Origin of the sequence: Tardiphaga sp. vice154, assembly GCF_007018645.1 — a bacterium.
In the GTDB taxonomy this organism is placed as follows: domain Bacteria; phylum Pseudomonadota; class Alphaproteobacteria; order Rhizobiales; family Xanthobacteraceae; genus Tardiphaga.
This window is the reverse complement of sequence record NZ_CP041399.1, coordinates 4,960,251-5,075,593: the sequence shown is the minus strand read 5'-3', so window position 1 is coordinate 5,075,593 and position 115,343 is coordinate 4,960,251. Positions and strand designations below refer to the sequence as shown.

Annotated in this window: 97 protein-coding genes, 1 tRNA gene and 1 pseudogene; 58 read left to right on the top strand and 41 right to left on the bottom strand. The window is 63.8% G+C overall.

All coding sequences use genetic code 11. The features are described 5' to 3' along the window. Positions 1–122: 122 nt before the first annotated feature. On the top strand, positions 123–3,209 hold the full coding sequence (gene polA / locus FIU28_RS23835) for a DNA polymerase I (RefSeq protein WP_143575581.1): 3,087 nt from the start codon (positions 123–125) through the stop codon (positions 3,207–3,209). 121 nt (positions 3,210–3,330) lie between these two features. Here polA and FIU28_RS23830 read toward each other — a convergent pair whose 3' ends face one another. Then, a complete protein-coding gene (locus FIU28_RS23830) occupies positions 3,331–3,957 on the bottom strand; it encodes a glutathione S-transferase family protein (protein ID WP_143575580.1) in 627 nt (208 codons plus the stop codon). Between the two features lie 144 nt (positions 3,958–4,101). Here FIU28_RS23830 and pyrE point away from each other — a divergent pair, with 144 nt between their 5' ends. The 3 genes and pseudogenes from pyrE (at position 4,102) to FIU28_RS23815 (ending at position 6,045) form a co-directional block, all read left to right on the top strand. Next, positions 4,102–4,665, top strand: a complete 564-nt coding sequence (pyrE, locus tag FIU28_RS23825) for an orotate phosphoribosyltransferase (RefSeq protein WP_143575579.1) — start codon at positions 4,102–4,104, stop codon at positions 4,663–4,665. Positions 4,666–4,738: 73 nt separating this feature from the next. Then, a pseudogene (locus FIU28_RS23820) lies at positions 4,739–5,084 on the top strand (sodium:proton antiporter); the annotation flags it as partial. Positions 5,085–5,235: 151 nt separating this feature from the next. After that, positions 5,236–6,045, top strand: coding sequence for a DUF2865 domain-containing protein (locus tag FIU28_RS23815; RefSeq protein ID WP_143575578.1), 810 nt, complete (start codon positions 5,236–5,238; stop codon positions 6,043–6,045). Here FIU28_RS23815 and FIU28_RS23810 read toward each other — a convergent pair whose 3' ends face one another. Next, positions 6,046–6,477, bottom strand: a complete 432-nt coding sequence (locus FIU28_RS23810) for a hypothetical protein (protein ID WP_143575577.1) — start codon at positions 6,475–6,477, stop codon at positions 6,046–6,048. A 290-nt stretch (positions 6,478–6,767) separates the two neighbouring features. Between FIU28_RS23810 and FIU28_RS23805 the strand changes: the two genes are divergently transcribed. Then, on the top strand, positions 6,768–9,278 hold the full coding sequence (locus FIU28_RS23805) for a glycogen/starch/alpha-glucan phosphorylase (protein WP_143575576.1): 2,511 nt from the start codon (positions 6,768–6,770) through the stop codon (positions 9,276–9,278). A gap of 34 nt (positions 9,279–9,312) precedes the next feature. Here FIU28_RS23805 and FIU28_RS23800 read toward each other — a convergent pair whose 3' ends face one another. Further along, positions 9,313–10,647, bottom strand: coding sequence for a ferredoxin reductase family protein (locus FIU28_RS23800; RefSeq protein WP_143575575.1), 1,335 nt, complete (start codon positions 10,645–10,647; stop codon positions 9,313–9,315). A gap of 130 nt (positions 10,648–10,777) precedes the next feature. Further along, positions 10,778–11,992, bottom strand: a complete 1,215-nt coding sequence (locus FIU28_RS23795) for a DNA recombination protein RmuC (RefSeq protein WP_143575574.1) — start codon at positions 11,990–11,992, stop codon at positions 10,778–10,780. 199 nt (positions 11,993–12,191) lie between these two features. Here FIU28_RS23795 and def point away from each other — a divergent pair, with 199 nt between their 5' ends. Genes def through truA form a run of 3 tightly spaced genes read left to right on the top strand, consistent with a single transcriptional unit; the run spans position 12,192 to position 14,419 of the window. Next, entirely contained in the window at positions 12,192–12,713 is a 522-nt protein-coding gene (def, locus tag FIU28_RS23790; protein ID WP_143575573.1) for a peptide deformylase, read from the top strand. 36 nt (positions 12,714–12,749) lie between these two features. Beyond that, entirely contained in the window at positions 12,750–13,682 is a 933-nt protein-coding gene (fmt, locus tag FIU28_RS23785) for a methionyl-tRNA formyltransferase (RefSeq protein ID WP_143575572.1), read from the top strand. Next, positions 13,682–14,419, top strand: coding sequence for a tRNA pseudouridine(38-40) synthase TruA (gene truA / locus FIU28_RS23780; protein WP_143575571.1), 738 nt, complete (start codon positions 13,682–13,684; stop codon positions 14,417–14,419). The genes fmt and truA overlap by 1 nt, the downstream gene beginning before the upstream one ends. Before the next feature lie 190 nt (positions 14,420–14,609). On the opposite strand, the gene FIU28_RS23775 is transcribed toward truA, so the two are convergent. From FIU28_RS23775 to rpmH, 10 genes are all read right to left on the bottom strand, one after another. Continuing rightward, a complete protein-coding gene (locus tag FIU28_RS23775; RefSeq protein WP_143575570.1) occupies positions 14,610–15,161 on the bottom strand; it encodes a phosphorylase family protein in 552 nt (183 codons plus the stop codon). Next, positions 15,158–16,312: a succinyl-diaminopimelate desuccinylase gene (gene dapE, locus FIU28_RS23770; protein ID WP_143575569.1), complete on the bottom strand. Its 1,155-nt coding sequence runs from the start codon at positions 16,310–16,312 to the stop codon at positions 15,158–15,160. Before dapE ends, FIU28_RS23775 begins: the two co-directional genes overlap by 4 nt. After that, entirely contained in the window at positions 16,312–17,157 is an 846-nt protein-coding gene (gene dapD / locus FIU28_RS23765; RefSeq protein WP_143575568.1) for a 2,3,4,5-tetrahydropyridine-2,6-dicarboxylate N-succinyltransferase, read from the bottom strand. Before dapD ends, dapE begins: the two co-directional genes overlap by 1 nt. Before the next feature lie 235 nt (positions 17,158–17,392). Beyond that, entirely contained in the window at positions 17,393–18,097 is a 705-nt protein-coding gene (locus FIU28_RS23760) for a pyrimidine 5'-nucleotidase (protein WP_143575567.1), read from the bottom strand. A 59-nt stretch (positions 18,098–18,156) separates the two neighbouring features. Next, on the bottom strand, positions 18,157–19,053 hold the full coding sequence (gene argB / locus FIU28_RS23755) for an acetylglutamate kinase (RefSeq protein ID WP_143575566.1): 897 nt from the start codon (positions 19,051–19,053) through the stop codon (positions 18,157–18,159). 235 nt (positions 19,054–19,288) lie between these two features. Next, positions 19,289–19,666, bottom strand: coding sequence for a DUF423 domain-containing protein (locus FIU28_RS23750; RefSeq protein WP_143575565.1), 378 nt, complete (start codon positions 19,664–19,666; stop codon positions 19,289–19,291). Further along, on the bottom strand, positions 19,666–20,292 hold the full coding sequence (yihA, locus tag FIU28_RS23745) for a ribosome biogenesis GTP-binding protein YihA/YsxC (protein WP_365947511.1): 627 nt from the start codon (positions 20,290–20,292) through the stop codon (positions 19,666–19,668). The genes FIU28_RS23750 and yihA overlap by 1 nt, the downstream gene beginning before the upstream one ends. A 163-nt stretch (positions 20,293–20,455) precedes the next feature. Then, entirely contained in the window at positions 20,456–22,330 is a 1,875-nt protein-coding gene (gene yidC, locus FIU28_RS23740; protein WP_143575563.1) for a membrane protein insertase YidC, read from the bottom strand. Positions 22,331–22,401: 71 nt separating this feature from the next. Then, positions 22,402–22,764: a ribonuclease P protein component gene (rnpA, locus tag FIU28_RS23735; RefSeq protein ID WP_143575562.1), complete on the bottom strand. Its 363-nt coding sequence runs from the start codon at positions 22,762–22,764 to the stop codon at positions 22,402–22,404. Positions 22,765–22,792: 28 nt separating this feature from the next. Then, positions 22,793–22,927, bottom strand: a complete 135-nt coding sequence (gene rpmH / locus FIU28_RS23730; RefSeq protein ID WP_011471298.1) for a 50S ribosomal protein L34 — start codon at positions 22,925–22,927, stop codon at positions 22,793–22,795. Positions 22,928–23,309: 382 nt separating this feature from the next. Here rpmH and FIU28_RS23725 point away from each other — a divergent pair, with 382 nt between their 5' ends. Both FIU28_RS23725 and FIU28_RS23720 read left to right on the top strand, forming a co-directional pair. Beyond that, positions 23,310–24,800 (top strand): sensor histidine kinase, encoded by a 1,491-nt coding sequence (locus FIU28_RS23725; RefSeq protein ID WP_143575561.1) that lies wholly within the window; start codon positions 23,310–23,312, stop codon positions 24,798–24,800. A 271-nt stretch (positions 24,801–25,071) separates the two neighbouring features. Then, positions 25,072–25,148: transfer RNA gene (locus FIU28_RS23720), tRNA-Arg, on the top strand. A gap of 184 nt (positions 25,149–25,332) precedes the next feature. On the opposite strand, the gene FIU28_RS23715 is transcribed toward FIU28_RS23720, so the two are convergent. Then, positions 25,333–25,752, bottom strand: coding sequence for an SseB family protein (locus tag FIU28_RS23715; protein ID WP_143575560.1), 420 nt, complete (start codon positions 25,750–25,752; stop codon positions 25,333–25,335). A gap of 49 nt (positions 25,753–25,801) precedes the next feature. Next, on the bottom strand, positions 25,802–27,682 hold the full coding sequence (locus FIU28_RS23710) for a sigma-54-dependent Fis family transcriptional regulator (protein ID WP_143575559.1): 1,881 nt from the start codon (positions 27,680–27,682) through the stop codon (positions 25,802–25,804). 319 nt (positions 27,683–28,001) lie between these two features. Here FIU28_RS23710 and FIU28_RS23705 point away from each other — a divergent pair, with 319 nt between their 5' ends. The 10 genes from FIU28_RS23705 to FIU28_RS23660 all read left to right on the top strand — a co-directional run bounded on the left by FIU28_RS23705 (position 28,002) and on the right by FIU28_RS23660 (position 37,827). Further along, positions 28,002–29,045: an NAD(P)-dependent alcohol dehydrogenase gene (locus FIU28_RS23705; protein ID WP_143575558.1), complete on the top strand. Its 1,044-nt coding sequence runs from the start codon at positions 28,002–28,004 to the stop codon at positions 29,043–29,045. Next, on the top strand, positions 29,042–29,470 hold the full coding sequence (locus FIU28_RS23700) for a hypothetical protein (RefSeq protein ID WP_246660786.1): 429 nt from the start codon (positions 29,042–29,044) through the stop codon (positions 29,468–29,470). Before FIU28_RS23705 ends, FIU28_RS23700 begins: the two co-directional genes overlap by 4 nt. Beyond that, on the top strand, positions 29,467–29,718 hold the full coding sequence (locus FIU28_RS23695; RefSeq protein ID WP_143575557.1) for a hypothetical protein: 252 nt from the start codon (positions 29,467–29,469) through the stop codon (positions 29,716–29,718). The genes FIU28_RS23700 and FIU28_RS23695 overlap by 4 nt, the downstream gene beginning before the upstream one ends. 176 nt (positions 29,719–29,894) lie before the next feature. Beyond that, positions 29,895–31,568 (top strand): aromatic/alkene/methane monooxygenase hydroxylase/oxygenase subunit alpha, encoded by a 1,674-nt coding sequence (locus FIU28_RS23690; protein ID WP_143575556.1) that lies wholly within the window; start codon positions 29,895–29,897, stop codon positions 31,566–31,568. Between the two features lie 98 nt (positions 31,569–31,666). Continuing rightward, positions 31,667–32,704, top strand: coding sequence for an NADH:ubiquinone reductase (Na(+)-transporting) subunit F (locus tag FIU28_RS23685; RefSeq protein ID WP_210245587.1), 1,038 nt, complete (start codon positions 31,667–31,669; stop codon positions 32,702–32,704). A gap of 67 nt (positions 32,705–32,771) precedes the next feature. Next, entirely contained in the window at positions 32,772–33,836 is a 1,065-nt protein-coding gene (locus FIU28_RS23680; RefSeq protein ID WP_143575554.1) for an aromatic/alkene monooxygenase hydroxylase subunit beta, read from the top strand. Positions 33,837–33,900: 64 nt separating this feature from the next. Further along, the gene (locus FIU28_RS23675; RefSeq protein ID WP_143575553.1) at positions 33,901–34,260 is read left to right on the top strand and encodes an MmoB/DmpM family protein; all 360 of its coding nucleotides are present in this window, start codon (positions 33,901–33,903) and stop codon (positions 34,258–34,260) included. A 98-nt stretch (positions 34,261–34,358) separates the two neighbouring features. Continuing rightward, the gene (locus FIU28_RS23670) at positions 34,359–35,399 is read left to right on the top strand and encodes an amidohydrolase family protein (protein ID WP_143575552.1); all 1,041 of its coding nucleotides are present in this window, start codon (positions 34,359–34,361) and stop codon (positions 35,397–35,399) included. Positions 35,400–35,404: 5 nt separating this feature from the next. Beyond that, positions 35,405–36,169 carry a metal-sulfur cluster assembly factor gene (locus FIU28_RS23665; RefSeq protein ID WP_143575551.1) on the top strand — a complete coding sequence of 255 codons (765 nt, stop codon included), beginning with the start codon at positions 35,405–35,407 and terminating at the stop codon, positions 36,167–36,169. Between the two features lie 26 nt (positions 36,170–36,195). Further along, the gene (locus FIU28_RS23660) at positions 36,196–37,827 is read left to right on the top strand and encodes a molecular chaperone GroEL (RefSeq protein ID WP_143575550.1); all 1,632 of its coding nucleotides are present in this window, start codon (positions 36,196–36,198) and stop codon (positions 37,825–37,827) included. A 93-nt stretch (positions 37,828–37,920) separates the two neighbouring features. Here the strand turns inward: FIU28_RS23660 and FIU28_RS23655 are convergent, their stop codons facing one another. Next, positions 37,921–39,870 carry a sigma-54-dependent Fis family transcriptional regulator gene (locus FIU28_RS23655; protein ID WP_143575549.1) on the bottom strand — a complete coding sequence of 650 codons (1,950 nt, stop codon included), beginning with the start codon at positions 39,868–39,870 and terminating at the stop codon, positions 37,921–37,923. Between FIU28_RS23655 and FIU28_RS23650 the strand changes: the two genes are divergently transcribed. The 4 genes from FIU28_RS23650 (at position 39,869) to FIU28_RS23635 (ending at position 44,440) form a co-directional block, all read left to right on the top strand. Next, positions 39,869–40,288 carry a hypothetical protein gene (locus tag FIU28_RS23650; protein ID WP_143575548.1) on the top strand — a complete coding sequence of 140 codons (420 nt, stop codon included), beginning with the start codon at positions 39,869–39,871 and terminating at the stop codon, positions 40,286–40,288. The two genes, FIU28_RS23655 and FIU28_RS23650, sit on opposite strands and share 2 nt — an antisense overlap. A gap of 238 nt (positions 40,289–40,526) precedes the next feature. After that, complete coding sequence (locus FIU28_RS23645; protein ID WP_143575547.1) at positions 40,527–42,332, top strand: hypothetical protein; 1,806 nt, start codon at positions 40,527–40,529, stop codon at positions 42,330–42,332. Between the two features lie 418 nt (positions 42,333–42,750). After that, positions 42,751–43,047, top strand: a complete 297-nt coding sequence (locus FIU28_RS23640) for an HU family DNA-binding protein (RefSeq protein WP_143575546.1) — start codon at positions 42,751–42,753, stop codon at positions 43,045–43,047. Positions 43,048–43,195: 148 nt separating this feature from the next. Continuing rightward, positions 43,196–44,440 carry a ParB/RepB/Spo0J family partition protein gene (locus tag FIU28_RS23635; protein ID WP_168203024.1) on the top strand — a complete coding sequence of 415 codons (1,245 nt, stop codon included), beginning with the start codon at positions 43,196–43,198 and terminating at the stop codon, positions 44,438–44,440. Between the two features lie 24 nt (positions 44,441–44,464). On the opposite strand, the gene FIU28_RS23630 is transcribed toward FIU28_RS23635, so the two are convergent. The 15 genes from FIU28_RS23630 to FIU28_RS23560 form a co-directional block, all read right to left on the bottom strand. Continuing rightward, positions 44,465–45,826: an ATP-binding protein gene (locus tag FIU28_RS23630; protein ID WP_143575544.1), complete on the bottom strand. Its 1,362-nt coding sequence runs from the start codon at positions 45,824–45,826 to the stop codon at positions 44,465–44,467. 4 nt (positions 45,827–45,830) lie between these two features. Continuing rightward, positions 45,831–49,100, bottom strand: coding sequence for a contractile injection system tape measure protein (locus FIU28_RS23625; protein WP_143575543.1), 3,270 nt, complete (start codon positions 49,098–49,100; stop codon positions 45,831–45,833). A gap of 2 nt (positions 49,101–49,102) precedes the next feature. Next, positions 49,103–51,562 (bottom strand): hypothetical protein, encoded by a 2,460-nt coding sequence (locus tag FIU28_RS23620; protein ID WP_143575542.1) that lies wholly within the window; start codon positions 51,560–51,562, stop codon positions 49,103–49,105. Between the two features lie 39 nt (positions 51,563–51,601). Beyond that, on the bottom strand, positions 51,602–53,560 hold the full coding sequence (locus FIU28_RS26595; RefSeq protein WP_168203023.1) for an eCIS core domain-containing protein: 1,959 nt from the start codon (positions 53,558–53,560) through the stop codon (positions 51,602–51,604). Between the two features lie 17 nt (positions 53,561–53,577). Then, a complete protein-coding gene (locus FIU28_RS23610; RefSeq protein ID WP_143575541.1) occupies positions 53,578–57,201 on the bottom strand; it encodes a hypothetical protein in 3,624 nt (1,207 codons plus the stop codon). A gap of 3 nt (positions 57,202–57,204) precedes the next feature. Continuing rightward, the gene (locus FIU28_RS23605) at positions 57,205–57,633 is read right to left on the bottom strand and encodes a GPW/gp25 family protein (RefSeq protein WP_143575540.1); all 429 of its coding nucleotides are present in this window, start codon (positions 57,631–57,633) and stop codon (positions 57,205–57,207) included. 3 nt (positions 57,634–57,636) lie between these two features. Next, positions 57,637–57,939 (bottom strand): PAAR domain-containing protein, encoded by a 303-nt coding sequence (locus tag FIU28_RS23600; protein ID WP_143575539.1) that lies wholly within the window; start codon positions 57,937–57,939, stop codon positions 57,637–57,639. A gap of 19 nt (positions 57,940–57,958) precedes the next feature. Next, complete coding sequence (gene vgrG / locus FIU28_RS23595; protein ID WP_143575538.1) at positions 57,959–59,758, bottom strand: type VI secretion system tip protein VgrG; 1,800 nt, start codon at positions 59,756–59,758, stop codon at positions 57,959–57,961. Beyond that, complete coding sequence (locus FIU28_RS23590; protein ID WP_143575537.1) at positions 59,755–60,456, bottom strand: CIS tube protein; 702 nt, start codon at positions 60,454–60,456, stop codon at positions 59,755–59,757. Before FIU28_RS23590 ends, vgrG begins: the two co-directional genes overlap by 4 nt. After that, the gene (locus FIU28_RS23585; RefSeq protein WP_143575536.1) at positions 60,457–60,639 is read right to left on the bottom strand and encodes a DUF5908 family protein; all 183 of its coding nucleotides are present in this window, start codon (positions 60,637–60,639) and stop codon (positions 60,457–60,459) included. Positions 60,640–60,657: 18 nt separating this feature from the next. Further along, positions 60,658–61,185, bottom strand: coding sequence for a phage tail protein (locus tag FIU28_RS23580; protein WP_143575535.1), 528 nt, complete (start codon positions 61,183–61,185; stop codon positions 60,658–60,660). A 13-nt stretch (positions 61,186–61,198) separates the two neighbouring features. Continuing rightward, the gene (locus tag FIU28_RS23575) at positions 61,199–61,651 is read right to left on the bottom strand and encodes a phage tail protein (RefSeq protein WP_143575534.1); all 453 of its coding nucleotides are present in this window, start codon (positions 61,649–61,651) and stop codon (positions 61,199–61,201) included. 64 nt (positions 61,652–61,715) lie between these two features. Next, positions 61,716–63,512: a phage tail sheath family protein gene (locus FIU28_RS23570; protein ID WP_143575533.1), complete on the bottom strand. Its 1,797-nt coding sequence runs from the start codon at positions 63,510–63,512 to the stop codon at positions 61,716–61,718. 45 nt (positions 63,513–63,557) lie between these two features. Then, complete coding sequence (locus FIU28_RS23565; protein ID WP_143575532.1) at positions 63,558–64,844, bottom strand: hypothetical protein; 1,287 nt, start codon at positions 64,842–64,844, stop codon at positions 63,558–63,560. A gap of 9 nt (positions 64,845–64,853) precedes the next feature. Then, on the bottom strand, positions 64,854–65,435 hold the full coding sequence (locus FIU28_RS23560) for a DUF4255 domain-containing protein (protein WP_143575531.1): 582 nt from the start codon (positions 65,433–65,435) through the stop codon (positions 64,854–64,856). Between the two features lie 304 nt (positions 65,436–65,739). Here FIU28_RS23560 and FIU28_RS23555 point away from each other — a divergent pair, with 304 nt between their 5' ends. Next, on the top strand, positions 65,740–66,843 hold the full coding sequence (locus FIU28_RS23555) for an alpha/beta hydrolase family protein (RefSeq protein WP_143575530.1): 1,104 nt from the start codon (positions 65,740–65,742) through the stop codon (positions 66,841–66,843). Between the two features lie 20 nt (positions 66,844–66,863). On the opposite strand, the gene FIU28_RS23550 is transcribed toward FIU28_RS23555, so the two are convergent. Beyond that, a complete protein-coding gene (locus tag FIU28_RS23550) occupies positions 66,864–67,445 on the bottom strand; it encodes a MarR family winged helix-turn-helix transcriptional regulator (protein ID WP_143575529.1) in 582 nt (193 codons plus the stop codon). 341 nt (positions 67,446–67,786) lie between these two features. Here FIU28_RS23550 and FIU28_RS23545 point away from each other — a divergent pair, with 341 nt between their 5' ends. The 11 genes from FIU28_RS23545 to FIU28_RS23495 all read left to right on the top strand — a co-directional run bounded on the left by FIU28_RS23545 (position 67,787) and on the right by FIU28_RS23495 (position 79,707). Continuing rightward, a complete protein-coding gene (locus FIU28_RS23545) occupies positions 67,787–69,247 on the top strand; it encodes a porin (protein ID WP_143575528.1) in 1,461 nt (486 codons plus the stop codon). A gap of 322 nt (positions 69,248–69,569) precedes the next feature. Next, on the top strand, positions 69,570–69,809 hold the full coding sequence (locus FIU28_RS23540; protein ID WP_143575527.1) for a hypothetical protein: 240 nt from the start codon (positions 69,570–69,572) through the stop codon (positions 69,807–69,809). Continuing rightward, entirely contained in the window at positions 69,799–70,005 is a 207-nt protein-coding gene (locus tag FIU28_RS23535; protein ID WP_143575526.1) for a hypothetical protein, read from the top strand. Before FIU28_RS23540 ends, FIU28_RS23535 begins: the two co-directional genes overlap by 11 nt. A gap of 305 nt (positions 70,006–70,310) precedes the next feature. Continuing rightward, complete coding sequence (locus tag FIU28_RS23530) at positions 70,311–71,210, top strand: LysR family transcriptional regulator (RefSeq protein WP_143575525.1); 900 nt, start codon at positions 70,311–70,313, stop codon at positions 71,208–71,210. Between the two features lie 149 nt (positions 71,211–71,359). Continuing rightward, the gene (locus FIU28_RS23525) at positions 71,360–71,836 is read left to right on the top strand and encodes a formate dehydrogenase subunit gamma (protein ID WP_143575524.1); all 477 of its coding nucleotides are present in this window, start codon (positions 71,360–71,362) and stop codon (positions 71,834–71,836) included. Further along, positions 71,833–73,386, top strand: coding sequence for a formate dehydrogenase beta subunit (locus tag FIU28_RS23520; protein WP_143575523.1), 1,554 nt, complete (start codon positions 71,833–71,835; stop codon positions 73,384–73,386). Before FIU28_RS23525 ends, FIU28_RS23520 begins: the two co-directional genes overlap by 4 nt. 12 nt (positions 73,387–73,398) lie before the next feature. Beyond that, positions 73,399–76,308: a formate dehydrogenase subunit alpha gene (fdhF, locus tag FIU28_RS23515; RefSeq protein ID WP_143575522.1), complete on the top strand. Its 2,910-nt coding sequence runs from the start codon at positions 73,399–73,401 to the stop codon at positions 76,306–76,308. 2 nt (positions 76,309–76,310) lie between these two features. Further along, positions 76,311–77,162 carry a formate dehydrogenase accessory sulfurtransferase FdhD gene (fdhD, locus tag FIU28_RS23510; RefSeq protein WP_143575521.1) on the top strand — a complete coding sequence of 284 codons (852 nt, stop codon included), beginning with the start codon at positions 76,311–76,313 and terminating at the stop codon, positions 77,160–77,162. Beyond that, positions 77,134–77,361, top strand: a complete 228-nt coding sequence (locus FIU28_RS23505; RefSeq protein WP_143575520.1) for a formate dehydrogenase subunit delta — start codon at positions 77,134–77,136, stop codon at positions 77,359–77,361. The genes fdhD and FIU28_RS23505 overlap by 29 nt, the downstream gene beginning before the upstream one ends. 215 nt (positions 77,362–77,576) lie before the next feature. Next, complete coding sequence (locus FIU28_RS23500) at positions 77,577–78,533, top strand: tripartite tricarboxylate transporter substrate binding protein (protein ID WP_143575519.1); 957 nt, start codon at positions 77,577–77,579, stop codon at positions 78,531–78,533. A 217-nt stretch (positions 78,534–78,750) separates the two neighbouring features. Beyond that, positions 78,751–79,707, top strand: a complete 957-nt coding sequence (locus FIU28_RS23495; RefSeq protein ID WP_143575518.1) for a tripartite tricarboxylate transporter substrate-binding protein — start codon at positions 78,751–78,753, stop codon at positions 79,705–79,707. A 56-nt stretch (positions 79,708–79,763) separates the two neighbouring features. Here FIU28_RS23495 and FIU28_RS23490 read toward each other — a convergent pair whose 3' ends face one another. After that, positions 79,764–82,112 (bottom strand): Tex family protein, encoded by a 2,349-nt coding sequence (locus tag FIU28_RS23490; protein WP_168203022.1) that lies wholly within the window; start codon positions 82,110–82,112, stop codon positions 79,764–79,766. A 242-nt stretch (positions 82,113–82,354) separates the two neighbouring features. Here FIU28_RS23490 and FIU28_RS23485 point away from each other — a divergent pair, with 242 nt between their 5' ends. From FIU28_RS23485 to FIU28_RS23390, 20 genes are all read left to right on the top strand, one after another. After that, the gene (locus FIU28_RS23485) at positions 82,355–83,608 is read left to right on the top strand and encodes an Hsp70 family protein (RefSeq protein ID WP_143576363.1); all 1,254 of its coding nucleotides are present in this window, start codon (positions 82,355–82,357) and stop codon (positions 83,606–83,608) included. A 44-nt stretch (positions 83,609–83,652) separates the two neighbouring features. Then, positions 83,653–84,234, top strand: a complete 582-nt coding sequence (locus FIU28_RS23480) for a TetR/AcrR family transcriptional regulator (RefSeq protein ID WP_143575516.1) — start codon at positions 83,653–83,655, stop codon at positions 84,232–84,234. Between the two features lie 212 nt (positions 84,235–84,446). Beyond that, positions 84,447–85,790: an MFS transporter gene (locus tag FIU28_RS23475; RefSeq protein ID WP_143575515.1), complete on the top strand. Its 1,344-nt coding sequence runs from the start codon at positions 84,447–84,449 to the stop codon at positions 85,788–85,790. An 84-nt stretch (positions 85,791–85,874) separates the two neighbouring features. Next, complete coding sequence (locus FIU28_RS23470) at positions 85,875–86,975, top strand: efflux RND transporter periplasmic adaptor subunit (RefSeq protein ID WP_143575514.1); 1,101 nt, start codon at positions 85,875–85,877, stop codon at positions 86,973–86,975. Between the two features lie 11 nt (positions 86,976–86,986). Then, positions 86,987–90,133 (top strand): efflux RND transporter permease subunit, encoded by a 3,147-nt coding sequence (locus tag FIU28_RS23465; protein ID WP_143575513.1) that lies wholly within the window; start codon positions 86,987–86,989, stop codon positions 90,131–90,133. Positions 90,134–90,150: 17 nt separating this feature from the next. Beyond that, positions 90,151–90,750, top strand: coding sequence for a TetR family transcriptional regulator (locus FIU28_RS23460; RefSeq protein ID WP_143575512.1), 600 nt, complete (start codon positions 90,151–90,153; stop codon positions 90,748–90,750). Between the two features lie 35 nt (positions 90,751–90,785). Beyond that, positions 90,786–91,409 (top strand): flavin reductase family protein, encoded by a 624-nt coding sequence (locus FIU28_RS23455; RefSeq protein ID WP_143575511.1) that lies wholly within the window; start codon positions 90,786–90,788, stop codon positions 91,407–91,409. A gap of 400 nt (positions 91,410–91,809) precedes the next feature. Continuing rightward, positions 91,810–94,086: an acyl-CoA dehydrogenase gene (locus FIU28_RS23450; protein WP_143575510.1), complete on the top strand. Its 2,277-nt coding sequence runs from the start codon at positions 91,810–91,812 to the stop codon at positions 94,084–94,086. Positions 94,087–94,099: 13 nt separating this feature from the next. Further along, positions 94,100–95,383, top strand: coding sequence for an acetyl-CoA C-acetyltransferase (locus FIU28_RS23445; protein ID WP_143575509.1), 1,284 nt, complete (start codon positions 94,100–94,102; stop codon positions 95,381–95,383). A gap of 8 nt (positions 95,384–95,391) precedes the next feature. Continuing rightward, positions 95,392–97,497, top strand: coding sequence for a 3-hydroxyacyl-CoA dehydrogenase NAD-binding domain-containing protein (locus FIU28_RS23440; protein ID WP_168207253.1), 2,106 nt, complete (start codon positions 95,392–95,394; stop codon positions 97,495–97,497). 25 nt (positions 97,498–97,522) lie between these two features. Further along, positions 97,523–97,954 carry an acyl-CoA thioesterase gene (locus FIU28_RS23435; protein WP_143575507.1) on the top strand — a complete coding sequence of 144 codons (432 nt, stop codon included), beginning with the start codon at positions 97,523–97,525 and terminating at the stop codon, positions 97,952–97,954. A gap of 76 nt (positions 97,955–98,030) precedes the next feature. Next, positions 98,031–98,240: a hypothetical protein gene (locus FIU28_RS23430; RefSeq protein ID WP_143575506.1), complete on the top strand. Its 210-nt coding sequence runs from the start codon at positions 98,031–98,033 to the stop codon at positions 98,238–98,240. Positions 98,241–98,345: 105 nt separating this feature from the next. Next, complete coding sequence (locus FIU28_RS23425; protein WP_143575505.1) at positions 98,346–99,161, top strand: DeoR/GlpR family DNA-binding transcription regulator; 816 nt, start codon at positions 98,346–98,348, stop codon at positions 99,159–99,161. A 325-nt stretch (positions 99,162–99,486) separates the two neighbouring features. Further along, positions 99,487–101,028 carry a glycerol-3-phosphate dehydrogenase gene (glpD, locus tag FIU28_RS23420; protein ID WP_143575504.1) on the top strand — a complete coding sequence of 514 codons (1,542 nt, stop codon included), beginning with the start codon at positions 99,487–99,489 and terminating at the stop codon, positions 101,026–101,028. Continuing rightward, a complete protein-coding gene (locus FIU28_RS23415; protein ID WP_143575503.1) occupies positions 101,025–102,101 on the top strand; it encodes an ABC transporter ATP-binding protein in 1,077 nt (358 codons plus the stop codon). The genes glpD and FIU28_RS23415 overlap by 4 nt, the downstream gene beginning before the upstream one ends. Positions 102,102–102,109: 8 nt before the next feature. Beyond that, positions 102,110–103,210, top strand: a complete 1,101-nt coding sequence (locus tag FIU28_RS23410) for an ABC transporter ATP-binding protein (RefSeq protein ID WP_143575502.1) — start codon at positions 102,110–102,112, stop codon at positions 103,208–103,210. After that, positions 103,210–104,112 (top strand): carbohydrate ABC transporter permease, encoded by a 903-nt coding sequence (locus FIU28_RS23405; protein WP_143576362.1) that lies wholly within the window; start codon positions 103,210–103,212, stop codon positions 104,110–104,112. The genes FIU28_RS23410 and FIU28_RS23405 overlap by 1 nt, the downstream gene beginning before the upstream one ends. Next, complete coding sequence (locus tag FIU28_RS23400) at positions 104,112–104,918, top strand: carbohydrate ABC transporter permease (protein ID WP_143575501.1); 807 nt, start codon at positions 104,112–104,114, stop codon at positions 104,916–104,918. Before FIU28_RS23405 ends, FIU28_RS23400 begins: the two co-directional genes overlap by 1 nt. Positions 104,919–104,920: 2 nt before the next feature. Next, positions 104,921–105,250: a DUF2160 domain-containing protein gene (locus FIU28_RS23395; RefSeq protein WP_143575500.1), complete on the top strand. Its 330-nt coding sequence runs from the start codon at positions 104,921–104,923 to the stop codon at positions 105,248–105,250. A gap of 62 nt (positions 105,251–105,312) precedes the next feature. Further along, positions 105,313–107,109, top strand: coding sequence for an ABC transporter substrate-binding protein (locus FIU28_RS23390; protein ID WP_143575499.1), 1,797 nt, complete (start codon positions 105,313–105,315; stop codon positions 107,107–107,109). Between the two features lie 215 nt (positions 107,110–107,324). On the opposite strand, the gene FIU28_RS23385 is transcribed toward FIU28_RS23390, so the two are convergent. The 7 genes from FIU28_RS23385 to FIU28_RS23360 all read right to left on the bottom strand — a co-directional run bounded on the left by FIU28_RS23385 (position 107,325) and on the right by FIU28_RS23360 (position 113,175). After that, positions 107,325–108,428 carry an alkene reductase gene (locus FIU28_RS23385; protein ID WP_143575498.1) on the bottom strand — a complete coding sequence of 368 codons (1,104 nt, stop codon included), beginning with the start codon at positions 108,426–108,428 and terminating at the stop codon, positions 107,325–107,327. 223 nt (positions 108,429–108,651) lie between these two features. Further along, the gene (locus tag FIU28_RS23380; RefSeq protein ID WP_143576361.1) at positions 108,652–109,938 is read right to left on the bottom strand and encodes a lytic murein transglycosylase; all 1,287 of its coding nucleotides are present in this window, start codon (positions 109,936–109,938) and stop codon (positions 108,652–108,654) included. A gap of 135 nt (positions 109,939–110,073) precedes the next feature. Then, positions 110,074–110,172, bottom strand: coding sequence for a type II toxin-antitoxin system YafQ family toxin (locus FIU28_RS27460; RefSeq protein ID WP_441351253.1), 99 nt, complete (start codon positions 110,170–110,172; stop codon positions 110,074–110,076). Beyond that, complete coding sequence (locus tag FIU28_RS23375; RefSeq protein WP_441351252.1) at positions 110,145–110,345, bottom strand: type II toxin-antitoxin system YafQ family toxin; 201 nt, start codon at positions 110,343–110,345, stop codon at positions 110,145–110,147. The genes FIU28_RS27460 and FIU28_RS23375 overlap by 28 nt, the downstream gene beginning before the upstream one ends. Positions 110,346–110,354: 9 nt before the next feature. Beyond that, positions 110,355–110,705 (bottom strand): type II toxin-antitoxin system RelB/DinJ family antitoxin, encoded by a 351-nt coding sequence (locus FIU28_RS23370; RefSeq protein ID WP_143575497.1) that lies wholly within the window; start codon positions 110,703–110,705, stop codon positions 110,355–110,357. A gap of 77 nt (positions 110,706–110,782) precedes the next feature. Then, positions 110,783–111,682, bottom strand: a complete 900-nt coding sequence (locus FIU28_RS23365) for an HNH endonuclease (RefSeq protein ID WP_143575496.1) — start codon at positions 111,680–111,682, stop codon at positions 110,783–110,785. Positions 111,683–111,729: 47 nt separating this feature from the next. Continuing rightward, complete coding sequence (locus FIU28_RS23360; RefSeq protein ID WP_143575495.1) at positions 111,730–113,175, bottom strand: helix-turn-helix domain-containing protein; 1,446 nt, start codon at positions 113,173–113,175, stop codon at positions 111,730–111,732. A gap of 203 nt (positions 113,176–113,378) precedes the next feature. Here FIU28_RS23360 and FIU28_RS23355 point away from each other — a divergent pair, with 203 nt between their 5' ends. After that, positions 113,379–115,016, top strand: a complete 1,638-nt coding sequence (locus tag FIU28_RS23355; protein ID WP_143575494.1) for an isocitrate lyase — start codon at positions 113,379–113,381, stop codon at positions 115,014–115,016. 21 nt (positions 115,017–115,037) lie between these two features. After that, complete coding sequence (locus FIU28_RS23350; protein WP_143575493.1) at positions 115,038–115,244, top strand: DUF4170 domain-containing protein; 207 nt, start codon at positions 115,038–115,040, stop codon at positions 115,242–115,244. Positions 115,245–115,343 lie beyond the last annotated feature (99 nt).

Sequence of the window (115,343 nt, the reverse complement as noted above, 5' to 3'; positions counted from 1 at the left end):
GCCCGGCTCGACCGGGCGATCCAGTAAACACCGGCCGGCGTGTACTGGATCGCCGCTTTTCGCGGGCGATGACAAAGGAGTTGGGGGTGTCTTTCCCCGCCAAAAATCCCTAAATTGCCGCCATGCCGAAAACCTCAGAAACCGCCGCCGCCCAGCCCGTCGCCGCCAAAGCCCTGTCGAAGGGCGACCATGTCTTCCTGGTCGACGGCTCCGGCTATATTTTCCGCGCCTATCACGCGCTGCCGCCGCTGACCCGCAAGTCCGACGGGCTGCAGGTCAATGCCGTGCTCGGCTTCTGCAACATGCTGTGGAAGCTGTTGCGCGACATGCCGCCGGACAACCGGCCGACCCATCTGGCGATCATCTTCGACAAGAGCGAAGTGACTTTCCGCAACAAGCTATATCCCGAATACAAGGCGCACCGGCCGCCGGCGCCGGACGATCTGATCCCGCAATTCTCGCTGATCCGCGACGCCGTGCGCGCCTTCGATCTGCCGAGTATCGAGCAGGGCGGGTTCGAGGCCGACGACCTGATCGCGACCTATGTACGCGAGGCCTGCGAACGCGGCGCCACCGCGACCATCGTGTCGTCTGACAAGGACCTGATGCAGCTCGTGACCGATTGCGTCACCATGTACGACACGATGAAGGACCGTCGGCTCGGCATTGCCGAGGTGATCGAGAAATTCGGCGTGCCGCCGAACAAGGTGGTCGAGGTGCAGGCACTGGCCGGCGACAGCGTCGACAATGTGCCGGGCGTGCCGGGCATCGGCATCAAGACCGCGGCGCAGCTGATCAACGAGTATGGTGACCTCGAAACGCTGCTGCAGCGGGCGGGCGAGATCAAGCAGCCGAAGCGGCGGGAGTCGCTGATCGAACACGCCGAGAAGGCGCGGATCTCGCGGCAGCTGGTGCTGCTCGATGATAAGGTGGTGCTCGACGTGCCGCTCGACGAGCTCGCGGTTCATGAGCCGGACGCGCGAAAACTGATCGCGTTCCTGAAGGCGATGGAATTCTCCACGCTGACGCGGCGCGTCGCGGAATATTCGCAGCTGGATCCAAGTGACATCGAGGCCGAAGGCGGTGTCGCTGGCAAGCGTCGCGACGGCAGCGACTGGAACGCCGGCAGCAATGCCCCCTCCCCCCTTGCGGGGGAGGGCCGGGAAGGGGGGGGCACCGGCTCCGACGCCGGCGCTTTGGGCTCACCCCCCTCCCCAACCCTCCCCCGCAGGGGGGGAGGGAGCGACCTCAAGGGTGGCACGTTCAGCGCGCACACCACGGGCCAGGGCGACAAGCAACAGCTCACCACGGTTGCCTTTGCCGCCGCGCGCGCCGCCGCTGCGCGAAAGACCCCGGTCGATCGCGAGGCCTACAAGCCCGTCCGCACGCTCGATGATCTCAACAGATGGATCGCGCGCATCCACGATACCGGCCATGTCGCTTTCGAAGCCAAGGCGTCATCGATCGATCCGATGCAGGCCGATCTGGTCGGCATCGCGCTGGCGCTGGGGCCCAATGATGGTTGCTACGTGCCGCTGAACCACAAGCAGTCCGGCGACGCCGCCGGCCTGTTCGCGTCGGGGCTGGAGCCCGACCAGATCAAGGCGTCGGACGCGCTCGACGCGCTGCGGCCGCTGCTGGAGTCCGCGGGGCTGCTGAAAATTGGCTTCAACATCAAATTCACCTCGGTGCTGTTCGCGCAGCACGGCGTCACCATCCGCAATCATGACGACGTGCAGTTGATGTCCTATGCGCTCGATGCCGGGCGCAATGCACACAGCCTCGAGGCGCTGGCGGAAGTATGGCTCGGCCACAAGATGCTGAGCTACGGCGAGGTGATCGGCTCCGGCAAGGCCAAGGTGGCGTTCGACCAGGTCACGATCGACCGCGCCACCGCCTATGCCGCGGAAGATGCTGACGTGCTGCTGCGGCTGTGGCGCGTGCTGAAGCCGCGGCTGGCCGCTGAGCACATGACCACGGTTTACGAGACGCTGGAGCGGCCGCTGATCTCGGTATTGGCGCGGATGGAGCGGCGCGGCATTTCGATCGACCGCCAGGTGCTGTCGAGATTGTCGGCGGATTTCGCGCAGACCGCCGCGCGCATCGAGGCCGAGATCCGCGAGATCGCCGGCGAGGAAATTAACATCGGCAGCCCGAAGCAGCTCGGCGATGTGCTGTTCGGCAAGATGGGCCTGCCGGGGGGCTCGAAGACCAAGACCGGCGCGTGGTCGACCTCGGCGCAGGTGCTGGATGAGCTGGCCGAGCAGGGCCACGAATTGCCGCGCAAGATTCTCGACTGGCGGCAGGTCTCGAAACTGCGCTCGACCTATACCGACGCGCTGCCGAATTACGTGCATCCGCAGACGCACCGCGTCCACACCACCTACGCGCTGGCCGCGACCACCACCGGGCGGCTGTCGTCGAACGAACCCAACCTGCAGAACATTCCCGTGCGCACCGAGGACGGCCGCAAGATCCGCCGCGCCTTCGTCGCAGCCCCCGGCCACAAGCTGGTATCGGCGGATTATTCGCAGATCGAGCTGCGGCTGCTGTCGGAAGTCGCCGACGTGCCGGCTTTGCGCACCGCGTTCCAGGAGGGCATCGACATTCACGCGATGACGGCCTCGGAAATGTTCGGCGTGCCGGTCAAGGACATGCCGGCCGATATCCGGCGTCGCGCCAAGGCGATCAATTTCGGCATCATCTACGGCATCTCGGCGTTCGGCCTCGCCAATCAGTTGAGCATCCCCCGTGAGGAAGCCGGCGCCTACATCAAGAAGTATTTCGAGCGCTTCCCCGGCATCCGCGCCTACATGGACCAGACGCGGGATTTCTGCCGGTTGCACGGCTATGTCGAGACGTTGTTCGGCCGCAAGTGCCACTACCCGGACATCAAGGCGTCGAACGCCTCGATTCGCGCCTTCAACGAACGCGCCGCGATCAATGCGCGGTTGCAAGGCACCGCCGCCGACATCATCCGCCGCGCCATGGTGCGGATGGAGGAGGCGCTCGCCGAGAAGAATCTGTCGGCGAAAATGCTGCTGCAGGTGCACGACGAACTGATTTTCGAGGTGCCCGACGACGAGGTCGCGGCGACCTTGCCGGTGGTGCAGCACGTCATGCAGGACGCGCCGTTTCCGGCGGTGCTGCTGCATGTGCCGCTGCAGGTCGATGCCCGCGCGGCGAACAACTGGGAAGAGGCGCATTGAGGTTCGTAGCCCGGATGAAGTCGCCGCGCCGCTTCAGCGGCGCGTCGACGCAATCCCGGGGGGAGAGCTTCAATGGAAGCGCCGGCCCCGGATTGCGCTTCGCTTCATCCGGGCTACTGCATCAATCCAGCTTCACCTCGAAACCGCGCTTCACGCCAGGGCGCGCCATCAGCGTTTCGTACCAGCGCGCCACATGCAGGAAATCCGCCAGGTCGACCTTGTGGCGCTGGTGGCGCCAGACCCAGCCGAGGATTGCGAAGTCGGCGATCGACAGCTCATCGGCGACGAAGTCGTGGGTCGCCAGCCTCCGGTCGAGCACGCCGTACAGCCGGCGGGTCTCGTCGGAGAAGCGCTTCAGCCCGTAGGCGCGCTCCGCCTCGTTCTCCAGCGCGATGAAATGATGCACCTGGCCGGGCATCGGGCCAAAGCCGCCCATCTGCCACATCAGCCATTCATACACCGGGATCCGCTGCAGCAGCGGCTTGGGCAGGAATTTGCCGGTCTTCTCGCCGAGATAGAGCAGGATCGCGCCGGATTCGAACACGCTGACCGGCACGCCGTCCGGGCCCTCGGGGTCGACGATCGCCGGAATCTTGTTGTTCGGGCTGATCGCCAGGAAGTCCGGCTTCTGTTGTTCGCCCTTGGCGATGTTGATGGGGACGACGCGGTAAGGCAGCCCCATTTCCTCGAGCGCGACCGCGATCTTGCGGCCATTCGGCGTATTCCACGTATGCAGTTCGATGGTCATGCGGGCTCCCCGGGGGTTTAACGTCTGTAGCATCGCCGGCAGGCCCGGCCAAATTGACCTGCATCTATTGCAGATCGTGCTTCGGCGCTGGAATGTCTGCGCCGTGGGGTCTAGATTGCCGCGACTTCATGGAAAGAGATTACCTTGACCAAATCAGCCGCCCGCGCCCGCCTGTTCGACATCATCCGTGAACGCTCGTTCGGCTATGGCGAGATCACGCTGGCCTCGGGCCGTACCAGCAACTTCTATTTCAACCTGAAGCCGACGATGTGCCACCCCGAAGGGGCCGCGCTGCTCGCCGAGCTGACCTATGACGCGCTGCGCGAGGACAATCTCGATTACGTCGGCGGGCTGGAAATGGGCGCGGTGCCGCTGGCCGGCGCCATCGCGCAATTGTCTTGGCTGAAGAACCACCCGATTTCGGCGTTCTTCGTCCGCAAGAAGCCGAAGGAGCATGGCGCCCGCCTCGCCGTCGAAGGTCTCACCAAGGGCGAGACGCTGGAAGGCAAGCGCATCGTCATCGTCGAGGACGTCACCACCACCGGCGGCTCCGCGGTCAAGGCGCTGGACGCGGTGCGCGAGGCCGGGGGCAATGTCGTGCTGGTCTTTACGATGGTCGATCGCGACGAGGGCGCCGCTGAGACCTTCGCCAAGGCTGGCGTGGAATTCCGCTCGCTCTATAAGGCCGGCGAATTCCTCAAAGGATGACGGGTCACGCGCAGCTTGACGGCGCGGCGCTGTCGCTGTGGTGGGGATTGCTGCTGCTGTCGATTGCGATCGGCTGGTGACGCATGCCGACGGCACGCCGAACATCTCCGCCTACTTCTCGCTGACCGGCGCGCTGTCCTCCTTCCTCGACAATGCCCTGACCTATCTGGTGTTCTTCGAATTCGCCGGCGGCAATGCGAAATTCCTGATGACCACTGGGACGGCCATGCTGGCGGCGGTCTCGGCCGGCGCGGTCTTCATGGGCGCCAACACCTATATCGGCAACGCGCCGAACTTCATGGTCTATGCGATCGCGCGATGCCGGCGTCAGGATGCCGAGCTTCTTCGGCTACATGCTGTGGTCCGGCGCCATCCTGATGCCGGTGTTCCTGTTGACCAACTGGGTATTCTTCCGATGAGGGAAGCTATGGCGTCGGCTCTCCCTCCACGGAGAGAAGGAACGGGGCTCCGCGGTGCCTCGCCTGTAAACCTCTCATTTACCATACCGATGTAGGCTGACTTCGCGTGGGGCGGTGTCCGCCCGGCCTTTAGTGCGTTGCGGAGTTGGCGTTGCGTCACAATCGGAAATTGTCGCGGAAATTCGCGCGTCCCGGCCTGTTCGCCGCCATCGTGCTCGGCCTTGCGCTGTCATTGACGCCGAACCTGGCGGCCGCCGAAGGCTTTTTCGACTTTCTGTTTGGCGGCGGCCCGCCGCAGAAGCAGCAGCCGCGCCGCGGCGCGCCGCCGGAAACCAATTTCTTCGCCGATCCGTTCGGCCTCAACACCCCCGCGCCTCCGCCGCCGCGCCCGATGGCCAGCAGCGGTGGCGGCAGCTCCGGCCCGTCCTTCTGCGTGCGCAGCTGCGACGGCAAGTATTTTCCGCTCGGCCGCACCGCCAGCCCGGCGCAGATGTGCCAGGCGTTCTGCCCGGCCAGCCCGACCAAGGTGTTTTTCGGCAGCACCATCGAGGGCGCCTCATCGACCAATGGCGAGCGCTATGCGGAGTCCGAGAACGCCTTTGCCTATCGCAAGGCGCTGCGCGCCGACTGCACCTGCAACGGCCGCGATCCCGCCGGCCTCGCGCCGGTCGATCTGACGCTGGATTCGTCGCTGCGCCCCGGCGACGTCATCGCGACGTCGAGCGGGCTGGTGGCGTTTTCCGGCGTCCGCACCGGCAACGGCCAGACCGCCGAATTCACCCCGGTGGCGTCCTATCCCGGCCTGACGGCGGACGTCCGTTCCCGGCTCGGCGAGATGAAGGTCGCCCCGGTCGCTGCCGAAATGATCGGCCAGGAAGCGTTGCCCGACACCCCGGCCGTGACCAATGTGCCGAAGAGCGCTCCGGTGGCCCGTCCGGCAAAGCGCGCCGAGCTGCCCTGATCAGCGCCCGACGATGACGCCGATCACATTCGGCGCCGCCAGATACCTGTCCTCGATGGCGGCCCGCGCCGCGGCGCGGTTTTCCGGGGTCAGCAGGCCGCGCTTCTCGGCCAGGATCATCCAGCAATAGCCCCACCAGTCGGTCAGCATGCCGTCATCGTCGATCAGGTCGTAGCCCTGTTCGGCGGCAAAGATCCGCGCATGGGCCTCGTCCAGCGAATCCAGCCAGGCGTGGTCGTCCAGCGTGAACAACTCGTCGCTGACGTCGTCGGTGGTGTAGCCCCACACCGACAGGCAGACCGCGTTGAACTCGCGGTCGATCTGGTCGTCGTCGATCCGGTACTGCCGCGCGACCTGATGCAGCCGCGACAGCGATCGTGCGAAGTCGGCAATCCGGGTCAGGGCGAACTGGTCAAAGGCAATGGTGGACATATGGTCCTCACAAGCTGGGACAGGCGCTAGATATGGAGGGCGGTGGCCGCCGAATCACGATGGTATATCAGTGACTTGCTAAAGTGTTCTTAATTTGTTCCTATATATTTTCGTTCCGGCAAGCGAGCATCGCGAGCGCAAGCCGAGGCGCAATTGAATGAGTTGCCCATTCCGCAGGCAGGGGGGTGGCAAAAGCTCTGCAGGGGGCCGGGTTCCTGATAGGGGCAAAAGCGCGTATGCTGGTCGCCTGAAACACAGCATCGGGGATTGTGCGATTGCCAGACCAGACCATGCCGGCGAAATTTGAGCCCCACCATGCGCCGCTCGACGAGCTGGCGCTGGCCGAGATCAAAAGCGCCATCATCACCAAGCTGACGCTGTCGATCGGCAAGGAAGCCTCGTTCGCGACGCGCCATGACTGGTACAAGGCTGCCGCGCTGACGCTGCGCGACCGCATGGTGCATCGCTGGCTGGTGTCCGAGAAGGAGAGCTACGACAACGGCGCCAAGCGGGTTTATTACCTGTCGCTGGAATTCCTGATCGGCCGGCTGTTCACTGACGCGCTCAACAATATGGGCCTGCTGCCCTTGTTCGAGGCCGCGCTCGGCGATCTCGGCGTCGGTCTCGACGATCTGCGCAAATCCGAACCCGACGCAGCCCTCGGCAATGGCGGCCTGGGCAGGCTCGCCGCCTGTTTCATGGAGAGCATGGCGACGCTGGCGATCCCGGCGTTCGGCTATGGCATCCGCTACGATTTCGGCCTGTTCCGGCAAGTCATCTTGCATGGCTGGCAGCAGGAATATCCCGACGAGTGGCTGGGCTTCGGCAATCCCTGGGAGCTGCAGCGGCCGGAGGTCCTGTACCACGTCCATTTCGGCGGCAGCATCGAGAGCATCGAGGATGGCCGCGGCCGCACCAGCGTGGTCTGGCATCCCGGCGAGACCGTGGAAGCGGTCGCCTATGACACGCCGATCGTCGGCTGGCGCGGCCAGCACGTCAACGGGTTGCGGCTGTGGTCGGCGCGCGCGCCGGACCCGCTCAAGCTCGACGTGTTCAACACCGGCGACTATCTCGGCGCCTCCGCCGAGCAGGCGCGCGCCGAGGCGATCTGCAAGTTCCTCTATCCCAACGACGAGAGCGCGGCGGGCCGCGAACTGCGGCTGCGCCAGGAATATTTCTTCGTCTCCGCCTCGCTGCAGGATCTGGTGAAGCGGCATCTGGAGTCCGACGGCAATCTGCGTGGCCTGGCCAACAAGGCCGCCGTGCAGATGAACGACACCCATCCGTCGCTGGCGATCGCCGAGCTGATGCGGATCCTGGTCGACATCCACAATATGCGCTGGGACGCTGCCTGGCAGATCACCAACGCGACCTTGAGCTACACCAACCACACGCTGCTGCCCGAAGCGCTGGAGACCTGGCCGGTCGAACTGTTCCAGCGGCTCTTGCCGCGCCACCTGGAGATCATCTACCGCATCAACGAGGCGCATCTCGACCGCGCCGACGCCAACATGCCGGGCGACACCGCGTTCCGCGCTTCGGTCTCGATCATCGACGAGGGTGCGGGCCGCCGCGTCCGCATGGGCAACCTCGCCTTCATCGGCTCGCACCGCATCAACGGCGTCTCGGCGATGCATTCCGAATTGATGAAGGAGACCGTGTTCCACGATCTCAACCAGCTCTATCCCGGCCGCATCACCAACAAGACCAACGGCATCACCTTCCGCCGCTGGCTGATGCTCGCCAATCCGAAACTCACCAACCTGCTGCGCGCGACCTGCGGCGAGGCGGTCCTGGACGATCCGACGCGGCTGACGCGGCTGGAGGCCTTTGCCGGCGATGCGGCGTTCCAGCAGGAGTTCGGCCGCGTCAAGCTGCACAACAAAATCGCGCTGGCGCGCGTGATCGGCGAGAAGCTTGGCATCCAGGCCGATCCCAGCGCCCTGTTCGACGTGCAGATCAAGCGCATCCATGAATACAAGCGGCAGCTTCTGAACCTGCTGGAGACCGTGGCGCTGTATCAGGCGATAAAGGACGAGCCCGACAGGGATTGGGTGCCCCGCGTGAAAATTTTCGCGGGCAAGGCGGCGGCGAGCTATCGCTACGCGAAGCTGATCATCAAGCTGATCAACGACGTCGCCGAGGTCGTCAACAACGACACGACCATTCGCGGCAAGCTCAAGGTCGCGTTCATGCCGGACTACAATGTCAGCCTCGCGGAGATCATCATTCCCGCGGCCGACCTGTCCGAGCAGATCTCCACGGCCGGCATGGAAGCCTCCGGCACCGGCAACATGAAGCTGTCGCTGAATGGCGCGCTGACCATCGGAACGTTGGACGGCGCCAATATCGAGATCCGAGACCAGGTCGGCCCGGAGAATATCGCGATCTTCGGCATGGACGCCGCCGAGGTCGTGGCGCGCCGCGCCCGCGGGCTCGACGCCTCCGACGTGATCGGCAAGTCGCCGAATCTCGGCCGCGCCATCACCGCGATCGAGCGTGGCGATTTCTCGCCCGACGATCCCGGCCGCTTCCTGTCGGTCGGCCACGCGCTACGCCACCTCGATCATTACGTCGTTAGCGCGGATTTCGATTCCTATTGGGACGCGCAGCGCGGCATCGATGCGCGCTGGCAGGTGCCATCGGCGTGGAGTCGCGCCAGCATCCTCAACGTGGCGCGGATGGCGTGGTTCTCGTCGGACCGCACGATCCGCGAATATGCCGAGGACATCTGGGACGTGCCGGTCGCCGGCGAGCCGCCATCGTCGCTGGCGCTGCCGCATCTGCGCAAGGGCAGCTAGCAAATTACGGCGTGACGAGATGCGCTGATTTCCATCAGCGCATCTCGAACAGTTCCTGATGAAACTGCGCCGCCGGCAGGCCACGCCCGATCATCGCGTTACGCAGCGAATTGCCGAAGCCCGCCGGGCCGCAGAACCAGATATCGGACTCCTTCCACGCCGGAATCCATTCTGCCAGGCGATCCAGCGTCAACAAGCCGTCGCGGGGCGCCACCACCATGTGGAATCCGACGCCGGCCTTTGCGGCCAGCGCACCGATCTTCTCGATAAACGTCCCGGAAGGAGCGCCGGTACAGTAGATCAGGTCGATGTCGCCGTCGTGATCCGCGGTCGCCAGGGCTGCCAATCGGGCAATGAACGGGGTAATCCCGACGCCGCCGGCGACCCACACCTGACGCGGTCGCTCGCCCGCAAAATCGAACCGCCCGTAAGGCCCCTCGATCGTGGCTTCCTGACCGACCGTGAGTTGGTGGGGCAACGTCCGCGTATAATCGCCAAGCCCCTTGATGCTGAACAGCAGCCGTCCGTCGTTCTGCCACGCCGACGAGACGGTGAACGGATGCGCGCCCTCGCCGTCGCCAAAGCTGACGAAGGCAAACTGGCCCGCATGGTGCCCGGGCCATGCGGTCTCCAGACGTACCGCGACGTCGAGCACCGCATTTTCCTCATAGCGGGCCAGCGATTCAATGCGGCCGACCGATTTGCGCGTGCTGCCGATCCGCCGGAACAGCGCCACCAGCGCGGCGGCGCTTCCGCCGGCGAGCAGCAAAGCGAGTACGGGCCCGAGCGGCATCAGCCAATAGCTGCGGTCGATCAGGATGACGGCGTGAAACACCAGCACCAGATAGATCGGCGCCATCAGGCGATGCGTCGTCAGGAAAGACCGGTAGGGAAACCGCTTCCACAGCGCCAGCACCACCAGCGCCAGCAGCAAATAGAGGCTCCATTCGCCGAGATCGACGGCGATGTCCTTGAGATCGCGAAATGGATCGAAACCGGTGACGACCTCTGCGGCCCGTGGTGGCCGCGCCGGGCGTGTCAGCCAGCCGAGCTGCGTCAGCCAGCCCGGGCCGACTTCGAGCAGCCAGTGAACCACCGCGAGGCTGAGAGCGGTAACGCCAAACCATTTGTGCAGGCGATAGAACCTGTCCAAGCCGCCGAGCGCGCTTTCGATCTGCACCGGGCGCGCCGCCAGCATGACGCCGAGCGACATCGATCCCATCGCGAGCACGCCGGTCAGGTAGATCAGCGCCTTGCGCCACACCCAGAAATCGCCACTCAGCGTTCCATCGGGAACGCTGACGAACCACAGCCCGGCCAGCAGGCCGAGCGATATCGCGACGACTAGCCAAAGTCGGTGGATTTGCATGATAATGCCTCGAAACGGCAATTGTCATCCAGCCGACGCCCCGGCGCATTGATCAAGCACAAACGGCGATCGCCCTCGTTGCGCGAATCTGGGCTGCTTCCGCTACAACGGGCAACTCGATCGGCCTGCCTTATTCTCCGGCGCGCAACTCGCGAGCGAGCGGCGCGAACATATCGGCGGGCTGCGCGGCGGGCCGGGTGGTTGCCGGCGCTTCCGCGGGCTCCGTCTTGCTGAAATCCAGCTCCTCGATCCGTCCGGCGCGTTTCTCGATCTTGTCGGCGGAGATCAGGATCTGGCGGACGTCTTCATTGGCTTGCCCAAAGTGCGTCTGCAACTTCAGCACGCGGTCGCGCAGCCGGCCGAGATCGTCGCCGAGATTCATCACCTCGGTGCGGATCTGGTCGGCGGCGTCGCGCATCCGCGCGTCCTTCAGGATCTGCTGCATCACCTGGATCGCCAGCATCAGCAGCGACGGCGACACCAGCACCACGCGGGCGCGATAGGCCTTCTGGATGATGTCGTCGAATCCGTCGTGGATCTCCGCGTAGACCGATTCCGACGGCACGAACATCAGCGCGGTGTCCTGGGTCTCGCCGGCGATCAGGTATTTTTCGGAGATGTCGCTGACATGTTTCATCACGTCGGCGCGCAGGCGCTGCGCGGCGTATTTCTTTTCCTCGTCAGAGCGCGCGTCGTGCAACGCGGTGACGGCTTCCAGCGGAAACTTGGCGTCGATGCACAGCGGCCGCTGGTCCGGCAGGAAGATCACGCAGTCCGGCCGCTTGCCGGAGGACAGCGTGTGCTGGAACGCATAGGCGCCGTTCGGCATGCCGTCGCGCACGATGGTTTCCATCCGCGCCTGGCCGAACGCGCCGCGCGACTGCTTGTTGGCCAGCACGTCGCGCAACGTGGTGACCTGTGAGGTCAGATCGGTGAGGTTCTTGTGGGCGCTGTCGATGATGCCCAGCCGCTCATGCAGCACGCGCAGGCTGTCCATCGTGTGGCGGGTCGACTGCTCCATGCTTTGCCCGACCCGGTGGGTCACCGAATCCAGTCGCTCGCTTACCGCGCGGGCCATTTCGGCCTGTCGCCCGGCCAGCGCCTGGCCCATCGCGTCGACCCGGCCGGTGGCGACATTCTGCGCCTGCAGCATTTCGCTGAACCGCTCCTCGAGTTCGTCGGCGCGGATCGCCTGCGCCATCGCCAACATGGCACCGCGGCGACCGGAGCGGGCGATGACGATCGCAATCACCAGCAACAGCAGCAGCACGGCTGCGGCAAAGCCGATCAAGGCGGTGGCGGAGCTGATCGGCGTGTCGCCGAGCATGAAGAGGGTGTCATCCATCGGGCTACCCTAGCCGATTCGCGGCACTTTAGAACGAAGCAGGAACGTTTATGGATAACCAAAGGCTAACCAACTTGGTTAACGATTCCTGAAGAAACGCGGTTAACAGATCCTTAAAAGCGATGGTTAACAGCGCGTTAAACTGCCGCGAGGGCTGGGGCGGATTGACCCCGGCAGGCCGTCGCATTACATCGCCGGCATGGCCATTCGTGAAATCATCGTCCTGCCGGACAAACAGCTCCGCCTCGTCTCCAAGCCGATCGAAAAGGTCACGGCGGAGGTACGCAAACTCGCCGACGACATGTTCGAGACCATGTATGACGCGCCGGGCATCGGGCTTGCCGCGATCCAGATTGCGGTGCCGCTGCGTCTCATCACCATGGACCTTGCCAAGAAGGACGACGAGGACGGCGGCAAGAAACCGCGAATCTTCATCAATCCCGAGATCGTCTCGGCGTCCGAGGAATTCTCGGTCTATGAAGAAGGCTGCCTGTCGATCCCGGAATATTACGAAGAGGTCGAGCGCCCGGCGAACGTCCGCTTCCGCTATCTGGATATCGACGGCAAGTTGCAGGAAGAGGACGCCGATGGCCTGTTCGCCACCTGCATCCAGCACGAGATCGACCACCTCAACGGCGTGTTGTTCGTCGACTACCTCTCCAAGCTGAAGCGCGACCGCGTGCTGAAGAAGTTTACCAAGCTGGCGAAGCGGGCGGAGTAGGCTCCTCCCGATCTCGCGCACAGATCGGCTCGCAATATGTCGCTACGTTTGATCTTCATGGGCACGCCGGATTTCGCGGTGCCGACGCTGCTCGAACTCGTCGCCCATGGCCACGAGATCGTCGCGGTCTATACGCGGGCGGCAAAGCCGTCCGGGCGCGGCATGAAGCTGCAGCCGACGCCGGTGGAGCGCGAGGCGACACGGCTCGGCATTCCCGTTCTGACGCCGACCACGCTGAAGACGCCCGAGGCCGAAGCCACCTTTCGCGCGCACAAGGCGGATGCGGCGGTGGTGGTCGCCTATGGCATGATCCTGCCGCAGGCCATTCTCGATGTGCCGGAGTTCGGCTGCTTCAACCTGCACGGCTCGTTGCTGCCGCGCTGGCGCGGGGCGGCCCCGCTGAACCGCGCCATCATGGCGGGTGATGCCGAGAGCGGCGTCATGGTGATGAAGATGGATGTCGGGCTCGACACCGGCGACGTTGCGATGGCCGAGCGCATCAGTATCACCGAGGCGATGACCGCGGAGGATTTGCACGACGCACTGGCGCCGCTCGGCGCCGACCTGATGGTGCGCGCGATCGGCGCGCTGGAGCGCGGCCGATTGCAGCTCAGCCCGCAGAGCGAGCAAGGCGTGACCTACGCCGCCAAGATCGACAAGGCCGAGGCCAGGATCGACTGGACGAGGCCGGCGCGCGAGGTGCTGCGCCACATCCACGGCCTGTCGCCGTTTCCCGGCGCTTGGTGCGAGGTGCCGCTCGACGGCGAACCGACACGGGTCAAAGTCCTGCGCTGCGCGCTGGCCGAAGGCGCAAGCGCGCCGGGCGACCTGCTCGACGGTCAGCTCACCATCGCCTGCGGCGACGGAGCCATTCGCCTCATCGAGCTGCAGCGCGCCGGCAAGCAGCCGATGAAGGCCATCGACTTTCTGCGCGGCACGCCGCTTGCGCCGCCGCTGCGGCTGTCCTGATGCCACGCTACAGGCTGCTCATCGAATATGACGGCGCGCCGTTTTCCGGCTGGCAGGTGCAGGACAATGCGCCATCGGTGCAGGGCGCGCTGGAAGACGCCGTGATGGCGATCTGCGGTGAAAAGGTTCGCGTGCACGGCGCTGGTCGCACCGATGCGGGCGTGCATGCGCTGGGCCAGGTCGCGCATTGCGATGTCGCCCGGCCGTTCGTGCCGGGCCGGCTGCGCGACGGGTTGAACGCGCATCTGCGGCCGCATCCGATCGGCGTGCTGTCGGCCGACATCGTCGCCGACGACTTTGAGTCACGCTTTCACGCGACCAGACGGCATTACGTCTATCGCATCGTCAATAGGCGGGCGAATCTGGCGATCGATCTCGGCCATGTCTGGCGCGTGGCGCGGCCGCTCGATGCGGACGCCATGCACGAGGCGGCGCAGCGGCTGATCGGCAACCACGATTTCACGACGTTTCGCGACACCGAATGCCAGGCCAAGTCGCCGCAGCGCACGCTCGACCAGCTCGACGTGGTCCGCGACGGCGAGGCGGTGAACATCGTCACCTCGGCGCGTGCCTTCCTGCACAGCCAGGTGCGCTCGATGGTCGGCTCATTGGTATGGGTCGGCCACGGCCGCTGGAGTGCGGATGATCTGGCGGGGGCCCTGGCCGCGAAGAGCCGCAACGCCTGCGGCCCGGTGGCGCCGCCGGACGGGCTGTATCTGATGAAGGTGGATTACTAGTTTCTCCCAGGCGCTGAACCGACAGGTGCGCTCCTCGACCTCTCCCCACCGGGGAGAGGTCGACCGGCGAAGCCGGGCGGGTGAGGGGGCTGGCGACATCGATCATCCTGCGCCCCCTCACCCGGAGCCCTCGCTATCGCTCAGGCTCCGACCTCTCCCCGATGGGGAGAGGTGAAGGAAAGCCCTTCGCCTACAGCAGATGTTTCACCGCATCCCAGAACAGCTGCTGGCCGTCCGCGACGTTGGCGGTCCAGTGCTCGTGCGCGAAATCATTGGCGTCGTCGGTGATGAACTTGAACGCCCGCCACGGAATGTTCTGGTGCCGGCACACCGAGGCCAGCGCGAACAATTCCATGTCGACGATGTCGACCCGGTTGGCGGTCAGCCAGGGATCGGACGCGGTAACGAAACTGTCGCCGGTGCCGCAGATCACGTCGCCATGGCCGGACGACAGCCTATCCAGCTCCGTCGCATAGGGCGTGGTGCCGCGCGGCGCCAGCGGCTCGGCGTTCATGTCGCGCTGGATGACATGCGCGACCTCGACGAGACCGCGCAGCGATGACGTGATCTTGCCGGCGGTGCCGTAGTTGATCACCAGCGCCGGCTTCTTCGCCTGCACTGCCAGCAGCGTGGCGATCGTGGTGTTGATCTTGCCCACGCCGGTGAACCGGACATCGACGCCTGCCGGCGCGCGCGCGGTGTCGAGTTCGGCATCGAGCGCGGTGAGGATGAGAATGCTCATGCGAAGTATCGATCCAGCACGCCGCGATAGATTTTTGTGAGCTTCTCCAGGTCGGAGACGGACGTGCGCTCGTCGACCTGGTGCATGGTCTGGCCGACCAGGCCGAATTCGATCACCGGGCAATAGCGCGTGATGAAGCGCGCGTCCGAGGTGCCGCCGCCGGTGTTGAGATCGGGCCGGCGGCCGGTGACCTCTTCGATCGCGGCAGACACGAGGTCGGTAAAGGCGCCGGGCTGCGTCACGAAGCTGTCCGCGTTGCACGGCTCCCAGACGATATGCGCCTTGACGCGGTTGCCGACGGCGTCGGCCAGCCGCGCGTCGATCAGCTCGCGCAGGCTGGCTTGCGTGTGGTGATCGTTGAAGCGGATGTTGAAGCGGGCGCGCGCCTGCGCCGGGATCACGTTGCTGGCAGTGTTTCCGACATCGACGGTGGTGAATTCGAGATTAGATGGCTGGAACTGGGCGTTGCCCGCATCCAGCGGTTCGTTGCTCAGCGCCACGATCAATACTGCGATATCCGGCACCGGATTGGAGGCGCGGTGCGGATAGGCGACGTGGCCCTGCACGCCGTCAACGATCAGCGTGCCGGACTGCGAGCCGCGGCGACCGATCTTGATGGTGTCGCCGATAACCTCAACATTGCTGGGCTCGCCGACAATGCAGTGGTCGAACTTTTCGCCGCGCTCCGCGGCCCACTGCAGCAGCTTGACGGTGCCGTTGACGGCAATGCCTTCCTCGTCGCCCGTGATCAGGAACGAGATCGATCCCTTGGGCTGCCCGCCGTTCGCTGCAAGATAATCCAGCACGGCGGCGACGGAGGCGGCGATGCCGCCCTTCATGTCGACCGCGCCGCGGCCGTACAGCAACCCGTCCTGGACGTCGCCGGCGAACGCGCCGTGCGTCCACGCCGCCTCGTCGCCGACCGGCACCACGTCGGTATGGCCGGCGAACGAGAGATGCGGCGTCTGCGTGCCGATGCGGGCATAGAGATTGTCGATGTCGGCTGCGCCCGGTTCGCTGAAGGTGACGCGCTGCACGGCGAAGCCGGCGGCACTGAGCAACCGCTCCAGCACGCCGAGCGCGCCGGCGTCCGCCGGTGTTACCGACGGACAGCGCAGCAGCGCCTGCGCGATGGCCAGCGTGTCGGCCATCAGTCGCGCAGCAATTCGTTGATGCTGGTCTTGGAGCGGGTGCGCTCGTCGACGCGCTTGACGATCACGGCGCAGGCCGTCGAGGGGCCGATCTCGCCGTTCTGCATCGGCTTGCCCGGCAGGTTGCCCGGCACCAGCACGGAATATTCCGGCACTTCGCCGATGAACACCTCGCCGGTGGCGCGGTCGACGATCTTGGTCGAGGCGCCCAAAAACACGCCCATCGCCAGCACGGCGCCCTTGCGGACGATGACGCCTTCAGCGACTTCCGAGCGCGCGCCGATGAAGCAGTCGTCCTCGATGATCACGGGGCCGGCCTGCAGCGGCTCCAGCACGCCGCCGATGCCGACGCCGCCGGAGATGTGCACGCGCTTGCCGATCTGCGCGCAGGAGCCGACCGTCGACCAGGTATCGACCATCGTGCTCTCATCGACATAGGCGCCGAGATTGACAAAGGACGGCATCAGCACGACGTTCTTCGCAATATAGGCCGAGCGGCGCACGATGGCGCCGGGCACGGCGCGGAACGCGGCGTCGCGAAACGCGTTCTCGCCCCAGCCGTCGAATTTCGAGGGCACCTTGTCCCACCATGACGAGCCGCCGGGGCCGCCCGGGATCGCGGTCATGTCGTTGAGCCGGAACGACAGCAGCACGGCCTTCTTCAGCCACTGGTTGACCTTCCAGGTGCCGTCGGCCTGGCGCTCGGCGACGCGGGCCGCGCCCTTGTCGAGCAGATCGAGCGCGTAGTCGACGCCTTCGCGGACTTCGCCCTGGGTCGCGGCATTGATGGTGTCCCGCGCCTCAAAGGCGACGTTGATGGTGGATTCCAGGGCGGATAGCGACATCGGAAATTCCTCGGGATGGAGCGGAGCCGGACAGGCGAATTGAGCGGCTTTTGTCGGGATTTGACGGGGGAGAGTCAAGGTGAACTGTTCCTTCCCTCTCCCCTTGTGGGAGCGGGTGGACGCGCGTAGCGCGGCCGGGTAAGGGGGCCGCAAACTCGGAGCTTTATCTCTACCCCTCATCCGACGCGGCCTTCGGCCGCGCCACCTTCTCCCACAAGGGGAGAAGGAAGAAAACTCACCGCGCCTCGTTCAGTCGCGTCAGAAACCCTGTCAGGTCATCCGTGACATGATCGACGAATGTGGCGTCGCGGCCTTCCAGCTCCCAGTCTTCGCGCACCACGTCCTGGCCGCCTTCGGGGACCACCAACACGGTGGTCATGCCGAGGTCGTGCGGCACCACCAGATTGCGCGACAGGTCCTCGAACATCGCGGACCTCAAAGGATCGACGCCGTGAAGCTTGAGGAATTTGTCATAGGTCTGTGGCGCCGGCTTCGGCTCGAGGTCGGCGGCAATGATGTCGAAGATCGCCTCGAACTGACCGGCGATGCCGAGCCGTTCCAGCACCTTGCCGGCGTGGTCGACCGAGCCATTGGTCAGGATCAGTTTTCGCCCGGGCAGCAGCGCGATCTCGGCGCCCATCTCCGGGTTCGGATCGAGCGGCGAGTGGTCGATGGCGTGGACGAAGGCGAGGTAGTCGTCGGCATGCACGCCATGCTCGGTCATCATGCCGCGCATCGTGGTGCCGTAGCGCTTGTAATAGTCCTTCTGGATCTTGAAGGCCTCCGCCGGCGGCACCTTGAGATAGGTCGAGACGAAGTCGCGGATCCGGTCGTCGACCTGCTGCCACAGATTGACGTGGTGCGGGTACAGCGTGTTGTCGAGATCGAACACCCAGGTCTCGACATGGGTGAAGGAGCGGCTCTGCTTCGGCTCGGTCATGGTATTCCCGGTTGTCGCGAGAGTTTCGTCCGGCGCGCCTGCGCGCGCCGGACGAAACGCTACTTGTGGATCAGCGTGCCGGTGCCCTGGTTGGTGAACAGTTCGAGAAGCACCGCATGCGGCTGCTTGCCGTCGATGATCACCACGCCCTGCACGCCCTGTTCGAGTGAATAGATGCAGGTTTCGACCTTCGGGATCATGCCGCCGGAGATAGTCCCGTCGGCGATCAGTTTGCGCGCGTCCTTGATCGACAGTTCGGGGATCAGCTTCTTCGACTTGTCGAGCACGCCCGGCACGTCGGTCAGAAGCAGCAGGCGCTTGGCCTTCAGCGCGCCGGCCACAGCCCCGGCGAAGGTGTCGGCGTTGACGTTGAAGGTCTGGCCGGAGGCCGAGGTCGCCAGCGGCGCCAGCACCGGGATCAGTTCGTAGCCGATCAGCTGGTTGAGCAGGGTCAGGTCGACCTTGTCGGGTTCGCCGACGAAGCCGAGATCGACCACGCGCTCGATATTGGAATCGGGATCGACCATGGTGCGGGTCGCCTTGGTGGCGGTGACCATGTTGCCGTCCTTGCCGCACAGGCCGACGGCCTTGCCGCCGGCCTCGTTGATGTAGCCGACGATCGTCTTGTTGATCGAGCCGGCCAGCACCATCTCGACGATCTCGATGGTGGCGGCGTCGGTGATGCGCAGGCCGGCGGCGAATTCCGACTGGATGCCGAGCCGCTTGAGCATGGTGGCGATCTGCGGACCGCCGCCGTGCACGACGACCGGGTTGATCGCGGTCTGCTCGAGCAGGACGATGTCGCGGGCGAACGCCTTGGCGGTGTCCTCGGCGCCCATGGCGTGTCCGCCATATTTGATGACGATGGTTTCTTCGTCATATTCCTGCATATGCGGCAGCGCTTCCGACAGGATGCGGGCCTGATCGAGCGGACTGATGTTCGGCGCGTCGGTCATGAAGCGGGTCTCACTGGGCCAATCTGCGGCGCGTTCTAGCGGATTGAGGCCAGCGGTGCAAAGGCAGGTGGGCTACCTTCCTTCTCCCCTTGTGGGAGAAGGTGGCACGGCCGGAGGCCGTGACGGATGAGGGGGCGCGGCGGGCGCCGAGCTTGCCGCTACCCCTCACCCGTCTCGAACGCTTCGCGTTCGATCCACCCTCTCCCACAAGCGGAGAGGGAAGGAAGAGCAGCACTCAGACCTTGCGCGGCCACGCCGCGGAGACCGCCAGCGCCAGCCAGCTGGCGATCAGCAGCATGCCGCCGGTGGGGGCGGCCATCGGGAACAGGCCGGTGCCGGCATATTGCCGCATCACCAGGTCGCCGGCGAACAGGGCTGTCGCGACAACGAAGCCGATCGCGGCAGCAAGGCCGATCTGCAGATGCACCACGCCGCGCTCGATCAAGGCCACGGTGCCGATCACGGCGGTGGCATGAAACAGCAGCATCATCGAGGCCGAGGCCAGCCGGGTCGCATCCGGCTGGTGCGCGGCGGTGGCGGCGAGGATGACGCCGTCGGCGCCCATCACGCCGGCCAGGATAATCAAAATGCGGAAAGCGCCCGTGCGGGTCATCAGCTGCGCTCGCCGAGCAGGCGCACCATCGCGGCGCGCAGCTCGGCCATGCCGGCGCCGGTGCGCGAGGATGTCACCAAGAGCTCCGGGAACGCCGCCGGATGCTTCAACAGCGTGGTGCGAACCTGCTCGGTGGTCGCCTCCAGCTCGGATTTCTTGACCTGGTCGGCCTTGGTCAGCACGACCTGGTAGCTGACAGCGGACTTGTCTAGCGTCTTCAGCACGTCGAGATCGACGTCCTTGAGGCCGTGGCGGCTGTCGATCAGCACATAGACGCGCGCCAGGTTGGTGCGGCCGAGCAGGAAATTGTGGATCAGCGAGGTCCAGGACGCGATCTTGACCTTCGGCGCCGAGGCGTAGCCGTAGCCGGGCATATCGACGAGGCGCATGCCGGACTTTTCCGGGCCCTCGAAGAAGATCAGCTCCTGGGTGCGGCCCGGCGTGTGAGAGGTCCGCGCCAGCGCGTTGCGGCCGGTCAGCGCGTTGATCAGGCTGGACTTGCCGACGTTGGAGCGCCCGGCGAAGGCGACCTCGACGCCGGCCATCGGCGGCAGCGTCTCGATCGAGGGCGAGGCCCAGATGAAATTCCATTCGCCGGCAAACAAGAGCCGGCCCTGTTCGAGCATCTTCTTGTCTTCGATCAGCTTCGCATCGGTTTCCGCGTTCATGCGAAGGTTCCTCATTCGTCATCGCGGGCGAAACGAAACAATCCAGAATCGCCACGCGAGACTGGATTGCTTCGTCGCAAAGGCTTCTCGCAATGACGGGAGAAGCCTTTGAGTATGGTCGTTACGTCTTCTTCTCGGCCGGCGGCTTCTTGGCGAAGGTCGATTTCACGTTGTCGAACAGCTCCACTTTCACGCCGTTGCGGTTCATGATGTAGGCCTGCTGCAGCACCGAGAGGGTGTTGTTCCAGGCCCAGTAGATCACCAGACCGGCCGGGAAGCCGGCGAGCATGAAGGTGAAGATCAAGGGCATCCAGTCGAAGATCATCTTCTGGGTCGGGTCCGGCGGGGTCGGGTTCAGCTTCATCTGGAACCACATCGTGATGCCCATGATGATCGGCCAGATGCCGAGCGCGAGATAGTGGCCGAACACCGGCAGCTGGGTCGGATCGAACGGCAGCGCGCCGAACAGGTTGAACAAATTGGTCGGGTCGTGTGCCGACAGATCCTTGATCCAGCCGAAGAACGGCGCATGGCGCATTTCGATGGTGACGAACAGAACCTTGTAAAGCGAGAAGAACACCGGGATCTGCAAGGCGACGGGAAGACAACCGGCGATCGGGTTGATCTTCTCCTTCTTGTAGATCTCCATCATCTCCTGCTGCTGCTTCATCTTGTCGTCAGGATAGCGCTCCTTCAGAGCGGCGAGCTGCGGCTGCACGGCCTTCATCTTGGCCATCGAGGCGTAGGACTTGCTGGCCAGCGGGAAGAAGATGATCTTGACCAGCACCGTCACCAGCAGGATGGCGACGCCGAAATTGCCGAACAGGTGGAAGAAGAAGTCGAGCGCCAGGAACATCGGCTTGGTGATGAAGTAGAACCAGCCCCAGTCGATCAGGAGATCGAAGTGGTTGAGGTTGAGCGACTGGTTGTAGCCGCCGAGGCCGACCGCGAACGGGAAGTTGATGCCGACGCTGACGGCTTCCTTGGCGCCGGCGAACAGCCGGGCGTTGGCAGTGCCGGTGGCGCCGGCTGCGATGGTCTGGGCATCCTGCAGGTAGTCGGTCTGGTAGGTATGAATGTTGCCGACCAGATTGGACGAGAACTTGGCCTGCAGCTGCGCGGCGGGATCCGGCAGCAGCGCGGATGCCCAGTATTTGTCGGTGATTCCAAGCCAGCCGTTGGTGACCTTGAAGTTGACCGCCTTGGCTTCGTCGATCTTCTTGTAACCGTATTCCTGCAGGCCCTGGTCGCCGAGATAGCCGACGAGGCCTTCATGCAGGATGTAATAGCCTTCGACATGCGGCGTGCCGTGGCGCGAGATCAGCGCGAACGGATACAGCGTCACCGGCGCGGTGCCGTTGTTGATGACGTCGTCCTTGACGGTGAACAGATAGCGGTCGTCGATCGCGATGGTGCGGCGGAAGGTCTGGCCCGCGCCATTGTCGTATTTCAGCGTCACGGGGCTGGTCGGCGTCAGGCTGCCGGTGCCTTCCTGGGTCCACTGCGTCGTCGCATCGGGAATCTTGACGGTCGAGCCGGCGGCGGCGACCCAGCCGAACTCGGCATAATAGGGCGCGGCGGTGCCGGACGGCGAGAACAGCACGATGGCCGGCGATTTCGGATCGACGGTCTCGCGGAACTGGTTCAGTGCGACGTCGTCGATGCGCCCGCCCTTCAGCGAGATGCTGCCGGAGACGCGCGGGGTTTCGATCTTGATGCGCGGGGCGGCGGCAATGGCGGCGTCGCGGCTGACGATGGTCGCGGCGGCCGGCTGCTGGCTGGCGGGAGCTGCGCCCGGCGCCGGGGGATTGGTGGTGGCCGGCGGCGAATTGGCCGGCGCCGCGCCCGGCTGCGGGGTCGGATTGGCCAACTGGCTCTGGATCTGCTGCTGCGCGCGCTGCCGCTCCATCTGCGGGATGTTGTAGAAATATTGCCAGCCGATCAGCACCAGACCGGACAGAATGACGGCAAGGATGGTGTTGCGATTGTCAAGCATCGTTCAGGTCTCGTCATTCATGCGGGTGCGGCTTGGGCTGCCGGCTGCGCGCTTGTCGCAGACTGGAAGGTTCAGGTCACGCTTGGTCTAGAAGATTGCAATTTCGCAGTTTGCCGGTCGAGGCGTTGCAGCGCCACGCGGAGATCGTCGAGCATGGTCGAAAAGTCGCGGTTGAGCGCGACACGACGGCCGACTAGCACATAATCGCTGTGAGGTCGCATGGATACGACATCGACGCGCTTCACCAGTTCGCGAAGCCGGCGCCGAATCCGGTTCCGCTCGGTGGCGGTTCCGTTCTTCTTGGTCACGGTGAAGCCGACCCGGACCGGGCCGTCATCATCGCGAAGCCTGCTCTGCACGACAAAGGCAGGGCTGTTCATCCGCGGCCCATTGGCAACGGCGAGAAAATCCGCCCGCTGCCGCAACCGATCCATGATGAGATCTCGGGTAAAAAACGCCCGATCAGGCGCTGAGGCGCTTGCGACCACGCGCGCGACGCGCAGCCAGAACCTTGCGGCCGCCAACAGTCGCCAAGCGAGCGCGGAAGCCGTGACGGCGCTTGCGCACCAATTTACTGGGTTGATAAGTCCGCTTCACGGGTAGTTCTCCGCTGACCGGGCAATTCGCCGATTAATTGAGGTGAGTCCTGATGCTGGCCCAAACGAGCCGTGTCCGGCCACAAATGAGCCGCCCCGGTCAGACCGGGCCATCGCGGACAGTTGGCGGGCTTATACGGGAGCGTCCTGTTTTCGTCAATCTTGCCCTGCAGGACGCAAGCCGATGCTGGCTGCCACGGATTATACCGATTCTGGCGGTGTTTATAGGTCGCTGGTGACGGCATCTTTGCCGTCTTGCCAGCAAAATTCGGGCGGGGCGACGCAATGATGGCCATTAATGCTAAAATATTGGCATCGAATCGCCGTGTCGTTCGTATCTCTCCCAGACGCCATGTTTCATCGTGAACTCCGAGGCAGGTCCTGTGTCCACAGCCGGCGATAGTGCAGAACGCGGGGCGCCGTCGCGACGGGCAGGGCGGGGGCTCGGGCTGTCCGGCAAGCTGTTGCTGCTGACGATTCCGCTGGTGCTGATCGCGGAAATCCTGATTTACGTGCCGTCGATCGCCAATTTCCGGCTTAACCGGCTCAACGACAAGCTGGCGGCGGCCAATACCGCGGCGCTGGTGCTCGATGCCGCCCCGCTCGGCCTGGTGCCGGAATCGCTGGCCCGGCAGATTCTCGGCAGCATCGGTGCCCGCGCCGTGGCCATCAAGATGGGCCAGCAGCGTCGCCTGCTAGCCAGCGCCGATCTGCCGCCGCAGATCGACCATGACATCGACATGCGGGCGGTAACGGTGTGGTCGGCGATCGTCGATGCCTTCCAGGTGATGCTGGACACTGGCGGTGAGACGATTCGGGTGATCGGTCCGATGCCGGCCGGCGCGCAATCCGGCGCGCAATATATCGAGGTGGTGATCGACGAACTGCCGCTGCGCCAGGCGATGTACCGGTTTTCCAGCAATCTGCTGCTGGTGTCGCTCGGGCTGGCGATCCTGACCGCGGGCCTCGTCTATCTGGCGCTGCACTATCTGTTCGTGCGGCCGATGCGGAATCTGACCGCCAACCTGGTCGATTTCCACGAAAACCCCGAAAGTTCGTCGCGCATCATCATCCCCAGCGATCGCGGCGACGAGATAGGTGTCGCCGAGCGCGAATTGTCCGACATGCAGCGCGACCTCGTCTCGATGCTGCATCAGAAGAGCCGGCTCGCCGCGCTAGGCCTCGCGGTCTCCAAGATCAATCACGATCTGCGCAACCTGCTGGCCTCTTCGCAGCTATTGTCCGACCAGCTCGCCAGCGTGCCCGACCCGCGGGTGCAGCGCTTCGCACCGAAGCTGATGCGATCGCTGGAGCGGGCCATCGCGTTCTGTCAGTCGACGCTGTCCTATGGCCGGGCCCAGGAGGCCGCGCCCGACCGCCGCATGATCCTGGTCGAGCCGGTGGTTAACGAGGTCCGCGAATCCGTCGGTCTGGCCTCGCAGGCCTCGATCGGCTGGATCAATGCCATCGAGCGCGGGCTGACCATCGACGCCGATCCCGACCAGCTGTTTCGCGTGCTGCTCAATCTGGTGCGCAATGCCGCGCAGGCGCTGGAAGGCCAGCCGCACTCCGATGCCGCTCCGCAGCAGATCCGCATCACCGGCCGCCGCGAGGGCGCCGTGACCATCCTGGAGGTCTCCGACACCGGCCCCGGCGTGCCGCAGCGCGCCCGCGACCATCTGTTCGAGGCGTTCCAAGGCTCGGCGCGGCCGGGCGGCAGCGGGCTCGGTCTGGCGATCGCCGCCGAGCTGGTGCGCGCCCATGACGGCGACATCCGGCTGGTGGAGGGTACGATCGGCGCCACGTTCCGGATCACGCTGCCCGACCGCCCGGTGCAGCTCTACGGCCTTCGCCCCGAACGCGTCCGGGCCTGAGGCCGCCGCCCGCGCGGCGATTCGCCCAATCCGACGAACCTGGCGGTACAATTTTGCAGGCGCTGTCGCTCTCGTTTCGGCGGATTTCGATAAAGGCGCCGCAAACCCGGCTATTTTGCCGGGATTTCCGGCAATTTGCGAATGACATGAAAGGTGGCGTTCGGCGCTTGCAATGCCGGACCGGAGTCGGTAGCTATTGCGCGCTTTCGCAAATAATGTTTTCGAAACGCATCGACGAAAGCGGGCTCCACGCCCGCCACCGTCACGGCACGCGCCCGTAGCTCAGCTGGATAGAGCACGTGACTACGAATCACGGGGTCAGAGGTTCGAATCCTTTCGGGCGCGCCACACCGCAACAGCTTTTCCGATCAACGGCACGGATGGGCTTTAATCCCGATTCTTGATCGCAAGCGATGTGGGCCTCGTTCTGCTCTTGAACGGATGACGGCATCGAGTATGGCGACCGGACTCCAAATGGAGTCGTTGTCCAGGTTGTCTCAGCCTCCACGGTGACGTTCATGAGATGGGTTTCTTATTTCGCCTTTCCGAGTACTTCGAATATCTTTCCGCTGGTCAGCAGGGCTATTTCGGAAGCCGGTAGCGGCTTCTGGCATTCCGACAGCGGGTTCAGCCAGAAATTCGAGTGCGGCAACATGTCGAACAGGTTGCGCGCGACGGCACCGAGACAGGTTTCGGGCTCTTTGACGTAGTCGGAAATCCGCGCCTTCGAGGTGAACGCCGGATGCCATCTCATACCCTGGAATTCCACGGTCGCGATGTTGATCTTCTCCTGGTACTTCAATGACCGGCGGCGGCCGGGGATCATGGGTACGTCCGGCGTCAAGATGTAGATCTCGGTTTCCAGGAGCGCTTGATAGAACGCCGGCGCGGCGTCGGTATCCGTAGCTGCGGCCTGCATCAGGGCTTCGAGGCTGTTTTTTGGTTCAAACATGACGATCCTTTCACGGTAATCGTTGCTGGGTGAAATTCTCGCAGCCGCATCAGTCGTGGTTTTCCCGAAGAACGCGGTAGATCATGTTGCGCGAGACGCCGAGACGGCGCGCAGTCTTGCTGACGTTGTTGCCGGACTCGGCATAAGCGGTCAGCAGATGGGCTCGCTGCAGATCTCGCAGATCGCTCTTCAGCCCGCCGCTCGCCGATCGGCCACCGGGAAGCGGCTTGCTCCGGGGATGCCCGACAAGTTCTTCCACCGCGGCCTCGCCGATCAGGCCACCTTGTTCGGTCAGCGATAGCCGGGACAGCACATTGCGTAGTTCCCGAATATTGCCATCCCAGTCCTGTTCGGCCAGTCGATCGATCGCGCTCTGGGTCAGGCCGGCTGAAGGATCGATCTTGGCCAAGAGATGCCGCGCAATGTCGGCGAAGTCAGACCGCTCGCGCAGCCGCGGCAATGTCACCTCAAGGGTGTTGAGGCGAAACAGCAGGTCGGATCGAAAACGGCCTTTGGCGATTGAATCGTCGAGATTGGCATTGGTGGCGGATACCAGCAGGACATCAACCTGCCGCTTGGTGCCGCCGACCGGGCGCACCGTCCAATCGTCCAGGAAACGCAAAAGCACGGCCTGCAACGCCACCGGCATATCGCCGATCTCGTCGAGGAACAGCGTGCCGCCGTCGGCCTCCTTGAACAAGCCCGCAGAGCCGCCCTTCTTGGCGCCGGTGAAGGCGCCCTCGGAATAGCCGAACAATTCCGCCTCGATCAGGCTTTCCGGAATGGCCGCGCAATTGACCGGCACGAACGGCCCCGTCCGCCGGCTGGCGGCGTGGGCGTGACGCGCCAGTTGCTCTTTGCCGGTGCCGGTTTCGCCGCGCACCAGGATCGGCATCTTGCGCGCTGCCGCGATCTCGACCTGTCTCACGATCGCGGCGATCGTCAGGTCGGAGGAGACGAACTCCCGCCCAATTGCGTTCGGCGGAGACAGGCGCGGCTTCGCCAGCGCGCGCACCATCGGAAACAGTCGGGTGTTCTCGATCGTTGCGACGAACTGGCTGCCGACCTCATCCTCCAGACCTTGGCGCTCCTTGCTTCGGCCCTCATCGACAAAGCGGCTGAATTCGGTGCGGAAGATGTCGACGAAGCGCTTCCCGGGCGCGGCCGGGAGGCCGTGCAGCAATACGCGCGCGGCCCGATTGGCCGCCAGGATCTTGCCGTCTTCGTCGACGGCAAGCAGGCCGGCACTCAGCGTATGCAGATACTCGCCGCGATTGTGGAACGCGATCAGGATATTGCCGCGATGAAATTCGCGAAACAGGCCGTTCTCGATCTGTGTCGCGGCCATTGCGACCAGCGCCTGGGTATGAGTCTGGCGCGACAGGCAATCGGACGACGCGTCGAGGATTCCCGCGACTTCTCCATCAGGCGCGAAAATCGGTGCCGCCACGCAAGTGAGATTGTTATAGCGACGGAAGAAGTGTTGATCGCCATGTACGGCGATCGGTCGCTTCAGCATCGCCGCGGTGCCGAGGCCGTTGGTGCCACAGCAACGCTCTGTCCACACCGCGCCGGGTTTAATGCTGGCAGCGTCGGAGGCGTCGCTGAAGCTTCGGTCTGTAATGATATCGAGTAGCAATCCATCCGCGTTGGCAAAGGCCACCATGAAATTGGAGCCGGAGATCTGCTGGTGCAGTGTGTGCATCTCCGCGAGCGCCAGACCTCGAACCAGCGAACAACGCTGCTGCTCGTGGCGGAGCGCCGCGGGGCTGACGAATTCCTGCGGCGGCGGGTGGCGCATGTCGAGGCCGAGCGCAATGCAGCGCATCCAGCTATCGTAGATATCGACCGAAAGAAATCCGGCCGGCGGCGCCCCTCGCTGCTCCAGCGCCATCCATGCGTTTTCGACGCGCCGACCCGCAACCAGCATCGACTGTCCTCCCTGAACAGTGTTTCGGCGTTTCCTCAAACGGGCGGCCGTTGACGGCTCTTCCTGTGAACAGTGTCTCACAACTACGGAGCAATTGTAAAAAATTACAAAGTATAGCTCAGCCTTGCTGACTGTTTCGCCGCGGAACAGATTTGCATCCGGCCCTGATCCGATGCGGATCGGAACACGATGGGCGCAACGCCGGGAATTCCAAATAGCTCAATATGTTAGGTGTTTGGCACGGCTCTTGCTGTTCTCTTGTTCAATCGAACTACGAGCTACCATAAAAACAAAAAATTGTTTGGGGAGTGAACAGCCGATGAAAGCCGCGGTTCTGCATGCCTTCGACGAGAAGCTGACGGCAAAGGAATTTGTCAAATACGAAGATGTCGCAGACCCGAAGATCACGCGTCCCTCGGACGTGATCGTGCGGATCGGCGGCGCCGGCGTCTGCCGCACCGACCTGCACATCGTTGAAGGGATCTGGCGGAGCAAGGTCGATGTCAATCTGCCCTACATCATGGGGCACGAGAACGCCGGATGGGTCGAGGCGATCGGGCCCGGCGTCGAAGGCATCAAGGTCGGCGACAGCGTGATCTGCCATCCGCTGGTGACGAGCGGACATTGCCTCGCATGCCGCCGCGGCAACGACATGCACGCGCTGGACAGTGCCTTTCCCGGCATCAATGCCAATGGTGGCTACGCGGAATATCTGCTGACCGGCCAGCGCTCGCTGATCAAGCTGCCGAAGACGCTGGCGCCGAAGGATGTCGCGCCCTACACCGACGCCGGCCTGACCGCCTACCGCGCTGCAAAGAAGGCGTCGCGGCATCTGTTGCCGGGGCAATATGTTGCGGTGATTGGCGCCGGCGGGCTCGGCCATATCGGCATCCAGGTTCTCGCGGCATTGTGCGCCGCCGAAATCATCGTCGTCGACCGCGACGACAAGTCGCTCGAGCTGGCCAAGACCTGCGGCGCGCATCATCTGGTGAAAGCTGACGGCAACGAAGTGGAAACCGTGCTGGCGAAGACCGGCGGCCGCGGCGCGGAGGCCGTGATCGATTTTGTCGGCGAGGGCGACGCCGTCGCCCGTGGCTTGGCGATGACGGCGAATGACGGCTACTACTATGTCGTCGGTTACGGCGGCAAGATCGAGCTCCCGACCATCGACCTGATCACCTCGGAAAAGACCATCGTCGGAAACCTGGTCGGCACCTATGCCGAGCTGGTGGAGCTGATGGCGCTCGCCGATCGCGGTCTCGTCGATCTCCATACCAGGGAATACAAACTCAGCCAGGCCAACGATGCACTGCACGACCTGCATCATGGGCGCATTCACGGCCGCGCCGTGTTGATCCCATGATGACCAATTGCGAGGCGGTTCGCCTTTCTCCGGATGATTGGGTGGGGGTCATGACAAGCATGGATAGAGGCGATCAGCCGCCGCTGACCGCCGAGGAAGCTGCCGAACTGGAGCGGGGCCGGGAGCGAATGCTCGCGCGCCACAAGCTGATCGAGGCGATGATACGCAACAACGAACTGCAACTGCGCAACGAAAGCGCGCGCGGCGGAGCAGAAATCGAAATGCATTGCGCGCTGCGCGACAGCGCGCTGCCGGGCACTGGCGCCGCCGCCTTGCTGGAACTGGCACAGGCGACAGCGAGGTTCGAGGCGCTGAAGGTCGAGCACGAGCGGCTCGTCGCCGAGCGCGAATGGCTGAACGTGGCGCTATTGGAGTTCGAGAGCGGTCCATCGACCTATGACCACAACCGATCGGGACATGCATGATGAGCAAGAGCGGAACACTGCGCGCGGGACGCGCATCGGCTGGAGACGGCAAAGTGCCTCCGAACGCTCAGATCGAATTGAGCGAAGAAGATAGATCCAAAGATGCCTTCTTCGTTCAACTGGCCGACATCGCCGAGGCGATGATCGCCAGGCACGGCAAGGATTTCGCCATGGGCACATTGGTGCTGACGGCGCGGTTCATCGCCGAGGACAAGCCACTGACCAAACCTGCCGTCAACCACAGTTAGTTACGGCGGAGTTTGATCGAGCGGGGAGGTATCGAAGGGCGGGGGCGCCCGACGATACAGCGACCCAGACAATTTACGGCGGACGGTTCTGAAGAGTGCGTCAAGCAAGCGGGCGTCCGGGAATAAGGCGAGCAGCGAAGTCCACGCAATATTCAATGGATTCAATGGAGAAGGAAATGTCTGAAACTCTAACGCTGAACAAGATCGTAAATCAGAAGGGCATCAGTACCGCGGAGGCGGCCAATCGCGTCTCCGATCTCGGCTGGACGCCAAGCTACGTCCAGGAAGCGATGACCTTCCCGACCGACTACAAGATCTCGAAGGTTCCGCGCGATCCGATGAAACAGGTGCTGCGGTCCTACTTCCCGATGCAGGAAGAAAAGGACAACCGCGTTTACGGCGCGCTCGATGCGGCACTGCGCGGCGACATGTTCCGCAACGTCGAGCCGCGCTGGGTCGAGTGGATGAAGCTATTCCTGGCGATCATCCCATTCCCGGAAATCTCTGCGGCGCGATCGATGGCAATGGTCGGGCGGCTGGCGCCAGGCGAGGAGCTGCGCACCGGCTTCACCATGCAGATGGTCGATGAATTCCGCCACTCCACGATTCAGATGAACCTGAAAAAGTGGTATATGGAAAACTACATCGACCCGGCCGGGTTCGACATCACCGAGGCCGCGTTCGGCAAGTGCTACGCCACCACGATCGGCCGGCAGTTCGCCGAGGGCTTCCTGACCGGCGACGCCATCACCGCCGCCAACATCTATCTGACGGTGGTCGCCGAGACCGCCTTCACCAACACGCTGTTCGTCGCGATGCCGTCCGAAGCCGCCCGCAACGGCGACTACGCACTGCCGACCGTGTTCCTGTCGGTACAGTCCGACGAATCCCGCCACATCGGCAACGGCCACTCGATGCTGATGGCGATGATCCACGATCCGTCGAACCACCAATTGCTCGAGCGCGACCTGAAATACGCGTTCTGGCAGAACCACGCCATCGTCGATGCTGCGATCGGCACCTTCATCGAATACGGCACCACCAATCGCGACAAGAACAAGGAATCCTACGCGGAGTTGTGGCACCGCTGGATCTACGAGGATTATTATCGGACCTACATGCTGCCGCTCGAGAAATACGGCATCAAGATCCATCACGACGACGTCGCCGCGGCCTGGGACCGTATCGTCAAGAAGAACTACGTCCACAAGACCGCGCAATTCTTCACGGTCGGCTGGTCGTTCAACTTCTGGCGCATCGAGGCCCAGACCGAGAAGGACTTCGAGTGGTTCGAGCACAAGTATCCAGGCTGGTACGCCGAGTTCGGCGATTTCTGGAAGTGGCACGCCAAGCTGTCGGTGCCGGGCGAGAAGAACATCGCCTTCAACGGCGACGTTGGTTACGTCTATCCGCACCGCTGCTGGAGCTGCATGGTGCCTTGCCTGATCCGCGAGGACTTCTGCTGCGACGAGGTGGACGGCAAGATGTACACCTACTGCTCGGAAGGCTGCCGCTGGACGCACAAGGTGGCGTTCGCCGCCGAGTACGAAGGCCGCGCCACGCCGGCAATGGGTCGCTTCAGCGGACGCCGCGAGTGGGAGGAGTGCTACCACGGCTGGGATCACGCCGACGCCATGGTGGATCTCGGCTTCGTTCGATCCGACGGCAAGACGCTGGTGCCGCAGCCGCATCTGCGCTTCGAGCAGAAGGACATGTGGACCCTCGACCACATCCGCGGCAACACGCTGGGCAGTCCGCTGCGCGGCTTCCGCGCCCTGAAGGCCGGCGAAGAACGGGACGCCGCGATCGCCGAATATCGCAAGGGGTTCAAGATCAACCCCTGCAACTAGGCCGAATGGGGAGAGGGGACCGCGTTCGCGGTCCCCTCGAACCGCCGCCCAAAGCGCCAATCCCCGCATTCAACGCAGGCCGCAAGATCATGTCGCAAATGACGACCACCACGTACAAGGTCCGGCTCGAACCGGTCGGCATCGAGATGGATGTCGAAGAGGGGGAAACCGTTCTCGACGCCGCCTTCCGCCAGGGCATCTCGCTGATGCACGGCTGCAAGGAAGGCCAATGCGGCTCCTGCAAGTCCAGGCTGATCAGCGGCGAAATCGAACTGCTTAAATATTCCACCTTCGCGCTGCCCGATTACGAACGAGAGACGGAGCACATTCTGCTCTGCAAGACCCACGCCTACAGCGATATCGAAGTCGAACTTCTGAATTTCGACGAAGACCTGCTGTCGCATGCGATCGCAGTAAAGGGTTTTGAGGCCACGGTGAGCAAGGTCACCGCGCTGACCCACGATATCCGCCTGCTGGAGATCGAACTCGACAATCCGATGAAATTCTGGGCCGGGCAATATATTGATCTGACGCTGGTCGATGCCGGCGTGACGCGCGCGTTTTCGATGGCGAATGCGCCGGTCAACGGCAAGCATCTGTCCTTCATCATCAAGAAATATCCCAACGGGGCATTCTCGTCGCAGCTCGACGGCGCACTGCAGCCGGGTGCACCGCTGCAGGCGAAGGGGCCATACGGCACCTGCTTCCGGCGTGAGGGACGAACCGGGCCGATGCTGCTGATCGGCGGCGGTTCCGGCATGTCGCCGCTGTGGTCGATGCTGTGCGACCACGTGCAGAGCGGCGATCAGCGGCCGGTGCGGTTCTTCTATGGCGCGCGGACGCGGGCCGACCTGTTCATGCTCGACGAAATCGCCGCGATCGCGGCGGCGCATCCCGACTTCGAGTTCATCCCGGCGTTGTCGCACGCCACCGCAGAAGATGATTGGCAGGGCGAGACGGGATTCATCCATGAAGTCGTGCAGCGCCGGCTACGCGACGAGGCGCTGAGCGGCACGATCGATGCCTATGGCTGCGGTCCCGTGCCGATGATCGATGCGCTGCTGCCGGTCCTGCAGATGGCCGGCGTCGAGCCCGACCACATCTATTTCGACAAGTTTACGCCAGCCACGCGGTGACGGCATCCTCGCCCCACCGTGCACAACAACCGCAACAACAATCGAAGACATCTCCAGGGAGGACACCATGAGCGCAACCCCACAGCAAGTGCATCAGTCCGGCGCCGCCGGTGCCGCGATTTTTGCCGGTTCCGACAGCCGGAAATACAATTATTTCGAGCCGAAGGGCCGCAAGGCAAGCCATTACGAGGATATGACCGTCGACGTCCAGCCGGACCCGGAACGCTATCTGCTGCAGGACTGGATCATCTCGTTCCCCGACGGCACTCCGACCTATTCGAAGACCTGGACCAAGGCGCTGAGCTCGAACTGGCACCAGTTCCGCGCGGTCGATCAGGAGTGGGAGCGCACGCATTACCAGCGCCAATCGACGATCTGCGGCATGGTGCAGGGTGTCATCGAAAATGCGCGGAAATCGGGCGCGCCGAAGCGCTTCGACAAGGCGTGGGTCAAGGTGCTGCAGGATCATCTCGGCGCCTACAAGCATGCCGAATTCGGGCTCGGCACCTCGTTGATGCAGGCGCAGCGCTATGGCTACACCCAGATGGTCAACAACGCGATTCTGACCAACTCGTCCTACAAGCTGCGGTTCTCGCAGGATCTCACGCTATACCTTGCCGAGATCGGCCTCGATATCGAAGGCTTCGACGGCAACGCCGGCAAGCAGCACTGGCTCGAGGATCCGATCTGGCAGGGCACCCGCAAGTCGGTCGAGGCGATCATGGGCGCGACCGACTTCCTCGAACAGTATTTTGCGATCAACCTGGTGTTCGAGCCGCTGGTCGGCGAGCTGTTCCGCAGCGGCTTCATCATGCAGATGGCGGCTTCGCAAGGCGACTTCGCGACGCCGTCCGTGGTCGCCGCCGCCGAAGCGGACTACGAGCGCAACCTCGCCAACACCGTCGAACTGATCCACATGCTGACGCATGACAAGGATCACGGCACGCATAACAAGGGACTGTTCAACGGCTGGATGGCGCACCACGGCGCGCTCGCCCACGAAGCGGCATCGAACCTGCAACCGATCTGGTCGCAGCCGCGAGTCAAGGTGTCGGGCTTTGCCGAGGCGCAGTCTCTGGCGAAGAACCGCATCGAGGCGATCTGCGCGCAGGTCGGCCTTAAGGCGCCGTGACACGGCTGTGCTGACAAACCAATCCGAAACCGGCGCAAGCCAGTCACCCTCTCAGGAGAATGCAATGTCCGAAGTCCAGGCCAATATCTTCAAATCGATGAAAGATATCAAGTTCGAGGACACCATATCGCACCAGTGCGGTGTCACCATGAACGACAGCGTCGAGGCCCGCGCCATCGCCGAAGTGATGGAGCCGAAGAAGGGCGTCACCGTCACCTACATGCCGGCGATGATCCGGATCGATGGCGAAGGCAAGCTGGTGTTCAAGATGAGCGAGATCAGCGAGGCGCTGGGGCGCGAGATGACGCCCTACATCTTCGAGATTTCGACCTCCACGCATTATGGCCGCATGGTGATGGTCGACGACGATACCGTTGTCTGCTTCGGCGATATGAACGAAGCGCTCGCCTATATCGAACACTGATCGAGGCCGGCCGGCGTCCGCGCCGGCCCGCCTTGCTGCCTCAGGTAATCAAAGGATTAGAAACAATTGCCCAACGTGGCGGGATAGGGAGAAGCGCGATGTACAAGACGGCATCCGGAGAAGAAATCTTTGTGATCGACGGGCACACCCATTTCTGGGACGGCAGCCCTGCCAACCAGAAGAATATTCATGGCAAGCAATTCATCGAATGTTTCTATGCGTATCATGCCAATCTCAGCCCGCCGGCGGAGAAATGGCCGTTGGACAAGTTCGAAAAATACGACGCCAAGACCATGCATGACGATCTGTTTATCAACGGCTACGACGACATGGCGATCCTGCAGCCGACCTATCTGACCGATTTCTACAACCACGGCTTCAACACCACCGAGCGCAATTCGGCGCTGAAGAAAAGTCATCCGGAGCGGTTTATCCTCAACGGTGCGTTCGATCCGCGCGACGGTAACAAGGGGCTCGAGGATCTCCATGCCAAGGCCGAGAAGTATCAATTGCAGGGCGTCAAGCTCTATACGGCGGAATGGCGAGGCGAATCCAAGGGCTATCGGCTCGACGACAAGGAAACCTACAGATTCCTCGAGGCGGCGCAGAAGCTCGGGATCAAGAACATTCACATCCACAAGGGCCCGACCATTATCCCATTGAACAAGGACGCGTTTGACGTCGGTGATGTCGATGACGTGGCGACCGCCTTTCAGGATCTCAACTTCATCGTCGAACATTGCGGTCTGCCGCGGCTCGACGATTTCTGCTGGATCGCGACGCAGGAGACCAACGTTTACGCCGGCATCGCGGTGGCGCTGCCGTTCATCCACACCCGGCCAGCCTATTTTGCGCATGTGATGGCGGAGTTGTTGTTCTGGGTCGGCCCTGACAAGATCCTGTACGGCAGCGATTACGGCATCTGGACGCCGAAATGGCTGATCGACAAGTTCATGGCCTTCGAGATTCCGGAGGAGATGACCAAGGAGACCGGCTCCGTCCTCACCCTCGAGAACAAGAAGAAGATCCTCGGTCTCAACGCCGCGCGGATCTACAATATCGACATCGAGGCGCAGAAGAACAAGATCGGCGCGGCGGGCGGCTATGCCCATCTCGCCTCCGCTCGCGCGGCGGAGTAGCCGCCATGACGGCCAGGACGATTGCCGATCGCAAGGCCGAAGTCTGGGCCCGGTTGCAGACCGTGACCGACCCGGAACTCGACGAGCCGGTCACGGACCTCGAATTCGTCACTCGGGCCGATGTGGACGCGCAGAACCGCGTCCACATCGAATTCCGGTTGCCGACCTATTGGTGCGCGGCGAACTTTTCATTCCTGATGGCGGACGACATGCGCACGGCGGTGAAACAATTGCCGTGGGTCAACGCGGTGAGCGTCACGCTCGGCGAGCACATGTATGCCGACAAGATCAATGCCGGCCTGGCGCAGGGGCTCTCCTTTCAGGAGACTTTCGGCGTCGAGGCTGACGGCGATCTCGACGAACTCAGGCGCACGTTTCTGGTCAAGGCGTTCCAGCGCCGGCAGGCGGCGCTGCTCGCATATCTGATCGCCGATGGATTCGCGCCGGAGGTGTTGGTCGGGCTCACCCTCGGCGAACTCGCGGCGCTGCCGTTCGACGAAGCGGGCGACCGGTTGCTCGCACGCTATCTGCAGCGGCGTCCGGTGGTGGCCGCCGTGACCGAGCCGCTCGCGTTCCTCGATGCCGATGGCGATCCGCTGCAGAGCGAGACCCTGCCGACCTATGTCCGCGCGCTGCGGCGCGTCGACGTGAATGCCGAATTCAACAGTGCCCTGTGCCGCGGTCTGCTGCACGCCCGCTTCGATACCGAAACGCCGTTCACGCCCCGGCGCGCCGGACAAGCCGCCGAACCACCCGAACTGTCCGTGTAGCGCGTGCAACGATAAGGAAAGCGACGATGGCAAAGATGATGCTCCATGATTCCCAGGCGCGCGAAGCACTCGCACGCGGCGTTGCAAAGCTGGCGAAGGCGGTCAGCGGCACGCTCGGCCCGAAGGGCATGAATGCGGTGATGGACCGGCCGATCGGCACGCCGATCGTGTCGCGCGACGGCGTCAGCATCGCCGCCGAGATCGAGCTGGAGTGCCCGTTCGAGAATATGGGCGCCCAGGTGCTGCGCGAAGTCTCGAAGCAGACCAACGAGGTTGCGGGCGACGGCACCACGACCGCGACCGTGCTGGCGAACTACCTCGTACAGGACGGTTTGGCGCTGCTGGCGGCCGGCGCCAACCCGGTCGAACTGGTTGAAGGGCTTGAGCTCGCCGTGGACGAGACCATCTCGGCGCTGAAGCGATCCGCGAAGAGCGTCGACGGCGCCAAGGGCATTCGCGCCATCGCCACCATCGCCGCCAACGATGTCAGGCTCGGCGCCATGGTCGCGGAGGCCTTCGAGCGCGCCGGCAATCATGGCATCGTCGCCGTCGAATTCGGCTCAACCGTCGAGACGACGCTGGAAGTGGTCGAAGGCATGGCGTTCGAGCGCGGCTATCTCTCGCATCACATGGTCACCGACGTCGAGCGGATGCAGGTGGTGCTCGACGAGCCGTATATTCTGATGACGGATCACAAGATTCTCGCCATCGACGAGTTGAAGGGGGTGTTTGCGCTGATCGAAAAGAGCGGCCGACCGCTCCTGATCATCGCCGAGGAGGTGGCGCCCCCGGTCATCATGATGCTGCTGTCGCGACGCGAGAAGAATAATTTCAAGGTCGCGGCGATCCATCCGCCGGAATATGGCCATTGGCGCAAGGCGATGCTGGAAGACATCGCGGTGGCGACCGGCGGCCGGGTCATCTCCAAGGATCTCGGCGGCACCGTCGAGCGCGCCAGTCTCGAGGATCTCGGCTCCGCGCGGCAGGTCCGGATTTCGTCGTCGAAGACCCTGATCACTGCCGGCCATGGCAAGCCGAAGATGGTTGAGGCCCGGCGCGAGCAGGTGTCGCGGCAATACGAAGCCGCGCCGGAAAACATCGAGCGCGACAAATTTCTGGAGCGGCTCGCCAAACTGTCCGGCGGCACCGCGATGATCCTGGCCGGCGGCGCGACGCCGGTGGAGCAGAAGCGGCGCGCGCAGCTGATCGAGGATTCGATCAATGCGACGCGTGCGGCGATCGAAGAGGGCGTCGTGCCCGGAGGCGGCGTGGCGTTGATCCGGGTAGCCGCGGAGCTCGACGGCTTGATCAATCGGCTGGAAGGCAGCGCGAGGCAGGGCGCCGAACTGGTGCAGCGTTCGCTCAGTCAGCCGCTTGCCTGCATCGTTGCCAATTGCGGACGCGGCGACAGCAAGGCTGCGGTTGAGAAGGTCGCCAAGGCCAGCAATGGCTACGGCTTCGACGCCCGCACCGGCACCACGGTCGACATGATCAAGTCCGGCATTATCGATCCGGTCAAGGTCAGCTACTGCGCGATGCGCAATGCCGGCTCGGTGGCGGCTCTGATCCTCACCACGCAGACGCTGATCGCCAAGAGGCCGGACAATTACGATCCGACGTCGGGGCCGGCCATCGGCGGTGGCGCGGAGTTGCTTTGATATCGTCATTGCGAGCGAAGCGAAGCAATCCAGGGCAACGGCGCAGACTGGATTGCTTCGTCGCAAGAGCTCGTCGCCATGACGAACGTCCCGTCACCGCGGCGCGGTTTGGCCGAGTGCGCGATACACGGTGTTGCGGGAGACGCCGAGACGTCGGGCGGTTTCGCTGACGTTGCCGGCGGTCTCGGCATAGACCGCGTGGATCGTGGCAAGCTGGATCTCCTGCAACGAGCAGGGCTTCGGCTGCGCGACCTGACCGATTGCGGCTGCTCCGCCGGACTGCTCGAGCAGGCAGTCGGAGCAGGCAAGGGTATGGCGCGCCAGGATGTTGCGCAGCTCGCGGATGTTGCCGGGCCACGGCCGCGCTGCGAGATCGGCCATGGTTTGCGCTGCGATTTCACAAGTCGGATCGATGCCATCGAGCAGATGCTGCACAATGGACTCGAAGTCCGTGCGCTCATTCAGGCGCGGCAGCGTCACTTCGAGCGTGTTGAGGCGATACAGCAGGTCTGAGCGAAAGCGCCCGGCGGCGATCGCCTTGTCGAGCGCGGCATTTGTCGCCGAGACCAGGAAGATATCGACCTTGGTTCGGGCGCCGCCGATCGGGCGCACGGTCCAGTCGTCGAGCAGCCGGAGCAACACGGCTTGCAGCGCGACCGGCATGTCGCCGATCTCGTCCAGAAACAGCGTACCGCCGTCCGCTTCCTTGACCAGCCCGGTCGCGCCGCCGCGCCGCGCGCCGGTGAAGGAGCCGTCGGCATAGCCGAAAAGTTCGGCCTCGATCAGGCTTTCCGGCAACGCCGCGCAATTCACCGGGACGAAGGCGCCGCTGCGCCCGCTGGCGGCATGGGCATGCCGCGCCAGTTGTTCCTTGCCGGTGCCGGTCTCGCCGCGGATCAGGATCGGCATCTTGCGGGCTGCGGCGATCTCGACCCGGCGCACGATCGCCTGCACGGCGGGATCGGCCGCGACGAAATTTGTGGGGGACGCGTGCGGCTGGACTGCGCGCCGCTGTTCAGCTTCGGGGGAGCGCGGCATCGGCTGTTTCGCAGCAGGCGCCGAGGCAGTCTTGCGCGCCTCCTGCGCGGGCGCTTGCCGGGACACGCTGCGATCGATGCTCGCCGCGCGCCGCCTGGCGTGCAGCACGATGATCGCGCCGATGCCGGAGCTTTCGCTAGCGACGAAATCGAAGCTCGCATTCGGCAACAGGCCCCTCAGGCGTGCTGGCCACTCGTCGAAGCCCAGTGTTTTCAGGAACCGGGTTGGCGGCTCGTCGCCGGCACCGCGGTTGACGTCGCGGATTGCCTTCAGCGCTTGCTCGCTGGCATGCAGAATGGTGCCGCGACGATCCACCAGCACGCAATCGTCGTTCGCCCAGATCGCCCGCTTGGCGAGGAAGTGGTGCAGCAGCAATTCGTGATCCTGCTTGATCGAGCGGGCGAGAACGCTTTCGACATGCTGGCCGACCGAAACCGCCAACGCCAGGCTCTGCGGATTGAAGGTTTCCGCGGGCCCGGAAATATCCACCACGCCGAGCAGCTCGCCGTCAGTGGGTTCAAAGACGGGGACCGCGGCGCAGGTCCATCGCTGCACCTGCGAGCAGAAATGCTCAGCTCCATGAATCTGAACCGGCTTCGCCTCCGCCATCGCAGTCCCGATCGCATTGGTGCCGATATCGGCTTCGCTCCATCGTCCCCCGTGTTCGAGGTGAACCGTTCGTCCGGCCTCGATCACCCGAGCGTCGCCCTCGGTATCGATGATCAGCCCGGAGGGATCGGTGAGGATCATGATCGAGTTGGCGTCGCTGAGGAACGTTCGCGAATTCTCCAGCGCATGACGGGCGGCGTGACGGAGCCGCGCATGCTTGGAGCGGTGGCGGAACAGCTCGGCTTCCGCGACCAGGGGCGCCATCGCCCGATCGACGGTGACGCTATGGTTCCTTGATCGCTGCCAGGAATTGACCACCGACGGCCTGAGATCTGTCGGCAACGCGCCGCGCTCGACGAATTTTTCCCATGCGGCCCTTACGTCTCGCTGGTTCATGCCGGATCCTCTGACGCCACAACGTCCAAAACCTGGAAATCGACAGGTCCTGCGCAGTCACCCGAATGTGGATTGGGTCGCCATCATCGCCAATGCTGTTGCGCAAAGCGCAAGCTCTGACCTCACCAAGGCATTCCAAGTGGCCGCCTTTGATCGCGTCCAACCCTGTGGTGGTCACTTTGGAAAAGCATCTAAGGCGCTACTCGACGCAACAACCCATTCCGCGCTCACTTCCCAGACACAACGGCGGCTCTCAGGTCCGCCTTGCAATCAGCCTATACTTCTTCGCTTCAAGCGCAAGAAAGAGTCAGCGGCAGCGATCGGTGAAGTAAAAGAATCGATGCTGCGTTGCGGCGTTCGCGAAGTCCGGCAGCAAGCATCGGCGGATCGTTCGCACAAGCATCACGGTCGCGGCTAGTTCAGCAAGATCTTCTCAGACCGAATGCGATGCCGATATGGCATCCAATCTGCGTGCCGATTGATCGATGAAGCGATTTGAACGATCGATCGACATACCGTTTTTCTACATGCAATTATACACGTATAGATTGTATAACCTGAGCCGGCCCGTCACTGGCTAAAACGTCGTGACGGCAACCAGATACCGGCTACCGGCAATCTGTGTTGCTCCCTGTTGAGAAGCTGAGGACGTCACCATGACAATGTTCGCGACAACCGAAGCTGCGGTAGCGCGCGCCGGCGCTCCGACGGCGGGCGTCGGATACGCGGCCCACTTGCCCTCTGCTGCAAACGTCATGACGGGAGATGACAGCGCCGACGCACCGATGCTGCAACGCTTGCAGCGGACAGCGAGCGCTTCGATCCGGGCGCGGCAATTGAAGCGACAATCGGAGATGATCGCGTCCAGCCCCGCCGCTTTGTCGCTGCAACGCTTTCGGCAGATGGCGAACAATTCTCCGCAGGCGCTGCAATTGAAGCAGCAGGCGGAGAATATGACGGTCAGCGCCACTGGCGAAACCGGACCGCCGCAGTTCCGCTCCGACCGACAGCACTGGCGTCGCATCAGCCCCGCCCCCACCCGCGCGGCAGAGGTCGCCGAGGCGCCCGGCGCCGTGTTGCAGGCGGTCTGGGAGCCTGACGCGGAACAAGAAGACCTGTACCGGTGGGACGCCGTGATCGATGGCAAGCAGTGGTACTACGACGCCTCGACAAACAAGTATCGCTACGTCGTCGTCGATGAACACGCTTTGACCTTCGCCGGGCTCAACGATGCGTTTGAAGTCGATGACGAGGAAATCGAGGATCTCGACTTGATGACCGGCAAGGTCAAGACGCAAGCCAACAAGGATCTCTCTTACGGTTTCTACTTTAACGCCGCGGATGACGACGCTCTGCAACGCTTTGATCCGTTGAGCCTGAAGCAGAAGCTCACGGACCAGGCGTCGGTACATTGCCTCAATTACATCTTTATGGAAGATTCACTGGAGCTGGAGAAGGCGGCTGCCGCCGAGATAGGCAATGAAAAATCCGTGTTCCATAGCGCCACGGCATCGTTCGCGCTCAAGACGACGTTCGATGCAAAGCTTGCAGACACCCATTTTAGTATCAGGCACGACAACGGAGCGAACTTATTCGGTCTCGGTCCCGATCAATACGGCATCGAAGACGGCGGATATTGGGTTTCTCGAACCGAGGCCGCCAAGCTGACCCTTCGCCGCTTGCTGCGCCCGGCGATCTGGGCCGCCATGAATCACGAGATCGGATCGATCGTTTCCGAGAAGAAGCTGGAGAGCGCCGAAACCGCGCTTGACCTTGAAGGGCAGATTGCGGTCGGAAACATGACGGTCCGCTTCACGCCGCGGGTGGAGCGGTCGCGTCGGGGCGATTGCGTGGCTTTGGTCAGGATGTTTCAGGACGTGATTGCCCGACTGGACACGAGACAATTGCAGGCGGCCGTGATGGAGGACATGACCCCGACGTTTAGCGAGGCACTCCAGGAAAAGAACAAGGGCCTCGGTCATTCGCCGGATGCCGCGCGTAGCAATTTCGTCGCCGAAGAGATCGCCAAATCCGGGACGTTGACCGAGGAGAAACTCACGGCCTACGCCGCCGCGACGGTGCGACGTTGGCATGCGCTTCTGGACTCCCGGGTGATGGTGGTGTTCGACGCCGCCGGCTTTGGGGAGGTTTACGGCAAGACGCCGTCTCTTCCAGAGGCCACGCCTGCCAATATGATGAGCGGACCGGTGGAGGAAGCGGGCAAGGAACCGGGGCTCCCCGACGAAACCTATGTCCTGATCAACGTCGACTCGCCGGACAACATCGTCACCCTCGCCCACGAACTCGCGCATGTGGCCGGCTATAATCCGACCGGCGTCGAGCCCAGCGGCCACTTCACCGACTCCACGAGCTACCAGCAGGCCGAAGCCGAGTATGGCCCCAAATTGCTGTTCGACGCCTATTACTTCGAGGTTCTGTTCCGCCGGCTCTCCGGCGGCTAGGTCGCCGGGGCCGCGTTCAGCCGCCATCCCTGTACGACTCCGGTCGGCCTGGTCGCAACCGGTGAACCTGCGGCAAAAAAGGTCTCATTGTACCTTGTATTGTGGATGGGACCGCGTTTGCGCTTTGACGTTTCGGCCGCATAAGGCTAACAGCAAGGCCGCATTGTCCGGTTTGACCGCCGGATCGATCAAACCCCAGACCGACCCGGTAACGGGCCCGACGATTTCGACGATCCCTCCCCGACGATCCAGGGGGTGGAGGTTCGCATCCTTTTCGGGCGCGCCACCATTGATGACCTCGCTTGCATTGCTCCCGGTTGGCACCGAGACCCGGTCGCACAGGCAGCTCCTGCGATTGAGCAGGAGAAGCCCCCGCTCGTATTCGTTACTTCTACCCAGCCATTCATAAGGAATCACCATGGCCAAGATGACCAAGACCCAATTGATCGAAGCGCTCGCCGAAGCCAGCGGCGTGTCGAAGAACGACGTGAAGTCGGTCGTCGAGAACCTCGCCACCGTCGGCTACAAGGAGCTCAACGAGTCCGGCGAGTTCACCGTCCCCGGTTTCGCCAAGCTCTCGGTCGTCAACAAGCCGGCCACCGAAGCGCGCGAAGGCATCAACCCCTTCACCAAGGAGCCGATGCAGTTCGCCGCCAAGCCCGCCAGCAAGACCGTCAAGGCGCAGCCGCTGAAGGTCGTCAAGGACGCCGTCTAAGGCAGAATTTTCCCGCTGTCCGCAGCAAGCGGACAGCGGGATGCCTTCTTCCGTGTGCGTGCAATAAATACAACCGCAAGCTTTGTTTTAGCCTGACTTTCGTTAGACTGCCTCCCGATGGCGCTTCGCTGTAACGGAGATGGCGGTCATGGGCGGTTACGTTCAACACACCGACGCGGCGCGAATGTCGCATGCCTCGGCCATGCGCGCCGACCCGGCGCCCTCTGCAACATCCTCATCTTATGCCTCTCCACCGAATGGCAGCGCCGGAATGCAGCCGCTGCTGCAATTGCGCCGCGCCTTGAACGCGACGCCGCGCATGCAACACCAGCACGCCCTGCAGCGAATGTTGCATCGCGGTTCGGAGCGGGTGAACGAAACTGGCCGGGCGGCCCAGCCGGTATCGAGCGCCCCATCGATCATCCAGCGGAAGCCGCGCAAGGATGCCGATACCGGGCTGTGGCACGACGACCTGTTCCCGTCGCTCAAGCTCACCCAGCCCGAGGGATTTGATGAAAAACAATTCCTCCTGGGCGATGGCAAAGTCGTCTGGTGGGAGGACAACGAATATTATCTGGATCAGGATTGCGAAACACTCTATCAGCCGACGGCCGAGCTATCATCCGATCGAACTCACTACATTCCCCTGGCCGCGGAGGGCACCCTTATCCTCAGTGTGTCCGACGTGCTGTCCGGCTTCGATACCCACAGCAAGGCATTGATGAATGATCCGGATCCATTGAAGCTCGATGGGGTGATCAAGGAAATCAATGCGGGAAAGGCAATTTACCCGATCCAGATCATACGCAGGCCGGACGGCAAATATTCGCTAAACCAGGGTCGACACCGTTTGCTCGCATCGAGAGAAATGGGATTTGAGGAGATCCCGGCGCTGGTGGAGGACGAGGGGACTCCACCCACGCTCGGTTTTGCGAAGACGGTCACGCTGTCAAAAGATCGTTCGGCTTCAAGCCGAGATACCAATCGGAATACCGTCGTCAGCGAGTCGAGCTCGATGGAGAGCACTTTGGAACCTGCGATAGAAACCGGATTCGGCACGCATTTCGGTAGCAGCGCGGTGCACCTTGAGATGCAGATACCGCCCGCTAAGGATGCTGAGAGCGACAGACTGTCGGGTTACCATATCATTGAAAATGGCTATCAGGTCCATAACGAGCGCTGGATCGAGTCCACCTTCAACAGTGTGAAATCGACTCCAACGAGATTGTATGAGCTGGCACAAATGATGATGGTCGAATTCGACGACGTCGATCGCCGGATGAAGAAGATCTATCTGTCGTACCTCATCGACATCAACCATCGAGTGGCTACGCAGCCGATGTTCGAAAGTGAATCCGACGAACTTGAGACGTTTCTGCATGAAAACGCCTGACGAACCGGCAAGCGTTATGGGCTTTCACCCGCCCAGAAACTTTCCATCCTTGTGCAGCTCCTTGCGCACGCCGTCGCGCAGGTCCTGCGCTTCGATGATGGGCGGCTCGCGTACCACCGCCTGCAGACAGGCATAGCGCAGCACGTTGATGATGCTGCCGCCGGACAGTTCATGCGCCTGCGCCAGCCGGCGCAGGTCGATATCCGCTGCGAGCCGGTAGGGCTTGTCGGCGAAATTGTCCTGCCAAAGGCGCAGCCGCTGCTCGGCATTGGGCATCTTGAACAGCGTCACCGACTGGAAGCGGCGGGTGAAGGCTTCGTCGAGTTGCGCGCGCAGATTGGTGGCGAGGATCACGACGCCGGGAAAATCCTCGATCCGCTGCAACAGATAGGACACTTGCTGATTGGCCGCGCGGTCGTTGGCGTTGCGGGTCTCGGTGCGCTTGCCGAACAGCGAATCCGCCTCGTCGAAGAACAGGATCCAGTTGCCGTGCTGGGCGTGATCGAACAGGCTGGCGAGATTCTTCTCGGTTTCGCCGATATATTTCGACACCACCTTCGACAGGTCGATGCGATAGACCGGCAGCCCCGTCAGCCGGCCTAGCAGCGCCGCGGCCATCGTCTTGCCGGTGCCGGGTGACCCGTAGAACACGCAGCGATAGCCCGGCTTCAGCCGCTTGTTGAGCTTCCAGCCGCGCATCAGCCGGTCGTGATGGCGGATCCAGGCGATGATGTCCTGCAGGTCCAGCCGGGTCGGCTGGTCGATCACCAGATCCTCCCAGTCGAACGGCGTGGTGATCAATTGCGCCGGAAATTCCGAACTGTACGGCGGACGATAGGATCTTCCCGTGCTGAGGCGCTCGACATATTCCGCCGTCAGCCGCAGGGTCGAAGACATCGGTGGCTCGTCGGTGTGGCGGTGGTCGAGCTGCAGGATGTTGCGGCGGTGAAAGGCGTGCTCGGCGCCGAACAAAGGATGGTAGCGCAAGCGCGCCGCGATGTTGCTGCCGGCCAGCATGAACATCGCGGTCTCGCCGGTCGGCAGGAAGCCGGTGTGCGACTGCCCGGTGACGCCGCCGAACTCGCTGAACCTACGCTGCACCGACTGGTTATGGATCAGGAAGGGGTCGAGCGTCTCCGGCTTGATATGCGGCAGATAGGCCAGGATCAGCACCAGCCGTTCCGCCGCATTCAGCTCGAATTCGCGGAGCACGGCGGCGTAGGGCGGGCTCAACCGCGGCAGCGGCGGCGCCGGGAAGTGATCGAGCGGATCGGGGCCGGTGCCGGGCTGGCCGTGCTGCTGGAAGCGCATGGTGAGAATGTCGCTGAACCAGGCGATCTCGCGGTCGATGACGGCGGCGTTGGCGAGCAAGGTATCGGCGTTCATGGCGCTACCAGGTGACGTGAACGGGGGCCGGCATCCACGGCGCCAGCAGGATCGAAATGCTCCACGGCACCTGATCGACCAGCACGTCGAGCGTCCTGCGCTGGACGCGCAGCTTCCAGCCGTCATCGACGCGCTGCAATTTGCCTTCGCGCTGCAGGAAGGTTTCGCGCAAGCCGGCGACCGAGGTGCCGCGCAGCACGGTCCAGTTGTCGAGCATCGATCGCAGCAGGAGCTCGCCGAGCCGGCGCTCTTGATCGGTCATGACGATGGCGCGCGCGACCGGCGTGGCGGTGGGCACGCCGCACAGGATCTTGTTGAGCACCAGCAGCGGCTCCGGCGCGGCGCTGCGGCCATCGACGAGATATTGCAGCAGATGTACCGCGCGCGAGATGGCGTCGCGATCGCGCAGCCGCGGGCGCTTGCGATCATCGACGTCGAGCCAATCGAGTTCACGAAACAGATGCGGCAGGAAGGGTGACGCCAACACCAGGCCGGCATTGCCGATATAGATCGGATCGCCGCGCGCGTGGTCGTCATCCTCGACCAGGCTGAAGGCGGTCTTGCTAGTCAATGGCGGCGGCGGTGTCCGGCGTGGCGGCGCGTCCGGGCGCGGTTGCAACGGCGGGGCATTGGGCCCGGCCTCGATTGACGCGCCGGCTGTCGCCGCGGTTTTCTCGTGTAGCGCGGCGGCGAGCCGGCTGTTGCCGGCGGCCCTGGCCAGTTCGCTCGCCTGCGCTCGCCATTGCGTCGCCACATCGCCGCCGAAGGCCGCGACGCGGGCCAGAAAATCGGCGACGAGCTGTTCGACCGAACGCTCGATGCCGCGATGCGCGGCGAGAAAATCGAACAGCATCGCCCACACTTGATCCCGTGCTTCCCCGGTGCCGGCGCCGTGGGGGGCGACCTGCCGCCAGGCCGACAGCAGGATCTCGGCGGCACCCAGCAAGGCGTGATGCTGCCGGGGCTCGATCACCTGGCCGAGCCGCAGCAGCGCGGCGCCGGGCAGCGCGCGGATCCATCGCGCGCGCTGGCGCGGGTCCTGGGCCAGTTGCCGGACCAGATCGCCGACGTTGTCGGCGTCGTCTTGCAGCGTCTGGATGAGGGCGGCCGCCAGAACGTCATCGGGCATGGCCTGCGGTGGCGGCGTGTGGCCGTCGGTGGCCGCCGGGCGCGCGTTCTCGCCAAGCAGAAACTGCAGCACGACCGCGCGCCGCGCCGCGGCGCCGGCCGCAGCCTCGCTGGTCTCTTCGGTCAGCAGCAGGTCTTGCAGAACGAAAGCCTCCTCGTCGGGCAGCCAGTCCGGCCATGATGCCGCGCTGCCCTCGAACTCGCCGGAGGCAGCCACGGCCAGTTGCGCGAAATCGATCACCTCGCCTGCCAGCATCGCGACCAGCACCGCAGCGTAAAAGCTGCGGCGATCGCGGGCTTGCCAGGCGAACCGCGCCAGCGACGCGCGAAACGGATCGGCCTCGGCCGCCGCCGGCAGCAGGCGCAGCAACAGCGCACGCAAGGCGGTTTCCGGCAGCGCCTGTGCCAGATGCTTTCTCGCCTTGGCGGGGCCTGGGCCCGGCGTCCCAGCAAAGATGGCGCGCAATGTCTCCGGCGCCAGCAGGGCCAGATCCGTCAGGCGGAGATCGCTTTCGTCGTCTGTCGGTGGGGTGTCCGGCAGCCGCCCGTGTTGCAGGATGTGGCGCAGCAGACCGCCGTGGTCGAGCGTCGCGAAGCCAGGCCTGTCAGGCGATACGGCCGTTCCTCGGTCGTCGCCAAGGGCGGCCGGTGTTTCGCCGGCGAGTTCGCGGATGATCGCCGGCAGCGAGGCCGCCGATGTGAGGTGCGACTCGATCGCCGCCAGCGCGCGCCGCAGCGTCTCGATCAGATCGCCGAGATCGAGGCCCTCGCTCTGTGCCATGCCCTGCAGCAGCGACAGCACCAGGCTCTTGCGATTGAATTGAGAGCCGGGATTGCCCATGACGTAGTTCAGCACCAGCAGCCACAGCAGCCGGTTGAAACGCCGGTCGTCCAGCGCCACCAGCGCGGTGACGCGATGCACGGCCCGGATATCGACCAGATAGGCGACGATCAAGGCGGCGTGCTCGGGCTCCAGCAGATGCAGCAGCCGTACCAAAGCGGCCTCGCTGAGCCGATCGACCAGCCGGGCGATCAGCCGGGCGTCGTGGCGATGGCTGCGCATGAAGTCGCGCAGCCGGTCCGGATGATCCTGCAGAAGGCGAAGCAGGCCTTCATCGAAAGTCCGGTCGGCCAGGTCGAGCGCGGAGGATAGCGTGCCGCTCAACAGCTCGTCGAGCGACGGCCATCTGGCATCGACCTCCTGGATGGTGAGGGCGACGGCACCGGGCTTCGCCTGTTCGCTGAAGGCCGAGCGGCTCGCGTCAGCGATGCCTTCGACCTGCAATTCCTGCAGCAGCTCGTCGAGTGCCGCGGGCAGCGACGAGGTCGGTGCCTGATGCCGCTTCATCTGCTGCAGGCCGCGCCGCAGGGTCTCGATCAGTTGCTGATAATCGAGCGACTCGGATTCCGCCAGGCCCTCCAGCAGCCAGCGCAGGAAGCTGCGGCGGTTGAACTGCGAACCGGCGTCGCGCAACAGATAGCTCAGCACCAGGATCCACAGCAGGTGCTCGAAGGCGGTGTCGCGCAGGCTGAGCAGCGGCTCCACGCGGTGGATGCGATGAAGATCGAGCATGTAGGCCAGGATCAGCGCGGCGTGTTCGGGCGTGACCAGATACAGCAACCGCTGCAGCGCGGCGTCGTCGAGCTGCAGCACCAGGCGCTCCAGCAGGCGCCGGTCCTGCGAGTGACGCCGGATCAGGCTGACCAGCCCGGCCGGATCGTCGCGAATGAGCTGCTGCAACAGGGTTTCGACCGAGAATGCGGCGCCGCTTTGCCAGAACGGCAGCGTGCCCTGAGACAGATAGTGCTGCAGCAGCTCGAGCCGGGACGTCGTTTCGGAATAGAAGTGGTCGTCGGCTGAATCCGCTGCGCTGCGCAGCGCGTCCTGGAGGGCGGCGCGCAACGCCGTGTACAACGCGTCTTCGGCGGCCTGGGCAAAATTGTCGAGCGGCAGCTCGCCGAGGTCGATGTCCAGCCGCGCGATCCGGATGCGCTGCTCCGGCACCGCGAATTCGTCGAACACCCGCTCGATCACCGGCAGCAACCGCTGCCGGTTGATGTCGCTGATCCCGGCCTGCAACGCCAGCGCCGCTGCTTCGCTGTCGGTCCGGATGTCTAGGGTTTGCTGCCGGATGGTGTGGGGCATCGTCAAATCGCACCTCCATTGGGGGCCCGGTCGTGATTATGCCGGTGGTGCATCAGGAACCGGCGCAGCCGGTCCGAGGTGATGATGATCTCGTTGCGATCGCCGCGCCGCAGCGCCCAGCGCCAGCCGCCGTACAGCGTCCTGAAGTGCCGCATTTCACGGAATGCCAGAAAGCAGTAGTCGATGGCGATATGCGCCGGCGTGTTGTGCCGGATGATCTCGCGCACCTCCGTCGACGAATTTGCAGCGTGCTCGTCACTGCGCGGCAGGACCGCGGTGATGGTGAAGCTGTAGACGAAGGAGCGCCATCGGGACGAGTCCGGATCGTCGTCGGTGCGACCGAACCGCAAGAGATTATGTTCGACGATATAGAGCTGCCGTGCATGGCGGTCGAGCGCGGCGGCCATGGTGCGCAACTGATCGATCACGGCGCAGGCGCGGCCGTGATCGGCGTAGCGACCGATGAAATACCAATGCGTCTGGTCGAGCGAGCGGCAGACCACGACGATGCCGTCGCTGCCCGGCAGCGCTCCGATCCGGAAATTCTCCGGCGTGGCGGCCGCGCGCAGGAAATCGCGCGTCACCTTCTGGCCGCGCAACGGCGAGGGGTGCAGCGCATCGTCGCGCGGCGGCGGCCGGCTGTCGGCGGGCGGCACGGTGAAATGGTCCTCGAAATAGTCCTCATAGCCCGCGAGCGGCGGGCCGATCGAGGCCTCGGTCTCGGCATCGACGATCTCGATGGAAAGTTCGGTCAGCAGATTGTCCTGCGTGGCGGATTCCTGCGCGTCCATGCCCAGTTCGATGCGGCACTTGATCTCCATGCCGGCGATGTTGACTGGCGACATCGGCGCCAGATAGTCGAAGCCGCGTCCGCGGTTGCGCGTGCTGGCCACCAGCCGGTGCAGCAGCGCCAGCTTGGCCTCGATCTCGCGCCGGCCTTGCTCGGCGCCATCATCGCCGTCGAGCGGCGCGCCCAGCGTCTCGCCATACAGCGCCAGCAGGAAGTCCAGCAGGCGATTGTGCCGCAGGAGGACCGGGTCGGAGCGGCGGATCAACGCTTTCAGGCCCGCGCGATAGTCCGGCTGCAACAGCGGCTCGACATCCGGCACGGTGCGCTCCAGATATTGAAAGAAGTAGGTCTGGTGCAGGTGGCGCTCGGTCGAGAACAGGTCGCGGACATGGGCGAGCTGGGCGAAGAAGTTCGCCAGCAACTGGTCGTAGACGAGCAGGTAGCCCTTGAGCTGTTTGGCCTGCGCCTGCCGCGCCGTCGGCGGGTTGTCGGGCAGGCCGTTGGCATTAATGCCATATGTGTTCGGATACTGGTTCTGCACCGAATAATAAGCCCGGAGGTCGCGCGGGCTGGCTTCCGGCACGGCGTAATATTCGAGATATTGCGGCGTCAGCGGATAGAGCCGGCGATATTCCGACCACAGGCGGTCGAGTTCGCGCTGGACGCGGGCGGGGTCGGGTTTCACGGCAACGCCGCGGCGGATCATCCGGATGCCATAGCCGGCCGGGCCGGGCCGGGGGTCGAGCTGCGGGATATGGCCATGCGGGATTGCAATGGTGCCGCCGGAATGGCTGCGCTCGGGGTCGCCGACATGCACCCTGAGATCCCGCAGCCCCGTGACGCCGGGGATGCGTACCAGCACCCTAATCAGGCCGGAGATGACGATATGCGTCGGCTGCGGCTGCAACTGCTCGTCGCCGATGAAGCCGTGGCGCAGCAGCGGGCCGTTGAAAATGGCCGTCGTCGTCATGCCGGCCGAAAGCAGGCTCTGCAGCGGCTGGCGTTGCAGCTCGGGCGCGAGAAAATTGCCGGCATTGAACAGCATCGCGGCAAGGATGGCTTCCGGCGCGTGGCGGTCATCGATCGAGGCGAGCGCGCTGATCCGCGTCGCCCAGGGCTGCAGCACATGGATGGCATGGACGTCCTCGCATAGATTGCGATGGCGGCCATAGACGCGCTCCGCCCGCGCGCGGATCGCGTCGGGCAGCACATCCGGCTCGCAGCCGCAGGGGTCGGCGCCGGGGGCATAGAGCGCGATGTCGTAGAGCCCGTTCACGGCCTCGGCCGTCCGCGCCTTGCGCGGCGTCAGCCAGGCATTGGCGACGCCGGCCACGCGGTCGACCAGCAGCTTGCGGTAGTCGTCCGGCGTGACCGGGTTGCATGGCAGGATGCGGCGCGGCACGAACAGCGCCTGCCGCCTGGTATCGATCCGGCCGCTGCGCGGATCGACCAGCAGCGCGTCGATCGGAAACCCGGCGCGGTAGGACAATTCGGTCAGCGCGTAGCAGAGTTGCTCGAGCGTGGTGACGCCGGGGTCGTGTTCGTTGTAGTCGGTCCAGATCTGGCCGGCGAGCTGCTGGATCCGTTCGGTGCCATGCTGCTTCAGCCACGCATAGTCGAGCCCGTGATTGGCGGGCGCGGCCGGGGTGATCGTCGATGGTTCGATACTCATGGTGCTTCGACCGGGCGCGCCTTACGACGTGCCATACTGTCATTTCTGCTGCTGTTTTTTCTTGTAGTTGATGTAGTCGTCCATGCGCTTGTTGCCGAGCACAAGGCGCGAAAGCTTTTCCAGTTTGGGTGCAAGCAAAGACGGTTTGGACAGCGGCTGGATGTGCTCCCGCGTGCCGCCCATCAGGTTTTCGAGGTTCGCGCTGACCGGCTTGACGACTTTGTCGTCCTCTGCTGCGAACGTTGGCCGGGCCGGCGTGTCGCGCTGCAGGCCGTATTTTCTCGCGGCGGTCTCTGCGAACAGCTCATCCGCATCCCTCTTGTTGCGTTGCTGCGCGAGAACATCGATTGCCGCCGGCGTCCCGGATTTAGCGACCGTTTTTGTGACATCGCGCGTCTGCTGAATTCCTTCAAGAACATGCCTCCCGAATTCTTCGTGGCTGCTCGTGGGGCTGTTCGGTTCGTTGAGGATGGCTGGATCGAGCCCGTTTTCGGCGAGAAGCTTGTTCAGGACGAGATGATTGGTTCGCGATGTACCATCCTTGAAGGCGTGCAGGGCTTCCAGCGATTCATAAAGCGCAATGATGGCGGAGAAGCGCGTGACGCTGTCGCTCGCGACATCCATGGCCATGTAATAGCGGTCGAGCAGGTCCTGAACGCGTTTGAAGATTCCTTCGGCGGGCATTGGAACATGGACGGTTGTGCCCCCTGTCACCTGATCCGGTGTAAGATTGTCCAGTCCCTTTTCCGCCAGGGCGGTCTGCTGCTTTGACCCCAGATTCGGCGGCAGAGACCAGGTCACTTCGGCGGTTCTCACGCCCTTCAGCATGGCGCTGGTGATGCCCTGGGATGCCAGCGTATTGATATGAACGTATTCTTCGGCGGTCAGCCGCGTATTCAGCCGGTCGCTGACGAAGGCATCGGCATCCATGTAGGCACTGAAGTGATTGCCGACCTTGGTCAGGGGGCCCTGGGCCTGAGTGCGGCGAAAGTCGTAATATTCGCCAGGATGCTTGATATTGTTGGTGCCGACGGAGGCCAAGGCGGCGTCGTGATCCTTTGCGTCGATGAATTCCCGCCATTTGTTCGGGCCCAGGACGTCGTACTGAATTCGGGTATTGATCAGCTGGCTAACAGTCCCAATGTCGGTATAGCTGGTCGGCTGGGCTTCCAGCCCGGAGAGGTAGCGCGCTAGCATCGCTTTCGAGGTCGATGCACCGAACTGCTGGAATAGCCATTCCAGTAACTGGGGCTGGGTCGTCAGCGTCCCGCCGCTGATCGCGAGCGGATTGGCGATCCTGGCCTGAACGATGGCGTTGCCGGTCCTTGCCGGTGATCGGACGCTTCGCAACTGGGCCAAGCTTTGGAACGACGACAGCCGCTCGCCCATCCGGTCCGCCTCGCTCTCCAGCGTTTCGTCGTCGTTGATTGCCACGCCCTTGGCCTGCATCGTCGGCTGCACGCGGCCCTGGCGCTGCTGCACGACGTGCCAGGCCTCATGCGGCAGATGTCGTTCCTGGCCCGGCGCGACATGGATGTCGGAGCCCTGCGCGAAGGCCAGCGCCTGCAATTGGCGCGGCTCGGGTGAATTGTAGTGCACGCGGACGTCGTCCATCGCCAGGCCGGAGAGGTTTTCCATGCCGGCCCTGAGATGGTCGGGCAGGCCGGTGCGGTTGCTGGGCTGCCGCTGCACCGTCTCGGGCCGGTGTACGGATTTCGTCTGCAGGAGATCGTCGTCATCGTCGGGCATTTCCGCGCGCTGCAGCGGCCGGTGCGACAGGGTCGCGGCCAGCCGCCGCTGGCCGAGCAGGGCCGGGCTGTGTTGCAGCGTGGCGCGTAGCTGGGTCTGCGAGTGCATCGCCGGGCTGCTGTCCAGCGTCGCCGCAAGCCGCATCTGCGCCGTCATGTCCGACGTCGGTTCGCTTTGTCGTGCAAGGATGGGAGGGTTGGATGGCTGTTCGGCCTGCGCTCGCTGTTGCCGTGGAGAGTCGTACTGCATGGCGGCCTCCGGTTTGTTCAGGCGTGTTCGCGATCGAATGTCGGCACCGTCGTGGTCGCAAGCGTCAGGTTGTGCTGCGGCGCCGTCGTCAGAAAATACCAGTCGAGCTGCCGGGGATCGGGCGCGTAGTCGAACCGGATCGTGATCAGCGCATCGACATACGAGCGGGTCTGGATGAATTCGCTGATCTCGTCTTCAGACGCGTAGTCGCCGGCCTTGGCAGCGCGGGCGGCGTCGTCGAACCAGGGCGACAGATATTGCACCAGATCGGCATTGAGCCGGTCGATGCTGGCGCCGTCATTATTGACGAACTGCACGCAGGCACTGACGGTGATGCGGACATAGACCGGATTGCTGACGCGAAGCCGGATGAACGGACTGATGCGCGACACCAGCATGGCATGGATCCGCGCCAGCAGGTCGGCGCTGGCCATCGGCGCGGTCGGGTCCATCGCCTCAAAGCCGTTCGGCCCGGGCACCACGACGACCAGCACGTCGCCCGGGCTGTCGCCATGCGTGAGGCTGCGCGCCGGCAGCGCCTGTACTTTCCAGATGGTCGGAAAATCCTCCAGCACCAGGCGCTCGTAATCCCAGCCGAGGATGCCGCGATCCTTGTGGCGCAGCCGCTCGCCGATCCAGGTCTGGAAGCTGCGCCCGGTCTCCGGCGGCCGGCCGCCGAAGGACGGCATCGGTTGGTCGATACTGGCGATATCCGGCAGATCCTGCACCGACGCGGTGATGGTATGCGCCGGCAGCGGCTGGGCGAGGTGGTCGATGCTGCCATTGTCGACCCAGGTCGCCAGCATCGCGTGCGGGGTGATGTGGCTGGTCAGCGGAAACCGGGCGGCGCCGCGCGGCACGCTGGCGCCGAGCCACTGGCCGCTGCCGAGCAGCGTGTTCTGGCCGGTCATGGCCGGCAAAGCGAGCGACAGGATGCCGGAATTCTGCAGCCCGTTGGTGCCGTCGCTGAGCACCTGCTCCGGTGCCATCGGGATCCAGAGGTTGTCGCGCAGATATTGCCATTGCACCGGCGGCAATGGCCCGCTGTCGCCGCCGGCCGTGGTCATCTGGAACAGCAGCGTCAGCGGTTGCGAGGGGGCAAGGCCGTCGAGTCCAATATAGAGGTTACCCGGATCGCGAAAGCGCGGCAGCAGCGACGCGACCGGCGGCTGCACGCTGTCGAAGCCATCGAACGGCGTCAGATGAAAGAACTGCCCGGCGCCGGCATCGGCATCCGCGACGATCGCGACATAATCGACGCTGACGCTTTCGGCCTGCGGCAGCCATGGCGCGTTCGGGTAGGTGAAAGCCGGCGGGTCGGGCGTCGGCGTGGTCGGCGGCAGGTCGTTGATGACGGCGTTCAGCACATTGGCGGCGTAGAGATCGTCGCCGAAGGCATAGGCGGGCGCGACCAGCCGGATCCGCACCGTACTGTCCGCCGGATCGTAATAGGCGGGTGCGTTGCGGGCGATGATGGTCAGTTGGTCGTAACAGGTCGATGGGCACAATGGTCCTGCGGCCTCGGTGTCCTGACAGTCCGGCACCATCCCGTCCAGGCTGTGGGTCCGGAACAGGCAAAGCGCGTCGCCGCCGTCGAGTTGCCAAGTGCCCGGATCGACCACATCGATATCCGCCTTGAACACGGTGTTGTCGAACAGGTTCGGCTGCGGCTTGCCGTCCATGCCGAGTACGTAGTCGCTGTACCAGCCGTCGAAACCGTCGTCATTGGGCGGCAGGTTGAACCAGGTGATAGTGATCTGCAGGCTGTGCAGCGTCTTGACGAACAGTTCGCGGTGGAAGAACTCGAGGTACGAGCCTTTCACCACCGGCGCCCCGAACGGCAGGAACGGCTTGCTCGTATCGATCGTGCCGTCGGTGTTCGATAGCTGCACCTCCGTCAGTCCCGCGACATGTGTTTCGATCTGCCAGCCGGTGCAATCGAGTTCGCAAAGCAGCGACAGCGGATAGACCTCCGCAATGCAGGGCTTGACGCCGATCAGTACCGGCGACGGGTTGACCAGGGCCTTGACGGTCGGCCGGGCAGGGTCCGGATTGGCGCCGTCTGCCACGGCCGTGTCTGGCGCATAGGCCTCCACGGCAGGCGCCGCGGGCGGCAGCGTGCACTTTAGCTCGAAGCCGGGATCGCCGACCGAAGTCTCGACCAGCCGCACGTCGTAGGGCTGTTCGATCGCCTGCCAGCCGGTAACGGTCGAGACCTGCAGCGTAAAGGCCTGGCTCAGGACGGTAGTCCAGATCTCGGCATCATCCAGCCCGGTCGCTTCGGCCAGCATGGCGAGCAGCGCGGCCAGTCGCGCCGCGGCGTCCTGCGAATAATACAGCCGCAGCTTTATCTCGCGGTCGCCGCCGGTCAGCAGCAAATAGGGCGAAGCGATTGCGAAGCCGATGGTCGCCGGCGTGGTCAGCGTGGTGTCGGTGGCGCCGGTTTCGGCGTAGCCGAAGGTCGGCCATGCGCCGGTCGCCTTGGGGTCCGTGGTGATCTCGGTGCCAAGCACGCGCTGGATGACGTCGCTTGTCCTGGGCGCAGCATGGTCGGAGGGGATCAGCGGCCCAGACATCACCCGCAGCGCTCGCAGTCTGACGATGGCGGCGCTGGTGACGAGCAGGCTGCGGTCGGCCTTGAACAGGATGTCGAGGCCGCTGGCATCCTGCCCCGCCGCAAACAAGGTCTGCTGCGGGACGCTGCTGCTGGTCACGCTCTCGTCCTCTGCGAGCACGAAGGTGAGGTAGGTGCTGTCCGGCTGCGCCGGGCGGAAATCCTCATGCAGCATGTCGTGATAGTAGAAACGGGCAAAGCGGGAGGACACCGTGTTGACGGTGTCCTGCGCCGTCCGGAACAGCTCGGCGAAGGCGATGTACAGGGCCGTTTGCGGCGGGTGGTCGGCAGTGTCCAGCGAGGCGTCGAATTCGCTGTGCGCGCGGGCCTGCAGGTTGCCCAGCGTGTCCAGGCATTGCGTGAACAGCGCATGGATCGCCGGGCAGGCGTGGTCGATGCGCCGGTTGCGCGACGCCCCGCGATAGATCGAGGCGTCGGGACAGTCGTGCGTCAGCCGCCAGATCGGCAGGAATCCCGCGAGATCGAGCGGGATGGGCTGCCCGAGCGCATCATGCTGGCCGGCGCCTTCGGCATAGGCCGACAACCGCCGCAGATGCGGGCCGAGCGACGCTTTGATGGCGGCCACCAGTTGCGCGCGCAGCAGCCGCGCCGTGGGGCTCTGCGGCTGCGGGCCGAGGCCTTCGAGCCAGTCGTTGGCGAGACGTGCGAGCTGCACGACCGCGTTGAACATCAGCGTCAAGCGCTCGAACTTTGGCGCGAAGTGCCGGGCTTCCAGCGCCTGCCGCTGCAGGTCGACAAAGGCCCGTTCGGCACGGTCCGTTCGCAGGGCGGCGATGCACGCCAGCACGATGGTCGGATCGGCGGCGAAGAAGCCGGACCAGTCGCCGTCGGGCCGGTCGTCGAGATCATAGAATCGGATCAGCCGGCCGAACCCGACCGAGAACGCCAGCAGATCCGACAGGCTGCGGTCATCGACATTGGCGTAGCCGTCGCCCAGCGCCGGCAGCCAGCGGTTGACCTGGCTGGTCGCGCCGTTGAGAACGATTTTCCCGGCATGCCTGTCCATGGCTCAGATCGGCGGCGAGGGGATGGTCTGCTCCCCCTGGGTGTAGAAGGGATAGACCAGGTTGCTACGCACATTGGTCTTGCGCACGGTGTAGTCGACGTTGATCAGCAGCAGCCCGTTGACGCTGTCGTCGGCGTCGATCCGGACGAGATCGACATCGATGCGCGGCTCCCAGTAAAGGATCGCCTGCGCCACCATGTCCTGCAGTTGCGTGATCAGCGTCGTCGTGATGCCGCGAAATACCATCTTCCATAGCTGGTTGCCGTAGCTCGGCAGCATGATGCGCTCGCCGAGCGAGGTGGAGAACAGGATCCACAGGCTTTCACGGATATCGACGTCGTCCTTCACCATCACCACGGCATGATTGGCGCGCGAAAAGGTCGGCGGAAAACTCCAGCCGGTGCCGAGAAAGGATTTGTCCGCGCTGGCCATCACTCATCCACCGATCATCACGGTGGGAAGACCGAGCATGATGGTGCCGCCATGCGCGGTCTTGTCGCCCATCCGCGCCGCCGGCATGCCCATGATCTTCACCGTCATCGAGCCCTTGATGATGGCATCGGGCGGCCCGATGCAGATTGCGAGATCGCCGACCTTGGCCGCCGGCAACCCGCCGATCAGCACGGTCGGCGCGCCGGGCCCGGCGATCGGCCCGCCGACATGCGGGATCGGTGCCGGAAAGGCGGGCGTCATCATCGGGCACTGGTGGAAGTCGGTCAGTCGGGCGGCCGGCGGCATGTCGATTCCATTCCCTGGCTCAGTTGATTTTCACCATCGCGCCCTGCAGCGTCAGCATGCCGGAGGCCTTCACTTCCGCCTGGGCGGTGCCTTGCGCGGAGAATTTGGTCTTCGCGGTGTGCGCCACCTGCAGCCCTTCCATCGTCGCATTGGCTGCCGCGCTCAGTTTCAGATTGCCCTTGGCGTCGATCGCGATGTTGCCCTTGGCGCTCATGCTGATATTGGACGCGCTCTCGATCGTGATGCCGCTGTTCGACAGCGTCACGCTGTTCTTGTTACTGTCCAGGATCGTGATCGACTTGCCCTTGTCGTCGAGCTTGATGGATTGGTTGCCGGGCGTCCTGATCTCGATGATCTTGCCTTCCTCGTCGAACGAGATCTCAAGCTTGCTGCGCGTCATCAGCAGCTTCTTGCTGTTCTTCTCGTCCGGCGGCACCGGCGGCGCCAGCTTCTTGCTGTAGACGCTGCCGAGAATGATCGCGTAGCGCGGGTCTTCGTTCATGAAGCCGACCACCACCTCGTCGCCGACCTCCGGATAGAACACCGCGCCGATCTTGTTGGAGGCGTAGAACGTGCCGAGCCTCGCCCACACGCCCTTGGCGTCGTCCTGCAAGAGCGGCAGGCTGACCAGCACGCGGAATTCCCCGCCGGGATCCGCCGCCACTTTCTTGACGAGGCCCGTCTGCAGCCCCTTGACCGGCGGCAACTGCCCGGAGGCGCCGGGCGCCGCGATCTCCGGGGCTTGCGCCGCGAACCACTGGTCCGACAGGCCGAACGCGGCGGTGGAGATCCAGTCGCCGTCGGTGATGCTGTGATGGATGGCGCTGAGATAGGCGTTGCCGTTGAAGCGCGAGCCGAGGCCGCCGAGCGCCACGGTCTTGCCGGCTTGCGCCAGCGCGCTGCCCTGGAACGAGACCTGGCCGCGGATCTTCGCCAGCTTCGATTTGAGCAGCTCCGCCGACGACCAGTCCTTCAGCGCGGTCTTCTCGATCGGTGCGCCGGTCTGCTGCGCGAATTTCTTGACGTTGAAGACTTTCGCCAGCTCGGCGGAGGACAGATCGCCCTGTTCGGTGACCTTGACCGGGCCGGCGCCGCTGTCGGCCAGTTTCTGGGTGTCCGGGTCCCAAGCGTAGCTGGTGATCGCCGACGATGCCAACTGGCTCGCCGCATCGATCCCGGCCTGCAGGTCGAAGATGGAATCGCCGTATTCGATCGCCAGTACTGGCGATTGCGTATTGTCCGGCGCCTTCACCGTCACCTTGCCGGCATTCACCGACACGACCAGGCCGTTGATCTGCGCCCGCGTCAGCATCAGGTCCCAGTCGCTCGCGTAATACTGCACGACGGCTTCGTTGACCGTGTTGGTGGCGGCGACCTCCTTGGCCAGACCGTTGGCGCTGATCAGCTTTCCGATCAGGTCGCCGTCGGTAATCTTCTCGAACAGCGCATTCTTGCGCTCCAGCGTCATCTTGATCGCCTCGTCGGTGACGTCGACGATCAGCCTGGAGGGACCGTCGCGAATGATCTCGATGCCCTGGTTCTGCACCACGCCCTTGAAGATCGTGCTGTTCTTGCCGTCGTAACCGGCGGCGATCTCTATCTTTCGGCCGGGGATGAAGGTCGGTCCGCTGCTGATCGCAAAGTCGCTTTCGGCAGCACTGCCGTCATAGAGCACGATCTGCGCCTTTGGCACCTTGTTGAGGGCATTCCAGACATCGATCGAAACCACCTGAAAGGTGCTGTCGATCGGCTCGCCGTCGGACTTGATGGCGAAACTGCACAGCGAGCCGGAGGTCAGGAGCGGCGAGGGCGCGGTCATGTCACGGATTCCTGCAACGGCGGGAACATGAGTTGCGTGCCGGCTACCAGGTTGCGGAAATGATCGAGGCCGTTGACCCGCGCGACTTCGAGGTAGGGCAGGCTGGTGCCGTAGATGTCGAAGCACAAGAGCGGCAGCGTATCGCCGCCCTTCACCGTGACGACGTGAGACAGGTCCGGCGAGCTCTTCTTGGCCTGACGCGCCAGGTCGGCTTCGCTGAGAAAGCTGGTGAACAGCGCGTTGGCGCGGGCCCGCAGCGGCGTGCCGTCCGGCTTGAACAGCGTGTAGTTGATGTCGAGCGTCGATAGCCGGCACTTGAATAGCAGTGTCCCCCAGCTAATTTCGAGAAAGTTGGGGCTGTGAATGTTGCCATTGTAGCTGAACACCAGCTTCATGAAGGTGTCGATCTGGGTCCGGATTCCGTCTTCCATGAACGGCACCACGCCGGGCAGCGGACTCCCGACGACGCCGGTGCCGTCGAACACCAGCTCGAACTTCACGGTGTCCGACAGCGTGCGGTTGAATTTCGGCGACGGACCGTTGCTGCCCTGGGCCTGGCGGTCGTTGTACAGAATCTTGTAGGAGCGCGCGTAGGACGCCGGATTGATGAAGACGGAGAACTCGCCGACCGAGCTGGCGAACTTGTCGTCGCTGAAGGCCAGGATCTTCATCTTGCTGAGGCTGCCGGAATAGCTCATCTAGCGCTCCTTTGCCGCGCGCAGCTCGCGCAGCACGCGCCGCACGCAGAGTTCGACGAGCTCGTCGCGCGCGGTCGTGGCGCTGGCCGGCGCGCCCGGCACATCGGCGTCTGTCACGGCGGCCAATACGGGGTCGCTGCGGACACGCATCGTGATGCCGATCTCGTTGATCTCCAGGGTCATCGTTGCGTTTCCCGGCGCTCAGCCATATTTTACCGCCACCTTGGCAATCTGCGCGGCTGCGGTCAGCGGATCGCCGAGGTTCAGCCGCTCGAAATAATTGTACGACAGCTCCAGCGACTCGATCAGCACCCGGCCGTCCTGCGAATTGAGGTTCGACATGCTCCACTTCAGCGGATAGGCGTTGATCACCGCCCAGGCGATCATCGGAATGCCGCTCTGCCCGAGCAGCGACACCAGCAGGTTCTGTGGCAGCACCGGCAACGACAACGTCGAGCCGATGGTGCCGCCGAACCATTCGGCGAAGAACGACAGCGTGCTGACGGCGCCGCGCTTCAGCACGAGGTTGGCGTATTTCGACTGCTTCGGCAGCCGGTGGACGAAACGGTTCTCGCCGCCCTCCGGGACGTCGTCGGTGCCGATCTCCGATTGCAGTCCCGAGATGTCCTGGAAGCTGGCGTCGACACCGGACGCCAGCGCAAATACCGATCCCGACCCCAGCACGGTCACCGTAAAGTAGAAGTTCGGCGGCGGGATGTAGTCGGGCATCGACGCATCCGCCCTACGGTGCCGCCACCGTCAGCGTCTCGAAGGCAATCTCGACGGATTCGACCGCCACCTCGTTGCCTTCGGATTTCAGGTCGGTGCCGGTGATCTTGGTCGGCCACGCATTGTTCAGCGTCCACACCATTTTCGGATTGCCGGTCTCGTCGAGCAGGTTGATCACCACCGTACGGCGTTTGATGGTGTTCATCTTGATCTCGCTGTACCAGGTCCACAATTTGGCATCGGTGACGAAGATGCCCTTGCGCATGGTGACGTTGCCGACCTTGCCGAGGCCCGGCATCTTGATCGGGTAGAAGCTCGGGCTGTTGCCGTGACGGTACTCGATCGGTCGGGTCTCGCTGTCGAGGCCGTTGACCTCCTGAAAATTGACGGTGTCGTCGTCGCCGAGTTTGACGGAAAAGTAGAATTTCGGGAGCGGCCATACCTGGTCCTGAACTTCGCCTGCCATGATGGGATCCTCCGATGCGCGGCTGCGGGTTACACGGTTGCGGGGCTAGAACGAGACGCCTGAATCAGGCGCCTTCCATCTTCTGCTTGAAGGTGAGTTCGATGAATTCGGCCGGGCGGATCATCGCCAGCGTGACCTGCACCACCATGTAGCCGTTGAGGATGTCGGTGGCGGTCATGGTGCTGCCGAGGCCGCATTGCACGGTGAAGGCCTCGTCGGGCTTGTCGCCCATCAACCCGCCCTGCGCCCACAGGTTTCGCAGGAAGGCAGATACCATCGCTACCACCCCGACCCAGGTCTTGCCGTCATTGGGCGCGAACACGAACTGGTTGAGCGCGGTCTTGATCGAGCTCTCGCAATAGATCAGCGTGCGGCGTACCTGGATGTAGCGAAAATCCAGGCTGTTGCCGTCGAGCGTGCGCGCGCCCCACACCACCGGGCCGCGACCGACGAAATCGCGGATCACGTCGATCGCCTTGCCGTTGATCGGCACGTTGAGCGGGCCCTGCTGCGCGCCGTTCAGCTTGATGCTCGGCTGCACCACCGAGTTCAGCACCACATTGGCCGGGGCATTCCAGACGCCGCGCGAGGCATCGTTGGCCGTGAAGATGCCGGCCATCGCGCCGCTCGGCGGCAGCATGCTCATGACATAGGACAACACGTTGGTCATCTGCTTGTAGTTCGGGATGCCGTTGACCAGGTTCTGGTTCAGCTTGGTGATCCGGCTGCGGCCCTCGGTCGTGGTGTCGTCGCGGTTTTCCGCTTTGGAAATCGAGTCGATCCATTCCTTCAGCGTCAGATAGGTCGCATTGTCGTCCTTGTCGGGAGCGGCATTGGCCGGTTTCTCGGGCGGGTACAGATAGGCTGCCTCGTCGGTCAGGATCGTCTGCAGCGGCGCCGTGCTGTAGTTCAGATAGGTGATCTCGCCGGGCTGGATGATCGAGGTGATCAGGAACGGGAAATACGTCATGCCGTAATTGAGGTTGGTGTCGCCGACCGCTTCCTGGAAATTGGCGATCACGTTGTTGAGCTCGGTCGTATAGTTCAGGCTCTTCGGGTCGAGATCCTGCGTGCCGTAGACATCGAAGATCGCGATGCGGTCCTGCAACGCGGCACACTGCGCCAGCATGTCCCGGCACAGACTCTGAAATCCTGCCGATTTCGGCATGTAGCCCGGAGGCGGCGGCGGGTTCGTCGGCGGCGCGTCGGCCGGCAGCAGCACGGCGTCCGGGATCACCAGCATGGTCGGCCCGACCTGCTCGCCGATGGCGGCCAACCCTTTCGACAGGTCGTCGTAGCTGACGGCGGCGGAGGCGCTGAACAAGCCGACCGAGACGACGTAGCAGGTGCCGCCGCCATTGGCGTAGAACATCCGGAGGCTGTTGTAGAGGTTGTAGGCGGCCAGGCCAGGCTTGGCGGCGCCATCTTCATCCAGCAACGATGGCCCGAACGATTCCTCGTCATCGGCGTCGAGACGGTTCCGCCGGTTCTGCTCGGACTGGCGTGGGAACGTCGTGCTCGACCGGGTGAAGACATAATAGGTGGTATCGTAAGCACTGGTGGTGGCATTCCAGACCTGCGAGGAGAAGTCGCTGTTCTCGGCGTCATACGCCTTACCGTCCTTGTCCTTGTCCGCCATGTCGTAGACGGCATTGAACTCATCGCCGAAGATGGCGACGTAGTCGGCCAGCGAATTGATCAGGAACGGCGTGAACAGCGCCTGCTTGCCGCTGACATCGCATTTTTCGGTATAGCCGATGAAAGCCGGTATCGCGGTCGCGACGCCTGGGATGGATTTGGGAAATGCGCTGAACTCGGTCAGGTAGACGCCGGGTGTCGTTCTGTTCATATAAGTAGACATGACCTGCTCCTCATCTGATGGCGGGATTCCGTTGCACAGTCGAACTCACACGTAGACGTAGATGTCGGAATAGTTGCGCGCCGCGCCGGCCTCGTCGGTTTGCGGCAAGACTTGTTGCGGGGCTGCGACGGGCAGGCGATCGACCAGCGTGTCCTCTTCGAGACGGCGATGGCGCAGCCTCCCTTTCAGGCGGAAGCGGTAGATCGACTGCTGCTGTAGCAGCAGCGGCTGCTCGGAGACGAAAAGATAGGCCGGCGCGCCGTTGGCGAGGATGACCGAGACGGGGCCGGCAAAGCTCAGCGCCGGATCCGGCGCCAGGCATTCGATTGCCAGATCGTCATAGGCCGTGTCGGGAGCAGGCGGCACGATATAATAGCGCCACAACGTCGACCTCGCGCCGAAGTTCAGGACATAGTCGACGCCGCTGATGGTGACGTCATCGCGCGCGGGATCGCTGACGGGATAGATCCCGCCGGCGCCGGCAAAGGGCTCGCTGAACAAAAGGTCGATCAGGCCCAGCGGCGTCGGCGCGTCGGCGGTGTAGAGCCGGACCTCCTGCCGGATCACGTCGCCGCTGTCGGCGATCGTGTCGATCGTGTATTTGTCTTCAGGAAGCATTCCGAAATTGAGGTAGATCGTGTCGCGGCAGCGATCCGGCGTCGTGGCGGGCAGGCCGGCCAACCAGCCGAGGCAAACTGCCGGCGGCGCGGACTGGTTTTCCGGGACACAGCGCGGCTCGCACAGCACCACCTCGCCGGAAATCGCGCGCACCGCGATGCCGCGAACGTCCATCGAAACCCGCGCCTGATACTGCGACCCGGTGACGGGGATCAACTGCTCGGCGCTGACGATGCGGCCGGGATTGAGCAGGATCCCGACTTCCGGATCGTCATGCGCGGCCTGATTGGCGAGATAAAGATTCTCCCGGAGCGGATCGAGGTCGATCGGAAGGTCGGTGACATTGATGAAATAGGGGCTGCGTGACGTCAGCACGAAAGTCAGCCGGGTCCAGAACTGTCCGCCGCGGCCCTGGCGCGCCAGCCAGGAGGCCAGCGCATCGCTGCGGGTCCGGTTGTACAGCACCGAGAACGAGGCGCCGTCGTCGCGGAACAGCAGGCCGAGCGCGGACATCGCCTGTTGCGCGGCCGCCGTCGGGCGCGCCGCAAGATCCGGGCAGGCATCGTCGTTGCGGTTGTAGTACGGATGCCGGAACCTGACCTGCATCAAGGTCTCGTAATAGGCCGCGCGATCCTCCGCGTCCCGCTTCAGTGCATGCGTCGTCGGGTAGTGATAGCGTACGGCGCTGTCGATCGGGTCGGCGGTCTGCGGCATCGCGCCCCCCTATGTCGACTTCGGCGCATCGACGCCTTGCGCGGCCGGCACCGCCGCCTGCATCGCGTCGCTGGCGAACGGGATCATCCGCAGTTTGTAATAGACCGAGGGCAGGTATTTCGTGCCCAGCATGCCCATCAGGTAATTGGCCTGCAGCAGATCGAGATTGGTGATCTCCATCGTGATCTTGTCGATCCGCGCGTCGAGGTCCGGCATGTTGGCGTGGGTGAACCAGGGATTCTGCTGAAAGAAGCTGATGGTCCGCGAAATCATCGCGAGGCCTTGCGCATATTGCCGGTCGTAGAAATTGGCGAAGAACAGGATGAACAGGTTGATGTAGATCGGCGGCTGGACGATGGCGTAGCTGGTGGAACTGGTGCGGGCGGCCGAATTGTAGGTGCTGACAATGGTCTCATGGGTGATGTTGGTCAGCACCATCACGACCTTGTCCTTGGCGCCCTGGCAGATTGCGCCGTCATGATCGACGATGTTGGAGAGCACCACCCGGTCTTCGTCGCTGCGATCGATGTTCTGGAAGTAGGCGTTGAGCCGCTGCCGAATGAGTTCGCAAACCGTCTCTATCAGTTCCATGATCTACCCGCGGGCTACGTTGATCGAACGTCATCCGAAACTCAGCCCATGGTTGCAGCAATCCGATGTTAATGCAACCCTGAGTAGAATTAATTGTTGGCTTTCACAACGCGATCCGTTTTGCGGCATGCCGGCGGGGTGAGCGCCAAGCGGGTCGGGCTATAGTGTGATTAATTGTTTCGCTGTCATAAATTTGTTGTATGTGTGAGCGGCCTGATTGAAGACGTGTCTCTGCTGATTGTTCGGGGGATTGGTCATCGTTGCTATCGACAGCGCGCCTCCGTTCTATGATCCGCGGGGATGGATGCAGTGGCCCGGCCACGACGAATGCTCGTTTCAGTTTCTGCGCGTGCTCGGTGCCGCCCAGGAAGGCGGCAGCACGATTTCCGAATGCCTGCTGACGGCGAGTGCGATCGATCCCGCCTGCGAGGATAGCTGGCACCGCCAGTGGATGCGGATCGCCGACTTCAACCGGCAGCGCGGCGAGACGGCGTTTGCCGCAGGCCACGTCAAGACGGCGCTCAGCAACTGGCTTCGGGCCGCCAATTATTACCGGACGGCGCTGGCCTTCGTCGGCGATCGGGACGTGCGTAACGACCGCGCGCTCGAACACATGCACCGATGTTCACAGCTCTATCTGATGCATTCGACGCCGGCCGGCGTGGTGGTCGGTCTCGCTCTGCCGGACGGCCGCGCCATGCAGGGTTATTTCCTGCCGGCGCCCGGCCGGTCGCGTCGGCCGGTGGTGATCTGCATCGCCGCTCCCGACCATTACAAGGAAGATCACCTTTACCGGATGCCGCGTTATGCCCATGAGCGCGGGCTGTCGCTGTTGCTGGTCGATCTGCCCGGGCACGGCCCGCGAGGCTCCTCCGAGCGTAAATCCGAGCGTAAATCCGGGCGCTACGAGATCGAAGCCGCGATCAGCAGTTGGGTGGACTATCTGGTGGAGCGCCCGGACGTCGATCAGAACAGGATCGCCGTGTTCGGCGACGGGCTGGGCGCCGCCTTCGCCACCCGTTGCGCCAGTTTCGACGATCGGTTCAGGGCTGCCGTCTGCGACGCCGGGATCTGGGATCTGCACGAGCGGGCTTTTCTCGCCGCGCGCCCCGCTGCGAATCCGGCTTCGCTGAATTTTGCCGAACATATCGACCGGCTGACCCGCAGCAATACCGCGCAAAACATCCGCTGCCCGATCCTCGTCGCGCTCGGCGAACATGACTGGCTCGATGCCGATCACGTCGCGCGGTGTTGCGATGCGCTGATCGCCGACGGCGTGAAACTCGACCTGAAGATTTTTTCAGCCTCGGAGACGGCGGCCTCGCACGCCCAGCGCGACAATCCCACCATCGGCAGCGAATTCATCTTCGACTGGATCGCCGACCAGCTGGTGCGCCGCAAGAAGTAGAATGCGCGGCTGCCGGGGCGTCAGCCGACGATCGAAAGCATCAGCGTCGCCTTTTCCAGCCGGCTCTTGAGCGCGCTGAGCTGATCGCTGATGTCTCGCAGGGCCGCCTCGTCATAGCCGGAGAATACGAACGCGGTGAGGTTGTCGCGCCGCGACGACAGCACTGCGAGTTTCTTGCCGGCCTTGTCGGACAGCGACATCAGCACCACCCGGGCGTCTTCGGTCGACGGGACGCGGCGTATGAAGCCGTTCTTTTCCAGCATCTTGGACTGGGTGGTGACGAAGGACGGATCGACGTGGAGCATTGCCGAGACCTCCTTGACGGAGACGCCGTTACCGCGGTCGAGATCGCCAATGGCCATCAGGATCATCCATTGCGGACCGCTGATACCGATCTCCTTGGCCCAGAATTGGCGAATTTCGTCGATGTGAACGTTGATCGACGCGATGTCCCAGACCACCTGGCTGACGAGGTCCTGATTCTTGCCAGGATTCTTGCCAGGATCCTTGCCAGGATTGCCGGTGGTGGCGGTGCGCGCGGTATTGCGCTCGCGGTCGGCCGGTTTTCGCGGGCGCTTGGTGCTGGTAGATCGGTCGGCCATATCGGCTCCACTTACTGGAATTGCATAAGTGAATCAACTGACTGATCGTCGCAATGGCTGTCACATCGCTGTTGCATGGAAACCACACCGCATCGCGGAAACGTTACCAGAGTTCATAAAGTAATTTCCTTATGCAACCCGGCCATGCATTGTTCCTCACGACGAAGGGGGCAACCCGCGGTCGTCCCGTTGAAGGTTTCGCTTAATTGCCTCGCGTTATGCGGGCTGTCCGAAAGCGCGAAGCACTTGGCGGTTAGTTTGGGGTCTAGGGGAACTAATCTTCGGGTGGTCGTCACCAGCGGATCCGGAACCTTCCCTTTAAGAACAACTTGGAGGTTAACATGACGATGATTAAGAGCCTTATCCTCGGTTCAGCGGCGGGTCTGATCGCCATGAGCGGAGCACAGGCGGCCGATCTTCCGGTGAAGGTCAAGGCTGTCGAATACGTGAAGATCTGCTCGCTCTACGGCGCAGGCTTCTACTACATCCCCGGCACCGACACCTGCTTGAAGATCGGCGGCTTCATCCGCGTCGATACCAGCTTCAACTCGTCGGGCGTCTACAGCACTCCGCAATTCCAGGGCACTGGCGCAACCAATACGCGCAACAAGGACTACTTCGTCGGCCGCGCACGCGCCAACTTGAACATGGACACGCGCACCGCTACCGAATACGGCGTCGTCCGCACCTTCGTGAACACCCAGTTCCAGTGGTCGGACAACACCGACGGCATCGCCGGCGGCAACAACGAAGTCGACTACGCCTTCATCCAGTTCGCCGGTTTCACCATCGGTAAGGCCGTGTCGCAGTTCGACCCCCAGTGGGTGCTGGCGCATCCGTCGATCTCGTCGGGCTTCACCGGCGGTTCGGACCAAAAGACCGGTATCCCGCAGCTCGCCTACACCGCTTCGTTCGGTAACGGCTTCTCGGCCACCATCTCGGCTGAAACCCCGCGTCCCTACCGCGTCGCCGGCATCTATGACGGCAACGACTCGATCGGCGTCCCGGGCATCACCGGCTACACCAACTCGATCGCCGGCCAGCAGATTCCCGATTTCGTCGGTAACCTGCGTCTCGATCAGGCCTGGGGCTCGCTGCACTTCGCTGGCGCCGTGCACCACGTTTCGGCTCAGTACAACGGCCTTGCTGGCACCGCGACCGGCGAAAACACCGGTCATCCCGATGACAAGTTCGGCTACGCTCTGACCGCCGGCTTCGAAATCAAGAACCTGCCGACCGGCGTTGGCGACTCGTTGAAGGCGGATGTCACCTATGCGAACGGCGCCAGCCGCTACGTGTTCGGTGGTACCTCGAACGTCAGCGGTAGCGGCTACACCATCTTCAACGGTAACGGTGCGGCCTTCGGCCAGTACATGGACGCCGTTTTCGCCAGCCCGGGCGGTGTCGTTCCGGCTGCCGATCTGCAGCTGTCGACCGATTGGGGCGCTCGCATTTTCTACGAGCACTACTGGAACCCGGCTTGGCGCACCTCGCTGTACGGCGTTTACGCCCGTCACGAGAACACCGGTACGGGTAACGCCATCCTGGTCAACCGTTACAACGCGGCTTTCGGCGGTGGTATCACCGGCGATGCAAACTTCTCGATCTATCAGGTTGGTTCGCGCACCGCCTGGACCCCCGTCAAGAACCTGACGTTCTCGGCTGAAGTCCAGTACGCCTGGATGGATACCGGTCTGTCCGGCACGATCACGCCGACCGGCTTCACCAACCGCACGAACCCTGTGGTTCTCGGCAGCCAGGGCACCCTGGTCGGTCAGGTTCAGGCTCTGCGCTCCTTCTAATATGAGCGTTTAGTCAGCCAACTGAAGAAATCCCCGGCGGGCAACCGCCGGGGATTTTTTTCGAGCGGAAGTGCACAGCGCTCCCTCCAAATTGCTCGATATATTACTAAATCAGCTATTGAAATTAACGTTCAAGCTCAATTAAGATCAGCGTACGCAGCAGGCAGATGCTCTGCCGGCCAGTCTTCAAGGAGACCCGCGTAACTATCGACTTATACCTCCGAAACCACCGGCAATGCCCTGCCGGTGGTTTTTCGGTTTTTTTCTGTGGGGAGCCGAGCGACGGATGGTTGGCCGATGACCGGTGGGTCCGGCCGGTGCCATGGTATTTGATTTGCGCTCGAAAGCGTTCAATCCTGCCGAATTTCCTGCTTATCCGCCAAAAGTTCCAGGGGGCTCTGGCGAAAACGGTCGCAAACTGCGCTCGAACGCTGTCACCAGCGCTGGCTGCATATCAGGCACGACGTGCTATCTGACCGAAATTGCTACAGATTTATTGCTTTTTGGCGCAGTTGTGGCTAAAAGCCGCTCCATCGTGGAGAGTATCAATTATGGCGCATAACTACGCAATCAATGACGACGTCCATCATCAGCTCCAGGGGCCGCAGGGCCGCTCGATGGTCAAGGAACGCAGCGTCTATACGATCACTTCCTGCCTGCCGATCGAAGCCGATGGCCGTCCGCGCTACCGCATCAAGAGCAAGACCGAAAACGTCGAGCGCGTCGTGACCGAAGAGCAGATCAGCCGCCTCGGCTGATTCGTCCGATACCCCAGCTGCGCACGGGTCGCGCGGCAGCTTCTGTTGAACCAGGCGTGCCTTCGACGAGGCGCTGCATCCGTCATCCCGGGCCGTGGCCTTGCGCCTCGCGCCTCTGGACGGCTGCGCCACCGTGCTGCGGCCTCCGCCGCGGATCATGTCAACCGCGACCAAAGACAGCCCCATTGCGCCGGCGCGCCGGTTGCTAGCCGGGCTGGCTGCGCCGTATGGTGCGGCAGGGCGGAACAAAAGATCGCGATCATCGCGCGGCACGGCCGCCTGTGGCGGGCTCGGAGCAAGACGCATTGATCGAAAAGCTTGAATTGCTGTTGTCGCTGGCCAAGGAACGGCATTTCGGCCGCGCCGCCGAAGCCTGCGGCGTCACCCAGCCGACCATGTCCACCAGCCTGAAGCAGCTCGAGGAGCTGCTCGGCGTCATGCTGGTGCAGCGCGGCTCGCGCTTCCAGGGCTTCACGCCGGAGGGCGAACGCGCGCTGGAATGGGCGCGCCGCATCGTCGGCGATGCCCGTGCCATGAAGCAGGAGATCAACGGCCTCAGGGACCGTCTGTCCGGCGAGATCCGCATTGCCGCGATTCCCACCGTGCTCGGCATGGTGGCGTCGCTGACCACGCCGTTCCGCGCCCGCCATCCCGAGGTCCGCTTTCGCGTGGTGTCGTGCACGTCGGATTCGGTGCTCGGCCTGCTGGAAAACCTCGAGGTCGATGCCGGGTTGACCTATATCGAGAACGAACCGCTCGGAAAGGTGCGCTCGATCCCGCTCTACAAGGAGACCTATTGCCTGCTGACCTCGCCGGAGAGCCTGTTCGGCGCCCGCGACAAGGTGACGTGGCAGGAGGTCGCCCAGGTGCCGCTGTGCCTGCTGACGCCGGACATGCAGAACCGCCGCATCATCGACCGCGCGCTCAAATCGGTCGGCGCCGAGGCCATGCCGATGCTGACCTCGAACTCGATCATCGTGCTCTATACCCACGTCAAGACCGGCCGCTGGGCCAGCGTGATGCCGGCCAAGCTCGCCGAGACGCTCGGGCTGAAAGCCACGGGAACCGTGCGTATGATCCCGATCGTCGATCCCGAAATTACCTATGGCGTCGGTCTCGTGGTGCCGCAGCGCGACCCGATGACGCCGCTGGTGGCGACGCTGGTGCAGATCGCCCGCGAAGTGGCGCCGTCGCTGGAAGCATAGCGGCCGCAGCCCATGACGCCGCCGTCTGGTCTCTGCTTCGATGTCTCGGCTTCGATAAGGATTCCGTATCGCCGCATGAGACTGCTTTATTGATCTTTGGAGCAATTCCAACTTTCATGCTGCGCAGGACATAACAAGTCGGGAATACGATGACCTCAATCTATGAGCCATGGGAAGAGACGCGCGGCGCGGAGATCATTGCCGGCCTGACCCACGTCGAGGGCGGCACGCTGGTCATGTTGCATGCCTTGCAGGAAGTCTTCGGCTACGTGCCGGCGCCGGCGATCCCGATGATCGCCGAAGCGCGCAACCTGTCGCGCGCCGAGGTGCATGGCGTTTTCACCTTTTATCACGACTACCGCCACGAGCCGGCTGGCCAGCACGTACTGAAGATCTGCCGCGCCGAGGCCTGCCAGGCAGCCGGTGGCGATGCGCTGGCCGCGCGCGCGGAAAACAAGCTGGGCATCAAGCTGGGCAGCACCACGCCGGATCATCGCGTCACGCTGGAGCCGATTTATTGCCTCGGGCTGTGCGCTACCGCGCCGTCGGCGATGCTCGATGGCCGGGTCGTCGGCCGGCTCGATGAGAAGCGCCTCGACGCGCTCGTTGCGGAGGCCCAGCGATGATGAAGATCTTTATTCCCCGCGACGCGGGCTCGCTGGCGGTCGGCGCCGAGGAAGTGGCGGAAGCCTTTGCAGCGGCGACCGAAAGCCGCGGCCTGCAGATCGAGGTCGTCCGCAATGGCTCGCGCGGCCTGTACTGGCTGGAGCCGATGGTCGAGCTGGTGACGCCGCAGGGCCGCGTCGCCTTCGGCCCGATGACCGAAGACGATGTCGGATCGGTGCTCGATGCGATGATCGCCGACGGCGCGCATCCGCTGCGGCTCGGCCTTACCGAGGATATCCCGTGGCTGAAGCGCCAGACCCGCCTGAGCTTCGTCCGCTGCGGCGTGGTCGATCCGCGCTCGCTGGACGATTACCTCGCGCATGACGGCTACAAGGGCCTTGAGCGGGCGCTTACCATGACGCCGGCCGCGATCGTCGCCGACGTCACCACGTCGGGGCTGCGCGGCCGCGGCGGCGCCGGCTTCCCCACCGGCATCAAGTGGAAGACGGTGGCGGATACCGCCGCCGACCGCAAATTCATCGTCTGCAATGCCGACGAGGGCGACAGCGGCACCTTTGCCGACCGCATGATTTTCGAGGGCGACCCCTTCGTGGTGATCGAAGGCATGACCATCGCCGGCATCGCCGTGGGCGCCACCAAGGGCTACATCTACCTCCGCTCGGAATATCCGCACGCGATCGTCGCGACCAACCTGGCGATCGAGGCGGCGCAACGCGCGGGCTATCTCGGCGCCAATATCTGTGGCTCGGCCTATCATTTCGATCTCGAAGTCCGGGTCGGCGCCGGCGCCTATGTCTGCGGCGAAGAGACCGCGCTGATGGAAAGCATCGAGGGGCGCCGTGGCATAGTTCGCGCGAAACCGCCGCTGCCGGCGCATAAGGGCCTGTTCGGCAAGCCGACCGTGATCAACAACGTGCTGTCGCTGGCCGCGGTGCCCTACATCCTGGCCGGCGGCGCGCAGCACTATGCCGAGTGCGGCATGGGCCGGTCGCGCGGCACCATGCCGATCCAGCTGGCCGGCAACATCAAGCATGGCGGGCTGTTCGAGGTCGCCTTCGGCATCACGCTCGGCGAACTGATTGATCAAGTCGGTGGCGGCACCTTCAGCGGCCGCCCGGTTCGCGCCGTGCAGGTCGGCGGCCCGCTCGGCGCCTATTTCCCGCGCGAATTGTTCGATACGCCATTCGACTACGAGGCCTTCGCCAAGCGCGACGGGTTGATCGGCCATGGCGGCATCGTCGTGTTCGACGACACCGTCGATCTGTCGAAGCAGGCGCGCTTTGCCATGGAGTTCTGCGCCGTGGAATCCTGCGGCAAGTGCACGCCGTGCCGGATCGGCTCGACCCGTGGCGTCGAGACCATCGACAAGATTCGATCCGGCGAACGCGTCGCCGAAAACAAGGTGGTTCTCGAGGACCTCTGCAACACGTTGAAATTCGGCTCGCTATGCGCGCTGGGCGGCTTCACCTCCTATCCGGTGATGAGCGCCCTGAAGCATTTCCCGGAAGATTTCGGGCCGGTACCGGCCCGCCTGCAAGCAGCAGAATAAAGGAGCACGCAAATGTCGCTCATTCACGAAATCGATTTCGGTACTCCGCGCTCCAAAGCTGAGAAGATGGTCACGCTGACCATCGACGGCCAGAGCATTTCTGTGCCTGAGGGCACCTCGATCATGCGCGCCGCCATGGAGATGGGCACGCAGATTCCGAAACTCTGCGCCACCGACATGGTGGACGCCTACGGCTCGTGCCGACTCTGCCTGGTCGAGATCGAGGGCCGCGCCGGTACGCCAGCGTCGTGCACCACGCCGGCGATGGAAGGCCTCGTCGTTCACACCCAGAACGAGCGGCTGAAGCAGCTCCGCAAGGGCGTGATGGAGCTGTACATCTCCGACCATCCGCTGGACTGCCTGACCTGCGCCGCCAATGGCGACTGCGAATTGCAGGACATGGCCGGCGCCGTCGGCCTGCGCGACGTGCGCTACGGCTATGATGGCGAGAACCACGTCTTCGCCAAGACCAAGGGCCACTCGCACGACCACTCGCCGCATGACTGCGAGAACGATCACTGGATGGCGAAGGACGAGAGCAATCCGTACTTCACCTACGATCCCTCGAAATGCATCGTCTGCTCGCGCTGCGTCCGCGCCTGCGAGGAAGTGCAGGGCACTTTCGCGCTGACCATCTCGGGTCGTGGTTTCGAAAGCCGCGTCTCGCCCGGCATGAACGAATCCTTTCTGGGCTCGGAATGCGTCTCCTGCGGCGCCTGCGTGCAGGCCTGCCCGACCGCGACGCTGACCGAGAAGGCCGTGATCGAGATCGGCCAGCCCGAACATTCCGTCGTCACCACCTGCGCCTATTGCGGCGTCGGCTGCACCTTCAAGGCGGAAATGCGCGGCGAGGAAGTCGTCCGCATGGTGCCGTTCAAGGACGGCAAGGCCAATCGCGGCCATTCCTGCGTCAAGGGTCGCTTCGCCTGGGGCTATACCAACCACAAGGAGCGCATCCTCAACCCGATGGTGCGCGAGAAGATCACCGACCCGTGGCAGGAAGTGTCGTGGGACGAGGCGTTCAATTTCGCGGCCAAGAAGTTCAATGGCATCCAGGCCAAATACGGCCGGGATTCGATCGGCGGCATCACCTCGTCGCGCTGCACCAATGAAGAAGTGTTCGTGGTGCAGAAGCTGATCCGCGCCGGCTTCGGCAACAACAACGTCGACACCTGCGCCCGTGTCTGCCACTCGCCGACCGGCTACGGCCTGTCCTCGACCTTTGGCACCTCGGCCGGCACGCAGGACTTCGACTCGGTGGAAGACACCGACGTCGTGATGATCATCGGCGCCAACCCGACCGACGGCCATCCGGTGTTCGCCTCGCGCCTGAAGAAGCGGCTGCGCGCCGGCGCCAAGTTGATCGTGGTCGATCCGCGCCGCACCGACATCGTGCGCTCCGCCCACATCGAGGCGCAGCACCATCTGCCCTTGATGCCCGGCACCAATGTCGCCGTGCTCACCGCGATCGCGCATGTCATCGTCACCGAAGGCTTGGCCGACGAGGCCTTCATCCGCGAGCGCTGCGACTGGAGCGAGTTCGAGGACTGGGCGGCGTTCGTCGCCCAGCCAAACCACTCGCCCGAAGCCACCGCCATCATGACCGGCGTCGATCCGAAGGAATTGCGTGAAGCCGCGCGTCTGTTCGCCACCGGCGGTAACGGCGCGATCTATTACGGCCTCGGCGTCACCGAACATAGCCAGGGCTCGACCACGGTGATCGCGATCGCCAACCTCGCGATGGCCACCGGCAATATCGGCCGTCCCGGCGTCGGCGTGAACCCGCTGCGCGGCCAGAACAACGTGCAGGGCTCCTGCGACATGGGCTCGTTCCCGCACGAGCTGCCGGGTTATCGCCATATCTCCGGCGACGCGGTGCGCGAGCAGTTCGAGGCGATGTGGAACGTCAAGCTCAACAACGAGCCGGGCCTGCGCATTCCCAACATGTTCGACGCGGCCGTCGAAGGCACCTTTATGGGGCTTTACGTGCAGGGCGAAGACATCCTGCAGTCCGATCCGAACACCAAGCATGTGGTCGCGGCGCTGTCGGCGATGGAATGCGTCATCGTCCACGACCTGTTCCTCAACGAGACCGCCAACTACGCCCATGTGTTCTTTCCGGGCTCGACCTTCCTCGAGAAGAACGGCACCTTCACCAATGCCGAACGCCGCATCCAGCGCGTCCGCAAGGTGATGTCGCCGAAGAACGGGCTGGAGGACTGGGAAGTCACGCTCGGCTTCGCCAAGGCGCTCGGCTACGAGATGCACTACAACCATCCGTCCGAGATCATGGACGAAATCGCAGCCCTGACCCCGACCTTTGCCGGCGTCTCCTACAAGAAGCTGGAAGAAGTCGGCTCCGTGCAGTGGCCATGCAACGAGAAGCAGCCTCTGGGCACGCCGATCATGCACATGGACGGCTTCGTGCGCGGCAAGGGCAAGTTCATGCTCACCGAATACGTGCCGACGGATGAACGCACCGGGCCGCGCTTCCCGCTGCTGCTCACCACCGGCCGGATACTCAGCCAGTACAATGTCGGCGCGCAGACGCGGCGCACCGCAAATACGGTCTGGCACGAGGAAGACCGGCTGGAGATGCACCCGCACGATGCCGAGAACCGCGGCATCCGCGATGGCGACTGGTGCCGGCTGGTCAGCCGCGCCGGCGAGACCACCTTGCGTGCCTTGCTGACTGAGCGCGTCGCGCCCGGCGTCGTCTACACCACGTTCCACCACCCGACGACGCAGGCCAACGTCATCACCACCGAGTTCTCGGACTGGGCGACCAACTGTCCGGAATACAAGGTGACGGCGGTGCAGATCTCGCCATCGAACGGGCCTTCGGAATGGCAGAAGGAATATGACGAGCAGGCGCGGCAGTCGCGTCGGATCGCCATGCCGGTGGTGGAAGCCGCGGAGTAACCATGCTCGACCCGGTCCGCTCGGTCACACGCACGATCTGGCGCAGCATTGGCGCCAGCACGGGCGTGCGCGCGGTGCCGGAAGAGACCGCGCTGGCGATCACCTATAATGGCGGCACCTATGCCGTCATGATGGGGACGCCGCAGGATCTGCACGACTTCGCCATCGGTTTCAGCCTCAGCGAGGGCGTGGTGGCCACTGCCGCCGAGATCCAGTCGTTCGAGGCGGTGGAGTTCGACGACGGCGTCGAACTGCGGATGTGGCTCGCGCCGGACACGGCCGAGGGCATCAGCGCGCGGCGCCGCCAGATCGCCGGTCCCACCGGCTGCGGACTATGCGGCATCGACTCGATCTCCGAGGCGGTGAAGCCGGCGGCGATCGTGGGCGAGGGCAGGGCGTTTGCGCCCGAGGTGATCATGGCGGCGATGGCTGCGCTGTCGCCGCTGCAGGCGATCAACATCGAGACCCGCGCCGTCCACGCCGCGGCGTTCTGGACGCCGGCGCGCGGCATTGTCGCTTTGCGCGAGGACGTCGGTCGTCACAACGCGCTCGACAAGCTGGCGGGCCACCTCGCGCAGGCGAAAATCGACGCGTCCGAAGGCATGGTGCTGCTGACCAGCCGTGTCTCGGTCGAAATGGTGCAGAAGACCGCGGCGATCGGCGCGTCGCTGATGGTCTCGGTGTCGGCGCCGACAGCGCTGGCGATCCGCATGGCCGAGGAGGCCCACATCACGCTGGTGGCGATTGCCCGCGCCGACGGCTTTGAAATCTTCACCCATCCGCACCGCGTCGGCCTCGATGCGATGCAAGAGAATGACCATGGACATGAGCACGCACACATCGACGTCGCCTAACCGGCTGATCTACATGGCCAACCAGATCGGCACGTTTTTCAACAGCCAGGGTGAAGGCAAGGCCGTGCCGGGGATTACCGAGCACATCCGCAAATTCTGGGACCCGCGCATGCGCAAGCAGATCATGGCGCATCTGGAAGCCGGTGGCGAAGGGCTCGATCCGAATGTGAAAGATGCGCTGGCGGCGCTGAAGAACTGAGACTGCCCAAAGCCAGAAGCTGCGGTTCCGGGGGCGCGAGCGCGCCAGCGCAAGCGAACCCGGAATCTTGCCATGGGACGATGAACATCCCGGGATTCCGGGTTCGTGCGAGCTGCGCTCGCCCGCCGGCAGGATGACAACGGGTAACCCGGCCTTAATCTTGCCAGCTCACGATCTGCCCGGCAAATTACAGGCTGGTGCCAACGGAGCGCGTGATGAGGAATTTGCTGCAGTGGTCGTGTCTGGCCGCCATTCTACTGGCGCCGTTGGCGGCACACGCCGACACCTGGCCGTCGAAGCCGATCAAGGCCGTCAACCCGTTTGGCGCCGGCAGCGCCGGGGACGTCGTGCCGCGGCTGTTCTTCGAGCGGCTGAGCGCCGAACTGGGCCAGCCGATCATCATCGAAAACCGCGTCGGCGCCGGCGGCTCCATCGGCACCGGGGCGGTCGCCAAGAGCGAGCCCGATGGCTACACGCTGCTGTCGCAGACCAATGCGATCTCTATCGCGCCGGCGATCTTTCCCAATCTGGCCTATGACACCAGCCGCGATCTCGCCTCCGTGCTGATGATCGGCTACAGCGCCAATGTGATGATCGTGGCGAACGAGCGGCCGTGGAAGACCGTGCAGGACTTCCTCGCCGCCGCACGCACCAAAGGCACGGTGATCGATTTCGGCTCGGTCGGCGTCGGCAGCGCGGTGCACATCACCTCGGAAAAATTCCGCGCCGCTGCCGGCTTCCACGCCTCGCATATTCCCTATCGCGGCGGCTCGGAGGTCATCACCGACATCATCGGCGGCCGCATCGACTTCTACTTCTGCCCGCTGGCGACGGCGCTGCCGCTGATCCGCGAGGGGCAGGTGCGCGCCCTCGTCGTCTCGACGCCGACGCGGCTGCGCGACCTGCCGGAGGTGCCGACCCCGATCGAGGCGGGTCTCACGGATGCCGACAGTTCGATCTGGTTCGGCGTGTTCGTGCCCGCAAAGACGCCGGCGGAGATCATCGGGAAGCTCTACGCCAGCGGCACGAAAGTCCTGAACACCGCGGAGATGCAGGCCAGCCTGAAGAAGCTCGGCGTGGAGCCGATGCCAATGCAGCCGGCGGAGCTCGATGCCCTGCTGGTGAAGGAAATTGCGGCGAACAAGCTGTTGCTGAAGGGCGAGGGGAAGTAGCTCACCTTGTCGTTCCGGGGCTCGAGCGCGTGAGCGCGAGAGAACCCGGAACCTCGGAATGTTCAGCCCGATTTCCAGATTCCGGGTTCGCTCGCAGCTTTCGCTGCTCGCGTCCCGGAATGAAAATCTATCCCGGTCCATTTCTTGCTTTCCTTTCGCGCGTCGGCCCATTATCGGGCCACGCCGTTCCCCTGGAACGGCGCAACCGGAGCGCGTGATGAAGAAGTTTGTTCGGTGGTCCTGTGCGGCCGCCCTCCTGCTGGCGCCGTTGGCGGTGCAGGCGGATACCTATCCCTCCAAAATGATCCGGGCCACCATCCCGTTCGGCGCCGGAAGTGCCACGGACGTGGTGCCGCGCATCGTATTCGAGCGGCTCGGCGTCGAACTCGGCCAGTCGATCGTGGTGGAAAACCGCGTCGGCGGCGGCGGCTCGATCGGCACCGGCGCCGTCGCCAAGGCTGACCCCGATGGCTATTCGATCCTGGCGCATTCCTCGGCAATCACCATTACGCCGGCGATCTTCCCGAACCTGCCCTATGACACCAGCCGGGACCTGTCCGGCGTGTTGATGATCGGCTCCAGCGCCAATGTGATGATCGTGCCGACGTCGCGGTCGTGGAAGACGGTTCAGGATTTCCTGGCCGATGCCCGCGCCAAGGGCGCGCAGATCAATTTCGGATCGGTCGGCATCGGCAGCAACGTGCATATCAGCGCGGAGAAGTTCCGCATCGCCGGCGGCTTCGAGGCAACCCACATTCCGTATCGTGGCGGCCCCGACGTGATCGCCGACATTCTCGGCGGCCGGATCGATTTCTACTTCTGCCCGCTGTCCACCGCGCTGCCGCTGATCCGCGATGGCCAGGTCCGCGCGCTCGTGGTGTCCTCGGCGACCCGCTCGCCGGATCTGCCGGACGTGCCGACCCCGGCCGAGGCCGGCGTGCCCGGCGGCGACAGCTCGATCTGGTTCGCGATGTTCGTGCCGTCGAAGACGCCGCGCGACATCATCGAGAAATGGCATGCCGCCGGCGTCAAAGTACTGGCGCAGCCCGACATGCAGGCCAGCCTGAAGAAGCTCGGCGTCGGCCCGATGCCGATGACGCCTGCCGAGCTCGACGACCTGATCGCCAAGGAAATTGCGGCGAACAAGTTGTTGCTGAAGAACGTGAAGCAGTAACCAAACACGCCATGTCGTCCCCGCGAAAGCGGGGACGACATGCGGAAAGGCTTTTGTTACTTGCCCTTGCTGGCACCCTTTTCTGCCGCGCGTCGCAAGGCTTCGGCAAACGCGCCGCCGACCGCCGGCTCACCCTGCTTCTTCGGCGCCGACGATGTCATAGACTGCCGCTCGTTGACGCGCGGGCCGCGGTCGGCCTGCGGGCGATCGGCCTTGGGGCCCACCGCGTCGTCCATGCGCAGGCTCAGCGCGATGCGCTTGCGCTGCACTTCGACTTCCAGAACTTTCACCTTGACGATGTCGCCGGATTTCACGACCTCGCGCGGGTCCTTGATGAAGGTCTTCGACATCGCCGAGATGTGGATCAGGCCGTCCTGATGCACGCCGATGTCGACGAAGGCGCCGAACGCCGCGACGTTGGTCACGGTGCCCTCGAGGATCATGCCGGGCTTGAGATCGCTGAGCTTCTCGACGCCCTCCATGAACACCGCGGCCTTGAACGCCGGACGCGGATCGCGGCCGGGTTTTTCCAGCTCGCGCAGAATGTCAGTCACCGTCGGCAAGCCGAAGGTGTCATCGACATAGGCCTTCGGCTGCACGGTGCGCAGGATCTCGGCATTGCCGATCAGCGCCTTGATGTCGCTTTTGGTCGCCGCGAGAATTTTGCGCACGATCGGATAGGCTTCCGGATGCACGCCGGACCTATCCAGCGGATCCTCGCCGTCGCTGATGCGCAGGAAGCCCGCGCATTGCTCGAACGCCTTGGGACCCAGTCGCGGAACTTCCTTCAGCGCCTTGCGTGACTTGAACGGGCCGTTGGCGTCGCGGTGCTGCACGATGCTCTGCGCCAGCCCCGAGCCGATGCCGGAGACGCGCGCGAGTAGCGGCGCGGAGGCCGTATTGGCATCGACGCCGACGGCGTTCACGCAGTCTTCGACGACGGCATCGAGCGATTTCGCAAGCTTGCTCTCGCCGAGATCGTGCTGGTACTGGCCAACCCCGATCGCCTTCGGATCGATCTTCACCAGTTCCGCCAGCGGATCCTGCAGGCGGCGGGCGATCGACACCGCGCCGCGCAGCGTGACGTCGAGTCCCGGCAATTCTTCCGAAGCAAAGGCCGAGGCCGAATAGACCGACGCGCCGGCTTCCGACACCACGATCTTCGACATCTTCAGATCCGGCAGCAACTTCACCAGCTCCATCGCCAGCTTGTCGGTCTCGCGCGACGCGGTGCCGTTGCCGATCGCGATCAGCTCGACCTTGTGCTTGACGGCGAGCTTGCCGAGCGTCGCGAGTGACGCATCCCATTGCCGCTGCGGCTCGTGCGGATAGACCGCGAGCGTGTCGACAACTTTGCCGGTGGCGTCGATGACCGCGACTTTCACGCCCGAACGGAAGCCGGGATCGAGGCCCATCGTCACCTTGGCGCCGGCAGGCGCCGCCAGCAGCAGGTCGCGCAAATTGGAGGCGAACACGCGCACCGCTTCGGTCTCCGCGGCGGTCCAAAGCCGCATCCGCAGATCGATGTTGAGATGTACCTGGATCTTGGTACGCCACGCCCAGCGCACCGTCTCGACCAGCCATTTGTCGCCCGGCCGCTTCTGATCGCTGATGCCGAAGCGCTGCATGATCTTCATCTCGTAGGACGACACGACCACGGCGGTGGAGGGCTCCGCCGGCGGGCGGTCGGGCTGCATCTGCAGATCGAGGATCTCTTCCTTCTCGCCGCGGAACATCGCCAGAATGCGATGCGACGGCAATTTGTTGAGCGGTTCGCTGAATTCGAAGTAGTCCTTGAACTTCTCGCCTTCGGCCTTCTTGCCTTCGCGGACCTTCGAGGCCATCAGCCCGTTCGACCACATCTGCTCGCGCAGCGCGCCGATCAGGTCGGCATCTTCGGCAAAACGCTCGACCAGAATGGCGCGCGCGCCGTCCAATGCCGCGACGACGTCGGCGACGGCCTTGTCGGCATCGACGAAAGCCTCGGCGACCTGCTTCGGATCGTTCTGCGGCTCGGTCAGCAGCAATTCCGACAAAGGCTCGAGGCCGGCTTCCTTGGCGATTTCCGATTTGGTGCGGCGCTTCGGCTTGAACGGCAGATAGATGTCTTCGAGGCGGCCCTTGCTGTCGGCGGCCATGATCGCGGCCAGTACCTTGTCGTCGAGCTTGCCCTGTTCCTTCACCGAATCCAGGATCACGAGGCGGCGGGCTTCCAGTTCGCGCAGATAGTTCAGGCGCTCTTCCAGGTTGCGCAATTGCGTGTCGTCGAGCTCGCCGGTGACTTCCTTGCGGTAGCGGGCGACGAACGGCACCGTGGCGCCACCGTCGAGCAGTTCGACGGTCGCCGACACCTGCTGCTCGCGGACGCCCAGTTCTTCCGCAATCTGTCGAATAATATTTGCCAACGCGCAGTTCCTTCGCAACATCGCGGCGGGTCACTTCCCCGCCGTCGGGAGACGCTTATGAACCCATGCCGGGCGATTCATCAACCCCGATGGGGAGCCATTCAATGTTCTGTGGATGGCCTTGTTTTATCCCGTAAATTGCGGCTTTTCCCGCCAAATCTGCGCTTGCGTGCAGTGCAAAAAGATAAAGCTAGATCGGCGGCGTCGATCTGTGTAGACGGACGTTCCTTCCGGGAGCGATGATGTCTACTTGCGGTCTAGATTTTGGAACGTCGAACACGACGCTCGGCACCCTGAAGGGCGATGTCCCGGTCCTGGCGGAGCTGGAGGCCGGCCACACGACAATTCCCTCGGCGATCTTCTTCGAGGCCGACGGCGCCACCCTGATCGGCCGCAGGGCGATCGAAGCCTATGTCGAAGGCACGTCCGGCCGGCTGATGCGCAGCCTAAAATCGGTGCTGGGTACGTCGCTGATCGACGAGACCACCCGGACCGGCCGCGAGCGCATCTCGTTTCGCGATATCATTGCGTGGTATCTCACCGCCGTGAAACGGCGCGCCGAGACGGCGACCGGAAAACCGTTGCGCAACGTGGTGCATGGCCGCCCGGTGCATTTCGTCGACAACAACGAAGCCAACGACCGCAAGGCGGAGGCGACCCTGCGCGACATCGCCACCGAGGTCGGCTTCGAGCAAGTGACCTTCCAGTTCGAGCCGATCGCCGCGGCACTCGATTACGAGCGCACGCTGCATTCCGAACAGATCGCGCTGATCGCCGACATCGGCGGCGGCACCTCGGACTTCTCCATCGTGCGGCTCTCGCCGGAGCGGCATCTCAAGGCCGAGCGCCAGGCCGACATTCTCGCCAATGACGGCGTGCGGATCGGCGGCACCGATTTCGACCGCCAGCTCAGCCTCGGCGTCATCATGCCGTTGCTCGGCTACCGCACGGCGATGAAGCGCGCCGGGCTCGACGTGCCCTCGGGCTATTTCCACGATCTCGCGACCTGGTCGAACATCAACCGGATGTACGAATCCAAGGTGATGAACGAGGTCCGCCAGGTCCGTTACGAGGCCAAGCAGCCGGAATTGCTCGATCGCCTGGTCCGCGTGCTCGACGAGCAGCGCGGCCACACGCTGGCGATGGAGATCGAGGACGCCAAGATCGCATTGTCCTCGGCGCCGAATTCGAGCATCGCGCTGGACTGGATCGAGCCGGGGCTCAAGGCCGGCGTCGCGCGGAAAGAGCTGGTCGGTCACACCACCTCGCTCGCCGATCGCATCACCGCGCGGATCGGGATCTGCCTCGAGCAGGCCGGCCTGCAGGCTGATGACATCGACGCCGTGTTCCTCACCGGCGGCTCGGTGCAGCTCGCCCATGTCCGCAAGGCGATCACCTCCGCCGTGCCGAATGCCCGCGCCATCGAAGGCGACACGTTTGGCGCGGTTGGCAAGGGCCTGACCATCGAGGCGGTGAGGCGCTACGGGCCGGGCTAGGCGCGCGCTCTTGATCGGCACCGCCGCGCCGCCATATTAAGCCCATGACCAAGCTTTCGAATCGCGAACGTATGCTCGCCGCCGGCCTCGAAGTCGTGCATGCGCACGGCTATGCCGGGGCCAGCGTGCGCGACATCGTCAGCGCGGCGGGCGTGCCGCAGGGCTCGTTCACCAACCACTTTGCCTGCAAGGAAGAGTTCGTCCTCGAGATCCTCGATCTCTACGTTGCCGCCGGCCGCGAGCTGATGGCGGCGACGCTGCTCAACGAAAAGCTGTCACCGTTGCAGCGGTTGAGCGACTACCTCGACGCCAACCAGTCACGGCTCGACGCCAACCAGATGCGCAACGGCTGCCTGTTCGGCAATTTCTCCGCGGAAGCCACCGACCATAGCGAGCCGATCCGTGCGCGGCTGGTCGAGATTTTTGCGGAGCTGCAGCGTCATCTGGCGATCTGTCTGCGCGCCGCCGTCGAGGCCGGCGAATTGCCGGAAGACTTTGCAACTGACGAGGTGGCCGGCTTCATCGTCTCGTCGCTGCAGGGCGCCTGCCTGCTGGCCAAGGCGGAACGCAGCCCCGCGCCCTTCACCCGCTTCAAGCAGGTGCTGTTCAGCCAGGTGCTGCGCTAGTGTCGCCGTAGGGTGGGCAAAGGCGTTCTCGCGCCGTGCCCACCGACTGCAGAGCGTGCGATGGTGGGCACGCCGTGCCGCGCTTTGCGCGATGCAGCTTTGCCCACCCCACAAGTGGTCGGCCCGGTTGCCGCCCCCCTCCCACTTCGATAGACCCCCCGGGCAACGCTGCGGCAATCTGCCGCCGCCAAGAACGACGTCCGGGAGACCCTATGAGCCAGACCGCCAGCGGCGCTGACGCAATGATGCGCGCCAAAACCGACATCGAGACCGCAACCATCCGCGCGATCTCGTGGCGGCTGATCCCGTTCCTGGTGCTGGCCTATTTCCTGGCCTATCTCGACCGCGTCAATCTCGGCTTCGCCGCGCTCACGATGAATGCGGAACTCAATTTTTCGCCGACGGTGTTCGCCTGGGGGGCCGGCATCTTCTTCGTCGGCTATTTCCTGTTCGAGGTTCCCTCCAATATCGCGCTCGAGAAATTCGGCGCCAGCCGCTGGATCGCGCGCATCATGGTCACCTGGGGGCTGATCTCGGCGCTGATGGCGGTGGTGTCGGGGCCGTGGAGCTTCTACTCGCTGCGCTTCCTGCTCGGCATTGCCGAAGCCGGTTTCTTCCCCGGCATCATTCTCTATCTGACCTACTGGTACCCGGCCGAATACCGCGCACGCTTCCTGGCCGCCTTCGCCATCGCCGTGCCGGTATCGACCGTGATCGGCGCGCCCGTCTCCGGCATGCTGCTCGGGCTCGACGGCATGATGGGCCTGAAAGGCTGGCAGTGGCTGTTCATCATCGAGGGCATTCCCTCGGTGGTGCTCGGCGTCGTCTGCTGGTTTTACCTCACCGACCGGCCGTCGCAGGCGACCTGGCTGTCGGCCGAGCAGAAAGCCTGGCTGGAACAGCGCATCGACGCGGAAGTCGCCGCCAAGAAGGAAGCCGGGCAGCTGACGCTGTGGCAGACCATGGCCTCGGGCCGCGTGCTGATGCTGTCGCTGATCTATTTCTGCTTCGTCGCGGCATTGTACGGCATGCAGTTCTGGCTGCCGCAGATCGTCAAGGCGTTCGGCTTCAGCAACGTGCAGACCGGCTTCGTCACCGCGATTCCCTATGCGTTCGGCTCGGTGGCGATGATCCTGTGGGCGCGGCATTCCGACAGGACGCGCGAACGCGTCTGGCACGTCGGGCTGCCGATGATCCTGATCTCGGTATCGCTGGGCACGGCCGGCCTGCTGACCGACCCCACCTGGACGATGGTCGCGCTCTCAGTCGCCGCGATCGGCGTGTTCTGCACCTTTGCGCTGTTCTGGACGCTGCCGACCTCGTGGCTGACAGGGGCCGCCGCCGCCGGCGGCATCGCCATGATCAACTCGATCGGCAACCTTGCCGGCTTTGGCGGGCCCTATCTGATCGGCTGGATCAAGGAGGCGACCGGCTCGACCTCGACCGGCCTGCTGGTGCTGGCGGTAATGCCGCTGATCGCCGGTGCCTTGGTATTGTTCGGCAAGCACGACACCTCGGCGGAGTTCGCAGCAGTGCGAAAACAACCCGCGATCTAAACAAATTCTGACCACTGACGAATATTGACATTCGTCAGTGGTCAGGCCAGTTTCCGCGGGACGCCACCCGAAGGAAGCTCAGCGATGTCCGGCCTCTCCATTCTCCATTTCCGCCAGCCACTCGTGCTAGCTTTGATGCTGCCCGCCCTGGCGCTGGCCGGTTGCGGCAAGAAGGAAGAGGCCAAGGCCGAGCCGCCGCGGCCGGTGCTGGTCGCGACCGTCAAATTCCAGCCGGAGCAGCCGGCGCGCAGCTTTGTCGGCACCATCAAGCCCAGGGTCGAGACCGACATCGGCTTCCGCGTCCCCGGCAAGATCGCCAAACGCCTGGTCGAGGTCGGCCAGACCGTCGAAATAGGCCAGCCGCTGGCCACGCTCGACGAGGTCGACCTGTCGCTGCAGGCCGAGCAGTCGGTCGCCGAACTTTCCGCCGCCACCGGCGTACTGGCGCAGGCCGCCGCCGCCGAGGGCCGCGCCAATGAATTGCGCGCCAAGGGCTGGTCGACGCAGGCCCAGCTCGATCAGGCCAAGGCCTCCGCCGACGAGGCCCGCGCCCGCCTCAACCGCGCCGAGCGCTCGGTCAATCTGACCAAAAACTCTCTATCTTATGCGACGCTGCTGGCCGACACCCGCGGCGTCGTCACCGCGACTCTGATCGACCCCGGCCAGGTCGTGGCCGCCGGCCAGACCGCGGTGCGCGTCGCGCGCTTTGCCGAGAAGGAGGCCGTGGTGGCCATCCCGGAGACGCTGGTCGGCCGTGCCAAGGATGGCACCGCGAGCGTGTCGCTGTGGTCGGAGCCCGGCCGGCGCTATGCCGCGAAGCTGCGCGAAATCGCGCCGAATGCCGATCCGGCGACCCGCACCTATCTCGCCAAATTCTCGCTCCCCGATGCCGACGACAAGGTGTCGCTCGGCATGACCGCAACCCTGACCCTGTCGGACGTCACCTCCGAACGCGTCGCGCGGCTGCCGCTGTCGGCGCTGTTCAGCCAGGGCGCCAATCCTTCGCTCTATACCGTCAACGACAATGGCGAGATCGCGCTGCAGCCAGTGAAAGTGAAATCCTACGAGAGCAACGACGTGATCATCACCGGCGGCGTCGAGGACGGCGCGCGCGTGGTGACGCTCGGCGTGCAGAAACTCGACCCGTCGCAAAAAGTCCGCATCGTTTCCGCATTGACCTTTTAAGGGCCACGCCGATGCATCGCTTCAATCTCTCTGCCTGGGCGGTCAGCCATCCCGCGCTGATCCTGTTCCTGATCGTGGCGCTCGGCATTGCCGGGTTCTTCTCCTACGAGAAGCTCGGTCGCGCCGAGGATCCGTCATTCACGGTCAAGGTGGTCAACATCACAGCGGTCTGGCCCGGCGCTACCGCACGCGAAATGCAGGAGCAGGTCGCCGATCCGATCGAGAAGAAGCTGCAGGAGCTGCCCTATTTCGACAAGGTGCAGACCTATTCGAAACCGTCCTTCAGCGCGATGCAGATGACCTTCAGGGACAATACGCCGCCGAAGGACGTGCCGTATCTGTTTTATATGCTGCGCAAGAAGCTCGCCGACGTGCAGGGCAGCCTGCCGACCAATCTAATCGGGCCGACGGTGAACGACGAGTTTAGCGACGTCGATTCTATTCTCTATACGATGACCGGCGACGGCGCCGACTACGCGCAACTGAAGAAGGTCGCCGAAGGGCTGCGACAGCGGCTGCTGAAAGTGCGGGGGGTCAACAAGGTCAATTTCTACGGTACCCAGGACGAGAGGATCTTCGTCGAATTCTCGCACGCCAAGCTGGCGACGCTCGGCATCACGCCGCAGACGCTGTTCGACTCGCTGGCCAAGCAGAACGCTATTGCGCCCGCCGGCACGGTCGAGACGTCGTCGCAGCGTGTGCCGTTGCGCGTCACCGGCGCACTCGACGGCTTCAAGGCGGTGGCGGAAACGCCGGTCGAGAGCGGCGGCCGCACCTTCCGCCTCGGCGATATCGCCACCGTCAGCCACGGCTTCGTCGATCCGCCGGATTTCAAGGTCCGGCAGCGCGGTACGCCGGCGCTGGCGCTGGGCGTGGTGACGGCGAACGGCGCCAACATTCTCGATCTCGGTCGCGAGGTCGAAAAGGCCAAGAACCAGTTCATGGCGGCGGTGCCGCAGGGCATCCAGGTCGAGCAGATCGCCGACCAGCCGGTGGTGGTCGAAAAGGCCGTCGGCGAATTCGTGCATTCCTTCATCGAGGCGCTGGCGATCGTGCTGTTCGTCTCGTTCCTGGCGCTTGGCTGGCGCACCGGCATCGTGGTGGCGCTGTCGGTGCCCTTGGTCCTGGCGATCGTCTTCATCGTGATGAATGCGATGCATATCGACCTGCACCGCATCACGCTCGGCGCGCTCATCATCGCGCTCGGCCTCTTGGTCGATGACGCCATCATCGCCGTGGAGATGATGGTGGTGAAGATGGAGCAGGGCTGGGACCGCGTCCGCGCCGCGTCCTACGCTTGGGAATCCACCGCGTTTCCGATGCTGACCGGCACGCTGATCACCGCGGTCGGCTTCCTGCCGATCGGCTTCGCCAATTCCGCGGTCGGCGAATATGCCGGCGGCATCTTCTGGATCGTGGCGATCGCGCTGATCGCCTCGTGGTTCGTGGCGGTGATCTTCACCCCCTATATCGGCGTCAAGCTGCTGCCGGATTTTACCTCCTATGCCAAGGCGCATCCCGATCCGCATGAAATCTACGAGACGCGGATGTATCGCGCCCTGCGCCGCGTGATCGCCTGGTGCGTCGATCACCGCATCAAGGTGGTGGTCACCACCGTCGGCATTTTCATCGCGTCGATCGTCGGCTTCGGCCATGTGCAGCAGCAATTCTTTCCGCTGTCGGAGCGGCCCGAACTGTTCCTGCAGTTGCGTCTGCCGGAAGGCACCGCCTTCGGCGTCACGGAAAAGTCCGTGCAGACCGCCGAGAAACTGCTCAAGGACGACAAGGACATCGCGACCTACACATCTTACGTCGGCCGCGGCTCGCCGCGTTTCTGGCTCGGCCTCAACCCGCAATTGCCGAATGAAGCCTTCGCCGAGATCGTCATCGTCGCCAAGGGCGTCGCTGAGCGCGAGCGCATCAAGGCGAAGATCGAGAAGGCGGCGGCCGAGGGCCAGCTCTCGGAGGCCCGCGTCCGCGTCGATCGCTTCAATTTCGGCCCGCCGGTCGGTTTCCCCGTGCAGTTCCGCGTGGTCGGGCCGGACACCGCGACGGTGCGCGGGATCGCCTACAAGGTCCGCGACGTCATGCGCGCCAACAAGAACGTCAAGGATCCGCATCTCGACTGGAACGAGCAGACGCCGTACCTCAAGCTGGTCGTCGATCAGGACCGCGCCCGTGCGCTCGGCCTGACGCCGCAGGAGCTGTCACAATCGCTGGCGATGCTGATCTCCGGCGCGCCCGTAACCACGGTGCGCGATGGTATCGAGAAGGTCGGCGTGGTGGCGCGTGCGGTGCCCGGCGAGCGGCTCGACCTCGGCCGCGTCGGCGACCTCACCATCACCTCCCGCAACGGCGTTGCCATCCCGCTGTCGCAGGTCGCCACGATCGAATACGCCCATGAGGAGCCGATCCTGTGGCGGCGCAACCGCGACATGGCGATCACCGTGCGCGGCGACGTCGTCGACGGCGTGCAGTCGCCGGATGTCACCAGCCAGATCGCGCCGCAATTGCAGGCGATCCGCGACAGCCTGGCGCCGGCCTACCGGATCGAGGCGGGCGGCGCGTTCGAGGAATCCGCCAAGGGCAACGTCTCGATCGCCGCCCTGTTTCCGCTGATGGTCATCCTGATGCTGACGCTCCTGATGATCCAGTTGCAGAGCTTTTCGCGGCTGGTGCTGGTGTTTCTGACCGCGCCGCTCGGCATCATCGGGGCCTCGCTGGCGCTGAACGTCGCCAATGCCCCGTTTGGCTTCGTGGCTTTGCTCGGGCTGATCGCGCTGGCCGGAATGATCATGCGCAACGCCGTGATCCTGGTCGACCAGATCGAGAGCGACGTCGCCCACGGCCTGACCCGCCATGAGGCGATCGTCGAGGCCACGGTGCGCCGGGCGCGCCCGGTGGTGCTGACCGCGCTGGCGGCGATTCTGGCGATGATCCCGCTGACGCGCTCGGCTTTCTGGGGACCGATGGCGATCACTATTATGGGCGGGCTGTTCGTCGCGACCTTCCTGACGTTATTGTACCTGCCGGGGCTTTATGCGCTCTGGTTCCGCAAGACGCTCGAGGAACGCGGCCCCGGCGAGGACGTCGATCACCACGCCCCGCAGCATCACGACGAACGGCAGCTGCCTCGGCTTGCCGCAGCCGCGGAATAATAGAAGACCGTGCGATCATGACCCTCGTTTCCGACACCGTCGAAGCCGACATGCAGGCCCGCATCATCGTGGTGGCGGAACGCCTGTTCCGCGACATCGGCTACCAGAAGACCACGGTGGCCGACATCGCCCGCCAGTTGCGGATGAGCCCGGCCAATGTCTACCGCTTCTTCGACTCCAAGAAGTCGATCAACGAAGCGGTGGCACGGCGGTTGATGGGTGAGGTCGAGGACGCCGCGCATCGGATCGTCGCCGGGCCGCAGCCGGCGCAGCTGCGGTTGCGCGAGCTGCTGTCGTCGATCCACCACATGAATGCGGAGCGCTATGTCGGCGATGCCAAGCTGCACGAGATGGTCGCCATCGCGATGGAGCAGAGCTGGGACGTCTGCACGGCCCATATGGAGCACATCACCGGCAATATCGCCGAGGTGATCGCCGCGGGTGCGGCCTCCGGCGAATTCCACGCGCCCGACGTGGCGCTGGCCGCGATGTGCACCTGCACCGCGATGCTGCGGTTCTTCCACCCGCAGATGATCGCGCAATGCTCCGACAAGCCCGGCCCCTCGCTCGACCAGATGATCGACTTCGTCCTTGCCGGGCTCGCGCCGCGCGGCTAGACGACAGCGCGAACGCCAGCACAGGGGATTTCAGCGTGAACGCCAGCGACCTGCATTCCTACCAGCCGAAGGACGGCCACGGCCTCAAGCACGATCCCTTCAACGCCATCATCGGCCCGCGGCCGATCGGCTGGGTGTCGTCGCGTGATGCGGACGGCCACGTCAATCTGGCGCCCTACAGCTTCTTCAATGCTTTCAATTACACGCCGCCCTTGATCGGTTTCTCCTCGATCGGCGTCAAGGATTCCACCCGCAACATGCAGGCAACGGGCGAGTTCGTCTGGAATCTGGCGACGATGGACCTGGCAAAACAGATGAACGCGACCGCAGCCCATGTCGGCCCCGAGGTCGATGAATTCGAGATCGCCGGATTGACGGCGGTGCCGAGCACGCTGGTCAACGTACCCCGGGTCGGCGAAAGCCGCGTCGCGTTCGAATGCAAGGTCACGCAGATCATCGAACTCACCGGCGCCAATGGTGCGTCGGCCAACGCCTTCCTGACGATGGGCGAGGTGGTTGCCATCCACATCGACAAGAGCCTGATCGTCGATGGCGTCTACCAGACCGCGCTGGCCGGCCCGATCCTGCGCGCCGGCCGCCGCGGCGACTATTTCCATATCCGGCAGGACGCCATGTTCGAGATGAACCGGCCGGATTAGTTCCATCATCGGCGTGCCGGCCAATGTTCAGTGCACCTCTCCCGGAGGGAGAGGTCGGATGATCGAGCGTAGCGAGATCATCCGGGTGAGGGGTTAGGGACCTCTCGATGGCGCTGTGCCCCCTCACCCGACCGGCTTCGCTGCGCTTCGCCGATCGACCTCTCCCCAACGGGGAGAGGTGACAAAACATATCCCTTTCGACTCGATCGACGGCGAACTTGCTATTCACTTGAAATTCCCGTGACGACAAGTCACGGCGTTGCACCGCGCAATTGCGGAACGGTTGCGGTATCCTGCCGTTGAAAATGGCTCGGTTCCCGAACCCAAACATCCCAGAGCAAATGCGCCCGGCGGCGCCGGCCCCAGGCATGCCGCCGCTGCGATCCCGGAGGGTCTTCCCATGAGCTCCACCCATTTCCGTCGCGACCATATCTCCAAGCCGATCTTCCGCTGGGCGAAGGGCGTGCTGCCGACCATGTCGGACACCGAGCGCGAGGCGCTGGAAGCCGGCGACACCTGGTGGGACGCCGATCTGTTCACCGGCCATCCGGACTGGGCCAAGCTGCTGAAGGTAAAACCCGCGGCGCTGACAGCCGAGGAGCAGGCGTTCATGACCGGGCCGGTCGATACGCTGTGCGAGATGCTCGACGACTGGAAGATCAACTGGGAGCTGCGCGACCTGCCGCTGGAGGTCTGGGACTTCATCAAGCGCGAAAAATTCTTCGGTATGATCATCCCGAAGGAATATGGCGGGCTCGGCTTCTCGCCATTTGCTCACTCCGAAATCGTGCGAAAAATCTCGTCGCGCTCGGTGGTCGCCGCGGTGACCGTGATGGTGCCGAACTCGCTCGGGCCCGGCGAATTGCTGATGAAATTCGGCACCGACGACCAGCGCCAGAAGTGGCTGCCGAAGCTGGCCGATGGCCGCGACATTCCCTGCTTCGGCCTGACCAGCCCGGAAGCCGGCTCGGATGCGGCGGCGATGGTCGACAGCGGCATCATCTGCAAGGGCACGTTCGAGGGCCGCGAGGTGCTTGGCCTGCGCCTGAACTGGCACAAGCGCTATATCACGCTGGGTCCCGTCGCGACCCTGATCGGCCTGGCCTTCAAGGCTTATGACCCCGACCACCTCGTCGGCACCGAGGACGAACTCGGCATCACCGTGGCGCTGATCCCGTCGCATCTCGACGGCGTCGAGATCGGCCGCCGCCATCTGCCGTCGATGCAGGTGTTCCAGAACGGCCCCAACAAGGGCCACGACGTCTTCATCCCGATGGACTACATCATCGGCGGGCAGGAGCGGCTGGGGCAGGGCTGGAAGATGCTGATGTCGGCGCTGGCCGCCGGGCGCGGCATCTCGCTGCCGTCGCTGTCCGCCGCCGGCGCCGCCTACGCGGCGCGCACCACCGGGGCCTATGCGCGGATCCGCGAGCAGTTCAACATCCCGATCGGCAGGTTCGAGGGCATCGAGGAGCCGCTGGCTCGGATCGCCGGCACGGCCTATCTGCTCGATGCGTCCCGGCGCATGACCTGCACCGCGCTCAATCTCGGCCATCATCCCGCGGTCATCTCCGGCATCATGAAGCTGCACGCCACCGAGCGGATGCGTACCGCGATCGACGATGCGATGGACATCCATGCCGGCAAGGCGGTGATCGACGGGCCGCAGAACTACCTGGGCAATCTGTATCGCTCGGTGCCGGTCGGCATCACGGTGGAGGGCGCCAATATATTGACGCGCAATCTGATCGTGTTCGGCCAGGGCGCGATCCGCGCGCATCCCTATCTGCTCTCGGAAATGAACGCGCTGGCCGACCCCGACAAGGCGCGCGGCCTCGATGCCTTTGACAGGGTTTTCTGGCGGCACGTCGGTCACAGCATCAAGACGCTGTTTCGCGCCTGGGGCCGTAGCTGGACCGGCGGCGTGCTGGCGCCGGCGCCGAATGCCGGCGATGCCACGATGTTCTATCGCCAGCTGTCGCGCTATTCCGCGGCGTTCGCACTGTGCGCCGACATGGCGCTGCTGACGATGGGCGGCGCGCTGAAGCGCAAGGAAATGCTGTCGGCGCGGTTCGGCGACATCCTGTCGGAACTGTATTTGCTCTCCGCCGTGCTGAAACGCTTCGAGGATGAGGGCCGCCAGCAGATCGATTTCGCGGTGCTGGAATGGTGCATGCACACCGGCTTCCGCACCATCGAGATGCGCTTTGCCGAAATCCTCGCCAACTTCCCGAACCGCTTCGTCGCGGGCCTCCTGAAGTTCATCGTGCAGCCCTATGGCGCCCGCACGCTCGGGCCTTCCGACCTTGTGACACGGCTGTGTGCGCTGAACATTCTTGAGCCCGGCGCCGCACGCGAGCGCCTGACGCCGGATCTCGCGCATGTCGATGACGATCGCGGCTTCGCGCGGCTGGAGCAAGCCTTTGCACTGGTTACGGCCGCCGACGGCATTGCCAAGCGGCTACGGACTTCGAAGATCAAGAAGTGGCAGGATGCCGTGGCCCGCGGCGTCATCACCCAGGCGGAGGGCGAACAGCTCGCGACGGCGCAGGCGGCGGCCGCGGCCGTCATCGCGGTCGACGACTTCGCGCCCGACGAACTCTCGCCGGGCTACAAGAAACCGGCGGACGTGCACCAGTTCTTCCAGCACCTCGGCGAGCAGAGGGCGGCCTCCTGATGGCAAGTTTCTCATGACAAGACCGGTCTATATCGTCGACGGCAGCCGCACGCCGTTCCTGAAGGGGCGCTCCGGGCCGGGCCCGTTCACGCCGGTCGATCTCGCCGTACAATGCGGCCGGCCTCTCCTGGCGCGGCAGAAGTTTGCGCCGGACGCTTTCGACCAGGTGATCCTCGGCTGCGTCAACGTCATTGCCGACGAGATGAATCCCGCGCGGGTCGCAGCCCTGCGGCTCGGCATGGGCGAGGCGATGGTCGCCTTCACCGTGCAGATCAATTGCGGCTCCGGCATGCAGTCGATCGATACCGCCTACCGCACTATCCGCGAAGGCTCTGCCAATATGATCCTGGCCGGCGGCGCGGAAGCGCTGAGCTACGCACCCTTGGTCTGGCCGCAGAACGGCGTGCGCTGGTTTGCTGGCCTCGCGATGGCCAAAGGCATGGTCGCCAAGGCCGCAGCCTTCGCCAGAGCGCGGCCGGCCTACTTCAAGCCGGTCATCGGCCTGGAGCGTGGCCTCACCGATCCGATCACCGACCTCAACATGGGCCAGACCGCCGAGAAGGTCGGTCACCTGTTCGGCATCACGCGGGCGCAGTCCGATGCCTACGCCAACGAGAGTCACAAGCGGCTGGCCCATGCGCAGGCGCAAGGCTGGCTGAAGGGCGAGGTCGAAACGGCCTTCGCCCGCGACGGCAAGTTTTATGACTTCGACGACGGCGTGCGGCCGGACTCGACGGTTGAGAAGCTGGCGTCGCTGAAGCCGGTGTTCGAGCGGCCGTGGGGCCAGGTCACCCCCGGCAATTCCTCGCAAATCACCGACGGCGCGTCTTGGACCATTCTCGCTTCCGAAGACGCCGTGCAAAAATATGGCCTGACGCCAAAAGCGAAAATCGTCGACAGCCAGTGGTCGGCGCTCGATCCCTCGATCATGGGGCTCGGTCCGGTGCTGTCCTCGAACGATCTCTTGAAGCGCAATAATTTGACGATTCACGACATCGACACCTGGGAGCTGAACGAGGCGTTCGCCACGCAGGTGCTGGGCTGCCTGGCGGCGTGGAATGACGAAAAATTCTGCCGCGAGGTGCTCGGCCTCGACGGCGTGGCCGGCGAGATCGATCGCGCGAAACTCAACGTCGACGGCGGCGCCATCAGCCTCGGCCATCCCGTCGGGACCTCGGGTAACCGCATCGTGCTGCATCTGGTCAATGCGATGCAGCGGCTCGGCACCAAGCGCGGCATCGCCACCGAATGTATCGGCGGCGGATTGGGCGGCGCGATGCTGATCGAAGCGTTATGAGGAACGGCATGCATAGCAAGATCATGGACGTCCTCGCCGACCGCGTGCTCGAACTGGGGCCCAGCAACACTGAATCGGCGGAGCAGGGCGCCTACAAGCACTTCAGGCTGACGCGCGACGCCGACGGCATCGCCTGGCTGTTGTTCGACCGCGCGGGCGCCAGCGCCAATACGCTGTCGGCCGACGTTCTGGAAGAATTCGATGCCGTGCTGGCGGCGCTGGAAGTCCACCGCCCGGCCGGGTTGGTGATCCGATCCGCCAAACCCTCCGGCTTCATCGCCGGCGCCGACGTCAATGAATTCCGCGGCGCCACTGACGCGCGGCTGGTGGAGACCGGGATTGGCCGGGCGCACGCCGTGATCGACCGGCTGGAAACGCTGAAGATTCCGACCGTCGCCGTGATCCACGGCTTCTGTCTCGGCGGCGGGCTCGAAGTCGCACTGGCCTGCCAGTCGCGCATCGCGATCGAGGATGCGCGGTTCGGCTTTCCCGAAGTGATGCTCGGCCTGCATCCGGGCCTTGGCGGCACCGCGCGCTTCACCAGCCTGGTCAATCCGATGCAGGCGATGACCCTGATGCTGACCGGCAAGACGATCGATGCGCGCAAGGCGAAATCGCTCGGCCTGGTCGATGCCGTGACGCAGGAGCGCCACGTCCGCAACGCGGTGAAGGACGCCGTATTCGGCCGGCTGCGCCGCGCCAGGCCCGGCCTGCTCCATGCGTTGCTCAACTTCTCGCCGGTCCGCGGTATCCTCGCCTCGCGCATGATCGCCGAGGCCGGCAAGGCCGCGCCGCGCGAACACTATCCCGCGCCCTATGCGCTGATCGCTCTGTGGGAGCGCCACGGCGGCAACCGCGCTGCGATGCTGCGCGCCGAGCAGGCGTCGTTCGCCGATCTGATGGTGACGCCGACGGCGCAGAACCTGATCCGGGTGTTCTTCCTGCGCGAGCAGATGAAGAAGCTGGCGGGCGCCGGCCACACGATCGAACATGTCCACGTCATCGGCGCCGGCGCGATGGGTGGCGACATCGCGGCGTGGTGCGCGAATCAGGGGCTGCGCGTCACGCTGGCCGACATGAAACCGCAGCCGATCGCCGGCGCGGTCCAGCGCGCTGCCGATCTGTTCGGCAAGATCATGCGAAAGCGCACCGACCAGCGCGATGCGCTCGACCGGTTGATCCCAGACATGGACGGCGAAGGCGTGCGCAGCGCCGATTTGATCATCGAGGCCGTCAGCGAAAATCTCGATCTGAAACAGAAGGTTTTTGCGGCGATCGAGCCCCGCATGAAGCCCTCGGCGATCCTTGCCACCAACACCTCCAGCATTCCGCTGGAAGATATGCGAAGCTCGCTGGCCAATCCGGCCCGCTTGCTCGGGCTGCATTTCTTCAATCCGGTATCGCGGCTGCAACTGGTCGAGGTCGTCAGCCATGACCGCGTCGATGCCGGCCTGCTGAAGCAGGCGATGGCCTTCGTCGGCGCCATTGACCGGCTGCCGCTGCCGGTGAAGTCGTCGCCGGGCTTCCTGGTCAACCGCGCGCTGACGCCCTACATGCTCGAAGCCATGGTGATGCTCGACGAGAAGATCGACAAGACCACCATCGACGCCGCTGCCGAGCAGTTCGGCATGCCGATGGGGCCGATCGAACTCGCTGATCAGGTCGGGCTCGATATCTGCCTTGCGGTCGGCGACATGCTGCGCTCGAAATTCGGCGATCTGCTGCCGCCGACGCCGGCCTGGCTGCGCGAAAAGGTCTCCCGCGGCGAACTCGGCCGCAAGACCGGGCAGGGCTTCTATACCTGGAAGGACGGTCGCGCCGACAAGACCTCCGGCGCCGTGGTAACGACCAAGCCGACCCAGGAAATGATCGACCGCCTGATGCTGCCGATGTCGAACGTCTGCGTCGCCTGCCTGCGCGAGGGCACGGTGGACAACGCCGACATGGTCGATGGCGCGATGATCTTCGGAACCGGCTACGCGCCCTTCCGCGGCGGCCCGATGAACTATGCCCGCAACCGCGGCGCGGAGAATATTGTGGCCACCTTGCGTACCCTGGCGGTAAAGCATGGCGACCGGTTTGCCCCTGACGAGGGATGGGAGAATTTCAAGTGACTCAAAGCGCGGCAGGTGACTGCCTATGACGGACGCAACATTGGCCCGGGGAACCGATCCGCGCAAAGAACCCACCGGCGACCTGACCATCCGGCAGCTTGCCATGCCGGCCGATACCAATGCCAATGGCGATATTTTCGGCGGCTGGCTGCTCGGCCAGATGGATCTCGGCGGGGGCATTTTCGCCTCCAAGATGGCCCGGTCGCGCACCGTCACCGTGGCCATCGACGCGATGAATTTCCGCAAGGCGGTGTTCGTCGGCGACGTTGTCTCGGTCCATGCGACGCTGGTGCGGATCGGAAAGACCTCGATCACCGTGCATCTGGAAGCCTGGGTGCTGCGCCGTAATGAAAACGCCTCGATCCTGGTGACCGACGGCCACTTCACCTATGTCTCGATCGACGAGCAGGGCCGCAAGCAACCGATCCAGCGCGAGGGCCAGCCGGTTTCCGCGTAGTCCGAATTGGAACGGAAATGGCGCCGCTCGGTTGATGGCCCGGAATATGCAGAGTTATGCATATCGGGGAATCGTCATGTCATCAGACACCTACATCATCGAAGTCAGCCAGCAGGCCGCCGGCATCGTCGTTCGCAATCCCGACGGCTATCGTTTCTTTGCCGCAACGCATCGGTTCAACCCGATGGAAGGTCAGCTGTTCGCCAACGCCCGCGAGGCCGAGCGCGCCGCTTTCCTGTTCGCGAGCCAGGGATTTCTGACCGCGCCGGTCATTGCCGCAGCTTGAGCGTTTCGCCGGTCTCCTGACGGGGCAAGGTGGGACAGGGGGCGCGCGACGTTGACGCGCGCGGTCAAATAACCGCACCATGGACGCCTTTGCTGAGGTGTTCCCGTGATCTGCCTGTCCCATCGCCAGACTGAAATACTCAACCTTGCCCGGACGACCGGGCGGGTGATGGTGGACGACCTCGTGCGCCGTTTCGAGGTCTCTGCGCAGACCATTCGAAAAGACCTCAACGACCTCGTCGACCATCGCTCGCTGACCCGGATCCACGGTGGCGCCATTATCGCCTCCGGCGTCGAGAATCTCGCTTACGAAGCGCGCCGCTTCGTCGCTGCCGACGAAAAGCGCGCCATCGGCATCGCGGCAGCCGCCCAGATCCCAAACGGCTCTTCGCTTTTCATCAACGTCGGTACCACCACCGAGGAAGTCGCCAGCGCGCTGACGGCGCATGAGGACCTGCTGGTGATCACCAACAACCTCAACGTCGCGATGATGCTGTACCGCCACCCGCGCATCGAGGTGATCGTCGCCGGCGGCACGGTGCGGCGAAGCGACGGCGCGGTGATCGGCTCCACCGCGATCGGTCTGATCGGCCAGTTCAAGGTCGATTATGCCATTATCGGCGCCTCGGCGATCGACGCCGAAGGCGCCCTGCTGGATTTCGACTATCGCGAGGTGCAGGCCGCGCAGGCGATAATGGCCAATGCCCGCTCGGTGATGCTGGTGGCCGATTCCACCAAGCTGCGACGTACCGCGGCGGTGCGTATCGCCCATATCAGCCAGGTCCAGACCTTCGTCACCGACGCGCCGCTGCCGCCGGGATTGCAGGCGATCTGCCAGAGCAAGGGCGTGCTGGTGATCGAGGCGCTGCCCGGCCGGGTGGAAGAAGCCGACGAGTTGAACCCGGAACCGACCGCGCTCTGAGCCAGCGAAGGCGCTCCGCTTCACCTCTCCCCGGCGGGGAGAGGTCGGAAGGCGCGAAGCGCGTTCCGGGTGAGGGGGCCGCGCGCCGACGAAACGTTCCTAACCCCTCACCCGGATGTTCTCACTCCGCTCCAACATCCGACCTCTCCCTTCGGGAGAGGTGGCCAATACAGCGGCAACCTCGCAAATCAAAACGCCCAAATTCCCCATTGCTTTCGTTTTTGGTTGTGTTTTAATCCAAACCGAAAGCCAAATCGCTCAAAGCGAAGATGGCGCGTCCTTTTCTCATGGAAGGCGCCGGATCAATTGGCGCAAGGGAGTCCGGGTGAGTTCAATTTTCGACCTCGCTATCATTGGCGGCGGCGTCAACGGCGTCGGCATCGCGCGTGACGCGGTGGGCCGCGGCAATTCCGTTTTACTGTGCGAAATGAACGATCTGGCCAGCGGCACCTCGTCATGGTCGACCAAGCTCGTGCATGGCGGGCTGCGCTACCTCGAATATTACGACTTCAAGCTGGTGCGCCACGCGCTGCTGGAGCGCGAGATCCTGTGGGGGATCGCGCCGCACATCATCCGGCCGCTGCGCTTCGTGCTGCCGCACCACGCCGGGCTGCGGCCGGCCTGGCTGCTGCGGCTCGGCCTTTTCCTCTACGACCATATCGGCGGCCGCAAGCTGCTGCCGGCCACCCGTACGCTGGACCTGGCGCATGACGCGTTAGGCAAGCCGCTCGCGCCCGGGCGCTTCAAGCGCGGCTTCGAGTATTCCGATTGCTTCGTCGACGATGCCCGGCTGGTGGTGCTGACCGCCCGCGATGCCGCCGACCGCGGGGCCGACATCCGGACCCGCACCCGCGCCACCGAGATCCGGCAGGTCGACGGCGTCTGGCAGGTCACCGTGCAGGATGCAGGTGGCGAGCGCAGCACGATCCGCGCCCGCGCGCTGGTCAATGCCGGCGGGCCGTGGGTCGAGCAGGTGCTGACGTCGGGGGCCGGATTCAATGCTAAAGCCAAGGTGCGGCTGGTGCAGGGATCGCACATCGTGGTGCCGAAAATATACAACCACGACCGCGCCTACATCTTCCAGAACGCCGACGGCCGCATCGTGTTCGCGATTCCCTACCAGGACGATTTCACCCTGATCGGCACCACCGACCTCGATTACGATGGCGATCCCGCGCAGGTTAAGATCTCCAAAGCCGAGATCGACTATCTCTGCGCGTCGGTCAGCGAATATTTGGCGAAGCCGGTGAAGCCCGAGGACGTGGTCTGGACCTATTCCGGCGTTCGCCCGCTGTATGACGACGGCGCCGACGAGGCCAAGGCGGCGACGCGCGATTATGTGTTTGAACTCGATCTGCCCGGTGGCGCGCCGCTGCTGTCGATCTACGGCGGCAAGATCACCACTTACCGCCGGCTCGCCGAGGAGGCGCTGCAGAAACTGGCCCCCTGGCTGAAGGGCAGCAAGGCGCCGGAAGGCTGGACCGCGCACGCGGCGCTGCCCGGCGGCGATTTCGACGTCTCGGCGCTCGACGCGCTGGTCGTCGAACTCAGGCGCGACTATCCGTTCCTGACACCGGCCCATGCCGATCGTCTCGCGCATGCCTATGGTACGCGCGCGCAAAAAATGCTCGGGCAGGCGAAGGCGCTGGCCGATCTCGGCGTACCGTTCGGCGCCACGCTGACCGAGCGCGAGGTGAACTATCTCATCGCCAACGAATTCGCGGTCACCGCTGAGGATATCGTGTGGCGGCGCTCCAAGCTCGGACTGCGGATGTCGGCGGCCGAGATTGCAACGCTGCAGGACTGGATCACGGCGCATCACCAGCCATCGGCCAGCCCGGTCATCGCCGCAGGAGCACGTCCATGAGCGTCAGCCTCGACCATGTATCATGCACGGTGGAGGGGATGACGACGATCGACGTGTCGTTGACACTGCAGCCGGGCACGCTGAGCGTGCTGCTCGGCCCGACGCTTTCCGGCAAGACGTCGATCATGCGGCTGCTCGCCGGGCTGGACAGACCGACGACGGGGCGCGTGCTGGTCGACGGTGTCGACGTCACCGGCGCCGACGTGCGCAAGCGCTCGGTGGCGATGGTCTACCAGCAATTCATCAACTATCCCTCGTTCACGGTCTACGAGAATATCGCCTCGCCGCTGCGCGTGCAGGGTAAGTCGAAAGCGGAGATCGACAGCCGCGTCCGCGACGCCGCGCGATTGCTCAAGCTCGAGCCCTATCTCGACCGCACACCGTTGCAACTCTCCGGCGGCCAGCAGCAGCGCACCGCGATTGCGCGGGCGCTGGTCAAGGACGCCGACCTCGTGCTGCTCGACGAACCGCTGGCCAATCTCGATTACAAGCTGCGCGAGGAACTGCGCATCGAACTGCCGCGCATCTTCGAGGCGTCCGGCGCGATCTTCGTCTATGCGACGACCGAGCCTTCCGAAGCGCTGCTGCTCGGCGGCAATACCGTGTGCCTGTGGCATGGCGAAGTGCTGCAGATGGGCGATACATCGCGCGTCTATCGCCAGCCCGAAACGCTGCGCGTGGCCGAAGTGTTCTCCGATCCGCCGCTCAATCTGGTCGGCATCGAGAAACGCGATGGCTTCGTTCAATACGCCGGCGGCATCCGCGCGCCGGCCAGCGGCCTCTACGCAGCCCTGGCGGACGGCGCCTATCGCGTCGGCTTTCGCGCGCATCAGCTCGAAGTCGCCAGCGGCATCAAAGGTCGTCATGCCTTTGCGGCGGAAGTCACGGTGACCGAAATCACCGGTTCCGAAAGTTACGTGCATCTCAAGCGCGACGCCTCGAACTGGGTCGCGGTGCTGCAGGGCGTACATGATTTTCCGCCCGGCCATCACCTCGATGCCGTGCTCGATCCCGACAATCTCTTTGTGTTCGACGCCGGCGACCGGCTGGTCGCCGCGCCGACGTCGATGTAGGAGCGAAGATGGCCCGCATCGATCTCGTCGATCTCGCGCATTCCTACGGCGGCAATGCTGCGGCGGAAGAAAGCTTCGCGCTGAAGCCGATCTCGATGACGTGGCGGCAGGGCGGCGCCTATGCGCTGCTCGGGCCAAGCGGCTGCGGCAAGACCACGCTGCTCAATCTGATTTCCGGCATCGTCACGCCGTCGCGCGGCAAGATACTGTTCGATGGCGCCGACATAACCCGTGCCACCACGCAGCAGCGCAACATCGCGCAGGTGTTCCAGTTTCCGGTGATCTACGACACCATGACGGTCGGCGAAAACCTGGCTTTTCCGCTGAAGAACCGCGGTGTCGCTAGGCCGGAGATCGAGAAGCGCGTCAGGGAGATTGCCGAGCTGCTCGATCTCACGCCGGTGCTGAACCGCAAGGCGACGCGGCTCACCGCCGACGCCAAGCAGAAGATTTCGCTCGGCCGCGGCCTGGTGCGTTCCGATGTCGCAGCCGTTTTGTTCGACGAACCGCTGACGGTGATCGATCCCGCGCTGAAATGGGAACTGCGTTCCAAGCTGAAGGCGCTGCACCGCGCGCTGGATCTCACCATGATCTACGTCACCCACGACCAGACCGAGGCGCTGACCTTCGCCGACACAGTGGTGGTGATGCATGACGGCCGCGTCGTTCAGGCCGGCACGCCGCAGCAATTGTTCGACAGACCGGAGCACACCTTTGTCGGCTATTTCATCGGCTCGCCCGGCATGAATATCGTACCCGCCACGGTCAATGGCCGCGAGGCTGTTATCGACGGCCACACCATCGCACTCCAGCGCAACTACGATGCGTTGCCGGCCGGCGCCAGGGTCGAGATCGGCGTGCGCCCCGAATTCGTCGAGGTCGCCGCTCCGGCGCCGGGGCGGCTGGCGGCGACCATCGAGCGTATCGACGATCTCGGCCGCGTCCGCTTTGCGCGGGTGCGGATCGGCGATGTGAAGTTCGCCGCGCGCGTCCCGAACGGTTTTTCGATTCCCGGCAGTGAAGCTGGCTTGATCTTCGATCCCGCCCGGGTCCACATTTATGCCGACAGCCGCCTCGTCGAGGGCCAAGATCTTGAAGGTCGCGCGTGATGGACAAGACGGTCAACCAAAAAGCCTGGTTCCTGGTGCTGCCGGTATTTCTGGTGGTGGCGTTCTCCGCCGTGCTGCCGCTGATGACGGTGGTGAACTATTCGATGCAGGACACCTTCGGCAACAACCAGTTCTTCTGGAATGGCGTCGGCTGGTTCAAGGAATTGCTCGATCCATCCACCGATCTCGGCGGACGTTTTCTGGCCTCGCTGGGCCGCAACCTGGCCTTCTCGGCGATCATCCTCGCCATCGAAGTGCCGCTCGGCATCGTCGTCGCATTGTCGATGCCGCGCGAGGGCTGGCGCGTCGCTGCCTGCCTCGTCATCATGGCATTGCCGCTGCTGATCCCGTGGAATGTGGTCGGCACCATCTGGCAGATCTTCGGGCGCCCCGACATCGGCCTGCTCGGCTACACGCTCAACCACATGGGCATCGACTATAATTACGTCTCCAACGAGTTCGACGCCTGGGCCACCGTGATCGTGATGGACGTCTGGCACTGGACCAGCCTCGTGGCGCTGTTGTGCTATGCCGGGCTGAAATCGATTCCGGATGCCTATTATCAGGCAGCCCAAATCGACGGCGCCTCGCGCTGGGCGGTATTCACAGCCATCCAGCTGCCCAAGCTCAACCGCGTGCTCTTGATCGGCGTGCTGCTGCGCTTCATGGACAGCTTCATGATCTATACCGAACCCTTCGTCGTGACCGGCGGCGGGCCGGGCAATTCGACCACCTTCGTATCGATTGAGCTGGTCAAGATCGCGCTCGGCCAGTTCGACCTCGGCAAGGCTGCGGCCTTGTCGCTGGTCTACAACCTGATCATCCTGATCGTGTGCTGGGTATTCTACACCGTGATGACCAATGTCGGCGTCGATCACAGCAAGCATGAGGGGGCGGTCTGATGCATTCGATCCCGGGGCGCCGTCTGATCCTGTCGCTGTTCCTGATCTTCCTGTTGCTGCCGATCTACTGGCTGGTCAACATGAGCTTCAAGACCAACGGCGAGATCGTTTCCACCATGACGCTGTGGCCGCACGCGCCCACGCTGGAGAATTACGCGCGCATCTTCACCGACGAGAGCTGGTATTCCGGCTACATCAATTCGCTGAAATACGTCGTCATCAACACCGTGCTGTCGATCTCCTTCGCGCTGCCGGCTGCCTATGCGTTCTCGCGCTACCGCTTCCTCGGCGACAAGCATTTGTTCTTCTGGCTGCTGTCGAACCGCATGGCGCCGCCGGCGGTCTACGCGCTGCCGTTCTTCAACCTCTATTCGGCGATCGGCCTGTTCGATACGCCGTGGGCGGTGGCACTGGCGCACTGCCTGTTCAACGTGCCCTTGGCCGTCTGGATTCTGGAGGGCTTCGTCTCCGGCGTGCCGCGCGAGATCGACGAGACCGCGTTCCTCGACGGCTACTCGTTTCCGAAATTCTTCGTCAAGATCCTGGTGCCGCTGATCGCCTCGGGCATCGGCGTGGCGGCGTTCTTCTGCTTCATGTTTTCCTGGGTCGAACTGCTGCTGGCGCGGACGCTGACCTCGGTCAATGCCAAGCCGATTTCCGCGGTGATGACGCGCACGGTATCCGCGTCGGGCATGGACTGGGGCCTGCTCGCCGCCGCCGGCGTGCTCACCATCATCCCCGGCGCGCTGGTGATCTGGTTCGTCCGCAACTATATCGCGCGCGGCTTTGCGCTGGGACGGGTGTAGCCATGGACAACATCGCATGGATGGCGTGGACGCCGCCGACCGCGATCTTCTTCGCGCTGCTGGCGATGACGCTCGGCACGATGACGGTGCTCGCCGTGAAATATCCCGAGGCCGAGCGGATCGGCATCCTGCGGATCCCCACCACGCGCGGCGACCGGCTGTTCCTGTCGCTGATCTCGGCCGCGGTGATTCACCTGTTGTGGATCGGATTTTTCGGCACCGATCCGATCGCCACGCTGCCGCTTGGCGAGGAAGGCTTTGAGATCTCGAGCCTGTGGCTCGCGACACTGATTTCGTTTGGCACGGCGTTCGCGATCTTTCGCACGGTGTGACAGGCGGAGACGACCAGACCCGGGATCAACCCGGGCCTGAAGCACCACCAGGGAGAAGACGAATGAAGGACCTGACCGATCAAGGCCGTCGTGTAGCTTCGACGCGCCTGATGACGATGACCAGCGCCGCGGCGCTGATCGCTGCGACGGTAAGCCTCGCGGCGCCCGCTCGCGCCGACGACGCCACCGCGAAGAAATGGATCGACAGCGAATTCCAGCCCTCGACGCTGTCCAAGGAAGAACAGCTCAAGGAACTGCAGTGGTACGAGAAAGCTGCAGCGCCGTTCAAGGGCATGGAGATCAACGTCGTCTCCGAAACCATCACCACCCATGAGTACGAAGCCAAGACGCTCGCCAAGGCGTTCTCGGAAATCACCGGCATCAAGCTGAAGCACGACCTGATCCAGGAAGGCGACGTGGTCGAGAAGATCCAGACCCAGATGCAGTCCGGCAAGAACGTCTATGACGGCTGGATCAACGATTCCGATCTGATCGGCACGCACTTCCGCTACGGCCAGGCCATCCCGCTGTCGGATTTCATGACCGGCGAAGGCAAGGACGTCACCTCGCCGACGCTGGACCTCAACGACTTCATCGGGCGCTCCTTCACCACCGCTCCCGACAAGAAGCTGTACCAGCTCCCCGATCAGCAATTCGCCAACCTTTACTGGTTCCGGTACGACTGGTTCACCAATCCCGACTACAAGTCGAAGTTCAAGGCCAAGTATGGCTACGATCTCGGCGTGCCCGTGAACTGGTCGGCCTATGAGGACATCGCCGAGTTCTTCACCAACGACATCAAGCAGATCGATGGCGTCAAGGTCTATGGCCACATGGACTACGGCAAGAAGGATCCGTCGCTGGGCTGGCGCTTCACCGACGCGTGGCTGTCGATGGCCGGCAACGGCGACAAGGGGCTTCCGAACGGTCTGCCGGTCGACGAATGGGGCATCCGCATGGAAGGCTGCCGTCCGGTCGGCTCGTCGGTCGAGCGCGGCGGCGACACCAACGGCCCGGCGGCGGTGTATTCGATCGCCAAATATCTCGACTGGATGAAGAAATATGCCCCGCCGCAGGCGCAGGGCATGACCTTCTCGGAATCCGGTCCGGTGCCGGCACAGGGCAACATCGCCCAGCAGATGTTCTGGTACACCGCCTTCACCGCCGACATGGTGAAGCCGGGCCTTCCGGTGATGAACGCCGACGGCACGCCGAAGTGGCGGATGGCGCCGTCGCCGCATGGCGCCTACTGGAAGGAAGGCATGAAGCTCGGCTATCAGGACGTCGGCTCCGGCACCTTGCTGAAGTCGACCCCGCCGGATCGTCGCAAGGCCGCCTGGCTGTATCTGCAGTTCATCACCTCGAAGACGGTCAGCCTGAAGAAGAGCCATGTCGGCCTGACCTTCATCCGCGAATCTGACATCTGGGACAAGTCGTTCACCGAGCGTGCGCCGAAGCTCGGCGGTCTGGTCGAGTTCTATCGCTCGCCGGCCCGCGTGCAGTGGTCGCCGACCGGCAACAATATCCCGGACTATCCGAAGCTGGCGCAGCTGTGGTGGCAGAACATCGGCGATGCGTCGTCCGGTGCTAAGACCCCGCAGGCGGCGATGGATTCGCTGGCAGCGGCGCAGGACTCGGTGCTGGAGCGGCTCGAACGCTCCAAGGTCCAGGGCGATTGCGGTCCGAAGTTGAACAAGAAGGAGACGGCGGAATACTGGTACGCCAAATCCGCCAAGGACGGCAACATCGCCCCGCAGCGCAAGCTGGCCAACGAGAAGCCGAAGGGCGAGACGGTGGACTACGACACGCTGATCAAGTCGTGGCCGGCGTCCCCGCCGCAGAAGCGCGCGGCGAACTGAGGCGCCTCACTTCCCTCTCCCCAACCGGAGAGTGAGCGCATCAGTGTAAAACAACAAAAAGGCCGGGAGCGATCCCGGCCTTGGTTTTATCTGTCGTTCCGGGGCGCGTGCTCGGCGAAGTCGAGAACGCGAACCCGGCACCTCGTGCGGCTTTATCATATCGGGATTCCGGGTTCGGGCGCAGCAAGCTGCACCCGCCCCGGAATGACAGTGTGTTACTCAGCCGCCTGCTTGGTTTCCGCCAGCGTCGGGTAGTCGGTGTAGCCCTTGTCGCCGCCGCCGTAGAAGGTCGACTGGTCGGGCTTGTTGAGCTCGGCGCCGGCCTTGAAACGTTCCACCAGATCGGGATTGGCGATGAACAGCTTGCCGAACGCGATCAGGTCGGCCTCGTCCGCTGCCAGCACCTTCTCCGCCAGCGCCAGGTCGTAGCCATTGTTGCCGATGTAGGTGCCCTTGAAGCGCTTGCGCAAGCTCGCATAGTCGAACGGCACATTGTCGCGCGGGCCGCCGGTGGCGCCTTCGACGACGTGCAGATAGACCAGTTTCTCGGCGCTGAGCCCGTCGACGAGATAGTCGAACAGCTTCTGCGACTGGCTGTCGGGCGCACAATCATTGGCCGGGGTCACCGGAGAGATGCGGATGCCGGTGCGCTCGGCGCCGATTTCCTTGACCACGGCGCGGGTGACCTCGAGGATCAGCTTCGCGCGGTTCTCGATCGAGCCGCCATATTCATCGGTGCGCTTGTTCGTCGAATCGCGGGCGAACTGCTCGAGCAGATAGCCGTTGGCCGCATGGATCTCGACGCCGTCGAAGCCGGCCTCGATCGCGTTCTTCGCCGCCTTGCGGTAGTCCTCGATCAGGCCGGGGATTTCCGACAATTCGAGCGCGCGCGGCTCGGACGTGTCGGTGAAGGCGTTATTGACGTAGGTCTTGCCCTTGGCGCGGATCGCGGAGGGCGCCACCGGCGCGCCGTGGTTCGGTTGCAGGTCGGTGTGCGAGATGCGGCCGACGTGCCAGAGCTGGATGAAGATCTTGCCGCCCTTGGCGTGGACCGCGTCGGTGACTTTCTTCCAGCCGGCGACCTGCTCGGCCGTGTAGATGCCCGGGGTGTCCTGATAGCCTTGGCCCTGCTGCGAGATCTGGCTGGCTTCGGTGATCAGAAGGCCCGCGGAGGCGCGCTGGGCATAATATTCGATCGCCAGCGGATTGGGCACGAAGCCTGCGACCGCGCGGTTGCGCGTCAGGGGCGCCATCACGGCGCGGTTGGACAGGGTGATCGGGCCGAGTTTGTAGGGCTCGAAGAGTTTGGATGCGGTCATGTTGGTTTTCCGGGAAATGGTCAATACGCTTGAAGTGTGCATTGCGGCATGCATTCGCAATGGCCGGCGAGAGGGGATCGCTGAAAAGACGAAACGTGCTCCCTGCGCCGCCTGACAGAGCACGAACGTCGTTCAACCATCTGAAACAGGCGAAAGTTTTTGCGTGACCTTCGGGACGTCATGGCCGGCATCTCCGTGCCGTGGCGAAGATCGGCTTCGACCTTCAGGCGCCGCGCAGCCGCGCCAGCAATTCGGCGGTCGGCCAGGAATCCGCCGGCAGGCCGTACTTGACCTGCATCGCCTTCACCGCGGTGCGGCTGAGCTGCCCCATTATGCCGTCGACCTTGCCGACATTGAAGCCGGCGCGCACCAGCAATTGCTGCAGCTCCTTCAATTCGGCGAATGACAATTGCGGCACCGCTGCACCCGGCGTTCGCATCCTTGGCGCGCCGGTGATGCGGGTGGCGAGATAGGCCGCGGTGGTGGAATAGATCAGCGAATTGTTCCATTCCGTGTAGGCGGCGAAATTGGCATAGGCCAGGAACGCCGGGCCGAAGCGGCCCATCGGCAGCAGCAGGGACGCCGGCATGTTGTCGTTCGGCAGCGGCCGGCCGTCGGCAGTGGTCACGCCATAGGCCGCCCATTTGGAGCGCGGCAACTGGATGGTCAGGTCGGCCTGGTCCCAGGGAATGTTGGCCGAGACTTGCACCTCCTGCAGCCACGGCTCGCCACGCCGCCATTTCAGCCCGTTGGCGATGTAATTGGCGGTCGAGCCGATCACGTCGTCGGGCGAGCGCAGCAGGTTGCGATGGCCGTCGCCGTCATAATCGACCGCGTAGTTGTAGTAATGCGTCGGCAGAAACTGCGTCTGGCCGAGTTCGCCGGCCCAGGAGCCGATCATTTCCTCCGGCGAAAGATCGCCGCGGTCGATGATCTTCAGCGCGGCGATGGTCTCGTCCTGAAACATTTTCGAGCGCCGGCAGTCATAGGCAAGCGACACAAGCGAAGGCAGCGTCGGCAGGTTGCCCATCTGCGCGCCGAAATCGCTCTCCAGCGCCCAGAACGCCGCGATCACCGCGGGCGGCACGCCGAACTCCTTCTCGGCGCGGGCGAAGGCGGCGGCGTGCTGCTTGATCTTGAGCTGCCCGTTCTGCATCCGGTAATCCGCCGCCATCCGGCGCGAGAATTCGGTGAACAATTGGCCGAACACCCGCTGGCCGCGATCGCGGTTGACGATTTTTGGATCATAGACCAGCCATGGCGCAGCGGAGGCGATCGCCCGTGGCGAGACGCCGGCGGCTGTGGCCTGCTGCTTCAGCCCGGCGAGGAACTGGTCGAAGTTTTGGCCACCGTGGCAGGCGGCGGCACGCGGGCTGGCGGCGGGTCTGGCTGTCGCAGCGGGCCGAGCCGTCGGCGCGGGTTGGGTTTGCGCAGGGAATGCGAATTGCGCGGAGGCCGGCGAGGCAAAGGCAGTGATAGCAAGGGCCGTCACAAAACGAATTGGTCGCATCCGCACCGACATCTGCATCATGAACCCCGGCCTCTCCCCGCCATGCCGGCCTCGTGCCGGGCATCCACGTTGCATTAAGGAATACAGACGTGGATGGCCGGGACAAGCCCGGCCATGACGCAGACTGCTGGAGCGTCATTCGTCGAACAGATCGGCATGGGTGCCCGTTCTGACCAGCAGCACGCGGGTGGCGTCCGTCTGGTAGATTAGCAGCCAGTCGGTTCGATGTGGCATTCGAAAAAGCCCTTCCATCGGCCTTTCAGCGAATGCGGTCGATTGGAGATAGGCAGCGGGCTGTTGGCTTGCAGAAGATTTAAGACCGTTGCCAGCTTCGAGAGATCGTAGCCACGCTTCGTGACCCGCTTCAGATCGCGCTTGAATGAACCGGTCTGGTCCAGCGTCTTCATCGGAAGGGGTTAGCGGCGTTTCTTGCCGAGAACGTGAGCGAACAGTTGCTCAGCCGTACCGGTAAAACTCTCCGTCCGACCAGCCTCGGCGTCCCGCATCGCCTTGATGGTCTCGCGATTGGGGACCTTTACTTCGAACGGCATGCCCTTGTGGGCGACGACCTGCTTGAAGAAGATCGTCAGGGCATCGGTGGTCGACAGACCGATCTTGTCGAGCACCGCCTCGGCGCTCTTTTTCAGCTTCGGCTCGATGCGCGCGTTGATGAAGCCGCTCTTGGCAGGCTTGCGAACGGCGACCGCCTTCAACGGCGGCTTGGCTTGCCGTTTGGCGGTCGAGACAGTTTGCGGTTTCGTAGCCATACCAGAATGTAACACGATTGCGTTGCGTTTTCCAGTAGCTGCATCCTGAAATCAATCCGATGGTCGGCCCCGGCCAACTAATGCTTGAAGCAATTTTCCCGATGCCAGTTCAAGAAATGCGGGTGCGGGCGATGGGAGATGCGTTGCGGAGCTAACGCAAAGCCGGTTTTATTAACCAGAGCGCGTATGGTTTCGTAATCGTTGACCTGTCGCGAAATCAATATTTCCAGTTCGTCCGAAAGCCCAATCAGACCGCGATCGAACATCCAGTGAGCCGTGCCCGAAAGTGCGATCCCATTGTTCACGGTGTCCGGGCCATTTGCTTCGACTGGTCGGATATGGGCCGCGTCCACCTCCGCTCTTCCACCACCATTGATTAGCTTTAGCCCAGTCACTGCACATCGGCGGTCGTAAGCATCCAGGATAACGCGGCGAAAGGCCCGGTCGCGCACGATCCTTGACGTGAGATAATTTAATCGATCTCGGGGCTCCTCGTACTGGAAAGGAGCCTGAATTTCGTCAAGCTGCGGAAAAGATGATGTCTCGCCAATCCTCGGTAGAATTTGAACGTTCTCATCTAGTCCGAGCGTGACTATGCGCTCGAAATCGTCAGGGCTGATTGGACGGACCGCGGATTGGGCCCTTCCCGAAATACGACCTTGGTCATTGAGGATGCCGCGCTCAATGACGCCATCAGCATTAGTAAATGCAACAGGTGTTGCGAAATCGAGATAACTCGACGGCTCGATCAAGGCCAAGTACATGCCCGTAGCTGATGGATCGGGAATGATCTGTTGAACCTTCGCGATGGCAAAGTAGCCGCGCGTCGCGTCGACCTTACGCGGCTCATAATAGACGATCCAGTCACCGACGAACGTTTGCGCTCGACTCAGATACTGGCTGGGGAATTGATATTTCTCAGCCGGGCTGTCGTCGTAAATCGAATCCGTCCGATGGATGAAGACCCCAAATCCCATGTCATCTGTATAGCACGGTATTTTCGATTGCCCAGGCTGGCAGCAGTCTACAACTCCCTTGCATTGCTGAACGCAAAGCTCGACACCCGCCGCGTGTTCTCATCCAAAATCAGCGTCCGCGTGATCGGCGGCTCGGCGCGTTGCGGGCAGTTTTCGCGTTCGCAGAGCCGGCAGTTGACGCCGATCGGAGTGCCTTCGGCTTTTTCCAGATCCATGCCGGAGGCATAGACCAGCTTCGCGGCGTGGCGGATCTCGCAGCCGAGGCCAATGGCGAAGCGCGGCTGCGGCTGGCCGTGCGGCGCGGACGGACGTCGCACCATCTGCGCGATCGAGAAATAGCGGCTGGCGTCCGGCAGTTCGATGACCTGCTTCAGCAATCGGTCCGGCGTGTCGAAGGTCGAGTGCACGTTCCACAACGGACAGGTGCCGCCGAATTTGGAGAACGGGAAGGTGCCCGACGAGAACCGCTTGGAGACGTTGCCGGCATTGTCGACGCGCAGCATGAAGAACGGCACGCCGCGCGCGGTCGGGCGCTGCAGCGTGGTGAGGCGGTGGCAGACCTGCTCGAAGCCGACATTGAAACGCTGGCCCAGCACCTGCAGATCATAGCTCAGCGCCTCCGCGGCACCGTGGAACGCGGCATAGGGCATCAGCACGGCCGCGGCAAAATAGTTCGCCAGCGTGATGCGGTACAGCCGCCGCGGCGTGTCATCGAGCGGCCCGGCGCGGCCGACAATGCTCTCGAAGGCGCTGCCGCACTCCATCAATCCCAGCTGGAAGGCGAGCTGGAAGGCGCGGCCGGGGCCATCGACCAGTTCGGAAATCAGCAGTTGGCGGCGGTGGCGATCGAACCGCCGCAGCGTTTCGCGCATCACGTCGACCGGCATGATCCGCGACACGATCGAATGCTTTTCCCGCAGCCGTGTGGCGAGGGCCGCGTAGAGATCCGGCGCGCTCTCGTTGATCTGGTCGCGCAGCGTCTCGGCGGCCTGTTCGAGCTCCGGGAAGTAATTGCGGTTGGCCTCGATCAGGTCGCGGACGCGCTCGATCGGGTTGGCCTCGAAGTGCCCGCCTTCGTTGCGGTCGGCGAATTGCGCCGCGACCAGCGTCTCGCCGCGCCGCGCCTCGGCGTATGCCGCATAGAGCCGCTGCAGCGCATGCGTCACGCCGGGGCAGAGCTCGGCGAGGTCGCGCAATTCCTGCTTCGGCAGGTCGATCTGGCGGAACAGCGGGTCGGAAAAGATCTCGTTGAGCTCGGCGAAGAAGCGGTCCTCGTCGGCGGTGGCCAAGTCCCGCAGATCGAGGTCGTAGGTCTGCGCCAGCCGCATCAATAGCTGCGCCGTCACCGGGCGCTGGTTGCGCTCGATCAGGTTGATGTAGCTCGGCGAGATGCCCAGCCCCTCGGCGATCTGGGTCTGCGACAGCCCGAGCTGCTGCCGGATCCGCCGGAACCGCGGTCCCACGAACAGTTTCTTGGACGCGTCGCCGGCCATCGCCTGATATCCCGTTTGTGACAATTATTACAAAATGACATTAGTGACAAGTCGAGATGTTACATTGCATCACCATTCAAACGCAAGACATCTATCCGAATAGCTGCGTTTGTCGTTTAAGTCCTGACACGTTTCGCGACGAGGTTGTCACATCTGTCGATAAGAACAGGCGTCGCGAGTAGACATTACAAGGGGTTACCAACATGAACTTTCAGCCACGCGGCATCAGCGACCTCGCCCTCGAAGGGCCGGCCTCCTATCGCAGCGAAATCGAGACGGCCGAAGCGCTGCTCAAGGACAAGGACACCTGGAACGGCGTCAAGGCCGAAGCCGTGGCCCGGATGCGCCTGCAGAACCGCTTCAAGACCGGCCTCGACATCGCGCGCTACACGGCGGCGCTGATGCGCGCCGACATGGCCGCCTATGACGCCGACAGCACCAAATACACCCAGTCGCTGGGTTGCTGGCACGGCTTCATCGCGCAGCAGAAGCTGATCTCGGTGAAGAAGCATTTCGGCACCACCGACCGCACCTATCTCTATCTGTCCGGCTGGATGATCGCCGCGCTGCGCTCGGAATTCGGGCCGCTGCCCGACCAGTCGATGCATGAGAAGACCTCGGTGCCGGCGCTGATCGAAGAGCTCTATACCTTCCTGCGCCAAGCCGATCAGCGCGAGCTGAACGAGATCTTCCGCAAGCTCGACGCCGCCCGCAAGGCCGGCGATCAGGCCGCCGAGCAGGCGCTGATCGAAAAGATCGACACCTTCCAGACCCATGTCGTGCCGGTCATCGCCGACATCGACGCCGGCTTTGGCAATGCGGAAGCGACCTATCTGCTGGCCAAGAAGATGATCGAGGCCGGCGCCTGCGCGCTGCAGATCGAGAACCAGGTGTCGGACGAGAAGCAGTGCGGCCATCAGGACGGCAAGGTGACGGTGCCGCACGAGGTCTTCCTGGCGAAGATCCGCGCCTGCCGCCACGCCTTCCTCGAACTCGGCGTCGAAGACGGCGTGATCGTGACCCGCACCGATTCGCTGGGCGCCGGCCTGACGCAGCAGATCGCCGTCAGCCACAAGCCCGGCGATCTCGGCGACCAGTACAACAGCTTCCTCGACTGCGACGAGGTCGATGTGAACTCGGTCGGCAATGGTGACGTCATCATCAGCCGCGACGGCAAGCTGCTGCGTCCGAAGCGGCTGCCGAGCAACCTGTACCAGTTCCGCGAAGGCACCGGTGTGGATCGCTGCGTGCTCGACAGCATCACCTCGCTGCAGAACGGCGCGGACCTTTTGTGGATCGAGACCGAGAAGCCGAACATCGAGCAGATCGCCTCGATGGTCGACCGGGTGCGCGAAGTGATCCCGAACGCCAAGCTCGCCTACAACAACTCGCCGTCGTTCAACTGGACGCTTCACTTCCGTTGGCAGGTGTTCGACGAGATGAAGCAGGCCGGCAAGGACGTCGCGAAGTACAACCGCGCCGAGCTGATGAAAGCGGAATATGACGACACGCCGCTCGCCCAGGAAGCCGACGAAAAGATCCGCACCTTCCAGGCGGATTCGGCCAAGCGCGCCGGCATCTTCCACCACCTCATCACGCTGCCGACCTATCACACGGCGGCGCTCTCGACCGACAATCTCGCCAAAGAGTATTTCGGCGAGCAGGGCATGCTCGGCTACGTCAAGAACGTTCAGCGCCAGGAGATCCGTCAGGGCATCGCCTGCGTCAAGCATCAGGACATGGCCGGCTCCAACATCGGCGATGACCACAAGGAATACTTCGCCGGCGAGGCGGCCCTGAAGGCCGGCGGCGCGCACAACACGATGAACCAGTTCGGCTAACGCCAACAACAGGAGAGCAACATGTCAGGCAGCAATTTTTGGGTGATCGGCGGCGAGTTCGGTTCGATGAACTTCCACAAGCTGGTCGAAGGTTCGGCGCAGGTGCAGGGTCCGTTCAAGACCCGGCAGGAAGCGGAAGAGGCCTGGAAGAGCGTCTCGCAAGAAAACCGCCACCGCGCCGGCGTGCGTTTTTCGATCGTCGAGGAACCGCAGCGCGCGATGGCGTAAGGGCCCAAGACTAAGTTCAACAAAAGTCCAAGGACATCGCGGCTCCATCCGGCAACGGATGGGGCCGTTGGTGTTTAGGGGGGGCTGATCACAGACAGG

Coding starts and splice junctions, on each gene's coding strand:
- polA (WP_143575581.1), top strand. CDS start 123: ATGCCGAAAACCTCAGAAACCGCCGCCGCCCAGCCCGTCGCCGCCAAA.
- dapE (WP_143575569.1), bottom strand. CDS start 16,312: ATGGCCGACACGCTGGCCATCGCGCAGGCGCTGCTGCGCTGTCCGTCG.
- FIU28_RS23440 (WP_168207253.1), top strand. CDS start 95,392: ATGCATAGCAAGATCATGGACGTCCTCGCCGACCGCGTGCTCGAACTG.
- FIU28_RS23830 (WP_143575580.1), bottom strand. CDS start 3,957: ATGACCATCGAACTGCATACGTGGAATACGCCGAATGGCCGCAAGATC.
- FIU28_RS23775 (WP_143575570.1), bottom strand. CDS start 15,161: ATGAGCATTCTCATCCTCACCGCGCTCGATGCCGAACTCGACACCGCG.
- FIU28_RS23535 (WP_143575526.1), top strand. CDS start 69,799: ATGGCGCATAACTACGCAATCAATGACGACGTCCATCATCAGCTCCAG.
- rnpA (WP_143575562.1), bottom strand. CDS start 22,764: ATGGATCGGTTGCGGCAGCGGGCGGATTTTCTCGCCGTTGCCAATGGG.
- FIU28_RS23635 (WP_168203024.1), top strand. CDS start 43,196: ATGGGCGGTTACGTTCAACACACCGACGCGGCGCGAATGTCGCATGCC.
- FIU28_RS23450 (WP_143575510.1), top strand. CDS start 91,810: ATGAGCTCCACCCATTTCCGTCGCGACCATATCTCCAAGCCGATCTTC.
- FIU28_RS23605 (WP_143575540.1), bottom strand. CDS start 57,633: ATGGCCAGCGCGGACAAATCCTTTCTCGGCACCGGCTGGAGTTTTCCG.
- FIU28_RS23680 (WP_143575554.1), top strand. CDS start 32,772: ATGAGCGCAACCCCACAGCAAGTGCATCAGTCCGGCGCCGCCGGTGCC.
- FIU28_RS23480 (WP_143575516.1), top strand. CDS start 83,653: ATGACCAAGCTTTCGAATCGCGAACGTATGCTCGCCGCCGGCCTCGAA.
- FIU28_RS23800 (WP_143575575.1), bottom strand. CDS start 10,647: ATGCAAATCCACCGACTTTGGCTAGTCGTCGCGATATCGCTCGGCCTG.
- FIU28_RS23370 (WP_143575497.1), bottom strand. CDS start 110,705: ATGGCTACGAAACCGCAAACTGTCTCGACCGCCAAACGGCAAGCCAAG.
- truA (WP_143575571.1), top strand. CDS start 13,682: ATGCCACGCTACAGGCTGCTCATCGAATATGACGGCGCGCCGTTTTCC.
- FIU28_RS23350 (WP_143575493.1), top strand. CDS start 115,038: ATGTCAGGCAGCAATTTTTGGGTGATCGGCGGCGAGTTCGGTTCGATG.
- fdhD (WP_143575521.1), top strand. CDS start 76,311: ATGCTCGACCCGGTCCGCTCGGTCACACGCACGATCTGGCGCAGCATT.
- FIU28_RS23700 (WP_246660786.1), top strand. CDS start 29,042: ATGATGACCAATTGCGAGGCGGTTCGCCTTTCTCCGGATGATTGGGTG.
- FIU28_RS23525 (WP_143575524.1), top strand. CDS start 71,360: ATGACCTCAATCTATGAGCCATGGGAAGAGACGCGCGGCGCGGAGATC.
- FIU28_RS27460 (WP_441351253.1), bottom strand. CDS start 110,172: ATGCCACATCGAACCGACTGGCTGCTAATCTACCAGACGGACGCCACC.
- FIU28_RS23435 (WP_143575507.1), top strand. CDS start 97,523: ATGACGGACGCAACATTGGCCCGGGGAACCGATCCGCGCAAAGAACCC.
- FIU28_RS23360 (WP_143575495.1), bottom strand. CDS start 113,175: ATGGCCGGCGACGCGTCCAAGAAACTGTTCGTGGGACCGCGGTTCCGG.
- FIU28_RS23385 (WP_143575498.1), bottom strand. CDS start 108,428: ATGACCGCATCCAAACTCTTCGAGCCCTACAAACTCGGCCCGATCACC.
- FIU28_RS23465 (WP_143575513.1), top strand. CDS start 86,987: ATGCATCGCTTCAATCTCTCTGCCTGGGCGGTCAGCCATCCCGCGCTG.
- FIU28_RS23355 (WP_143575494.1), top strand. CDS start 113,379: ATGAACTTTCAGCCACGCGGCATCAGCGACCTCGCCCTCGAAGGGCCG.
- FIU28_RS23805 (WP_143575576.1), top strand. CDS start 6,768: ATGCCGGCGAAATTTGAGCCCCACCATGCGCCGCTCGACGAGCTGGCG.
- FIU28_RS23430 (WP_143575506.1), top strand. CDS start 98,031: ATGTCATCAGACACCTACATCATCGAAGTCAGCCAGCAGGCCGCCGGC.
- FIU28_RS23405 (WP_143576362.1), top strand. CDS start 103,210: ATGGACAAGACGGTCAACCAAAAAGCCTGGTTCCTGGTGCTGCCGGTA.
- def (WP_143575573.1), top strand. CDS start 12,192: ATGGCCATTCGTGAAATCATCGTCCTGCCGGACAAACAGCTCCGCCTC.
- FIU28_RS23675 (WP_143575553.1), top strand. CDS start 33,901: ATGTCCGAAGTCCAGGCCAATATCTTCAAATCGATGAAAGATATCAAG.
- FIU28_RS23580 (WP_143575535.1), bottom strand. CDS start 61,185: ATGCCCGACTACATCCCGCCGCCGAACTTCTACTTTACGGTGACCGTG.
- FIU28_RS23690 (WP_143575556.1), top strand. CDS start 29,895: ATGTCTGAAACTCTAACGCTGAACAAGATCGTAAATCAGAAGGGCATC.
- FIU28_RS23475 (WP_143575515.1), top strand. CDS start 84,447: ATGAGCCAGACCGCCAGCGGCGCTGACGCAATGATGCGCGCCAAAACC.
- FIU28_RS23540 (WP_143575527.1), top strand. CDS start 69,570: ATGGTATTTGATTTGCGCTCGAAAGCGTTCAATCCTGCCGAATTTCCT.
- FIU28_RS23570 (WP_143575533.1), bottom strand. CDS start 63,512: ATGTCTACTTATATGAACAGAACGACACCCGGCGTCTACCTGACCGAG.
- FIU28_RS23600 (WP_143575539.1), bottom strand. CDS start 57,939: ATGCCGCCGGCCGCCCGACTGACCGACTTCCACCAGTGCCCGATGATG.
- fmt (WP_143575572.1), top strand. CDS start 12,750: ATGTCGCTACGTTTGATCTTCATGGGCACGCCGGATTTCGCGGTGCCG.
- FIU28_RS23380 (WP_143576361.1), bottom strand. CDS start 109,938: ATGCGACCAATTCGTTTTGTGACGGCCCTTGCTATCACTGCCTTTGCC.
- FIU28_RS23670 (WP_143575552.1), top strand. CDS start 34,359: ATGTACAAGACGGCATCCGGAGAAGAAATCTTTGTGATCGACGGGCAC.
- FIU28_RS23810 (WP_143575577.1), bottom strand. CDS start 6,477: ATGTCCACCATTGCCTTTGACCAGTTCGCCCTGACCCGGATTGCCGAC.
- FIU28_RS23645 (WP_143575547.1), top strand. CDS start 40,527: ATGACAATGTTCGCGACAACCGAAGCTGCGGTAGCGCGCGCCGGCGCT.
- FIU28_RS23555 (WP_143575530.1), top strand. CDS start 65,740: ATGCAGTGGCCCGGCCACGACGAATGCTCGTTTCAGTTTCTGCGCGTG.
- FIU28_RS23415 (WP_143575503.1), top strand. CDS start 101,025: ATGAGCGTCAGCCTCGACCATGTATCATGCACGGTGGAGGGGATGACG.
- FIU28_RS23665 (WP_143575551.1), top strand. CDS start 35,405: ATGACGGCCAGGACGATTGCCGATCGCAAGGCCGAAGTCTGGGCCCGG.
- FIU28_RS23565 (WP_143575532.1), bottom strand. CDS start 64,844: ATGCCGCAGACCGCCGACCCGATCGACAGCGCCGTACGCTATCACTAC.
- FIU28_RS23715 (WP_143575560.1), bottom strand. CDS start 25,752: ATGTTTGAACCAAAAAACAGCCTCGAAGCCCTGATGCAGGCCGCAGCT.
- vgrG (WP_143575538.1), bottom strand. CDS start 59,758: ATGACCGCGCCCTCGCCGCTCCTGACCTCCGGCTCGCTGTGCAGTTTC.
- FIU28_RS23375 (WP_441351252.1), bottom strand. CDS start 110,345: ATGAAGACGCTGGACCAGACCGGTTCATTCAAGCGCGATCTGAAGCGG.
- FIU28_RS23625 (WP_143575543.1), bottom strand. CDS start 49,100: ATGCCCCACACCATCCGGCAGCAAACCCTAGACATCCGGACCGACAGC.
- FIU28_RS23705 (WP_143575558.1), top strand. CDS start 28,002: ATGAAAGCCGCGGTTCTGCATGCCTTCGACGAGAAGCTGACGGCAAAG.
- FIU28_RS23620 (WP_143575542.1), bottom strand. CDS start 51,562: ATGAGTATCGAACCATCGACGATCACCCCGGCCGCGCCCGCCAATCAC.
- FIU28_RS23495 (WP_143575518.1), top strand. CDS start 78,751: ATGAAGAAGTTTGTTCGGTGGTCCTGTGCGGCCGCCCTCCTGCTGGCG.
- FIU28_RS23590 (WP_143575537.1), bottom strand. CDS start 60,456: ATGAGCTATTCCGGCAGCCTCAGCAAGATGAAGATCCTGGCCTTCAGC.
- FIU28_RS23655 (WP_143575549.1), bottom strand. CDS start 39,870: ATGAACCAGCGAGACGTAAGGGCCGCATGGGAAAAATTCGTCGAGCGC.
- FIU28_RS23485 (WP_143576363.1), top strand. CDS start 82,355: ATGTCTACTTGCGGTCTAGATTTTGGAACGTCGAACACGACGCTCGGC.
- FIU28_RS23500 (WP_143575519.1), top strand. CDS start 77,577: ATGAGGAATTTGCTGCAGTGGTCGTGTCTGGCCGCCATTCTACTGGCG.
- FIU28_RS23505 (WP_143575520.1), top strand. CDS start 77,134: ATGAGCACGCACACATCGACGTCGCCTAACCGGCTGATCTACATGGCC.
- FIU28_RS23695 (WP_143575557.1), top strand. CDS start 29,467: ATGATGAGCAAGAGCGGAACACTGCGCGCGGGACGCGCATCGGCTGGA.
- FIU28_RS23560 (WP_143575531.1), bottom strand. CDS start 65,435: ATGGAACTGATAGAGACGGTTTGCGAACTCATTCGGCAGCGGCTCAAC.
- FIU28_RS23685 (WP_210245587.1), top strand. CDS start 31,667: ATGACGACCACCACGTACAAGGTCCGGCTCGAACCGGTCGGCATCGAG.
- FIU28_RS23585 (WP_143575536.1), bottom strand. CDS start 60,639: ATGACCCTGGAGATCAACGAGATCGGCATCACGATGCGTGTCCGCAGC.
- yidC (WP_143575563.1), bottom strand. CDS start 22,330: ATGCTTGACAATCGCAACACCATCCTTGCCGTCATTCTGTCCGGTCTG.
- FIU28_RS23610 (WP_143575541.1), bottom strand. CDS start 57,201: ATGGACAGGCATGCCGGGAAAATCGTTCTCAACGGCGCGACCAGCCAG.
- FIU28_RS23445 (WP_143575509.1), top strand. CDS start 94,100: ATGACAAGACCGGTCTATATCGTCGACGGCAGCCGCACGCCGTTCCTG.
- FIU28_RS23795 (WP_143575574.1), bottom strand. CDS start 11,992: ATGGATGACACCCTCTTCATGCTCGGCGACACGCCGATCAGCTCCGCC.
- yihA (WP_365947511.1), bottom strand. CDS start 20,292: ATGCTCGAACAGGGCCGGCTCTTGTTTGCCGGCGAATGGAATTTCATC.
- FIU28_RS23575 (WP_143575534.1), bottom strand. CDS start 61,651: ATGGCAGGCGAAGTTCAGGACCAGGTATGGCCGCTCCCGAAATTCTAC.
- FIU28_RS23410 (WP_143575502.1), top strand. CDS start 102,110: ATGGCCCGCATCGATCTCGTCGATCTCGCGCATTCCTACGGCGGCAAT.
- FIU28_RS23520 (WP_143575523.1), top strand. CDS start 71,833: ATGATGAAGATCTTTATTCCCCGCGACGCGGGCTCGCTGGCGGTCGGC.
- dapD (WP_143575568.1), bottom strand. CDS start 17,157: ATGTCGCTATCCGCCCTGGAATCCACCATCAACGTCGCCTTTGAGGCG.
- FIU28_RS23395 (WP_143575500.1), top strand. CDS start 104,921: ATGGACAACATCGCATGGATGGCGTGGACGCCGCCGACCGCGATCTTC.
- FIU28_RS23630 (WP_143575544.1), bottom strand. CDS start 45,826: ATGAACGCCGATACCTTGCTCGCCAACGCCGCCGTCATCGACCGCGAG.
- FIU28_RS23400 (WP_143575501.1), top strand. CDS start 104,112: ATGCATTCGATCCCGGGGCGCCGTCTGATCCTGTCGCTGTTCCTGATC.
- FIU28_RS23760 (WP_143575567.1), bottom strand. CDS start 18,097: ATGACCGAGCCGAAGCAGAGCCGCTCCTTCACCCATGTCGAGACCTGG.
- FIU28_RS23660 (WP_143575550.1), top strand. CDS start 36,196: ATGGCAAAGATGATGCTCCATGATTCCCAGGCGCGCGAAGCACTCGCA.
- argB (WP_143575566.1), bottom strand. CDS start 19,053: ATGACCGACGCGCCGAACATCAGTCCGCTCGATCAGGCCCGCATCCTG.
- FIU28_RS23650 (WP_143575548.1), top strand. CDS start 39,869: ATGCCGGATCCTCTGACGCCACAACGTCCAAAACCTGGAAATCGACAG.
- FIU28_RS23470 (WP_143575514.1), top strand. CDS start 85,875: ATGTCCGGCCTCTCCATTCTCCATTTCCGCCAGCCACTCGTGCTAGCT.
- fdhF (WP_143575522.1), top strand. CDS start 73,399: ATGTCGCTCATTCACGAAATCGATTTCGGTACTCCGCGCTCCAAAGCT.
- FIU28_RS23545 (WP_143575528.1), top strand. CDS start 67,787: ATGACGATGATTAAGAGCCTTATCCTCGGTTCAGCGGCGGGTCTGATC.
- FIU28_RS26595 (WP_168203023.1), bottom strand. CDS start 53,560: ATGCAGTACGACTCTCCACGGCAACAGCGAGCGCAGGCCGAACAGCCA.
- FIU28_RS23365 (WP_143575496.1), bottom strand. CDS start 111,682: ATGGGATTTGGGGTCTTCATCCATCGGACGGATTCGATTTACGACGAC.
- FIU28_RS23710 (WP_143575559.1), bottom strand. CDS start 27,682: ATGCTGGTTGCGGGTCGGCGCGTCGAAAACGCATGGATGGCGCTGGAG.
- FIU28_RS23750 (WP_143575565.1), bottom strand. CDS start 19,666: ATGACCCGCACGGGCGCTTTCCGCATTTTGATTATCCTGGCCGGCGTG.
- FIU28_RS23640 (WP_143575546.1), top strand. CDS start 42,751: ATGGCCAAGATGACCAAGACCCAATTGATCGAAGCGCTCGCCGAAGCC.
- FIU28_RS23390 (WP_143575499.1), top strand. CDS start 105,313: ATGAAGGACCTGACCGATCAAGGCCGTCGTGTAGCTTCGACGCGCCTG.
- FIU28_RS23550 (WP_143575529.1), bottom strand. CDS start 67,445: ATGGCCGACCGATCTACCAGCACCAAGCGCCCGCGAAAACCGGCCGAC.
- FIU28_RS23460 (WP_143575512.1), top strand. CDS start 90,151: ATGACCCTCGTTTCCGACACCGTCGAAGCCGACATGCAGGCCCGCATC.